Annotated in this window: 103 protein-coding genes, 2 tRNA genes and 2 pseudogenes (2 of these 107 cut by a window edge); 40 read left to right on the top strand and 67 right to left on the bottom strand. The window is 63.0% G+C overall.

Annotation, left to right across the window (positions count from 1 at the left end; translation table 11 throughout):
• The 4 genes from AC3WR3_RS07960 to AC3WR3_RS07945 form a co-directional block, all read left to right on the top strand.
• Positions 1–75: the 3' portion of an NADPH-dependent FMN reductase family protein gene (locus AC3WR3_RS07960; RefSeq protein ID WP_429108928.1), read on the top strand. Its footprint begins 69 nt before the window's first position; the window shows 75 of its 144 coding nt (coding positions 70–144); its start codon lies off the left edge, out of view; the stop codon is at positions 73–75.
• 256 nt (positions 76–331) lie between these two features.
• Positions 332–1732: a TldD/PmbA family protein gene (locus AC3WR3_RS07955; protein WP_429108926.1), complete on the top strand. Its 1401-nt coding sequence runs from the start codon at positions 332–334 to the stop codon at positions 1730–1732.
• Positions 1732–3072, top strand: a complete 1341-nt coding sequence (locus AC3WR3_RS07950; RefSeq protein ID WP_492291588.1) for a TldD/PmbA family protein — start codon at positions 1732–1734, stop codon at positions 3070–3072. The genes AC3WR3_RS07955 and AC3WR3_RS07950 overlap by 1 nt, the downstream gene beginning before the upstream one ends.
• Before the next feature lie 229 nt (positions 3073–3301).
• Positions 3302–3697, top strand: coding sequence for a VOC family protein (locus AC3WR3_RS07945; RefSeq protein ID WP_265436186.1), 396 nt, complete (start codon positions 3302–3304; stop codon positions 3695–3697).
• Positions 3698–3763: 66 nt separating this feature from the next.
• Here the strand turns inward: AC3WR3_RS07945 and AC3WR3_RS07940 are convergent, their stop codons facing one another.
• Complete coding sequence (locus AC3WR3_RS07940) at positions 3764–4690, bottom strand: L,D-transpeptidase family protein (protein ID WP_202046521.1); 927 nt, start codon at positions 4688–4690, stop codon at positions 3764–3766.
• A 455-nt stretch (positions 4691–5145) separates the two neighbouring features.
• Here AC3WR3_RS07940 and trhP point away from each other — a divergent pair, with 455 nt between their 5' ends.
• Together trhP and AC3WR3_RS07930 are read left to right on the top strand one after the other, a co-directional pair.
• Positions 5146–6507, top strand: a complete 1362-nt coding sequence (gene trhP / locus AC3WR3_RS07935) for a prephenate-dependent tRNA uridine(34) hydroxylase TrhP (RefSeq protein WP_041205198.1) — start codon at positions 5146–5148, stop codon at positions 6505–6507.
• A 1-nt stretch (position 6508) separates the two neighbouring features.
• Positions 6509–6757: a YfhL family 4Fe-4S dicluster ferredoxin gene (locus tag AC3WR3_RS07930; RefSeq protein ID WP_492291587.1), complete on the top strand. Its 249-nt coding sequence runs from the start codon at positions 6509–6511 to the stop codon at positions 6755–6757.
• A 74-nt stretch (positions 6758–6831) separates the two neighbouring features.
• Here AC3WR3_RS07930 and AC3WR3_RS07925 read toward each other — a convergent pair whose 3' ends face one another.
• Positions 6832–7224: a DUF1090 domain-containing protein gene (locus AC3WR3_RS07925; RefSeq protein ID WP_202046523.1), complete on the bottom strand. Its 393-nt coding sequence runs from the start codon at positions 7222–7224 to the stop codon at positions 6832–6834.
• Between the two features lie 159 nt (positions 7225–7383).
• On the opposite strand from AC3WR3_RS07925, the gene AC3WR3_RS07920 reads away from it, so the two are divergent.
• On the top strand, positions 7384–7737 hold the full coding sequence (locus AC3WR3_RS07920) for a DsrE/DsrF/TusD sulfur relay family protein (protein WP_319912712.1): 354 nt from the start codon (positions 7384–7386) through the stop codon (positions 7735–7737).
• Positions 7738–7740: 3 nt separating this feature from the next.
• On the opposite strand, the gene AC3WR3_RS07915 is transcribed toward AC3WR3_RS07920, so the two are convergent.
• The 16 genes from AC3WR3_RS07915 to rlmE form a co-directional block, all read right to left on the bottom strand.
• Positions 7741–8952: an MDR family MFS transporter gene (locus AC3WR3_RS07915; RefSeq protein WP_492291586.1), complete on the bottom strand. Its 1212-nt coding sequence runs from the start codon at positions 8950–8952 to the stop codon at positions 7741–7743.
• Positions 8953–9099: 147 nt separating this feature from the next.
• Positions 9100–11241 (bottom strand): polyribonucleotide nucleotidyltransferase, encoded by a 2142-nt coding sequence (gene pnp / locus AC3WR3_RS07910; RefSeq protein ID WP_319912710.1) that lies wholly within the window; start codon positions 11239–11241, stop codon positions 9100–9102.
• 180 nt (positions 11242–11421) lie between these two features.
• Entirely contained in the window at positions 11422–11691 is a 270-nt protein-coding gene (gene rpsO, locus AC3WR3_RS07905) for a 30S ribosomal protein S15 (RefSeq protein WP_005317514.1), read from the bottom strand.
• A 160-nt stretch (positions 11692–11851) separates the two neighbouring features.
• On the bottom strand, positions 11852–12811 hold the full coding sequence (truB, locus tag AC3WR3_RS07900; protein WP_042648796.1) for a tRNA pseudouridine(55) synthase TruB: 960 nt from the start codon (positions 12809–12811) through the stop codon (positions 11852–11854).
• A gap of 1 nt (position 12812) precedes the next feature.
• Positions 12813–13247, bottom strand: coding sequence for a 30S ribosome-binding factor RbfA (rbfA, locus tag AC3WR3_RS07895; protein ID WP_005326642.1), 435 nt, complete (start codon positions 13245–13247; stop codon positions 12813–12815).
• Positions 13248–13302: 55 nt separating this feature from the next.
• Entirely contained in the window at positions 13303–15996 is a 2694-nt protein-coding gene (infB, locus tag AC3WR3_RS07890) for a translation initiation factor IF-2 (RefSeq protein WP_139437351.1), read from the bottom strand.
• 20 nt (positions 15997–16016) lie between these two features.
• On the bottom strand, positions 16017–17519 hold the full coding sequence (gene nusA, locus AC3WR3_RS07885; RefSeq protein ID WP_042648795.1) for a transcription termination factor NusA: 1503 nt from the start codon (positions 17517–17519) through the stop codon (positions 16017–16019).
• Between the two features lie 14 nt (positions 17520–17533).
• Positions 17534–17992, bottom strand: a complete 459-nt coding sequence (gene rimP, locus AC3WR3_RS07880) for a ribosome maturation factor RimP (RefSeq protein ID WP_025326064.1) — start codon at positions 17990–17992, stop codon at positions 17534–17536.
• A gap of 166 nt (positions 17993–18158) precedes the next feature.
• A tRNA-Met gene (locus AC3WR3_RS07875) sits at positions 18159–18235 on the bottom strand.
• 91 nt (positions 18236–18326) lie between these two features.
• A tRNA-Leu gene (locus AC3WR3_RS07870) sits at positions 18327–18411 on the bottom strand.
• A 9-nt stretch (positions 18412–18420) separates the two neighbouring features.
• Positions 18421–18747 carry a preprotein translocase subunit SecG gene (gene secG / locus AC3WR3_RS07865; RefSeq protein WP_025326063.1) on the bottom strand — a complete coding sequence of 109 codons (327 nt, stop codon included), beginning with the start codon at positions 18745–18747 and terminating at the stop codon, positions 18421–18423.
• Entirely contained in the window at positions 18748–19512 is a 765-nt protein-coding gene (tpiA, locus tag AC3WR3_RS07860) for a triose-phosphate isomerase (RefSeq protein WP_042648793.1), read from the bottom strand.
• A gap of 131 nt (positions 19513–19643) precedes the next feature.
• Positions 19644–20978, bottom strand: a complete 1335-nt coding sequence (glmM, locus tag AC3WR3_RS07855; RefSeq protein WP_202046528.1) for a phosphoglucosamine mutase — start codon at positions 20976–20978, stop codon at positions 19644–19646.
• Between the two features lie 17 nt (positions 20979–20995).
• A complete protein-coding gene (gene folP, locus AC3WR3_RS07850) occupies positions 20996–21841 on the bottom strand; it encodes a dihydropteroate synthase (protein WP_492291585.1) in 846 nt (281 codons plus the stop codon).
• Between the two features lie 84 nt (positions 21842–21925).
• Positions 21926–23878 (bottom strand): ATP-dependent zinc metalloprotease FtsH, encoded by a 1953-nt coding sequence (gene ftsH, locus AC3WR3_RS07845; RefSeq protein ID WP_202046530.1) that lies wholly within the window; start codon positions 23876–23878, stop codon positions 21926–21928.
• A 45-nt stretch (positions 23879–23923) separates the two neighbouring features.
• Positions 23924–24553 (bottom strand): 23S rRNA (uridine(2552)-2'-O)-methyltransferase RlmE, encoded by a 630-nt coding sequence (gene rlmE / locus AC3WR3_RS07840; protein WP_025326058.1) that lies wholly within the window; start codon positions 24551–24553, stop codon positions 23924–23926.
• Positions 24554–24650: 97 nt separating this feature from the next.
• Between rlmE and yhbY the strand changes: the two genes are divergently transcribed.
• Both yhbY and AC3WR3_RS07830 read left to right on the top strand, forming a co-directional pair.
• Positions 24651–24947 (top strand): ribosome assembly RNA-binding protein YhbY, encoded by a 297-nt coding sequence (gene yhbY, locus AC3WR3_RS07835; protein ID WP_025326057.1) that lies wholly within the window; start codon positions 24651–24653, stop codon positions 24945–24947.
• A 105-nt stretch (positions 24948–25052) separates the two neighbouring features.
• Positions 25053–25646 (top strand): PilZ domain-containing protein, encoded by a 594-nt coding sequence (locus AC3WR3_RS07830; RefSeq protein WP_139437345.1) that lies wholly within the window; start codon positions 25053–25055, stop codon positions 25644–25646.
• A 49-nt stretch (positions 25647–25695) separates the two neighbouring features.
• On the opposite strand, the gene greA is transcribed toward AC3WR3_RS07830, so the two are convergent.
• From greA to pomA, 3 genes are all read right to left on the bottom strand, one after another.
• A complete protein-coding gene (gene greA / locus AC3WR3_RS07825; RefSeq protein WP_139437343.1) occupies positions 25696–26172 on the bottom strand; it encodes a transcription elongation factor GreA in 477 nt (158 codons plus the stop codon).
• A gap of 145 nt (positions 26173–26317) precedes the next feature.
• A complete protein-coding gene (locus AC3WR3_RS07820) occupies positions 26318–27211 on the bottom strand; it encodes a flagellar motor protein MotB (RefSeq protein ID WP_139437341.1) in 894 nt (297 codons plus the stop codon).
• Positions 27212–27219: 8 nt separating this feature from the next.
• On the bottom strand, positions 27220–27978 hold the full coding sequence (pomA, locus tag AC3WR3_RS07815; RefSeq protein ID WP_139437339.1) for a flagellar motor protein PomA: 759 nt from the start codon (positions 27976–27978) through the stop codon (positions 27220–27222).
• 234 nt (positions 27979–28212) lie between these two features.
• Between pomA and xseB the strand changes: the two genes are divergently transcribed.
• The 3 genes from xseB to dxs are packed head-to-tail and all read left to right on the top strand — an operon-like array spanning position 28213 to position 31242.
• Positions 28213–28464: an exodeoxyribonuclease VII small subunit gene (gene xseB, locus AC3WR3_RS07810; protein WP_025326041.1), complete on the top strand. Its 252-nt coding sequence runs from the start codon at positions 28213–28215 to the stop codon at positions 28462–28464.
• Positions 28465–29355, top strand: coding sequence for a (2E,6E)-farnesyl diphosphate synthase (ispA, locus tag AC3WR3_RS07805; protein WP_319912706.1), 891 nt, complete (start codon positions 28465–28467; stop codon positions 29353–29355).
• A gap of 21 nt (positions 29356–29376) precedes the next feature.
• Positions 29377–31242 carry a 1-deoxy-D-xylulose-5-phosphate synthase gene (gene dxs / locus AC3WR3_RS07800; protein WP_492291584.1) on the top strand — a complete coding sequence of 622 codons (1866 nt, stop codon included), beginning with the start codon at positions 29377–29379 and terminating at the stop codon, positions 31240–31242.
• A 227-nt stretch (positions 31243–31469) separates the two neighbouring features.
• Here dxs and AC3WR3_RS07795 read toward each other — a convergent pair whose 3' ends face one another.
• From AC3WR3_RS07795 to glyA, 14 genes are all read right to left on the bottom strand, one after another.
• Positions 31470–32411, bottom strand: coding sequence for an ABC transporter permease (locus tag AC3WR3_RS07795; RefSeq protein ID WP_025326038.1), 942 nt, complete (start codon positions 32409–32411; stop codon positions 31470–31472).
• Between the two features lie 3 nt (positions 32412–32414).
• On the bottom strand, positions 32415–33389 hold the full coding sequence (locus AC3WR3_RS07790) for an ABC transporter permease (protein WP_202046534.1): 975 nt from the start codon (positions 33387–33389) through the stop codon (positions 32415–32417).
• A 95-nt stretch (positions 33390–33484) separates the two neighbouring features.
• On the bottom strand, positions 33485–35041 hold the full coding sequence (locus tag AC3WR3_RS07785) for an ABC transporter substrate-binding protein (protein WP_106887629.1): 1557 nt from the start codon (positions 35039–35041) through the stop codon (positions 33485–33487).
• 58 nt (positions 35042–35099) lie between these two features.
• Positions 35100–36824, bottom strand: a complete 1725-nt coding sequence (locus tag AC3WR3_RS07780) for a dipeptide ABC transporter ATP-binding protein (protein ID WP_139437331.1) — start codon at positions 36822–36824, stop codon at positions 35100–35102.
• 672 nt (positions 36825–37496) lie between these two features.
• Positions 37497–37985 carry a phosphatidylglycerophosphatase A family protein gene (locus tag AC3WR3_RS07775; RefSeq protein ID WP_454009583.1) on the bottom strand — a complete coding sequence of 163 codons (489 nt, stop codon included), beginning with the start codon at positions 37983–37985 and terminating at the stop codon, positions 37497–37499.
• Complete coding sequence (thiL, locus tag AC3WR3_RS07770) at positions 37982–38941, bottom strand: thiamine-phosphate kinase (protein WP_492291583.1); 960 nt, start codon at positions 38939–38941, stop codon at positions 37982–37984. The genes AC3WR3_RS07775 and thiL overlap by 4 nt, the downstream gene beginning before the upstream one ends.
• A gap of 57 nt (positions 38942–38998) precedes the next feature.
• Complete coding sequence (gene nusB / locus AC3WR3_RS07765) at positions 38999–39412, bottom strand: transcription antitermination factor NusB (RefSeq protein WP_139437325.1); 414 nt, start codon at positions 39410–39412, stop codon at positions 38999–39001.
• A gap of 14 nt (positions 39413–39426) precedes the next feature.
• Entirely contained in the window at positions 39427–39897 is a 471-nt protein-coding gene (ribH, locus tag AC3WR3_RS07760) for a 6,7-dimethyl-8-ribityllumazine synthase (protein WP_139437323.1), read from the bottom strand.
• Between the two features lie 130 nt (positions 39898–40027).
• Positions 40028–41137 (bottom strand): bifunctional 3,4-dihydroxy-2-butanone-4-phosphate synthase/GTP cyclohydrolase II, encoded by a 1110-nt coding sequence (gene ribBA / locus AC3WR3_RS07755; RefSeq protein WP_454009581.1) that lies wholly within the window; start codon positions 41135–41137, stop codon positions 40028–40030.
• Positions 41138–41279: 142 nt separating this feature from the next.
• Positions 41280–41933 (bottom strand): riboflavin synthase, encoded by a 654-nt coding sequence (locus AC3WR3_RS07750; RefSeq protein ID WP_492291582.1) that lies wholly within the window; start codon positions 41931–41933, stop codon positions 41280–41282.
• 55 nt (positions 41934–41988) lie between these two features.
• The gene (gene ribD, locus AC3WR3_RS07745) at positions 41989–43098 is read right to left on the bottom strand and encodes a bifunctional diaminohydroxyphosphoribosylaminopyrimidine deaminase/5-amino-6-(5-phosphoribosylamino)uracil reductase RibD (RefSeq protein WP_247625704.1); all 1110 of its coding nucleotides are present in this window, start codon (positions 43096–43098) and stop codon (positions 41989–41991) included.
• Positions 43099–43157: 59 nt separating this feature from the next.
• Positions 43158–43607 carry a transcriptional regulator NrdR gene (gene nrdR / locus AC3WR3_RS07740; RefSeq protein WP_025326027.1) on the bottom strand — a complete coding sequence of 150 codons (450 nt, stop codon included), beginning with the start codon at positions 43605–43607 and terminating at the stop codon, positions 43158–43160.
• Between the two features lie 146 nt (positions 43608–43753).
• Positions 43754–44182, bottom strand: a complete 429-nt coding sequence (locus AC3WR3_RS07735; protein WP_492291581.1) for a hypothetical protein — start codon at positions 44180–44182, stop codon at positions 43754–43756.
• 108 nt (positions 44183–44290) lie between these two features.
• Complete coding sequence (gene glyA / locus AC3WR3_RS07730; RefSeq protein WP_043153250.1) at positions 44291–45544, bottom strand: serine hydroxymethyltransferase; 1254 nt, start codon at positions 45542–45544, stop codon at positions 44291–44293.
• A 430-nt stretch (positions 45545–45974) separates the two neighbouring features.
• Here glyA and AC3WR3_RS07725 point away from each other — a divergent pair, with 430 nt between their 5' ends.
• Positions 45975–46301 (top strand): hypothetical protein, encoded by a 327-nt coding sequence (locus AC3WR3_RS07725; protein ID WP_139437313.1) that lies wholly within the window; start codon positions 45975–45977, stop codon positions 46299–46301.
• A 3-nt stretch (positions 46302–46304) separates the two neighbouring features.
• Here the strand turns inward: AC3WR3_RS07725 and torS are convergent, their stop codons facing one another.
• A complete protein-coding gene (gene torS / locus AC3WR3_RS07720; protein ID WP_492291580.1) occupies positions 46305–49133 on the bottom strand; it encodes a TMAO reductase system sensor histidine kinase/response regulator TorS in 2829 nt (942 codons plus the stop codon).
• A 70-nt stretch (positions 49134–49203) separates the two neighbouring features.
• Here torS and torT point away from each other — a divergent pair, with 70 nt between their 5' ends.
• Entirely contained in the window at positions 49204–50256 is a 1053-nt protein-coding gene (torT, locus tag AC3WR3_RS07715) for a TMAO reductase system periplasmic protein TorT (RefSeq protein ID WP_492291579.1), read from the top strand.
• A 14-nt stretch (positions 50257–50270) separates the two neighbouring features.
• Here torT and torR read toward each other — a convergent pair whose 3' ends face one another.
• Positions 50271–50984 (bottom strand): two-component system response regulator TorR, encoded by a 714-nt coding sequence (torR, locus tag AC3WR3_RS07710; protein ID WP_492291578.1) that lies wholly within the window; start codon positions 50982–50984, stop codon positions 50271–50273.
• 151 nt (positions 50985–51135) lie between these two features.
• Here torR and torC point away from each other — a divergent pair, with 151 nt between their 5' ends.
• The 13 genes and pseudogenes from torC (at position 51136) to AC3WR3_RS07645 (ending at position 66063) form a co-directional block, all read left to right on the top strand.
• Positions 51136–52299: a pentaheme c-type cytochrome TorC gene (gene torC / locus AC3WR3_RS07705; protein ID WP_492291577.1), complete on the top strand. Its 1164-nt coding sequence runs from the start codon at positions 51136–51138 to the stop codon at positions 52297–52299.
• A 40-nt stretch (positions 52300–52339) separates the two neighbouring features.
• Entirely contained in the window at positions 52340–54832 is a 2493-nt protein-coding gene (gene torA / locus AC3WR3_RS07700; protein WP_492291576.1) for a trimethylamine-N-oxide reductase TorA, read from the top strand.
• A gap of 99 nt (positions 54833–54931) precedes the next feature.
• Positions 54932–55600: a molecular chaperone TorD gene (torD, locus tag AC3WR3_RS07695; RefSeq protein WP_492291575.1), complete on the top strand. Its 669-nt coding sequence runs from the start codon at positions 54932–54934 to the stop codon at positions 55598–55600.
• Between the two features lie 7 nt (positions 55601–55607).
• Entirely contained in the window at positions 55608–55976 is a 369-nt protein-coding gene (locus AC3WR3_RS07690) for a hypothetical protein (RefSeq protein ID WP_043129151.1), read from the top strand.
• A gap of 106 nt (positions 55977–56082) precedes the next feature.
• Positions 56083–56475 (top strand): annotated as a pseudogene (locus tag AC3WR3_RS07685) (PAS domain-containing protein); the annotation flags it as partial.
• A gap of 93 nt (positions 56476–56568) precedes the next feature.
• Positions 56569–57876 (top strand): annotated as a pseudogene (locus tag AC3WR3_RS07680) (putative bifunctional diguanylate cyclase/phosphodiesterase); the annotation flags it as partial.
• Positions 57877–58047: 171 nt separating this feature from the next.
• Entirely contained in the window at positions 58048–59994 is a 1947-nt protein-coding gene (gene acs, locus AC3WR3_RS07675; protein ID WP_492291574.1) for an acetate--CoA ligase, read from the top strand.
• Positions 59995–60280: 286 nt separating this feature from the next.
• The gene (gene aroQ, locus AC3WR3_RS07670) at positions 60281–60730 is read left to right on the top strand and encodes a type II 3-dehydroquinate dehydratase (protein WP_005326561.1); all 450 of its coding nucleotides are present in this window, start codon (positions 60281–60283) and stop codon (positions 60728–60730) included.
• Positions 60731–60766: 36 nt separating this feature from the next.
• Positions 60767–61228, top strand: coding sequence for an acetyl-CoA carboxylase biotin carboxyl carrier protein (gene accB / locus AC3WR3_RS07665; protein ID WP_139437295.1), 462 nt, complete (start codon positions 60767–60769; stop codon positions 61226–61228).
• Positions 61229–61243: 15 nt separating this feature from the next.
• On the top strand, positions 61244–62584 hold the full coding sequence (accC, locus tag AC3WR3_RS07660; protein ID WP_025326014.1) for an acetyl-CoA carboxylase biotin carboxylase subunit: 1341 nt from the start codon (positions 61244–61246) through the stop codon (positions 62582–62584).
• Positions 62585–62775: 191 nt separating this feature from the next.
• The gene (locus tag AC3WR3_RS07655; RefSeq protein ID WP_330847497.1) at positions 62776–63024 is read left to right on the top strand and encodes a YhdT family protein; all 249 of its coding nucleotides are present in this window, start codon (positions 62776–62778) and stop codon (positions 63022–63024) included.
• 68 nt (positions 63025–63092) lie between these two features.
• Positions 63093–64550 (top strand): sodium/pantothenate symporter, encoded by a 1458-nt coding sequence (gene panF, locus AC3WR3_RS07650; RefSeq protein ID WP_202046550.1) that lies wholly within the window; start codon positions 63093–63095, stop codon positions 64548–64550.
• A gap of 88 nt (positions 64551–64638) precedes the next feature.
• Positions 64639–66063 (top strand): PTS transporter subunit EIIC, encoded by a 1425-nt coding sequence (locus tag AC3WR3_RS07645; protein ID WP_202046551.1) that lies wholly within the window; start codon positions 64639–64641, stop codon positions 66061–66063.
• Here AC3WR3_RS07645 and AC3WR3_RS07640 read toward each other — a convergent pair whose 3' ends face one another.
• On the bottom strand, positions 66064–66936 hold the full coding sequence (locus tag AC3WR3_RS07640; RefSeq protein WP_202046552.1) for a LysR family transcriptional regulator: 873 nt from the start codon (positions 66934–66936) through the stop codon (positions 66064–66066).
• Between the two features lie 100 nt (positions 66937–67036).
• Here AC3WR3_RS07640 and AC3WR3_RS07635 point away from each other — a divergent pair, with 100 nt between their 5' ends.
• From AC3WR3_RS07635 to AC3WR3_RS07625, 3 genes are all read left to right on the top strand, one after another.
• Positions 67037–68053 (top strand): zinc-binding alcohol dehydrogenase family protein, encoded by a 1017-nt coding sequence (locus AC3WR3_RS07635; RefSeq protein WP_492291573.1) that lies wholly within the window; start codon positions 67037–67039, stop codon positions 68051–68053.
• 533 nt (positions 68054–68586) lie between these two features.
• On the top strand, positions 68587–69465 hold the full coding sequence (gene prmA, locus AC3WR3_RS07630; protein WP_005317670.1) for a 50S ribosomal protein L11 methyltransferase: 879 nt from the start codon (positions 68587–68589) through the stop codon (positions 69463–69465).
• Between the two features lie 165 nt (positions 69466–69630).
• Positions 69631–70176, top strand: coding sequence for a sugar O-acetyltransferase (locus AC3WR3_RS07625; RefSeq protein ID WP_492291572.1), 546 nt, complete (start codon positions 69631–69633; stop codon positions 70174–70176).
• A 422-nt stretch (positions 70177–70598) separates the two neighbouring features.
• On the opposite strand, the gene AC3WR3_RS07620 is transcribed toward AC3WR3_RS07625, so the two are convergent.
• From AC3WR3_RS07620 to AC3WR3_RS07610, 3 genes are all read right to left on the bottom strand, one after another.
• A complete protein-coding gene (locus AC3WR3_RS07620; RefSeq protein ID WP_492291571.1) occupies positions 70599–71147 on the bottom strand; it encodes an NAD(P)H nitroreductase in 549 nt (182 codons plus the stop codon).
• A gap of 51 nt (positions 71148–71198) precedes the next feature.
• Positions 71199–73175: an autotransporter outer membrane beta-barrel domain-containing protein gene (locus AC3WR3_RS07615; protein ID WP_492291570.1), complete on the bottom strand. Its 1977-nt coding sequence runs from the start codon at positions 73173–73175 to the stop codon at positions 71199–71201.
• A 289-nt stretch (positions 73176–73464) separates the two neighbouring features.
• Complete coding sequence (locus AC3WR3_RS07610; protein WP_492291569.1) at positions 73465–75492, bottom strand: oxidoreductase; 2028 nt, start codon at positions 75490–75492, stop codon at positions 73465–73467.
• Between the two features lie 428 nt (positions 75493–75920).
• Here AC3WR3_RS07610 and sppA point away from each other — a divergent pair, with 428 nt between their 5' ends.
• Positions 75921–77765: a signal peptide peptidase SppA gene (gene sppA / locus AC3WR3_RS07605; RefSeq protein ID WP_492291568.1), complete on the top strand. Its 1845-nt coding sequence runs from the start codon at positions 75921–75923 to the stop codon at positions 77763–77765.
• Positions 77766–77829: 64 nt separating this feature from the next.
• Here the strand turns inward: sppA and AC3WR3_RS07600 are convergent, their stop codons facing one another.
• Together AC3WR3_RS07600 and AC3WR3_RS07595 are read right to left on the bottom strand one after the other, a co-directional pair.
• A complete protein-coding gene (locus AC3WR3_RS07600; RefSeq protein WP_025326004.1) occupies positions 77830–78387 on the bottom strand; it encodes an NUDIX domain-containing protein in 558 nt (185 codons plus the stop codon).
• Entirely contained in the window at positions 78384–79187 is an 804-nt protein-coding gene (locus AC3WR3_RS07595) for a DUF2989 domain-containing protein (protein WP_479758390.1), read from the bottom strand. Before AC3WR3_RS07595 ends, AC3WR3_RS07600 begins: the two co-directional genes overlap by 4 nt.
• Before the next feature lie 210 nt (positions 79188–79397).
• On the opposite strand from AC3WR3_RS07595, the gene AC3WR3_RS07590 reads away from it, so the two are divergent.
• Positions 79398–80831 (top strand): glyceraldehyde-3-phosphate dehydrogenase, encoded by a 1434-nt coding sequence (locus AC3WR3_RS07590; RefSeq protein ID WP_492291567.1) that lies wholly within the window; start codon positions 79398–79400, stop codon positions 80829–80831.
• 79 nt (positions 80832–80910) lie between these two features.
• On the top strand, positions 80911–81189 hold the full coding sequence (locus AC3WR3_RS07585) for a YeaC family protein (protein ID WP_139437274.1): 279 nt from the start codon (positions 80911–80913) through the stop codon (positions 81187–81189).
• Positions 81190–81522: 333 nt separating this feature from the next.
• On the opposite strand, the gene ansA is transcribed toward AC3WR3_RS07585, so the two are convergent.
• Positions 81523–82530 carry an asparaginase gene (gene ansA, locus AC3WR3_RS07580; RefSeq protein WP_042648756.1) on the bottom strand — a complete coding sequence of 336 codons (1008 nt, stop codon included), beginning with the start codon at positions 82528–82530 and terminating at the stop codon, positions 81523–81525.
• 433 nt (positions 82531–82963) lie between these two features.
• Between ansA and gltS the strand changes: the two genes are divergently transcribed.
• Positions 82964–84163, top strand: a complete 1200-nt coding sequence (gene gltS / locus AC3WR3_RS07575; protein WP_005326527.1) for a sodium/glutamate symporter — start codon at positions 82964–82966, stop codon at positions 84161–84163.
• Between the two features lie 213 nt (positions 84164–84376).
• Here the strand turns inward: gltS and AC3WR3_RS07570 are convergent, their stop codons facing one another.
• Positions 84377–86248, bottom strand: coding sequence for a methyl-accepting chemotaxis protein (locus AC3WR3_RS07570; RefSeq protein WP_139437272.1), 1872 nt, complete (start codon positions 86246–86248; stop codon positions 84377–84379).
• Positions 86249–86503: 255 nt separating this feature from the next.
• Here AC3WR3_RS07570 and prfB point away from each other — a divergent pair.
• A protein-coding gene (gene prfB, locus AC3WR3_RS07565; protein WP_139437270.1) for a peptide chain release factor 2 occupies positions 86504–87602 on the top strand; the annotation gives its coding sequence in 2 pieces (ribosomal slippage) (positions 86504–86578 and positions 86580–87602; 1098 coding nt in all).
• A gap of 20 nt (positions 87603–87622) precedes the next feature.
• Entirely contained in the window at positions 87623–89161 is a 1539-nt protein-coding gene (gene lysS, locus AC3WR3_RS07560; RefSeq protein WP_202046562.1) for a lysine--tRNA ligase, read from the top strand.
• A 111-nt stretch (positions 89162–89272) separates the two neighbouring features.
• Here lysS and AC3WR3_RS07555 read toward each other — a convergent pair whose 3' ends face one another.
• Positions 89273–90073 (bottom strand): PhzF family phenazine biosynthesis protein, encoded by an 801-nt coding sequence (locus AC3WR3_RS07555; RefSeq protein ID WP_446699526.1) that lies wholly within the window; start codon positions 90071–90073, stop codon positions 89273–89275.
• Positions 90074–90258: 185 nt separating this feature from the next.
• Here AC3WR3_RS07555 and AC3WR3_RS07550 point away from each other — a divergent pair, with 185 nt between their 5' ends.
• Genes AC3WR3_RS07550 through AC3WR3_RS07540 form a run of 3 tightly spaced genes read left to right on the top strand, consistent with a single transcriptional unit; the run spans position 90259 to position 94569 of the window.
• Entirely contained in the window at positions 90259–92049 is a 1791-nt protein-coding gene (locus AC3WR3_RS07550; RefSeq protein WP_342059117.1) for an assimilatory sulfite reductase (NADPH) flavoprotein subunit, read from the top strand.
• Positions 92049–93773 carry an assimilatory sulfite reductase (NADPH) hemoprotein subunit gene (cysI, locus tag AC3WR3_RS07545; RefSeq protein WP_492291566.1) on the top strand — a complete coding sequence of 575 codons (1725 nt, stop codon included), beginning with the start codon at positions 92049–92051 and terminating at the stop codon, positions 93771–93773. Before AC3WR3_RS07550 ends, cysI begins: the two co-directional genes overlap by 1 nt.
• Positions 93763–94569, top strand: coding sequence for a phosphoadenylyl-sulfate reductase (locus AC3WR3_RS07540; RefSeq protein ID WP_492291565.1), 807 nt, complete (start codon positions 93763–93765; stop codon positions 94567–94569). Before cysI ends, AC3WR3_RS07540 begins: the two co-directional genes overlap by 11 nt.
• A 102-nt stretch (positions 94570–94671) precedes the next feature.
• Here AC3WR3_RS07540 and proX read toward each other — a convergent pair whose 3' ends face one another.
• From proX to AC3WR3_RS07505, 7 genes are all read right to left on the bottom strand, one after another.
• On the bottom strand, positions 94672–95676 hold the full coding sequence (gene proX, locus AC3WR3_RS07535) for a glycine betaine/L-proline ABC transporter substrate-binding protein ProX (RefSeq protein ID WP_492291564.1): 1005 nt from the start codon (positions 95674–95676) through the stop codon (positions 94672–94674).
• Positions 95673–96824, bottom strand: coding sequence for a glycine betaine/L-proline ABC transporter permease ProW (gene proW, locus AC3WR3_RS07530; protein WP_492291563.1), 1152 nt, complete (start codon positions 96822–96824; stop codon positions 95673–95675). Before proW ends, proX begins: the two co-directional genes overlap by 4 nt.
• Positions 96821–98017, bottom strand: a complete 1197-nt coding sequence (gene proV / locus AC3WR3_RS07525; RefSeq protein ID WP_492291562.1) for a glycine betaine/L-proline ABC transporter ATP-binding protein ProV — start codon at positions 98015–98017, stop codon at positions 96821–96823. Before proV ends, proW begins: the two co-directional genes overlap by 4 nt.
• Before the next feature lie 461 nt (positions 98018–98478).
• Positions 98479–98973, bottom strand: a complete 495-nt coding sequence (gene folA / locus AC3WR3_RS07520) for a type 3 dihydrofolate reductase (protein WP_492291561.1) — start codon at positions 98971–98973, stop codon at positions 98479–98481.
• A 24-nt stretch (positions 98974–98997) separates the two neighbouring features.
• Positions 98998–99465: a threonine/serine exporter family protein gene (locus AC3WR3_RS07515; RefSeq protein WP_139437249.1), complete on the bottom strand. Its 468-nt coding sequence runs from the start codon at positions 99463–99465 to the stop codon at positions 98998–99000.
• 115 nt (positions 99466–99580) lie between these two features.
• The gene (locus AC3WR3_RS07510) at positions 99581–100393 is read right to left on the bottom strand and encodes a threonine/serine exporter family protein (RefSeq protein WP_492291560.1); all 813 of its coding nucleotides are present in this window, start codon (positions 100391–100393) and stop codon (positions 99581–99583) included.
• A gap of 221 nt (positions 100394–100614) precedes the next feature.
• A complete protein-coding gene (locus AC3WR3_RS07505; protein ID WP_492291559.1) occupies positions 100615–100953 on the bottom strand; it encodes a DUF3135 domain-containing protein in 339 nt (112 codons plus the stop codon).
• A 403-nt stretch (positions 100954–101356) separates the two neighbouring features.
• Between AC3WR3_RS07505 and mog the strand changes: the two genes are divergently transcribed.
• Positions 101357–101887: a molybdopterin adenylyltransferase gene (gene mog / locus AC3WR3_RS07500; RefSeq protein ID WP_202046569.1), complete on the top strand. Its 531-nt coding sequence runs from the start codon at positions 101357–101359 to the stop codon at positions 101885–101887.
• A 59-nt stretch (positions 101888–101946) separates the two neighbouring features.
• On the opposite strand, the gene AC3WR3_RS07495 is transcribed toward mog, so the two are convergent.
• The 14 genes from AC3WR3_RS07495 to AC3WR3_RS07430 form a co-directional block, all read right to left on the bottom strand.
• The gene (locus AC3WR3_RS07495) at positions 101947–102351 is read right to left on the bottom strand and encodes a DUF2541 family protein (protein WP_492291558.1); all 405 of its coding nucleotides are present in this window, start codon (positions 102349–102351) and stop codon (positions 101947–101949) included.
• Positions 102352–102454: 103 nt separating this feature from the next.
• The gene (locus tag AC3WR3_RS07490) at positions 102455–103681 is read right to left on the bottom strand and encodes a beta-ketoacyl-ACP synthase (RefSeq protein ID WP_429108850.1); all 1227 of its coding nucleotides are present in this window, start codon (positions 103679–103681) and stop codon (positions 102455–102457) included.
• Positions 103678–104403: a 3-ketoacyl-ACP reductase FabG2 gene (locus AC3WR3_RS07485; RefSeq protein WP_429108848.1), complete on the bottom strand. Its 726-nt coding sequence runs from the start codon at positions 104401–104403 to the stop codon at positions 103678–103680. The genes AC3WR3_RS07490 and AC3WR3_RS07485 overlap by 4 nt, the downstream gene beginning before the upstream one ends.
• On the bottom strand, positions 104400–104873 hold the full coding sequence (locus AC3WR3_RS07480; RefSeq protein WP_492291557.1) for a hotdog family protein: 474 nt from the start codon (positions 104871–104873) through the stop codon (positions 104400–104402). The genes AC3WR3_RS07485 and AC3WR3_RS07480 overlap by 4 nt, the downstream gene beginning before the upstream one ends.
• Entirely contained in the window at positions 104866–106050 is a 1185-nt protein-coding gene (locus AC3WR3_RS07475; protein ID WP_404837889.1) for a beta-ketoacyl-[acyl-carrier-protein] synthase family protein, read from the bottom strand. Before AC3WR3_RS07475 ends, AC3WR3_RS07480 begins: the two co-directional genes overlap by 8 nt.
• Positions 106047–106604, bottom strand: a complete 558-nt coding sequence (locus tag AC3WR3_RS07470) for a DUF3261 domain-containing protein (protein WP_492291556.1) — start codon at positions 106602–106604, stop codon at positions 106047–106049. The genes AC3WR3_RS07475 and AC3WR3_RS07470 overlap by 4 nt, the downstream gene beginning before the upstream one ends.
• Positions 106601–108949 carry an MMPL family transporter gene (locus AC3WR3_RS07465; RefSeq protein WP_492291555.1) on the bottom strand — a complete coding sequence of 783 codons (2349 nt, stop codon included), beginning with the start codon at positions 108947–108949 and terminating at the stop codon, positions 106601–106603. The genes AC3WR3_RS07470 and AC3WR3_RS07465 overlap by 4 nt, the downstream gene beginning before the upstream one ends.
• A 32-nt stretch (positions 108950–108981) precedes the next feature.
• The gene (locus AC3WR3_RS07460; protein WP_492291661.1) at positions 108982–109572 is read right to left on the bottom strand and encodes an outer membrane lipoprotein carrier protein LolA; all 591 of its coding nucleotides are present in this window, start codon (positions 109570–109572) and stop codon (positions 108982–108984) included.
• A 20-nt stretch (positions 109573–109592) separates the two neighbouring features.
• Entirely contained in the window at positions 109593–110018 is a 426-nt protein-coding gene (locus AC3WR3_RS07455; RefSeq protein ID WP_202046575.1) for an acyl-CoA thioesterase, read from the bottom strand.
• Positions 110008–111576 (bottom strand): HAL/PAL/TAL family ammonia-lyase, encoded by a 1569-nt coding sequence (locus AC3WR3_RS07450; protein ID WP_492291554.1) that lies wholly within the window; start codon positions 111574–111576, stop codon positions 110008–110010. The genes AC3WR3_RS07455 and AC3WR3_RS07450 overlap by 11 nt, the downstream gene beginning before the upstream one ends.
• Positions 111563–113266: a glycosyltransferase family 2 protein gene (locus AC3WR3_RS07445; RefSeq protein ID WP_492291553.1), complete on the bottom strand. Its 1704-nt coding sequence runs from the start codon at positions 113264–113266 to the stop codon at positions 111563–111565. Before AC3WR3_RS07445 ends, AC3WR3_RS07450 begins: the two co-directional genes overlap by 14 nt.
• Positions 113263–113634, bottom strand: coding sequence for an ApeI family dehydratase (locus AC3WR3_RS07440; protein WP_139746103.1), 372 nt, complete (start codon positions 113632–113634; stop codon positions 113263–113265). Before AC3WR3_RS07440 ends, AC3WR3_RS07445 begins: the two co-directional genes overlap by 4 nt.
• Entirely contained in the window at positions 113618–114988 is a 1371-nt protein-coding gene (locus AC3WR3_RS07435) for an AMP-binding protein (protein WP_492291552.1), read from the bottom strand. Before AC3WR3_RS07435 ends, AC3WR3_RS07440 begins: the two co-directional genes overlap by 17 nt.
• On the bottom strand, positions 114985–115343 hold the 3' portion of the coding sequence (locus AC3WR3_RS07430) for a COG4648 family protein (RefSeq protein ID WP_492291551.1). Its footprint extends 229 nt past the window's final position; the window shows 359 of its 588 coding nt (coding positions 230–588); the start codon falls outside the window, past its right edge; the stop codon is at positions 114985–114987. The genes AC3WR3_RS07435 and AC3WR3_RS07430 overlap by 4 nt, the downstream gene beginning before the upstream one ends.

Below are 115343 nucleotides of genomic sequence, written 5' to 3'. Positions count from 1 at the left end.
CTGTACGACCAGAGCGGATCCCGCATCGAGCAGTGGGTCGACCAGATATTAAGCGAGATCCACGAGCTGCTCTGATCCCGCCAGGTGGTACCAAAGAATCGACGGTTCGGCTCCCGCATCGCTCCTCGAAAGCGACGTTGATCTCCCCTGCCGGCAGCCAGCCACCCTGGCTGCCGGTCGCAGTTATCGCACCGATTCTCTCAATCGGTATCATCGCATGACGCTATAGCGACTTTTTTGTGCTGGTCTGCAACAATGCAACCGACACCCAATAACACAATCAGAACGGGTGTCGGAAGCAAACAGGAAACAGACCAGAAAAGGAAATTCTATGACCTCATTCTCCCTGTTGGCCCCCACCATAGCCCGCGACGTGCTCGATCACGCCCTGGCGCTGGGTGCCGACTTCGCCGAGTTGTTTGTGGAGCGCAAGCGCCGCAGCCAGCTCAGCCTGCTCTCCAGCCAGATAGAGAACATCAGCGGCGGCCTCGATTTCGGCATAGGCGTGCGCCTGTGCTACGGCCACAAGGTGCTCTACGGCTACACCAATCTGGCCAGCCGCGAGGAGCTGCTGCGCATCGTCACCCTGCTGGCGGCCAAGGACAGGCGTGACCCCGTGGTCACCGCCACCGCCTTCGACTTCACCCGCTTGACCGATCGCAATCCGGTGGCCCTGCCGCTCTCCGCCGACAAGCTGCTGGAGCAGAAGATCGCCTACCTGCACGCCATGGATGCCGTGGCCCGCGCCGAGAGCAGCAAGGTGAGCCAGTTCTCCGGCAACGTGCTGGGCTGGGAGCAGGAGGTGGAGATCTTCAACAGCGAAGGACTCCAGGTGGCAGATCGCCGCCACTACAACCGCATCATGGCCCAGACCATCGCCCTGGACGGGGGCGAGCAGAGCGTGGGCTATGAGGCCCCCGGTGCCCTGATGGGCTGGGAGCATGCCGATCGCATCGATCCGCGAGAGCTGGCCCTCACCGCCACCCGTCAGGCGCTGGTGAAGCTGGGTGCCGCCCCCTGCCCGAGCGGCAAGCTGCCGGTCATCATGGAGAGCGGCTTTGGCGGCGTGATCTTCCACGAGGCCTGCGGCCACCTGCTGGAGACCACCTCGGTGGCCAAGAAGGCCTCGGTATTCCACGACAAGATGGGCCAGCTCATCGCCAATCCGGCGGTCAGCGCGGTGGACGAGGGCTTGCAGAGCAACGCCTGGGGCTCCATCAACGTCGATGACGAGGGGATGGTGACCCAGCACACCCAGCTCATCAAGGAGGGCGTGCTCACCGGCTTCCTGGTGGACAGAATGGGGGCCATCAAGACCGGCCATGCCCGCACCGGTTCCGGGCGGCGCGAGTCCTACAAGTTCGCCCCCACCTCGCGCATGCGCAACACCTATATCGAGCCGGGCAACCACAGCCTGGAGGAGATGCTGGCGACCGTGGAACACGGCATCTACGCCAAGAAGATGGGGGGCGGCTCGGTACAGCCGGGCACGGGCGAGTTCAACTTCAACGTGCAGGAGGCCTACCTCATCGAGCACGGCAAGATAACCCGGCCCCTCAAGTCGGCGACCCTGATCGGCACAGGCCCGCAAGTGCTCAAGGAGATCTCCATGGTGGGACGCAATCTGGCGCTGGCCGCCGGCATGTGCGGCTCCATCTCGGGCTCTGTACCCACCTCGGTGGGCCAACCAGCCTTGAAAGTTGACAATATCCTGGTGGGAGGGAACGCCTGATGAGCCAGCTCGACATGAACCAACTGCTTGCACGCCTGCTGGACAAGGTCGCCACTCTTGGCGCCGAGGCGGACGTCATCGCCAACCGGGAGAAAGCCTTCTCCCTCAAGGCCGACAAGGGCGAGCTCGGCGAATACAAGGTCACCAGCAGCCAGCAGATAGGCATTCGCCTCATCAAGGAGGGCCGGGTCGGCATCGCCTACTCGGAATCCCTCGATGAGCCGGCGCTGGATGCCATGGTGCAGGATGCGCTGGATGCCAGCCGCTTCGCCAAGGTGGACCCGGATCAGCGCATCACAGTGCAGCAGAACCGGCTCACCACCGACTGCGCCGAGATACACCAGACCGACACCACGGCGGTGGAAGAGAAGATAGCCCTGGCCCTGCGCCTCGAGGCGGACATGCTGGCCCTGCCGGACGTGACCGGCGCCCCCTACAACGGCTTCTTCGAAGGGGAGAGCCGCCTCTGGCTCGCCAACAGCCAGGGCAGCCTCTGCGAGCATCAGGAATTCAGCGTCGGTTGCCACAGCTCCGCCCTCATCGAGCGGGAGGGGCGCCAGTCCATGCACTACCAGGGACAATACGCACGGCGCTTCGACGAGCTCGAGAGCCAGCCCCTCATCCGGCAGATCCACGCCGTGGCCGACGGCCTGCTGATGGGTGAGGCGGTGCCGAGCGGTCGCTACAGCGTGCTCTTCAGCACCAACTGCTTTGCCAGCCTGTTTGGCTGCTTCCAGGGGGCGCTGTCGGGCAAGTGGGCCCAGCAGGGGATCAACCCCTGGCGCGGCAAATTGGGGCAAAGCGTGGCCTCCCGCTGGCTCACCCTGGAGAGCCGGGTCCATATGCCGGGGGGCATGAATATAAAGGCGTTCGATGGCGAGGGGGCGGCTACCTCGGATCTGCTGCTCATTGGCGAAGGGGAGCTGAAAACCCTGCTGCACAACAGCGCCACCGCCCGCCACTTTGGGGTGGCGAGCAATGGCTCGGCGGCCCGCAGTGCCCGCAGCGCCCTGGATGTGACCGCCCGCCACCTGGTGTTTGGCACAGGCCCTCACAGCGAGGGCGAGGTGCAGAGCGGCGACTATCTGGAGCTGCTCAAGCTGGACGGTCTGCACTCCGGTGCCGATGCGGTGAGCGGCGACTTCTCGTTCGGCGCGTCGGGCTTCCTGTGCCGGGACGGTGTACGCGTCCAGCCGGTGCGCGGCATCACGGTCGCGGGCAACTTCTACCGCCTGCTCGGGGAGCTGGAAGCGGTCGGCAACCAGCTGCACCACAACGATGGCAAGGGCTTCTATGCCCCCCTCATCCGTTTCGGTGGTTTGAATGTCGCAGGCAAGTGACTGTATCTAGCGGGAAAATCGGTTATCTTCCCCATCCAAAAGCGGCGCCATCAGGCGCCGCTTTTTCATTGATGGCGTCTATCATCCCCCACTCCTAACCTCTAAGAACCAGTCCAAGACCTGTCGCGAGACCGTCAGCAAGGTAAAGAGCAACGCATGAGCCTTGATCACGGTCTCGCAGCAAGATCGCAGATTGATTCCAAGAGCCGCCGGTCGCCTCGGCCGGAACATGCTGGAGAATACGAAGATGGACAACACCCTGGTCTGGGCCGACATTCCGACGCGGGATCTGGATCGCGCCATGGACTTCTACTCGGCCCTGCTCGATGTGCAGGTCACCCCCATACAGGAGGAGGAGATGCGGTTTGCCATGCTGCGCTACGATGGCAGCAACGCGGCGGCCTGTCTCGGCCCCATAGACAAGTACCACCAGCCCGGTGGTGCCGGTCCCCTCATCTATCTCTCTCTGGGTGACAGGCTGCAGGAGGCAGAACAGCTGGTCCCCCGGCTCGGCGGGCGCGTGCTCGAACCCCTGCATTCCATCGGCAGCGGCCACGGCTCCCGGGTCATCATCGAGGATACCGAAGGCAACTGGCTGGCCCTCTATGCCCCACCCGCGCCTTGAGCCGCATAAACAATAACGGCGACCCTGGGGTCGCCGTTATTGTTACCTGACACCAATCAGAAGCGATCAGGCTTCAGGATTGAGGCGGGTCGGCATGCCGGTACGCTGTTCCAGCACCTGCTTGACCACGTTGGAGTCGCTGTCAGCATGGGCGATGAAGCGGGTGGTGGCCGGGGTCATGGGGAGCGGTACCGAGGCGGTGGAGTTGAACTCCTCCTCGGTGCGCGACAGCGGCTCGTGCACTTCCATGTAACGACCGCCATCCGGCTCGACCGTGGTCTTGACCGGCTGGTTGACGAACTGGACGCGGGTGCCGACCGGCACGTTGTCGAACAGGTACTTGATGTCATCGGCGCGCAGACGCACGCAGCCGCTGCTCACCCGCAGACCGATGCCGAAGGTGGCGTTGGTGCCGTGGATGGCGTACAGGTTGCCGATATAGAGCGCGTGCAGGCCCATGGGGTTGTCCGGACCGGCCGGCCAGACCGCAGGCAGTGTCTTGCCCTGGGCGGCGTAGCGGCGACGGATGTTCTCGGTCGGAGTCCAGGTCGGGTTGGCGCGCTTGCGCTCCACCTTGGTGATCCAGTTCTCCGGGGTGTTGACCCCCAGCTGGCCGATGCCGATGGGCAATACCTGTACCACGTTCTTGCCTTTCGGGTAGTAGTAGAGACGCATCTCGGCCACGTTGATGACGATCCCCTCGCGCGGCGCATTCGGCAGGATCAGCTGATGCGGAATGGTCAGCTTGCTGCCCGGCGTCGGCAGATAGGGGTCGACGCCCGGGTTCGCTTCCATGATGTTGGTCAGGCCCAGCTGGAAGTCGGCGGCGATCTGCTCCAGCGGACGGTTGTCTGCGGGCACCACGTATTCCTGGTTCTCACCGATCAGACGGCTGTTGGCGGCCGGCAGCGCGTATTCAACGGCGGCGGCCTGCTGGCTGACCAGGGTCAGAGTGCAAAAAAGGGCCGAAGCGGCAATGCGAAGGGGATTCATAAAATTCCTGTATGGTTTCCTGTACCTGTTGGCCTGAAGCCGGTTCATCCTCGGTCTGTCCCTTGTCACGAGTCACGCTCGCCCGAGGCCAATACCGAGCGCGCATTCTTTCCCGAGTCGGACAAAATTTCAACTTGAAGAGGGGGCTTTTTCACGGAAAAGATCCATTCTCCCCCCAACAATCGACCGTATCGGGTGCCTGTTACCCTAACATCGCCAATCTGAGCGCAAAATGAACATGCATCCGGCCCGCCACCCTAGCGCCAAATTGCATGATGGCGCCGTCACGAGTACAATCTCGCACCCCTTTTATCAGGAGTATCGAGTCATCTCGTGCTCTGGGTGTACCTCATCGGGTGGCAGTGCGTCGAGTACGGTCGCACCATGCCGATGACCCTATACGGCGCCATCAGGTGGCGCCGTCCTGATTTGCAATCAGACAGAAAGAGTCCAACATGTTCAGACCAGAATTGCTCTCCCCCGCCGGGACCCTCAAGAATATGCGTTACGCCTATGCCTATGGCGCCGACGCCGTCTATGCGGGCCAGCCGCGCTACAGCCTGCGGGTGCGCAACAACGAATTCGATCACGAGAATCTGCAGCTCGGCATCAACGAGGCCCATGCCCTGGGCAAGCAGTTCTATGTGGTGGCCAACATCCAGCCCCACAACTCCAAGCTCAAGACCTTCATCCGCGACATGCGCCCCGTGGTGGACATGAAGCCGGATGCGCTGATCATGTCAGACCCGGGTCTCATCATGATGATGCGCGAAGCCTTCCCGGACATGCCCATCCACCTCTCGGTGCAGGCCAACGCGGTCAACTGGGCCACGGTGAAGTTCTGGCATCAGATGGGCCTGACCCGCGCCATCCTCTCCCGCGAGCTCTCCCTCGACGAGATCGAAGAGATCCGCATGCAGGTGCCCGAGATGGAGCTGGAAGTCTTCGTCCACGGGGCGCTGTGCATGGCCTACTCCGGTCGCTGCCTGCTCTCCGGCTACATCAACAAGCGTGACCCCAACCAGGGCACCTGCACCAACTCCTGCCGCTGGGAGTACAAGGTGCACGAGGGCAAGGAAGATGACGTTGGCCAAATCGTCCACCGTCAGGAGCCCATCGCCGTGCGCCCGGACAACACGCTAGGGCTCGGCAAGCCGAGCGATGCCCTGGTGCTGCTGGAAGAGTCCAACCGCCCCGGCGAGTACATGACGGCGTTCGAGGACGAGCACGGCACCTACATCATGAACTCCAAGGATCTGCGCGCCGTCGAGCACGTGGAGCGTCTGACCAAGATGGGTGTGCATTCTCTGAAAATCGAAGGCCGCACCAAGTCCTTCTACTACTGCGCCCGTACCGCCCAGGTCTATCGCAAGGCCATCGACGATGCGGTCGCCGGTCGTCCGTTCGATCCGACCTTGATGGGCACCCTCGAGAACCTGGCCCACCGTGGCTACACCGAGGGCTTCCTGCGCCGTCACAACCACAGCGAGTACCAGAACTACGACTACGGCTACTCCGTCTCCGACACCCAGCAGTTCGTCGGCGAGATCACCGGTCGCCAGGGCGACATGGTGGAAGTGGAAGTGAAGAACAAGTTCCTGGTGGGCAACAGCCTGGAGCTGATGACGCCGCAGGGCAACGTCAGCTTCAACCTGGAGCAGATGCAGAACCGCAAGGGCGAGCTTATCGACACCGCGCCGGGCAACGGCCACGTGGTCTATGTGCCCGTCCCCAAGGAGATCGACGTCAACTACGGCATACTGCTGCGCAACCTGGGCGATCGTCAGGACACCCGTCAGCCCCACTCGGCGGCCTGAGATGGCGCTGCTCATCACCGACAAGTGCATCAACTGTGACATGTGCGATCCCGAGTGTCCGAACCAGGCCATCAGCCTGGGGGAGAAGATCTACGAGATAGATCCGGATCGCTGCACCGAGTGCGTCGGCCACTATGAGAAGCCCACCTGCATCAGCGTCTGCCCTATCGACTGCATCATCTGGGATCCCGCTCACGTGGAAACCGAAGAAGAGCTGATGGACAAGTTTGTGCTGATGCACCGGCAGTAGTGCCGGACCTGCGGGTCATCCAGAAATAGAAAAAGCCGGGCATGCCCGGCTTTTTCTATTGCGCTACAGCCCACTCAGGGCTTGACCAGCTTCTGCAGCGCCTCAAGCTCGCGCTGGGCTTCCAGCAGCTCGGCCTGGGATGCCTCCAGCTTGGCCTGCTTCTTGGCGATCTTGTCCGGCTTGCCCGAGACCCGGGCGCTCTGCAGATCCGCCAGACGCTCCTCCACCTCTTGCTTCTGCTTGGCCACCTTTCGCTGCTGCTCCTCGAGGAGCCCGGCATCGGTGCAATGGGTCTCGATGTTGCGCAGGGCCTGCTCCAGACCCGCCACCTGCTGCGCGTTATCATGCGCCCGGGCGAAGCTCAACTGCTCGGTCACTGCCTGATGCCTGGCCTTGCAGCCGACGTTTTCACTGCCATAGGCCTGTCCGGCCAACAGCAATAATCCTATTCCGGCGATCTTCCACATAACGACCTCTTTGCTCTGTCATACTGGATGGCCGCCTATGAAACCTGACTCATACCCCGAGGTCAAGGCACAGGGAAAGGGCTACGACAGAGTTTGCACTGGGTCATGCCGCCGCCATGCCGGCGACGCTACAATGCCCCTTTCAACCCGGAGAGTCCCATGAAGCAACAGATCGTCATCATCGCCAACGGTGCCCCCTATGGCAGCGAAACCCTGTTCAATGCCCTGCGCCTGGGGATAGCCCTCAACGAGCAGGAAGGCATAGACCTGAAACTCTTCCTGATGTCAGACGCAGTCAGCGCCGCCCTGGCGGGCCAATCCCCCGCCGAGGGTTACAACCTGCGCCAGATGCTGGAGATCCTGCTGGCACAGGGCACCCGGATCCGGCTGTGCAAGAGCTGCACGGACGCGCGGGGCATCACGGCCCTTCCCCTCATCGAGGGCATAGAGGTAGGCACCCTGCCCCTGCTGGCCCAGTGGACACTGGCGGCCGACAAGGTGCTGACCTTCTAGGGATCAGGGCTCGGCCCGGACCAGCGCAGGGCGTGAGGTCCGGGTACTCAGGCCATAGAGCATCAGGATCGCCAGGCAGAGCAGCGCCATGCAGCCATAGAGCCAGCTGCCCCCCCAGTTGGCCAGGATCCAGCCCCCCAGCAGGGCGCCGATGGCGATCCCGAGCCCGGACATGGAGGCCGCCCCGAAGTAACTGCCCTTGAGGTGCTCCGGCGCCATCTGATCGACCAGCACATTGAGCAGCGGGAACAGGATGCACTCACCGACGCTCAGCAGGATCACCGCCACTATCCAGTGCCACCAGATGGAGGTATCCCCGAGCGCGAACTGCAGCTGGGCGCTGAGGAAGAAGGCAACCCCGAGCTGCAGTCGGCGCTTGATAGACCAGTTGGCGGTCAGGTGCAGCAGCGGGAACTGCAGGATCACTATGGTCAGCGCATTGGTGCTCACCAGCCAGCCGATGAGGCGCTCCACCTCAGGGGTGCCCGCCCGGGTCAGATACTGGATGAGCGGTGACTCGAACTGGGCATAGACCAGCATCAGCAGCATGTTAGCCATCGTCAGCAGCAGGAAGCCCCTGTCCTGCCAGAGCACCCGCAGCACGGCCCGCATGCCCGGGCCGGCGGCATGGCTTGGCTGACAGGCGGCCAGTCGAAAACCGACGAAGAAGATGAAGCCGAGCAGCAGATAGCTGGCACTGAGCAGCAGGAAGGTCTCCTGCCGAGCGCTCAGGCCGTAGCTGACCCCGAGCAGGGGACCTATGGCCGCCCCCAGGTTGAGCAGAAAGTAACGCAGGTGCAGCGCCAGCTCGCGGGCTTTGGGCTCGGCCAGGCTGTCGGCCATCAGCGCCTTGCCAGGGGAATCAATGAGCCCGTAGGAGAGTCCGCTGCCGATCACCCCGAGAGCCAACCAGATCACCTGATGGGAGAGGCCGAGCAGGGCGACGCTCAGGGCGGACACCAGGCAGCCGAACAGCAGTATGTTGCGCCGCCCCCACTTGTCCGACAGCCAGCCGCCATAGAAGCTGACCAGGGTGGAGAGGGCCGCCGTGGCCCCCAGGATGAGGCCGATCAGGGTCGCCGACAGCCCGTAGTCGCGATAGAGCAGGATGGAGAGAAAGGGCCAGACCATGAAGAAGGTGGTGCGCACCATGAAGGTGCCCAGGATGACGATCCAGACCAGAGGGGGAAACTGCCTGAGATAGGCCCATGACATGCTGCACTTCCTTTTGACAACGTGACGGCGAGTCGTCCCTTATAGCAATTGGCGCCAAAAGGAACAAGGGCTCTTCTCCATGGTCCCCTCAGGCAGACAGGCACAAAAAAGCCGACCCTGAGGTCGGCTTTTCACAGAACGGATGCCTTATTCGGCAGCCGGCTCTTCGGCAACGGCCACGTCGGCAACCGGGGCGGCGGCTTCGGTCGGTGCATTCGCTTCCTTGATGGAGAGACGCACGCGGCCCTGACGGTCCACTTCCAGTACCTTCACCTTCACCACATCGCCGATCTTCAGGAAGTCGGCCACGTTCTGCACGCGGGCATCGGTGATCTGGGAGATGTGCACCAGACCGTCTTTACCCGGCAGTATGTTGACGAAGGCGCCAAAATCGGCCAGACGCACAACCTTGCCTTCATAGATGCGGTTCACTTCGATCTCGGCGGTGATGGCCTCGATGCGACGGATGGCTTCCATGGCGGCTTCGTTGGCAACGGCAGAGATGCGGACGGTGCCGTCATCATCCAGCTCGATGTTGGTGCCGGTCTCTTCGGTCAGGGCACGGATCACGGAACCGCCCTTGCCGATGACATCCTTGATCTTCTCGGGATTGATCTTGATGGTGTGGATGCGCGGGGCGAAATCGGAGATTTCGGCACGGGGAGCCTGGATGGCTTCGTCCATGACCTTCAGGATGTGCAGGCGAGCGCCACGAGCTTGCTTGAGGGCAATCTCCATGATCTCTTTGGTGATGCCTTCGATCTTGATATCCATCTGCAGCGCGGTGATACCCTGGGTAGTACCGGCCACCTTGAAGTCCATGTCGCCCAGGTGATCTTCGTCACCCAGGATGTCGGACAGCACCACGAAACCTTCCTCTTCCTTCACCAGACCCATGGCGATACCGGCAACGGAGGCCTTGATCGGCACACCCGCGTCCATCAGCGCCAGGGAGGAACCACAGACGGAGGCCATGGAGGAGGAACCGTTGGATTCGGTGATTTCAGACACCACGCGCACCACGTACGGGAACTCGGCGGCGCTCGGCATCACGGCAGCAACGCCGCGCTTGGCCAGACGACCGTGACCGATCTCACGACGCTTGGGGCTGCCCATCATGCCGGTCTCGCCGACGCAGTACGGCGGGAAGTTGTAGTGCAGCATGAAGCGGTCGGCACGGTGGCCAGACAGCTCGTCGATGTTCTGGGCGTCACGCTCGGTACCCAGGGTCGCAACCACGATGGCCTGAGTCTCGCCACGGGTGAACAGGGCGGAGCCGTGAGCGCGCGGCAGGATGCCGGTGCCGACGGACAGGGCGCGGATCATTTCCGGATCGCGACCATCGATGCGCGGCTCGCCACGGACCACACGGCCACGGACGATGCGGCTTTCCAGGCTGTGGAACTCTTCGCCGATCTTCTTGGCATCTTCTTCCACGCCGGAAGCGATGACCTGCTCGACCACGCGCGCCTTGATGGCACCGATGGCGGCGTAACGCACGGCCTTCTCGGTGATGCGGTAGGCTTCACCCAGTTCGGCGGTGGCCAGCTCGGCAACCTTGGCTTTCAGCGCTTCGTTGACGGCAGGCGGGGTCCAGTCCCAGGGCTGGGTACCCACGTCGGCGGCAAATTCGTTGATGGCGTTGATCACCACCTGCATCTGCTCGTGGCCATAGACCACGGCGCCCAGCATCACCTCTTCGGACAGGATGGCCGCTTCGGATTCCACCATCAGCACGGCGTTGGCGGTACCGGCAACCACCAGGTCCAGATCGCTCTGGGGCAGTTCGGTGGTGGTCGGGTTCAGCACGTACTGACCGTTCATGTAACCCACGCGGGCAGCAGCAATGGGGCCGCCGAACGGGATACCGGAGATGGCCAGGGCAGCAGAGGCACCGATCATGGCAACGATGTCGGGGGACACGGCCGGGTTCACGGACATGACGGTGGCAACCACCTGAACCTCATTGAGGAAGCCTTCCGGGAACAGCGGACGAATAGGACGGTCGATCAGGCGGGAGATGAGGGTCTCACCTTCGCTCGGACGGCCTTCACGACGGAAGAAACCACCCGGGATACGACCAGCAGCATAGGTACGCTCCTGGTAGTTGACGGTCAGCGGGAAGAAATCACGGCCGTGATCGGCCTCTTTCTTGCCGACGACGGTCACAAATACGCAGGTATCGTCCATGCTGACCATGACGGCCGCAGTGGCTTGACGGGCCATCACACCGGTTTCCAGGGTGACGGTGTGTTGACCGTACTGGAATGACTTTACAATAGGATTCACGTGAATTTCCTTTTTACAATTTGGCGCTTTAAATTCGCGTGCAAGTATACTTGATTCGCATCAAAAGGTAAGCGGTGGCACGCATTCTGTGAGACAGGCAACGGTTTGCCGCGCGATAAAAATGATCCATAAAAAAGGGGAACCTCACGGTTCCCCTTTTTCGCGAAATCTGATGGTCGATTAACGACGCAGACCCAGCTTGGCGATCAGAGCAGCGTAACGCTGAACGTCTTTACGCTTCAGGTAGTCCAGCAGCTTGCGACGCTGGGAAACCATGCGCAGCAGACCGCGACGACCGTGGTGATCCTTGGCGTGCTCCTTGAAGTGACCTTGCAGATGGTTGATCTGGGCAGTCAGCAGGGCAACCTGCACTTCGGGGGAACCGGTGTCGTTGGCGCAACGAGCGTTGTCAGCAACGATGGAAGCTTTGATCTCAGCATTTAGAGACATGGTATTACTCCAGTAGAGTGTTTAAAGGTTCACAGCCAATCTCTAATTCAGCCGTGAAATGAGGGCGGTATCATAATCGCAGCCGCCCCTTTTCGCAACGATAAAGAGGGGCGAGCTGCACGCGCCCTGGCCGGTGAGCCGGGGCGATACCGCCAGAGGATCACTCCTCGTCGCGATCGTCGTGGTAACGCACCAGCCGCTTGGGGGCGACCCGTCCTTCGTCGTCGATCTCGCCGACGCCGATGAACTCGCGCTCAGGACCCACCGTCATGCGGACCTGGCCGCTTTGCGGCGCACCCGCCACCTGCACGGCCTGGCCCTGGTTCACATAGGCGGCCACGGCCGTCAGCATGTTCACCTCGGGCAGGGACGCCACTGCGGTATCCATCGGCAGCAACAGGGGATCCAGCTGCTCCCGCGGCGGAATGCTCTCGGCCTTGGCCTGCTCGAAGATGCACTCGAGCTGCTCCAGGGTCAGCATCCGATCATACGGATAGCTGGCCACCTGGGTGCGACGCAGCTGGGTGACGTGGGCGCCACAGCCCAGCACTTCGCCGAGATCGTCCACCAGGGAGCGGATGTAGGTGCCCTTGCTACAGTGCACCTCGAGGCGCACCTCATCCCCTTCGAAACTCAGCAATTTGAGCTCGAACACGGTGATGGGACGGGCTTCCCGCTCGATCTCGATGCCTTCACGGGCGTACTCGTAGAGCGGACGACCGTTGTGCTTGAGGGCGGAGTACATGGACGGCACCTGCATGATGGGGCCGCGGAACTGGTCCAGCGCCTCGATCAGGGTACCCACGGCCACGTTCACCGGACGGGTGGAGACCACCTCGCCGTCGGAGTCGCTGGTGTTGGTGCGCTCGCCCAGCTTGGCGGTCACCTCATAGCGCTTGTCCGCCTCCAGCAGATACTGGGAGAACTTGGTGGCCTCGCCCAGGCAGATCGGCAACATGCCGGTCGCCAGGGGATCCAGGGCGCCGGTGTGGCCGGCCTTGGCCGCATTGTAGATCCGCTTGACCTTCTGCAACACATCGTTGGAAGTCAGACCGGTCGGCTTGTCCAGCAGCAGGATACCGTGTACGTCACGGCCCTTGAAACGACGTCTTCGAGACATCTCAGGCTTTGTCCTCAGTAGTATCATCCGGTGCGGCTTCGTCTTCTTCACGACCGGCTTCGGTCATGCGACGCTTGTCTTCACGCACAGTGTTGGTCACCAGGTTGGAGAGGCGCATCCCCTCGACCAGGGTCTGGTCGTAGTAGAAGCGCAGCTCCGGCACCACCCGCAGACGCATGGCGCTGCCAAGCAGGCTGCGAATGTAACCGGCTGCCTCGGTCAGGCCCTTGAGCCCTTCCGCGATGCGCTCGGCGTCATTCTCCAGCTGCAAGAAGGTGACGTAAATCTTGGCATAGTTGAGGTCCTTGGACACTTCCACGTCGGAGACGGTCACCATGCCGATGCGCGGGTCTTTCACCTCGCGCTGCAGGATCAGCGCGATTTCACGCTGGATCTGCTGCCCGACCCGACGGGTCCGGCTGAATTCTCTGGCCATATTCTATCCTGCGATAAAAGGGGGCCGCAGCCCCCTATTTGTTCTAACGCTCGGCTTACAGAGTCCGCTGAATTTCAATGGTCTCGTAAACTTCGATCTGGTCGCCTTCGCGCACGTCGTTGTAGTTCTTGACCGCGATACCACACTCGTAACCGTTGCGGACCTCGTTGACGTCATCCTTGAAGCGACGCAGGGATTCCAGCTCGCCTTCATAGATAACCACGTTGTCACGCAGAACGCGAATACGGTTGGAACGCTTGACCACACCTTCGGTGACCATACAGCCGGCAACGGCGCCGAACTTCGGTGACTTGAAGACGCTACGGACTTCAGCCAGACCGATGATCTCCTGACGATACTCAGGGGCCAGCTTGCCGCTCATGGCCTGCTTCACTTCGTCGATCAGGTCATAGATGACGGAGTAGTAACGCAGATCCAGGCTCTCGGATTCGATGACCTTGCGCGCAGAAGCGTCGGCACGGACGTTGAAGCCCACCAGGATGGCGCTGGAAGCAGCCGCCAGGGTAGCGTCGGTTTCGGTGATACCACCGACCCCGGAACCCACGATCTTGACCTTGACTTCGTCGGTGGAGAGCTTGACCAGCGCATCGCAGATCGCTTCCACAGAACCCTGTACGTCGGCCTTGATCACCACGTTCACTTCGGACACTTCGCCCTCGGTCATGTTGGCGAACATGTTTTCCAGCTTGGCCTTCTGCTGGCGAGCCAGCTTGACTTCGCGGAACTTGCCCTGACGATAGAGAGCCACTTCACGGGCCTTCTTCTCATCACGCACGACGGTGGCTTCGTCACCGGCAGAGGGAACACCGGACAGACCCAGGATTTCCACCGGCAGGGACGGACCCGCTTCCTTGATCTCGCGACCCAGTTCGTCACGCATGGCGCGAACACGGCCGTATTCGAGACCACAGAGCACGATGTCACCCTGACGCAGGGTACCTTCTTGTACCAGTACGGTGGCAACCGGGCCACGCCCCTTGTCCAGGAAGGATTCGATCACGACGCCGTTGGCCATGCCATCGACGACCGCTTTCAGCTCCAGCACTTCGGACTGGATCAGGATGGCTTCCAGCAGCTCGTCGATGCCTTCGCCGGATTTGGCGGAGACGTGGACGAACTGGCAATCGCCACCCCAGTCTTCGGACATGACGTTGTAACGGGCCAGCTCGGTCTTGACGCGATCCGGATCCGCTTCAGGCTTGTCGATCTTGTTGACCGCCACCACCAGGGGCACTTCTGCCGCCTTGGCGTGCTGGATGGCTTCGATGGTCTGCGGCATGACGCCGTCATCGGCAGCAACCACCAGAACCACGATATCGGTCGCCTTGGCACCACGAGCACGCATGGAGGTAAACGCGGCGTGACCCGGGGTATCCAGGAAGGTGATCATGCCACTGTCGGTCTCGACGTGGTAGGCACCGATATGCTGGGTAATGCCACCGGCTTCGCCTGCGGCGACCTTGGCCTTACGGATGTAGTCCAGCAGCGAGGTCTTGCCGTGGTCGACGTGACCCATGATGGTCACGACAGGGGCACGCGGCTTGGCTTCGGAGGTCTCGTCACGATCGGACAGTACCGCCTCTTCCAGCTCGTTCTCGCGGCGCAGCACCACCTTGTGACCCATCTCCTCGGCGACCAGCTGAGCGGTCTCCTGATCGATCACCTGGTTGATGGTGGCCATGGCCCCCATCTTCATCATCACCTTGATGACTTCGACGCCCTTGACGGCCATCTTGTTGGCCAGCTCGGCCACAGTGATGGTCTCGCCGATGACGACGTCACGGTTCACCACGGCAGCCGGCTTGTTGAAGCCGTGCTTCATGGCGTTCGGCATGGCCATCTTGCCACGCTTGCCTTTACGGGCGCGGGGGTTGCGGGAGTCACGGTCGTCTTCGCGGCGAGTGGCCTTTTTCGGGGCCTTGGCAGCGGCAGCCGTGCGACGGCTGGTCTCTTCCTTACGATCCAACTCATCTTCGGCCGCTTGCGCGTGCTTGTTGGTGGTCAGATGGTAATCGCTGCTCTCTTTGGCGCGAGCGGCCTCTTCCTCGGCCCAACGGGCCGCATTCTGTTCCGCCATGACACGAGCCTCTTCGGCTTTCTTCGCGGCGAGTTCTTCAGCTTTTTGCAAAGCTGTCTGTTCCTGTTGGCGCTTCAGTTCTTCTGCTTCGCGCTTGGCCATCTTTTCTGCCTCTTGCTGAGCTGTGCTAGCGGCTACTTTGGCGGGCTGTGGAGCCTGTCGAGCCTTTGATTGTGCCTCGATCCGCGCCTTTTCCTCAGCTTCACGACGAGCCTGCTCAGCCTCACGGCGAGCCTTCTCTTCAGCGTCGAGACGGGCCTTGTTTTCGGCCTCGTGACGAGCTTTTTCTTCTGCTTCCAAACGCGCTTTTTCCTCGGCTTCCGCCTGACGCTGTTCATCTTCCAGCGCCGAGCGTTTTACATAGGTGCGAGTCTTGCGCACTTCAACCTGCACTTCCTTGTTCTTGCCGCCAGTCCCTTGAACACTCAGGGTGCTCTTGGTCTTGCGCTGCAAAGTCATGCGGGCTGGTGCGGTGATCTCGTCACCTCCATGCTGTTTTTTCAAGTGAGCCAGCAGAGTCTGTTTCTCAGACTCGCTGACGAGGTCGTCGGCCTTGCTCTTGCTGATACCGGCATCGACAAACTGCTGGAGAAGACGATCAACCGGCGTGTCGATGTCAGTGGCAAGTTGTTTGACTGATACTTCTGCCATTCATTTTCCTCCGTTTGACCTTATTCAGACTGCTCTTCTCCGAACCAACAGATATTGCGAGCAGCCATAATCAGCTCACCGGCTTTCTCAGCGGTCAGCTCTTCAATGTCGGCAAGGTCGTCGATACCTTGCTCTGCCAAATCTTCCAGGGTGCCGACGCCGCGAGCGGCCAGGGCATACGCCATGTCACGGCCAAGGCCGTTGAGATTGAGCAGTTCTTCGGAAGGCTCTACGCCGTCGAAGGATTCTTCTTTGGCCAGGGCCTTGGTGGTCAGAACATCCTTGGCACGCTTGCGCAGCTCTTCCACCATGTCTTCGTCCAGACCGTCGATGGCCAGCAGCTCATTGACGGGAACGAAGGCGATCTCTTCCAGGGTGGAGAAACCTTCTTCCATCAGCAGACCGGCGAAATCGTCGTCGATGTCCAGCGCTGTGGTGAACAGGGTCAGGATGCGGTCGTTCTCGGCCTGGTGCTTGGCACGCATGTCCTCGACGGTCATGACGTTCAGTTCCCAACCGGTCAGCTGGGAGGCCAGACGCACGTTCTGACCGTTGCGACCGATGGCCTGGGCCAGGTTGGCGGCTTCCACGGCGATGTCCATGGTGTGGTTGTCTTCATCGACGATGATGGAGGCCACATCGGCAGGCGCCATGGCATTGATCACGTATTGGGCCGGGTTGTCATCGTACAGCACGATGTCGGCACGCTCACCGCTCAGCTCGGCGGAGACCGCCTGAACGCGGGCGCCGCGCATGCCGATACAGGCACCGATCGGGTCGATACGACGATCGTTGGTCTTGACCGCGATCTTGGCGCGGGAACCCGGATCACGGGCGGCGCCCATGATTTCGATCATCTCTTCGCCGATTTCCGGCACTTCGATGCGGAACAGCTCTTTCAGGAAATCCGGGCTGGAGCGGCTGACGAACAGCTGGGAGCCACGGGCTTCCGGACGGACTGCATAGAGCAGGCCACGGATGCGGTCACCGGGACGGAAGGTCTCACGGGGCAGCATGTCGTCGCGGAAGATCACGGCCTCGGCATTGCTGCCCAGATCCAGGATGACGTTGTCGCGGTTGCTCTTCTTGACCACGCCGCTGATGATGGTGCCTTCCTTGTCCTTGAACTGGTCAACGACTTGGGAACGCTCGGCCTCGCGCACTTTCTGCACGATGACCTGCTTGGCGGTCTGGGTGGTGATGCGGTCGAAGGTGACAGAGTCAATCTGGTCTTCAACATAGTCGCCGATCTGGATATCCGGCTGCTCGATCTGAGCGGCTTCGAGGGTGATTTCCCCGTACGGGTTCTCCATGGAAGCCTGATCGGCCACCACGACCCAACGGCGATAGGTGTCGTAGTCACCGGTCTTGCGATCGATCTCGACCCGAACTTCAATCTCGCCTTCGTATTTTTTCTTGGTCGCAGTCGCCAGCGCAGTCTCCAGAGCCTGGAAAATCTTCTCGCGGGGGACAGCCTTCTCGTTGGACACAGCGTCAACGACCAGCAAAATCTCTTTATTCATATCCGATAGCCTCGTTAACCAAAGTTCGGCACTATGTTCGCTTTTTGGATATTGGTGAAAGCCAACACCTCGTCCTTACCATCTACTGTCAGGGTGATCATGTCCCCCTGCACAGCTTTGATTACGCCTTTGAACTTGCGGCGGTTGTTTGTTGCCATCCGAAGCGAAACCGCCGCCTCCTGGCCAACGTATTTTTCGAACTGGGCAACCTTGAACAGCGGACGATCCAGGCCCGGGGAGGACACCTCGAGGTAATACTCCTCGGTGATGGGATCTTCGACGTCCATGATGGCGCCAACCTGGCGGCTCACCTCGGCACAGTCTTCCACCGTCACGCCTTGCTCCGAGTCGATGAAGACGCGCAAGGTCGAGTGCTTACCCGCACGGATAAACTCGACACCCCAAAGTTCAAAACCCAAGGCAACGACCGGAGCCTCGAGCAGATCGGTCAAACGTTGTTCCAACGTAGCCAAAGTCACCCTCCGAAAAACAAAAAAAGGGCATATAGCCCAGATAGAGATCGATTCAGAGTAAATCGCACATAACAAAAAGCCCCGATGTCAAATCGGGGCTTGGCGCTTTACCCTGATTGTCGCCTCGCAGCGACCGCCTTCCTGAGCGTAGGAAATGCGTGAAATTTGGTTGCGGGGGCCGGATTTGAACCGACGACCTTCGGGTTATGAGCCCGACGAGCTACCATGCTGCTCCACCCCGCGTCCGAAATCGTGCGAGATTATAGCCACTTCATTCTCATCACACAAGACTGACTGGCTATAACTTCCCGGTTACCCGGGTTCACTGCTTAATTGGTGCCGTGGGCGGGACTCGAACCCGCACACCCTAGAGCACTACCCCCTCAAGATAGCGTGTCTACCAATTCCACCACCACGGCAAAAACTCTTTACTCGGGAACGTCAGTATCTTTCTTCACTGGCGCTTTGGTCTGCTCAACTTGCTGAGTCTGTTGCAGATTTTCCCATTCGCTACCCTGTTTTACCTTGTTGCTTGACATGGAGCCAAGCACCAGGCTGATCAAAAAGAACAGAGTGGCCAAAATTGCAGTTGTGCGGGTCAGGAAACTGCCTGAACCACCGGAGCCGAATACGGTATTCGATGCCCCTGCGCCGAAGGAGGCGCCCATATCAGCCCCTTTACCTTGCTGAATCATCACCAGACCGATTAGAGCCAGTGACACCAGCAGATAAACGACTAAAAGAATCTCGTACATTTAACTTGCACCCTTTGCCGCTTCAACAATTCCTAAAAACGCATCGCTGTCGAGGCTTGCTCCACCTATCAGTCCGCCATCAATGTCGGGCTGGGCAAACAAATCTCTCGCGTTGGTCGGCGTCACGCTCCCACCATAGATGATTCTGACTTTCTCACCTATTACCGGAGTATCCTCCGCCAAGCGACCACGTATAAAGGAATGAACCTCTTGTGCCTGCTCGGGTGTGGCGCATTTACCTGTACCTACAGCCCAAATCGGCTCGTAGGCGATGATAGCATTATCGAAAGCCATCGCGCCATTTTTCTCTATGACGATATCCAGCTCTTCGGCGATCACCTCGAAGGTTCTTCTCGCCTGTCTCGCCGCACCTGACTCCCCCAGACAAAGGATGGGAATCAAACCTGCCGCTCTGACTGCCGCAAACTTCTCTGCGACGATAAAGCTGGTCTCACCAAAGAGACGCCTGCGCTCGGAGTGACCGACCAGTACGTATCGGCACCCTGCCTCGACCAGCATCTCACACGAGACTTCACCCGTATAAGCGCCCTGTCTGTGCTGGCTCACATTCTGAGCCCCCAACCTTATCACCTTCTGCTCATCGAGCAGTCGTGCGGTAAAGTCGAGATGCACATGGGAAGGGCAGAGAACAACGTCTACATCATCACCAACACCCTTCAGGCATTGACTCGTAAACTGCTCTAACTGCGACCTACTACCGTGTAACTTCCAGTTGGCGGCTACAAACGGCTTGCGATGTCCCATCGGCAACTCCCTTGCGAAAGCGGGGCTGATAATATCCAGAGGATGATCAGCTGACAAGTGCTATTTTCAAATTTTCGAATCGTTTGAACAAGATACAACCAGGACGATTAAAAAACCGCCCTGCTTGCTCATTAAAACGCCGATTCGACCTGTTGGGCGATGCGTTGTGCCATGTCACGCACCTGTTGCTCATGCTCCCCTTCCACCATGACCCGGATCAGGGGCTCGGTGCCGGATTTGCGCAGCAGGACACGGCCACGACCGCCCAGTTCCTGTTCCACCTTGGTCACTTCCTGCTGCACGGCTTCGGCCGCCAGCGGATCCTTGCCCTCGGCAAAACGTACGTTCACCAGCACCTGGGGGAACTTGCTCATGCCGGAGCGCAGCTTGGCCAGCGGCATCTCCGCAGAGCACACCGCCGTCAGCACCTGCAGGGCGGCGACTATGCCATCCCCTGTGGTGGTCTGATCCAGGCAGATGATGTGACCCGAGTTCTCGCCACCGATGCGCCAGCCCTTCTCGTTCATCATCTCGAGCACGTAGCGGTCACCCACCTTGGCACGGGCAAACGGAATACCGAGCGTCTGCAATGCCAGCTCCAGGCCCATGTTGGCCATCAGGGTACCGACCACGCCGCCCTTGAGGCGGCCGTTGCGCAGGGCATCGCGGGCGATGATGTAGAGGATCTCGTCCCCGTCGATGATGTAGCCGGTGCTGTCTACCATCACCAGGCGATCGCCGTCACCGTCGAAGGCAACACCGAGATCGGCCTTGCACTCCAGCACCTTGGCGGCCAGCGCCTCTGGTGCGGTGGAGCCCACCCCATCGTTGATGTTGAGGCCATCCGGGCTGCAACCGATGGCAATCACCTCGGCGCCCAGCTCGCGGAACACCGAGGGGGCTATGTGATAGGTGGCGCCATGGCCGCAATCCACCACCATCTTCACCCCTTCCAGGCTCAGATGGGTGGGGAAGGTGCTCTTGCAGAACTCGATGTAACGGCCGGCGGCATCGTCGATGCGCTGCGCCTTGCCAAGTTCGGCGGACTCCACGCACTTGAGCTCGTGATCCAGTTCGGCCTCGATGGCCAGCTCCACCTCATCGGGCAGCTTGGTGCCGTCGGCGGAGAAGAACTTGATACCGTTGTCGTAATAGGGGTTGTGGGAGGCGCTGATGACGATGCCAGCCTCGGCACGGAAGGTGCGAGTCAGGTAGGCCACCGCCGGCGTCGGCATGGGGCCCATCAGTATGGCCTTGAGGCCCGCAGCGGAGAGGCCCGCTTCCAGCGCCGATTCCAGCATGTAGCCGGAGATCCGGGTGTCCTTGCCTATCAGCACCTTCCTGGTGCCCTTCTTGGAGAGCACCTTGCCGGCGGCCCAGCCCAGCTTCATCACGAAATCCGGGGTGATCGGGTATTCACCCACCTTGCCGCGCACACCGTCTGTGCCGAAGTACTTTCTGGTCATTGTCTGTTCTCGTTATTTTATCTGGATACGAAATCTTGTCCCGTCATGGTCATCCAGCCTATGCGCAGCGCGTCCATGGTGGCTCGCACGTCATGCACCCGGATGATCCTGGCGCCATGTTGCAACCCGATCAGGGCGCAGGCCAGGCTGCCGGCCAGCCGCTCATCAACGGGGCGGCCAAGCAGATTGCCTATCATAGACTTTCGCGACATCCCCACCAAGAGCGGCAGACCGTAATCCAGCAACTTCTGCTGCCCGGCCAGCAACTGATAGTTGTGTGCCACCGTCTTGCCAAAGCCGTAACCCGGATCCAGCAGCAGGTGCCGGCGCGGGATCCCGGCATCCAGGCAAGCGGCTATCCGCTCGTCGAAGAAGGCCCTCACCTCCCCCAGCAAGTCCTCGTAATGAGGTTCCGCTTGCATGGTTCTCGGCTGCCCCTGCATGTGCATCAGGCACACGGGCACGTCAGCCTCTGCCGCGGCAGCCAGGGCTCCGGGTTCGAGCAGGGCCCGCACGTCATTGATGAGGTGGCCCCCTGCCGCGCAGCCCGCCCTCATCACGGCAGCCTTGGAGGTGTCGAGGGAGATCATCACATCCAGCTCCTGCGCCATCCGCTCGACCACGGGGATGACCCTGTCCAGCTCCTCCTGCTCGCTCACGTCGGGGGCGCCGGGGCGGGTCGACTCGCCGCCGATGTCGATGAGGGTGGCCCCCTCCTCCATCATCTGGCGGGCATGGACCAGGGCCAGTTCAAGCTGCTTGAAGCGGCCACCATCGGAGAAGGAGTCCGGCGTCACGTTGAGGATCCCCATGACGTGGGGACGCTCCAGGGAGAGGCTGCGCCCCTTGCTGATTAGTTGCATCTTTACATCTACCTGTCACAAGAAAATCTGGATATCCGCACAAAGAAAAACCCCGGGCAAGCCCGGGGTTTGGATCATGAAAGCTTATTTGGCCGGCACATCGTTCGCCTTGTCGATATCATTGCGCGGTGCGCTGTTGTCATCGGCCTGCGCCTTGACCTCGGGCTCGCTGCTCACGCTGGCGCCGCCTTGCGGGGTGTCACCGTGTTCATCGTGCCAGTTGCTGGGAGCACGTACCTCACGACGAGCCATCAGATCGTCGATCTGCTTGGCATCTATGGTCTCGTACTTCATCAAGGCATCCTTCATGGTGTGCAGCACATCCATGTTGTCCTGCAGGATCTGCTTGGCACGAGCATAGTTGCGATCGATGACCTGCTTGACCTCGGCATCGATGACGCGCGCGGTGTCGTCGGACATGTGCTTGGCCTTGGCCATGCTGCGGCCAAGGAAGACTTCACCGTCTTCTTCGGCATAGAGCATGGGGCCCAGACGCTCGGACATACCCCACTGGGTCACCATCTTGCGGGCGATGTCGGTGGCACGCTCGATGTCGTTGGAGGCACCGGTCGATACCTTCTCGGCACCGTAGATCAGCTCTTCCGCCAGACGACCGCCGTACAGGCTGGAGATCATGGACTCCAGATGCTGCTTGGAGTGGCTCCAGCGATCCTGCTCCGGCAGGTACATGGTCACCCCAAGGGCACGGCCACGGGGAATGATGGAGACCTTGTAGACGGGATCATGATCCGGCACGACCCGACCTATGATGGCATGGCCGGCTTCATGATAAGCCGTCATCTCCTTCTCGGACTCCTTCATCACCATGGAGCGACGTTCCGCCCCCATCATGATCTTGTCCTTGGCCTTCTCGAACTCGTTCATGGACACCACGCGGCGGCTCTCACGGGCGGAGAACAGGGCGGCCTCGTTGACCAGGTTGGCGAGATCGGCACCGGAGAAACCGGGCGTACCACGGGCAATCAGTGCCGGATTGACGTCATCCGCCAACGGAACCTTGCGCATGTGCACCTTCAGGATCTGCTCACGGCCGCGGACATCCGGCAAACCGACCACGACCTGACGGTCGAAGCGACCCGGGCGCAGCAGAGCGGGATCCAGCACGTCTGGACGGTTGGTCGCGGCGATGACGATGACGCCTTCATTGCCTTCGAAACCATCCATCTCGACCAGCATCTGGTTCAGGGTCTGCTCACGCTCATCGTGGCCACCACCCAGACCGGCGCCACGCTGGCGACCGACCGCGTCGATTTCATCGATGAAGATGATGCAGGGAGAGGATTTCTTGGCCTGCTCGAACATGTCGCGCACCCGGGAGGCACCGACACCCACGAACATCTCGACGAAGTCGGAACCCGAGATGGTGAAGAAGGGCACCTTGGCCTCACCCGCGATGGCCTTGGCCAGCAGGGTCTTACCTGTACCGGGGGGACCGACCAGCAGCACGCCGGTGGGGATCTTGCCGCCCAGTTTCTGGAACTTGGTCGGATCGCGCAGATAGTCGACCAGCTCTTTGACCTCTTCCTTTGCCTCGTCACAACCCGCCACGTCGACGAAGGTGGTCTTGATCTGATCTTCACTCATCAGGCGAGCCTTGCTCTTGCCAAACGACATGGCACCCTTGCCACCGCCGCCCTGCATCTGACGCATGAAGAAGACCCAGACACCGATCAGCAACAGCATCGGGAACCAGGAGATGAAGATGGACGTGATCAGAGACGGCTCTTCCGGCTTCTCACCCATCACCTTCACGTTGTGGTTGAGCATGTCGTTGAGCAGTTGGGGATCCGGCGCAGGGATGATGGTGGTGAAACGTTCACCGGTGCGCTTGACGCCATTAATGACCTTGCCATCCATCCGCACTTCACGGATCTGCTCTTGGGTCACTTCTTTCACGAAGCTGGAATAGTCCAGCTGGCGACTGGTGGTATCGCTGGGGCTGAAGCTATTGAACACCGACATCAGCACGACGGCGATGACCAGCCACAGGATTAGGTTTTTCGCCATGTCACTCAAATCAATGACCTCGCAGACTGACAGTTAACGATGAGGGTTAGGGTACTACAGTTTAAAACCGGTAGCCACAATGTAGACTTCTCGTGAACGGGCACGGGAGGAGTCTGGTTTACGAATCTTGACGACAGAGAAAAGTCTACGAATTTCATTGAGATAGGCGTCAAACCCCTCCCCCTGGAATACCTTGACCACGAAACTGCCATTACTGCGCAAGACCTGATTGCACATGTCCAGCGCCAGCTCGATCAGATACATGGAGCGAGCCTGATCCACCTGCTGGGTCCCGCTCATGTTGGGGGCCATGTCAGACATGACCACATCGACCTTGTCCGGGCCAACCCGGGCCAGCAAGGCGGCAAGCACAGTTTCCTCCCGAAAGTCCCCTTGCAGGAAATCGACACCGGCAATGGAATCCATCGGCAGAATATCGCAAGCAATCACTCGTCCCTTTTCACCCACCTGCTCGATGGCGAACTGGGACCAGCCACCGGGGGCAGCCCCCAGATCCACCACCGTCATGCCCGGCTTGAGCAGTTTGTCCTTGCCCTGGATCTCATCGATCTTGAACACGGCGCGGGAACGCAGTCCCAACTTCTGGGCTTTTTTGACGTAATGGTCGTCAAAATGTTCTTTTAACCAGCGGGTTGAACTGGGGGAATGTTTTTTCTGGGTCATGATTGTCGACTTTAAAAAACCACAAGGGTTATTAGTATTAAGGGCTAAGTGGGGGTAGAATACGCCCCTTTCAACCCTGACTTATGAAGAAATTGCCATGATTCTCAACAATAAACAGAAACAGTACCTCAAGGGCCTCGCCCACAGCCTGAAGCCGGTCGTCCTGCTGGGACAACACGGCCTGACCGAAGGGGTGCTGGCCGAGATCGATCTGGCGCTGAACCATCACGAGCTGATCAAGGTTAAGGTGTCGTCTGAAGATCGTGAGATGAAACAGCTGGTGATGGAAGCCATCGTCCGTGAGACAGGCGCCATCAAGGTACAGAGCATGGGCCATGTACTGACCATCTATCGTCAGGCCACAGAACCCAAGATCCAGTTGCCCCGCAAGTAACAGGAAAGAGCGTTCGCTCTTTCCTTCATTTCCCTTCTTCCCAAGTCGCTTGCCAAAATAGTCGCCAGGCCCTTAACCTGCGATGAATACTTGCGGACACCCACTATGGACAAGCATCAGATTCTCACCGACGAGGAGCTGGCCATGCTGCAGGACTTGGGAGACGCCGAGGACATGGCCGCTGGCCAGTTCCTGCGAGGCAACCTGAGTCTTCCCCTACAGAGCCTGTTGCAACGGGCCAGCCCCTTGACGATCGAGGCCCGCATCGCCGGCCACCAACTGCGTTTTCCGCTGCATTGTACCCTGGCGGCGGAAGGCCACACCGAGTTGCGCATCGCCGCCCCCACCATCACTGAGCTGGGCTCCCCTCACCTGCGCGCCTGGCGGCTCGATGAGAAAGCCGTCCTGCATACCAGCGATGCCGAGTATGAGGTGCACAGCCTCTCCCTCGGTGGTCTCATCGTGGCCGGCTTGCCACCGACGCTGGCCAAGGGCGACCGGCTGCACGGCACCCTCGGCATCGAGGGCTTGCCCCCCCTGGCACTGAGCGGCACCCTGATAAGGCATGTCCAGTCCCACCAGAAGCACCATGACTGGGCCATGAAATTCCAGCTGGACAAGGGAGATCAGGAGCAACTGCGGGACTGGCTCTTCCAGCGTCATCAGGACGCCTTCGTCCAGACCTATCAGGGGGACTAAATGCAACAGGGGAGCCGGGGCTCCCCTGTCTGTCTCTGTCAGAACTCAATCAGAGATAGGCGACTTCCAGAATTTCGTATTCCACATCGCCACCCGGCGTCTTGACGATGGCCACGTCGTCCACTTCCTTGCCGATCAGGGCACGGGCAATGGGCGAGTTCACGGAGATCATGTTCTGCTTGATGTCCGCCTCGTCGTCACCCACGATGCGGTACACCACTTCCTCTTCCGTCTCGCTTTTCAGCAGGGTCACGGTCGCACCGAAGATGACGCGGCCATTGTTGGCAATCTTGGTGATATCGATCACCTGGGCATTGGAGAGCTTGCTCTCAATCTCCTGAATGCGGCCTTCACAGAAACCTTGCTGCTCGCGAGCGGCATGGTACTCGGCGTTTTCTTTCAGATCACCATGTTCACGGGCATCAGCAATCGCTTCGATAATCTGGGGACGCAGCTCGCTCTTCAGATAGTCGAGCTCTTGACGCAGCTTTTCAGCGCCGCGAACAGTCATCGGAGTATGATTCATAGTCGAAACCTGGGTTGCTTTATAAAGAGAAGCTGCGGCAATCAAAGAGAGCCGCAGCTATCGGTTCGGATGAGGCATCTTAATATGAAGCCGTCACAAAATCCATGTCAGCCCCTGCGAGCGGGATCGCGCTTCCTGGCTAAAGCTACTTGGGATCCGCCACCCCGATAGGGGCAGATACCGTCGGTTTGCCCTGCATGATGGCGATCTCCACCCGCCGGTTCATGCGCCGGTTCTCCGGGCTGTTGTTCGGCACCAGCGGCTGGGAATCCGCCATGCCCTGCACCACCAGGCGGTTGCCGTCAAAGCCGGGCACCTTGATCATCTGGTGGGCCACCGCCACCGCCCGCTGGGACGAAAGCTCCCAGTTGGACTGGAACAGCTCGTCTTCGGTGGCGACGTCATCGGTATGACCGGAGACGGTGATCTCCCCCGGCACATCCTTGAGCAGGGTCGCGACTTTACGGATCACCGGCCAGAACTGGGGCTGCAGGAAGGCGGAGCCCGCCGGGAACGCCGCCTTCTCGCGGATGCGAATGATGATCTGCTGACCCAGCGCCTCTATCTCGATGGCCCCGTCCTGGATCTGGGCCTGCATCTGCTCGGCCAGCGCCTTTGCCAATTCGTTGGACTGCTGCTGCGCCTTCTGGGCCTGCTGGGCGGTGTCGCCGCCGCTCTGCTGCCCCTCGGTCTTGTCATGGCCTCCCGCCTGATCCGCATCCCCGGGCTGAAAATCCAGCTCGGTCTGGGTCATGTCTATGGTCTGCTGCATGATGGTGTCGATGGGCGTCGGTTCAGGCCGGCCGGGGCGAAACTCCTGGGCGATGACCGAGGTCCCTTTGGGGATGTCTTTCACCTCCAGGATGTTCTGCACCCCGAACGCCTTCTCCATGGAGCCGGCGATCTGCTTGAACTTCTGCACATCCATCTCCGCAAAAGAGAGCAGCAGCACGAAGAAGCACATCAACAGGGACATGAGATCGGCGAAGGTACCCATGTAACCGGGCAGGCCGGGCGGCGGACACTTGCACTTTGCCATGGGGCCTCCTATTCAACCCCGTTGTTGCGTTTGGACTGATTCAAGTAGTTCTGCAGCATGGCCTGGATCACGCGAGGGTTCTGGCCATCCTGAATGCCCATGATGGCGTCGAGGATCAGGGTGCGGCTCAGCTGCTCCTCGCCGCTACGCAGCTCCAGCTTGTCGGCGATGGGGATGGCGATCATGTTGGCCTCGATCGCCCCGTACAGCGTGGTCAGCAAGGCCACCGCCATGGCCGGGCCGATGGACTTGGGATCACTCATGTTCGCCAGCATAGCCACCAGCCCCACTAGCGTACCTATCATCCCCATGGCGGGACCGAGGTCGCCGAGGGAGCGAAACACCTTGACGGCGATGACGTGGCGCTCAGAGGTCAGCTCTATGTCTTTTTCCATCACGGCGCGCACCACGTCGGCGTCATGGCCGTCCACCAGCATGTCGATGCCCTTCTTCATGAAGGGATTGGGGATCTCCGCCGCCTCCAGCGCCAGAAAGCCTCCCTTGCGGGCCGCGTCCGCCAGCTCCACTGCCTTGGCAATCAGATCGTCGAGCTTGTCGCCCTTGTACATGAAGGCCTTGCCCGCAACCTTGAACGCCATCAGGAACTGGCTGAGGTTGAACTTCATCATGCAGATGAAGAGGGAACCCAGTATGGTGATATAGACCGAGGGCATATCCACATACATGCTCATGGGGCCACCCAGCAGCATGCCGTACACCACCACCCCGAATCCCAGCACTATGCCTATCAGACTGCCTAAATCCACATCCCTACTCCTGTCACCGAACTTGCCATCTATTTATATTTTGTTGAATTTTCTGCTATTGCGCCCCTGGCAGCAAGCCCGGCACACCTCAATAACCCATCGGCAGTACATGGATGCCAGCCCCTTTCTATCGGCCGCGGTCAGGATAGTTTGAGGACGGCACACTTTTCTGCCTCCCCCCTGTGCCCGGTCGATGTTAAGATGAGCCGTTTTTTTCAATCCCCGAGGATGGACATGGCCAGTAAAAAAATCGACCGTCTGAGTTTTGATGCCACCCTGGAAGAGCTGGAAACCATAGTGCATCAACTCGAACAGGGGTCGCTCCCCCTCGAGGAGGCACTCAAACAATTCGAACAGGGCATCCATCTGGTGCGGGCCGGCCAGCAGAAGCTGGAGCAGGCCGAGCAGAAGATCCAGATCCTCCTGACCCAGGCCGACGGCAGCGAACAGGCGGTCCCCTTTCGATCAGAGCAAGGAGAGGAGTGAGTGACCCTGGACGATTTCTCCCGCCTGCACCGGCGCCGCATCGACGACTGTCTCTCGGCACAGCTTGAGGCTCTGCCCGCCATGGCGCCGCGCCTGCGGGACGCGATGAAATACGGCCTGCTGCTCGGCGGCAAACGGGTACGCCCCTTCCTGGTCTACGCCGTGGGCGAGATGCTGGGGGTGCCAAGCGAGCGGCTCGACGGCCCTGCCGCCGCGGTGGAGTGCATTCACGCCTACTCCCTGCTGCACGACGATCTGCCCGCCATGGACAACGACGATTTGCGCCGCGGCCAACCGACAGTCCACAAGGCGTTCGATGAAGGCACCGCCATCCTGGCCGGTGATGCCCTGCAGACCCTGGCCTTCTCCATCCTGGCGGATCATCCCCTCCCCGACGCGCTGCTGGCCAACCGGGTACGGATGCTGAGCGCCCTGGCCCGCGCCTCCGGTTATCTAGGCATGTGCGGCGGTCAGGCGCTGGATCTGGAGGCCGAAGGCCGCCGGATAAGCCTCGCCGAGCTGGAGCAGGTGCACCGCCACAAGACGGGCGCACTCATCGAGTGCGCCGTCACCCTGGGGGCCCTGTGCAAGGCCGACGTGGAACCCGCCACCCTGGCCGCGCTGCAAACCTATGCCGCCGCCATCGGGCTCGCCTTCCAGGTGCAGGATGACATCCTCGACATCACGGGCGACACCGCCACCCTGGGCAAGCCGCAAGGCTCGGATCTGGCGCAGGAGAAGAGCACCTATCCGGCCCTGCTCGGTCTCGACCCTGCCCGTGAGCTGGCTCGCGAACTGCATGACAAGGCCTTAACAGCCCTGCAATCCTTGCCCTACAATACCGACATTCTGGAAGCGTTTGCCGATTACATCATCGAGCGAACCCACTAAACGCTGGATAACAGTAACAATATGAGCGTTGATATTAGCGATTTCCCCAACCTGGCCCTCGCGGATACGCCGGTCGAGTTGCGATCCCTGCCCAAAGAGCGGCTGCCCATTCTGTGCGAAGAGCTGCGCGAGTATCTGCTGCGCTCGGTGAGCCGCTCCAGCGGCCACTTCGCCTCCGGCCTCGGCACAGTCGAGCTGACGGTGGCGCTGCACTACGTCTACAACACCCCCTTCGATCGATTGGTGTGGGACGTGGGCCATCAGGCCTATCCCCACAAGATCCTGACCGGTCGGCGCGAGCGCATTCACACCATTCGCCAGAAAGATGGCCTGCACCCCTTCCCCTGGCGGGAAGAGAGCGAGTACGACGTGCTCAGCGTGGGCCACTCCAGCACCTCCATAGGTGCCGCCCTCGGCATGGCGGTTGCCGCCGAGAGCGAGGGGCTGGGCCGCAAGGTGGTGGCCGTCATAGGTGACGGCGCCATCACGGCGGGCATGGCCTTCGAGGCCCTCAACCATGCAGGCGATGTCCACAAGGACATGCTGGTGGTGCTCAATGACAACGAGATGTCCATCTCCGAGAATGTCGGGGCGCTCAACAACCACCTGGCCAGGCTGATGTCCGGCAAGCTCTACACCACCATCCGCGAAGGCGGCAAGAAGGTGTTGGCTGGGCTGCCGCCGGTCAAGGAGCTGGCCAAGCGGGCCGAGGAACACCTCAAGGGCATGGTGGTGCCAGGCACCCTGTTCGAGGAGTTCGGCTTCAACTACATAGGCCCCATCGACGGCCACGACATCCACGCTCTGGTCGAGACCCTGCGCAACATGCGCAACCTCAAGGGTCCCCAGCTGCTGCACGTCAAGACCAAGAAGGGCAAGGGCTACGAGCCCGCAGAGAAAGACCCTATCGGCTATCACGCCGTCCCCAAGTTCAACCCGGACGAGTGCGCCCTGCCCAAGAGCGCCGGCGGCAAGCCGACCTTCTCCGCCATCTTCGGCCAGTGGCTGTGCGACATGGCGGCGAAAGACGAGAAACTGGTCGGCATCACCCCCGCCATGCGCGAGGGCTCCGGCCTGGTCAAGTTCAGCCAGCAGTACCCGGATCGCTACTTCGACGTGGCCATCGCCGAACAACATGCGGTCACCTTCGCCGCCGGCCTCGCCATCGCCGACAAGAAACCCGTGGTCGCCATCTATTCGAGCTTCCTGCAACGGGCCTATGACCAGCTGATCCACGACGTGGCGCTGCAGAACCTGCCGGTGCTGTTCGCCATCGACCGCGCCGGTCTGGTGGGCGCCGATGGCCCCACCCATCAGGGGGCGTTCGACATCAGCTTCCTGCGCACGGTGCCGAACATGGTGGTGATGACGCCGTCCGACGAGAACGAGTGCCGCCAGATGCTCTTCACCGGCTATCAGTGCAACCAGCCTGCTGCGGTGCGCTACCCCCGTGGCAGCGGCTGCGGCAGCGAGATCATGAGCGAGATGCAGGCACTTGAACTCGGCAAGGGCCGGATTGTTCGCCAGGGTAAAGGCACCGCCATACTGGCGTTCGGCACCCTGCTGCATCAGGCCAAGGCCGCCGCCGAGGCGCTGGACGCCACCCTGGTGGACATGCGCTTCGTCAAGCCCATGGACGAGGCGCTGGTGCTCTCCCTTGCCGCCTCCCACGATCAGTTTGTCACTCTCGAGGACAACGCCATCATGGGCGGGGCCGGCTCTGCGGTGAACGAGCTGCTGATGCATGCCAAGCAGTGTAAGCCTGTGCTCAATCTGGGGCTGCCGGATCGCTTCGTGGAGCAAGGCACCCAGGAGGAGATCTATGCCCAGCTGGGGCTGGATGGCGCAGGTATCCAGGCCAGTATCGAGGCCTGGCTGCAGGCCTGATCAGGCACGTTGACGAGCAAATAAAGAAGGGCGCCTGATGGCGCCCTTCTTGTTATCCATTATTTCAAACCTGTGCACACACTGTCGCGAGAAGGGCGTCAGCAAGGTGAAGAGCTGCGCAGGAACCGGAGCGTATAGATATACGTGAGCACTCCTTGATTCCACATAAGCGAGCAGCACATGAGCCTTGATCACGCCCTCGCAGTAAGTGTGAGGACTGGTTTTTATCAGCCCTTGTAGATCTTGGGGTTGAACACATCCCGCAGCCAGTCACCCAAGAGGTTGATGACCAGCACCAGCACCACCAGGCAGATGCCCGGGAAGGCGGTGATCCACCAGGAGCCGGAGAAGATGTAGTTGAAGCCCACGCTGATGAGCGACCCCAGCGACGGCTGATCCACCGGCATGCCCAGCCCCAGGAAGGAGAGTGCCGCCTCGCTCATGATGGCGTTCGCCACCTGCACGGTGGAGATGACCAGGATGGGCGACAGGCAGTTCGGCAGTATGTGGCGGAACATGATGCGCGGGGCACGGAACCCCATCACCTGGGCCGCTTCCACGTACTCCTTCTTCTTCTCCGCCAGCACGGAGGCGCGTACCGTCCGGGCATACTGGGGCCATTCGGCGATGCCGATGATCACCACCAGCATCAGGATGGCGAACTTCGAGTAGAACTCGGAGCCAAAGGTCGCCTGGAAGATGGCGGAGATGATGATGGCCACCATCATGGTGGAGAACGACAGCTGCACGTCGGCAAAGCGCATCAGCAGGTTGTCGATGCGACCACCGAAGTAACCGGCGATAAGGCCGATGACGATGCCGAGCACCAGCTGCAGACCGACGGCGAACAGGCCTATGGTCAACGAGATGCGGGCGCCATAGAGGATGGTGCTCCAGATGTCCCGTCCCTGGTTGTCGGTACCGAGCCAGAAGCGCGCCTCGCCCCCTTCAAGCCAGGAGGGCGGCAGCTCCGCATCCATCAGATCGAAGCTGGTCTGGTCATAGACGTTGTGCGGTGCCAGCCAGGGCGCCAGCAGCGCCGCCAGCACGAACACCACAAACACCGCAAAGCTGAACATGGCTACCTTGTCCCGCAGGAAGTAGTAGACAATGTCAGAGTTCTTGAATCGCGCCCAACGGCTTGGGCTTGCAGTTACAGCGTTAGTCATCTGTTACCCCTTGGCGGTCAGGTTGACGGTCGGGTTGATGAACCCGTAGAGCAGGTCGACCAGGGTATTGGTCACCACGAAGATTAGGCCCACGAAGATGACGTAAGCGGTGATCAGCGGGGTATCGACCCGGTGGATCGCCTCGAGGAACAGGAAGCCCGTCCCCGGCCACTGGAACACGCTCTCGGTCAGTATGGTGTAGGCCACCATGGTGCCGATCTGCACGCCGCCGACGGTGATGACCGGCAGCATGGTGTTCTTCAGGGCGTGCTGGTAGTAGACCTTGTTGTTGTCCAGCCCCTTGGCACGGGCGAACTTCACGTACTCGGAGGAGAGCTGCTCCAGCATCTCGGAGCGTACCAGCCGGATGAACAGCGGCAGCATGATGGAGGAGAGGGACACCGCAGGCAGGATCAGGTGCAGGATGCCGTCCCAGGTAAAGAAGCCCGACTCCCAGCCCAGCAGGTTGTAGGTCTCGCCACGGCCATAGGCCGGCAGCCAGCCGAGCTGGATGGAGAAGAGGTACATCAGCATGATGGCGGTCAGGAAGACCGGGATCGAGATGCCGATGCTGCTCACCGCCATGATGAGCTTGGTCAGGAAACTGCGCGGTCTTATCGCCGAATAAACCCCCAGCGGAATGGAGACTACGACGATGATGAGCGCAGCGGCAAACACCAGCTCAAGGGTAGCCACCAGCTTGTCGAGGATCACCTCGAGGGCCGGTCGCTTGAAGAAATAGGAGGTGCCCAGATCCCCTTGCACCGCGTTCTGCAGGAAGCGGCTGTATTTCACCAAAAAGGGATCGTTGAGGCCCATTTTGTCGCGCAGCTCCTGGCGCACGGACTCGGAGACGGATTGTCCCACCAGCTCGCGCAGCGGATCCCCCAGGTTGTCCTGGATGGAGAAGGCGACCAGGCTGATGACGAACATCACTATCACGGCCTGATAGAACCGTTTCAGCAGGAATGTAAACATGCTTGTCCTTCTACGTGGCCTGTGTCTTGGCACAGGCTTCTGTTAATGGCGGGGCACCCATGGACGCCCCGCCAGGTCCTTCCTTAGCGCTTCACTTACTTGTTGACCACCAGGTCACCCAGGTAAGGGAAGTTCATCACGTTGACCACAGGCTTGATGTCGACGTTCTTCTTGGCACCGTAGGCCAGGTCTTCCCAGTGCAAGGGCACATAGGCAGCGTCGTCGATCAGCATGGCTTCCACCTTCTGCAGGATGGCGGCACGCTTGGCCGGGTCGGTTTCGGTGTTCGCTTCCATCACCATCTTGTCAGCCTCTGCGTTGGCATAACCGCCGCAGTTGTACTGACCCATGCCGGTCTTGGCATCCTTGGTGAAGGTCAGGAACTCGAAGAAGTTCGCACTGTCTTCGGTGTCGGAGTGCCAGCCGATCAACTGCATGTCGGAGGCGCACTTGTCAAACTCGGGCCAGTACTGGGCCACCGGCATGGTCTTCAGATCCACCTTGATGTTGATCTTGGACAGCATGGCGGAGACGGCCTGGGCGATCTTGACGTCGTTGACGTAGCGGGCAGCCGGGGAGATGAAGGTCATCTTGAAGCCCTTCTCGTAACCGGCTTCCTTCATCAGCTCCTTGGCCTTGGCCAGATCATACTGGGGCTTGAGCGCCTCGTTGTAACCGGCATAGCCTTTCGGGCTCAGCTGGCCAGCGGGGGTACCGAAGCCCTTGTTGATCTTGTCGACTATGCCAACCTGGTTGATGGCGTAGTTGATCGCCTGACGCACGCGCTTGTCTTTGAGCGCCGGGTTGGTGTTCTGGTTCAGCTCGATGATGATGGCGCGGGTACCGGACAGGGTCACCAGCTGGGAATCCTTGCCGTTCTTCACGCGCTCCAGATCGTTCGGGGCAACCGGGTAGATCATGTCCACGTCACCACCCAGCAGGGCGGCTACACGGGTCGCGTCTTCCTTGATCGGCACCACGGTCAGGTTCTGGACGTTGCCCTTGGAGGCCTTGTCCCAGTAGTTGGCGTTGCGGGCATACTCCAGCTTCACGCCCTGCTCGCGGAACTTGACGCTGAACGGACCGGTACCGGAAACATGGGTAGAGGCATAGGAGTCGCCGTTCTTGACGATGGCGGCCTTGTCCTTGCCGGCTTCATCCTTGCCGCTGTAGAACTTGGAGTCCATCGGGAAGATGTAGGTGACGGTCTGCAGCACCAGCGGGAACGGCTTGGCGGTGACGAGATCCACGGTGAAGTCATCCACCTTCTTGGCTTCGGCGATGGGGTCGAAAATAGCCTTGAAGTCCGGGGAGGCCTTCAGACGGTTGACTGTCCATACCACGTCATCGGCGGTGAAGTCGTTGCCGGAGTGGAACTTGACCCCCTTGCGCAGGTGGAAACGGACGGTCTTGTCGTCGATGCGCTCATACTTCTCGGCCAGACGCGGCTCGAATTGCAGATCCTGGGTGTAACGCATCAGGGGATCGAACACCAGGTGAGACATCTCCAGGGTCTGACCGGAGAGCTGCTCCTGCGGGTCCAGCGAGGTGGCGTCAGAGGCGACGGCAACCTTGATGTCGGCGGCAGAAACGTTGAACGCGAGACCAGCGGCGAACAGCGCCATGGCGATCTTGGATAATCCTTTCTTCATGTCTTTCTCCATGCTTTTGGCTTTTTATTGACAGACAAACCGGCGAACCGGTGCTTTCCTAGCTTGCGATTTCCAGCCCCTCGCGGGACATTCCCTTAAATTCCGGCATGAGGGAGATCAGCTTGCGGCTGTACTCATGCTCGGCATTGGTAAACAGTTTTTCGGTCTCCGCGACCTCCACCAGGTGGCCGTGCTGCATCACGCCGATGCGGTCGCACATCTGGCGGATGACCGGCAGATCGTGGCTGATGAACAGCATGGTCAGCCCAAGCTCCTGCTGTAAATCCTTGAGCAGGTTGAGGATCTGGGCCTGCACCGAGACATCCAGCGCCGAGGTGGGCTCGTCGCAGATGAGGAAGCGCGGCCGGGTCGCCAGGGCGCGGGCGATGGAGATACGCTGGCGCTGACCACCGGAGAACTCGTGGGGATACTTGACCCCGGCCCCGCGGCCGAGGCCGACGTGATCCAGCAGATCGCTCACTATGCCCTCAATCTGGCTCTCGCTGGTCGCCAGTTTGTGGAAGCGGATCGGCTCGGCGATGATGTCACGCACCTTCATGCGCGGGTTCATCGAGGAGTAAGGGTTCTGGAACACCATCTGCATCTGGCGGCGCAGCGGGCGGCGCTCATGCTCCCCTTTCAGGGCGGTGAGATCGATCCCCTCGAAGAAGATCTTGCCGGTATCGGGCGGATAGAGGCCGGTGATGGCGCGGGCTATGGTGGATTTGCCGGAGCCCGACTCCCCCACCAGACCGAAGGTCTCACCCTCGAAGATCTCGAAGCTGATGTTGTTGCAGGCGCGCACGTATTGGCGACGGCTCGGGAAGATGGAATCCTTGGTGACGAACTTCAGATCCACGTTCTCCACCCGCAGCAGGGCCCCTTCATAGGCGCGCTCGTCCTGACTCTGGCCGAGCCAGTGGGTCTTGAGATCGATGCTGAGATCCGGTGCACCGGCATCCTCTATGTAGGAGACCAGGGGGAAGCGCACCAGCTTCACATCGGAGCGGGGCACCGCCGAGATGAGGCTGCGGGTATAGGGGTGGCTGGGGCGACCCAGCACCTGTTCGGTGGTGCCGAACTCCACCAGATCCCCGCGGTACATGACAGCCACCTTGTCGGTGACGTTGGAGACCACGCCCATGTCGTGGGTCACCAGCATGCAGCCGACCTGACGCTCCTTGCAGAGGTTGCGGATGAGCTGGAGGATCTGATCCTGAATGGAGACGTCCAGCGCCGTGGTCGGCTCATCGGCGATGATGAGCTCGGGATCCCCAGACAGCGCGATGGCGATGACCACCCGCTGGCGCATGCCACCGGAGAACTGGTGCGGGTACTGCTTGATGCGCACTTCCGGCTGCGGGATCCCGACCGCTCCCATCAGCTCGAGCGCCTTGGCAAAGGCGGCCTCGCGATTGAGATCGGTATTGGCCAGTATGGTCTCCACCAGCTGCTGTTCAACGGTGAACAACGGATTGAGGGAGGTCATGGGATCCTGGAAGATGAAGCCGATACGGGAGCCACGGATGGCCCGCATCTCGTTCTGGCTCTTGCCGGAGATGAGTTCGCCGTTGAGGTAGATATCGCCACGGGCGATGCGACCGGGCGGGCTCAACAGATCGATGACGGCATTGCCTATGGTGGACTTGCCGGCACCTGATTCACCGACCACTCCGACGATCTCGCCTTTTTCCACGGAAAAAGAGAGATCCTTGACCGCGGCCAGCACCCCATAACGGGAGGGGTACTCGATCCGCAAGTTTTTCACTTCGAGCAAGGACATGGTTACCTCTGCGGGGGACATCCGTCCCAAATAATTCGTCCGTAAATCAGCCGCAGATGCTGGTTGTGCCTTGGTACTTAATGTTGAGAGCTTCTCTTGTGCAGTAAACGCTCAATCCATGAGGCAGCCAAACCAGCGATCCGGGCGGGTTTTTTGCATTTTTTTGGAATAACCCGCGAGTAAGTTAGTCGGTTTGCCAGCGGGTGTAAATGATCCAGTTATACAATTTCGCAATACTTTGCGCAGATAACGCACTCGCCATTGGCGCAAAATGTCGATAAATATCACATTAACAGAGATTGTGATGGCAATGCGAGAGATTAGCTTATTTAAATTTCAACAAAGATGTAACAAGCAATCGAATCCACTATTCAACGCAGAGTGCGCGGCTTCGAATGAGTAGTGAATATTTATGTGAAATGATTTTTTAACGGCAGCATATCTGGATGAAGGAAAACTAAGCAGAGATAAATAGGGTCAACTCAGAATGATCTGCCAGAGCCCAATTCGCCATCACCGGACAAGGCGGGGGGATTGCATACAAAAAGGCGCAGTCCCATCAAGGAACTGCGCCTGACGCTTAATTGTATGGAAAGAGCGGGCAGACAGACGATGAAACTGCGCGGCAGCGAGGGCCAGGCCCGTCATGACGGCCGTGATCGCCGACCCGCCTTACCAGCGGGCCAGCAACTGCATGCAGAGCAGGGCGAATAGGCCGGCGATGAGATCATCCAGCATGATGCCGAGTCCGCCGTGAATACGGCGATCGAACCAGGAGATGGGCCAGGGCTTGAGCACGTCGAACAGCCGGAACAGCACGAAGCCGGCCAGCACCCACTCCCAGCCGGCGGGGGCCGCTATCATGGTGACGCCGAACCCTATCACCTCGTCCCAGACGATGGCGCCGTGATCCGGCATACCGATGGCATCGGTGGCCGCCTGGCAGATGCGGATACCCGCCACGAACCCCACCGCCAGCAGGGCGATGAACCAGGGGGTCGGCAGACCGCTCACCAGCAGGTAAAGAGGGATAGCGGCGAGCGTCCCCATGGTCCCCGGCGCCCTGGGGGAGAGACCGGCACCAAAGCCCAGCGCCAGCAAGTGGAGCGGGTTCTTCAGGCTCAGGCCTGTCAGCTCGGGCCTTATCTTGAAAAAGCTCATGCGAAGTGATCCCAGCCCTTGAGATGAAGCTCGACCGGCTGCTCACCCTGCACATAGTCGATGCCGGGGTCGCCGGCCTGGATGCGGCCGATGCGGGTGAATCTGACGCCACAGTTGGCCAGCGCCGTGTCCAGGGCACCGTGATGCTCCTGCGGCACGGTGAAGCAGAGCTCGTAGTCATCCCCACCGGCCAGCGCCAGCTGCCAGGCATCCCGTGCGGGCACGGCGTCCTGCAACACGGGCGAGAGCGGCAGCAGGTCGAGATCGATCTGGGCCCGCACGCCGGACGCCTTGAGGATGTGGCCGAGATCGGAAGCCAGGCCGTCGGAGAGATCCAGCGCACTGCTTGCCAACCCGCGCAGGGCTTGTCCTGCCAGAATGCGGGGATGGGGATGATCGAGCCTGGGCAGCACGGCCGCCAGCTGGTTCTCGTTGAGGGTGCGCTTGCCCAGCAGATGGGAAAGGGCCAGGGCCGCATCCCCCAGGGTGCCGGTGACATAGATGCCGTCCCCTACCCTGGCGCCGCTGCGCATCAGGGCACGACCGATCGGTACGGATCCCTTCACCGAGACGGTGATGGAGAGTGGCCCGCGAGTCATGTCCCCCCCCACCAGGGCCACATTGTAATATTCGGCAAGCTCGAGGAACCCTTCCGCAAAGCCCGCAACCCAGGCCTCGTTGACGGCGGGCAGGGTCAGCGCCAGGGAGACCCAGCGCGGCTCTGCCCCCATGGCGGCGAGATCGGAGAGGTTGACCGCCAGCGCCTTGTAGCCCAGATCCACCGGATCCATGTCCGGGAAGAAGTGCACGCCGCTCACCAGGGTATCCGTGCTCACCGCCAGCAGGGTATCGGCAGGCAGGGTCAGCAGGGCACAGTCATCCCCTGGGCCCATCACCACGTCCTTGCGGGCGTGGGGGACCTTGAAGTACTTCTCAATCAGCTCAAATTCACCCATACAGTAAAAAGCCAGCGGTTAGGCTGGCTCCTCTCTTAATGCTGATGGACGTCAGGATCAACGCTTGGTCAGCGTCTTGATCACCTTGTCCAGTACACCGTTGACAAACTTGTGGCTGTCATCGGCGGCGAAGGCTTTGGCCAGCTCGATCGCTTCGTTGATCACCACGCGCGGCGGCACATCATCACGACGGGTCAGCTCGTAGGTCGCCAGACGCAGGATCGCCTTGTCCACCATGTCCACTTCTTCCAGCGGACGGGAGAGGAAAGGCGAGAACACCTTGTCCAGCTCGTTGCAGTGGACCGCAACCCCGAACAGCAGATCGCGGAAATAGCTCAGGTCCACACCCTTGGTGTCCTGATCGATCTTGAACTGCTCTTCGATGTCGCCCACGTTGGCCTGGGTCATCTGCCACTGGTAGATGGCCTGGGTGGCGCAATGGCGGGCCTTACGGCGCTCGGACGGTTTCAATGTACTTCTCCTCGTTACACGTCCAGTTGTTTCAGGACGTTGATCATTTCGAGCGCGCTCAGTGCAGCCTCTGCACCCTTGTTACCCGCCTTGGTACCGGCGCGCTCGATGGCTTGTTCAATGTTTTCAGTGGTCAGTACGCCGAAGGCGACGGGAATTTCATACTCCATCATCACCTGGGCCAGCCCCTTGCCATTCTCGCTCGCCACCAGTTCGAAGTGATAGGTGCCACCACGGATGACGGTACCGAGCGCGACTATGGCGTCGTATTGACCGCTCTTGGCCAGCTTCTTGGCTGCCAGGGGAATTTCGACGGCACCCGGCACGCGCACCAGGGTGAGATTGCTGTCCTGGACCTGGCCTTGACGCTTCAGTACGTCTACCGCACCGTTCACCAGGCTGTCATTGATGAAGCTGTTGAAACGGGCAACGACAATAGCAACACGCGCCTCGGGAGCGGCGATATTCCCTTCGATAATCTTCATTGGAAATCCTGTCTCTGTGCAATCAATAGGGGCCGGGGCCAAAAGTGCACGCATTCTAGCACAACAGAGCCGCGACAAAAAACCATGGCCGCAACGAGCGGCCAGGATAGTCATTCAACCCGTCAGAGGCTTACTCGCCGACGTACTCCACCACCTCGAGGCCGAAGCCGCCGAGAGCATGGTATTTCTTCGGTGAGCTCAAGAGGCGCATCTTGCCGACCCCGAGTGCCTTGAGGATCTGGGAGCCCACGCCGACCCGGCGCGAGGTGCCCTGCCACTTGGCCCCTTCCGGTGCCAGTCCCTTGTCGGCGGCTTCAAAGCCCTTGACCCGGGCCAGCAGCTCGGCGCCCTGGGCTTCGGCCCCCAGGATCACCAGCACACCGCCCTCGGCGGCGATGCGGGCCATGGATTTGGGCAGCGGCCAGCTGCGGGCGCTGTGGCGATCCGTCAGCAGCAGATCGCTCAGCACGTCGTGCAGATGGACCCGCACCAGGGTCGGCTGGTCGGCTTTCACCTCGCCTTTCTTGAGGGCGAAGTGCACCTGGTTGTCTATGGTGTCGCGGAAGGTGACGAGGTCAAACTCCCCGAACTCGGTGGGCAGCTTGCACTCGGCCACCTTCTCCACCGTGGTCTCGTGCTGGTTGCGGTACTCGATAAGATCCGCGATGGTGCCCAGCTTGATGCCGTGCTGCTCGGCGAAGATCTCGAGATCGGGACGGCGCGCCATGGTGCCATCTTCGTTGAGGATCTCGACGATGACGGAGGCCGCCTCGTAACCGGCCAGACGAGCCAGATCGCAGCCCGCCTCGGTGTGGCCGGCACGGGTCAGCACGCCGCCATCCTGTGCCATCAGCGGGAAGATGTGGCCGGGCTGCACCAGATCGGCGGCCTTGGCGTTCGGTGCGACGGCGGCCTGGACGGTCACGGCGCGATCGGCGGCGGAGATGCCCGTGGTCACCCCTTCGGCCGCTTCTATGGTCACGGTGAAGGCGGTGGAGAACTGGGCGTTGTTCCTGTCCACCATCAGCGGCAGCGCCAGCTGCTTGCAGCGATCCCGGGTCAGGGTCAGGCAGATGAGGCCCCTGCCGTAACGGGCCATGAAGTTGATATCCTCCGGACGGACACAGGAGGCGGCCATGATGAGGTCCCCTTCGTTCTCCCTGTCTTCGTCATCCATCAGGATCACCATCTTGCCCGCCTTGATATCGGCAATGATTTCCTGGGTTGTGCTCAGCGCCATGGGCTACTCCATCAACATGCTTGGGGAATTGAGCCTGCCGGCTCGGCTTGATACTGCATCATTGTGTGCTAGATGGGGGCGCGGGGCCCCATTTCAATCGGAGCGGGATCACAGAACCGTGTTTTGCCCGCTCCCCTGCCTGTCAGATAAACCCGGATCGGGCCAGGGTCTCCAGGGTCAGGCTGGATCCGCCCTGCTCCTGCGCCCTGCCCTGCATCAGCCGCTCCAGATAGCGGGCGATCTGATCCACCTCCAGGTTCACCCTGTGGCCCGGTTTCCAGCGGGCTATGGTGGTCTCCTGGGCGGTGTGGGGCACTATGGTCAGGCGAAAGAGATCCCCCTGCACGGCGTTGACCGTCAGGCTGATGCCATCCACCGCAATCGACCCCTTCTCGGCGATGTAGCGAGAAAGTTCCTTTGGCGCCTCGATCCAGTACTCGATGGCGCGGCCGCTGCTGGACTTGCTCTTCACCTCGCCGATGCCATCCACGTGGCCGGAGACCAGGTGGCCGCCGAGGCGGGAGCTCGGCATCAGCGCCTTCTCGAGGTTCATCGGATCCCCTACCTTGGCCTCGGCAAAGCCGGTGCGAGAGAGCGTCTCAAGGGAGACGTCGGCGGTGTAGCTCTTGTCCCCCAGGGCCACCACGGTCAGGCAGACGCCGTTGGTGGCGATGGAGTCGCCCAGCTTGACGTCGCCAAAGTCCAGGGTCGGCGCGTGGACGGTGAGGGCCATGTCATCCCCTTGGCGGCGCAGGGCGGCCAGGGTGCCCATGGCTTCGATAATTCCGGTAAACATGCAGATCACCTTGCTGATGACGGGGGCAGTGACTGCCCCCTTGAACATTGATAAATCAGGCTATTTTCGCTGTGATGCGAATATCCTGCCCCACCAGACGCACATCCTTGACAGTGAGCTTGGGGGCCTGGAACAGCCGGGTCAACTCCGGCAGGTGGAACAGGCCGCGCCCCTCATCCCCCAACAGCTTGGGAGCCTGATAGAGCACCAGCTCGTCCACCAGCCCCTTGGCCAGCAGGGCGCCGCACAGCCTGGGGCCCGCCTCCACCAGCACAGAGTTGATGTTCTGCTTGGCCAGCAGCATGAAGAGGCTCACCAGATCCAGCTTGCCATCCAGCAGCGGCAGGGTCAGCTGCTGCACCCAGGCAGGCCAGTCCCCGTCGACCTTGTGACGGGCCAGCAGCACAGGGCTCTCGCTCTGGAACAGGGGCAAGTCCGGAGTCAGCCGGTTCTGGGAATCGACGATGACCCGCAGCGGCTGGCGCAGGGTCTCTTTGGGATAAACGGCCTTGACCGAGGCCGGCAGCTCGTCCCAGCGCACGTTGAGGGAGGCGCCGTCGGCCAGCACCGTCTCGGCGCTGGAGAGCACCGCATCGTGGCGGGCACGCAGCCGCTGCACGTCCCGGCGCGCCTCCGGGGAGGTGATCCACTGGCTCTCGCCGCTCGCCATGGCGGTGCGACCGTCGAGGCTGGCGCCGAGCTTGACCGTCACCTGCGGGAAGGCGGTGCGCATCCGCTTGAAGAAGCCGGGGTTCAGCGCCTCGGCCTCGGCGCTGAGCAGGCCGAAGTCGGTCTTGATGCCCGCCTCGGAGAGCATGCGCAGCCCGCGCCCCCCTACCTGGGGATTGGGATCCACCATGGCGGCGACCACCCGGGTCACCCCGGCCTTGATCAGCGCCTCGGCACAGGGAGGGGTGCGACCGTGATGGGAGCAGGGCTCCAGGGTCACATAGGCGGTGGCGCCGCGAGCTTCTTCCCCGGCGGCATGCAGGGCATAGACCTCGGCATGGGGTTCACCGGCACGCTGGTGCCAGCCCTCCCCCACCACCACGCCGGCCTTCACCAGCACGGCGCCCACACAGGGATTGGGAGCCGTGGTGTAACGGCCGCGACGGGCCAGCTCGAGGGCCCGGCTCATCCATTGGTAATCATCTTGACTAAACATCTGGGCTCCCGTTCAACGCGATAAAATAGGGGTGCTAACGCAATCCGTGGGTGGCTGGCTTATTTCTCCAGCTTGGCGATCTCTTCGCCGAATTCGCGGATGTCCTCGAAGCTGCGATAGACGGAGGCGAAGCGGATATAGGCCACCTTGTCCAGGCTCTTGAGCTCATCCATCACCAGGTTGCCCACCAGCTGGGACGCGACTTCGCGCTCGCCGGTGGCACGCAGCCGGGACTTGATGTGATTGACCCCCTTTTCGATGGCCTCCATGCTCACCGGCCGCTTCTCCAGGGCCCGCAGTATGCCGGCCCGCAGCTTGTCTTCATTGAAGGGCTCGCGGGAGCCGTTGGACTTGATGACACGGGGCATCACCAGCTCGGCCATCTCGAAGGTGGTGAAGCGCTCGTGGCAGAGCAGGCATTCACGACGGCGGCGCACCTGATGGCCTTCTGCCACCAGACGGGAATCGATCACCTTGGTATCAACCGCACTACAGAAAGGGCAATGCATCGGACCTCCGGCGTTAACGGAAAAGGCACCTGCCCCGCGGGGTCAGGATCTTGGCCGGCCAGTGTAGCACGGCCATCCAAAGCCGGTAAAAGCCCAGAAAAAACAATGCCACCCACAGGTGGCATTGGGGCTGAAATGGCGCCGGTTCAGTCGTCGTAGGGCAACAGATCCGGATCGCAATCCACATAGTCGGGGGCCGGATCTTGCTCGAATTGCACCGCATCGATATGGGTATGGCCCTGCATCAGCGCCTTGCCCACCCTGTGCATGCCATCCATCACCCGGCCGGCGCTGTCCAGCAGGATGGGATAGGCGAGATCGGCGGCCTGCATCAGCTGGCAGTGCTCTACTATGCTGCGCACCGTGGGCTTCACGCTGCCATGCCCGTACCAGTGCTCGCTATCGAGCTCCGCGATCTGCGAGAGTGGCACGGCGCGCACCGGCAACCCGCGGCTCAGCCGCACCAGACGGCGCACATCCCAGGCCAGCAGGCCCTCGGGGCTTGGGCGAAAATGATACTGGGCGCGGATGGCAGAGATGAGTTCCTCATCACTGAGCGCGGTCTGATTTGGCATGGTGCCTCCTTTGTCGGTCGAATGAGTACAGCCCTATGGCAAGGCCGGAGCAGAAACAACAATGCCACCCTGGGGTGGCATTGTTTTTATACCAGAGTCTCTGGCGTATCAGGCATAAACCGGGAAACGGCGGCAGATGTCCAGCACCTTCTCGCGAACGGTGGCCAGCACGGCGTCGTTGTCGTGGTTGTCCAGCACGTCGCAGATCCAGTTGGCCAACTGGATGGACTCGGCTTCCTTGAAACCGCGGCGGGTGATGGCCGGGGTACCGATCCGCACACCTGAGGTGACGAACGGAGAGCGCGGGTCATTCGGCACCGAGTTCTTGTTGACGGTGATGTTGGCCTTGCCCAGTGCGGCGTCGGCGTCCTTACCGGTCAGCTCGCGGCCGATGAGGTCAACCAGCATCAGGTGGTTGTCGGTGCCGCCGGAGACGATCTTGTAGCCGCGCTCGATAAAGGTCGCAGCCATGGCCTTGGCGTTCTTGACGACCTGGGCCTGGTAGGTCTTGAACTCGGGCTCCAGCGCTTCCTTGAAGGCCACGGCCTTGCCGGCGATGACGTGCATCAGCGGGCCGCCCTGACCACCCGGGAAGACGGCGGAGTTCAGCTTCTTGTACAGATCTTCGTCGTCGGCGGCGGAGAGGATCAGACCACCGCGCGGACCGGCCAGGGTCTTGTGGGTGGTGGAGGTGACCACGTGGGCGTGGGGCACCGGGTTCGGGTAGACGCCAGCGGCAATCAGACCGGCCACGTGGGCCATGTCGACGAACAGGTAAGCACCGATCTTGTCGGCGATTTCACGCATGCGGGCCCAGTCGACGATGCCGGAGTAGGCGGAGAAGCCACCTATCATCATCTTCGGCTTGTGCTCGACCGCCAGACGTTCCATCTCGTCATAGTCGATCTTGCCGGACTCATCGATGCCGTAGGGGATGATGTTGTACAGCTTGCCGGAGAAGTTCACCGGAGAGCCGTGGGTCAGGTGACCACCGTGGGCCAGGTTCATGCCCAGCACGGTGTCGCCCGGCTGCAGCAGGGCCATGTAGACGGCGCTGTTGGCCTGGGAGCCGGAGTGCGGCTGCACGTTGGCATAGGTGGCACCAAACAGTTCCTTGGCGCGCTCGATGGCCAGGGTTTCGACCACGTCGACGTACTCGCAACCGCCGTAGTAACGCTTGGCCGGGTAGCCTTCGGCGTACTTGTTGGTCAACTGGGAGCCCTGGGCTTCCATGACGCGGGGGCTGGTGTAGTTCTCAGACGCGATCAGCTCGATATGTTCTTCCTGACGACGGGTTTCGTCTGTGATGGCCTGCCACAGCTCTGGATCATAGCCGGCGATGGTCATGTCACGTTTCAACATCCGTTTATCTCCTGAAAATCGTTTGCGCGATAGGTGAAGTGGGCCCGCGCATTGTAACGTGAGCTGGATCAAAGAGACAGTCCAACCACCCAAAAACTTGTTTATAAAATGTAAAATACGTCGCAATTTTCGAAGCCGGACACCCCTCTCTCCCCTTGCCTCTCGCGGGGCCGGCGCCCCTTCCGTCGGCTCGGCCCCTCCCGGGACGCCCGGCAATCCTGTCTGACCCGCCCCCTGAGTCCTCCCCTATGGAGGGCAAAAACCAGAGCCAGATCATGGATATAGCATTTACTAACAGATAACATCTTTAGACGGCACAGGGGCTGCGAAGCCTGGCGAGCGGCCATCGGCTGGCAACGGCAGGGCCCTTTGGCGCACAGGGTCGCACCAGAGCCCTGCATTTGCCTCTCTCACCACAAGGGGGAATTCCATGGATCATCTGATGCTGTTCGTGATTGTCGCCGTCTTTGCCATCTTCTATTGGGTCTATTACACCGGCAGTCGCAAGGGCGCCTGCACCACCCGCTGGGAGACGCTGCCCACCCGGGCGCAGTACCTGGCGGCCCACCCCGAGGCCGTCGATGGCGATATCATCTTCTGCATCCATTGCGGCCACCATCAGCAGCTCGAGGTGGGGGTGGTGCACCAGGCCGACTACCGGCGCCAGCACATCTGCCCCCGCTGCAAGCAGGCGCTCTACAGAGACGAGGAGCAGGAAGGGAGCGGCGGCTCAGTCGTCGGCAGCAGACCAGGCTGAGGCTCATGCCGGGGCCGACAGCTGCCTCTCCTGCCACGCCTTGAGCGTCGCCACCGCCGCATCAAACTCCCCGGCCAGCCCCGCCGGATCGGCGTCACCCGCCTCCAGGGCGGCGCACTGCGCGGCAAAGTCATCCAGCCCGAGCGCCAGGGCACTGCCCTTGAGCTTGTGGGCCATCCCCTTGCGCTCTTCCCCCTCGCACCGCACCAGTGCGGCCACCAGGGCCGCCCCCTGGGATTCAAACAATCCGATGAGCTGACGGATGCGCTGGCTGCCGAGCAAGGCCAGATCGGCGTCCAGCACGGGGTTGGCGGCCTGGGGGGCCGGCGGGCTGACGGTGTCCTCCCTCGCGTCCGGCAGGGCCTGCGCTGTCTCTATCTGGAACTGACGGTCGATGGCGCTGGCCAGCGCCGCCAGACGCACCGGTTTGCCGACAAAGTCCGCAAAGCCCGCCTCCAGACAGAGACGGATATCCTCGGGGTACATCTGGGCCGAGATGGCGATGGCAGGCAGGGGGCGCTCGTGCACCTCCTCGCTGATGGCGGCCAGATCTTCGCGCAGGGTCAGGCCATCCATGTCCGGCAGATTGATGTCGAGCAGCGCCAGATCGAAACCCCGCTCCGTCACCCGCGCCAGCGCCGAGCGCCCGTCTTCCGCCAGGGTGACGCAATGGCCCAGGCGCGTCAGCATGCCCTGCGCCACCAGCCGGTTGATCTCGTTGTCCTCCACCAGCAGGATCTCGCGAGGCTGGCCGAGGTGCAGCGGCTGAGCCGCGGTCGGCAGCTGGGCGGCCGAGCGTTGCAGGGGCAGGCTGAAGCTGAAGCGGCAACCCTCCCCGGGCCGGCTGGCGAGGCACAGCTCCCCCCCCATGGCGGCCACCAGCCTGCGGCTGATGGCAAGCCCGAGTCCGGTGCCCCCCTGGTGCCCCATGTCCCGCTTGCGCTGGCGGAACGCCTCGAACACCGCCTCCTGCTCCTGTTCAGGAATGCCGGGGCCGGTATCGCTCACCACGAACAGGATGCAGGGCTCGGCGCAGGGGCCGCCGCATGGGAGGGGGCTCACCTCGAGGCAGATCCGGCCCCTGGCGGTGAACTTGACCGCGTTGCCCAAAAGGTTCGCGAGCACCTGGCGCAGCTTGCCCAGATCCCCTTCCACCACGGGAGGCAGGGCGGGGGCGTACTCCAGCACCAGGGCCACCCCTCTGGCCTCTGCCTTGGGCCGGAACAGGGCGCTCAGCTCATCGACCAGCTGATGCAGCGGGAAGGGTTCCCGGCGCGCCTCCACGTGGCCCGCCTCGATCTTGGAGTAGTCGAGGATGTCGTTGAGGATCTCCAGCAGGGATTCGCCGCTGTGCTCTATGGCGGCGAGATAGCGCCGCTGGGTCTCGCTGAGGTGGGTATCTTCCAGCAGGGTCAGCCCCCCCAGAATGCCGTTCATGGGGGTGCGGATCTCGTGGCTCATGGTGGCGAGGAAGACCGACTTGGCCCGATTGGCCTGTTCCGCCTCGGCGCGGGCCAGGCGCTGCTTCTCCACCTCTTCGTTGAGGCGCAGGTTGGCATGGCTGAGCTGCTCCGTCCGCTCCACCACTCGCGACTCCAGCTCCCGCTGATAGCGGCCCAGCTCGACCGCATTGTCACGAAACACCTGCAGGGCCCGTCCCAGCTCCGCCAGCTCGTCACGGCCCGCACTGGCGATCGGGTCAAGGGGGGCCAGATCCCCCCGCGCCAGCCGGCTCATCCCCGCCACCGAGTGTTGCAGCGGCCAGACGATGCGGCCGTAGACCATGCGCCACATCAGCAGCATCAGCAGCACCAGGGTGAGCAGACCTATCCCCATCAGGGCCTGCTCCAGCAGCCTGAGACGCTGGCTCAGTGCCTGCTGACTCTGCCCCAGGGAGTCGCGGGCACGGCTGACCAGATCACCCACCTGCTGGTTGAGGCTGCTCATCAGGGCCTCATTGGCGCTGGCCAGCACCCGCAGCGCCTCCCCCTTGCCGAGCCAGTCGCTGCGCAGTTGCACCAGCTGGTCGCTCTGCGCCAGCACGGCGAGGGCCTGCTCCACCCCCTGGCGACGGGCCGGATCCGTCACCGCCCCGGCCCGCAGCTGCAATATCGCCAGCTCCCGTTGTCCATCCTGCAACAGTGCCTGCAAGCGCTCCTGCCGCTCGCCGCGCCAGATCTCCTCGATACGCTGCTGCTGCATCAGGGTTCTGTGGCGCAGCTCGGTCATCTGCTCCAGCCAGTCGAGATCCTGCTCCAGCAAGCGGTCTATCGCTGCGGCGGCGGCGCGCCCCTGCAAGGGGTAGAGGGAGCCGAGCCCTGCCACCATCACGGTCTCGGCGTTCTCCATCTGGCTGCGGGCAAGCTCCGCCACCTCGCCGGCCGCGGCCACCAGGCGGGCGCGCAGGTCGTTGCCTTGCGCCATCAGGGTCAGGCGCTCCCCCACCAGCCAGCCCTGCTGCCCCAGATTGCCGATGATGCTCTGGCTCAGGGGATGGAGCTGCTCCTGCACCTGCCTGTCCCCCTCACCGCCGAGCTGCGCCAGCAGGCGCTGCATCTGCTGCCCCTGCAGGGTGAGCAAGCGTCCCTGATGCTCACGCTCCGCCTCGCTGGTCGCCGTGGCCAGCAGATGGGAGGCGCTCTGGATCTCGCCGCTCAGGCGCGCCAGGGTACGGGCCCGCTCCTGATCGGCCAGGGTCTGCTGCACCCCCTGCTCCAGCTGGCGCAGGTGGGTGAGCCCAATCCACCCGAGCAGGGAGGCGCTCAGGGTCAGCAGCGCCATCAGGGAGAAGGCCAGCAGCAGCCTGCCCCCCAGGCCGGAAAAGATTCTCACGCTCGGCACCTTGGTTGTGGTCGGCTTTGACCGGATAATGTGGGCCCACACTTTAACAAAACCCCGGCTCATGCGAAGCGTCTATCTCTCCCTGTTGCTCATGCTGCTCCCTGGCCCCCTCCTCGCCTTCGAGGTGGATCACTGGCCAGGTGGCGCCTTCGGCGGCCAGCCCGTGCGCCTCCAGTGGCCAGGGCCAGCGCCTCTTCAATCTCCCCTGACCCTGTGCGCCCTCTATCCCCATCTGCGGGACGCCTACTGGCTGTCGGTCAATCAGGGCATGGTGGAAGAGGCGACACGGCTGGGGGTCAGCTTGCGGATCCACGAGGCGGGGGGCTACGGTGCCTTGGCCGAGCAGCGCCAGCAGTTGCAGCAGTGCGTGAGAGAGGGGAGCGACGCCATCCTGCTTGGCGCCGTGAGCTATGAGGGGCTGAGGGAGGCTATCACCGCTAGCCCGCTGCCGGTATTCGGCCTGGTCAACGATCTGCCCGCCGGCCTAGTGCGGGCCAAGGTGGGGGTCTCCTGGTATCAGATGGGCTGGCAGATGGGGCACTGGCTGGCACTGCGTCATCCGGCGGGCAGCAAACCCGTCTCGGTTGCCCTGTTCCCGGGCCCCAAGAGCAGCGGTGGCAACAACGTGGTCGAGCCCGGTTTTGCCGATGCCATCCAGGCGAGCGCCATCAGGCTGGTGACCACGGCACGCGGCGACAACAGCCGCGAGATCCAGCGCACCCTGGTGCAGCAGACCCTGGCCCGCCACCCGGACCTCGACTATCTGGTGGGGGGCGCGATTGCCGCCGAAGTGGCGGTCAACGAGCTGGCGCAGCGCCATCTCGACAGGCCCCAGGTGCTGAGCACCTACTTCAGCCACGGCGTACAGCGCGGCCTGCGCCGGGGCAAGATGCTGGCGGCCAACAGCGATCAGATGCGGCTGCAGGGCCGCCTCGCCGTGGCCCAGGCCGTCTGCCTGCTACAGCATCCCGAGGCGGACGAGCAGCAGTGCCCCCGGGTGATGGGCCCCCCTATTCTGACCCTGGATGGGCCCCTGGCCGACACCGGCGACTCCCTCTCCGAGGGGGCTTTTCGCCCCGTCTACCGGGTCGGTGCCGCCCCAGCCGACCAATAGCCAAGCCAGCTGACTCAGGGAGCCAGCTCACCGGCAAACAGATAGCCTTCACCATGGACGGTGACAAACAGCTGGGGATCCCGGGGATCCAGCTCCATCTTGCCCCGCAGCCGCCGGATCAGCACGTCTATGGTGCGATCGCTCGGGCCATCGCCACGGTGGCTGATGAGGGTCAGGATCCGCTCCCGACTGAGCACCCGCCCAGGGTGGGCGACGAAGGCCACCAGCACCTCGTATTCGGCCTTGGTCAGGCGCACCGGCACCCCGTCCTTGCTGAGCTGGCGACGGGGAATGTCGAAGCGCCAGGGGCCAAAGCGCACCGCATCGTCGGTCGTCTCGGGTTCACTCGGGGCGGCGGCAGCCAGCGAAATCCGCCACAGCAGGTTCTTGACCCGCACCAGCAACTCCCGCAGCTCGAACGGCTTGGTGACATAGTCATCGGCCCCCATCTCCAGGCCGACTATCCGGTCCACCGCATCGCTGCGGCCGGTGACCAGAATGATCCCGACCGTGCTGCGCGCCCTCAGCTCGCGGGTCAGCAGCAGGCCGTCTTCCCCCGGCAGGTTGATGTCCAGCATCACCAGATCGACCGTCTGATCCGCCAGCACGGCGCGCATCTCCTGGCCGTTTTCCACCGCCGTCACCCGATAGCCCTCCCGCTCGAAATAGCCGGTCAGCTTCTCGCGGGTCACCGCATCATCTTCAACAACCAGAATGTGGTAGCTCATGGGCAGGGTTCACGAAGGTCGACAAGGGAGGATTATTCTATTCACATTTTGTCATAAATACCCCTATTTCGTTAATTTACCGCGGCAACCCTGTTCACAGCCTCTCCCTATCATGGCCCTCATCAAAAAGTCATGATGATGAGAGACAGCTATGAAAAAACTGTGGCACTTCCTGCGCACACCCAGCCGCCGCTGGTCGGTGCTGGCGCTGGTTCTGGCCGGCGTCGGGGTCACCCTGGCCGGCAGCGTCGGCCTGCATTACGGCTTCGAGAAGACCAGCAGCCTCGAGTTCTGCATCTCCTGCCACTCCATGAAGGACACCGTCTATCCGGAGTACAAGGAGTCCATCCACTTCAAGAACGCCTCAGGGGTACAGGCCATCTGTACCGACTGCCACCAGCCGAAGGATTTCGTCGGCAAGGTGGCCCGCAAGATGGAGGCGGCCAACGACCTCTATCAGGAGTACATAGGCCACAGCATCGACACCCAGGAGAAGTTCGAGGACAGGCGCCTGCACCTGGCCGAGAAGGTGTGGGCCCGGATGAGCAGCCAGAACTCCAAGACCTGCAAGTCCTGCCACAGCTACGACAACATGGATCACGCCAAGCAGTCCCCGGCGGCAGCGCTGGCGATGAAGGATGCCGCGGCGAAGAACATGAACTGCATCGAGTGCCACAAGGGCATAGCCCACGAACTGCCCAACATGGCGGGGGGCTTCCGTGCCACTTACGCCACCCTGGCAAGCGAAGCGCAGCAAGCGCCAGCCGGCGACACCCTCTACACCCTGGGCGAAAAGGATCTCTATGCCAGCGAGCAGAGCAAGGATCCGGTCGGCAAGCTGCTGCCCGCCTCCCGCATCGACGTCGTGGCCCGCAGCGGTGATCGCCTCAAGGTGACCATCGAAGGGTGGCGCGAAACCGATGGCAAGGGCCGGGTGTTGAGCGAATACATGGGCAAGCGGGTCTTTGTCGCCACCATCCGTGACGAGCTGAAAGCGAGCGAGAAGGTGCTCAAGCAGGAGACCGACAGCGCCACCCATATCCAGTGGGAGCAGGTACAGGTGCAGGCCTGGGTCGATGGCAAGGGGCTCGAGCCCTCCCTCAAACCCATCTGGGATTACGCCGGCGAGATGTACAAGTCCACCTGCAACTCCTGCCACGGCGCGCCGGACCCGGCTCACTTCACGGCCAACGGCTGGATCTCGGGGCTCAAGGCGATGTCTGCCTACTACCGCCTCAGCAAGGAAGAGGAGCGCACCCTGCTCAAATACCTGCAAAACCATGCCGCCGATACCGGTGGTCAGGGCAGCCACTAATTCCGGATTCGAGTTCCGGATCCGAGAGAGGAATAACAAGATGATCAACATTTCCCGTCGTGGTTTTCTGGGTGGCTTGCTGGCCAGCGGTGCCTCAGCCCTGATCGGCCCCTCCCTGCTCGGTCGCGCCGTGATGGCCGCCGAGTCCGGCGAAAAATTGGTGCAATCCGGTTCCCACTGGGGCGCCTTCCGTGCCCGGGTGGTCGATGGCCGCTGGGTCGAGACCCTGCCGTTCGAGCATGACAAGCACCCCACCGAGATGCTCAAGGCCCTGAGCGAAGTGGTCTACAACCCCTCCCGCATCCGCTACCCCATGGTGCGGCTGGACTGGCTGCGCAAGGGCCACCAGTCCGACACCAGCGAACGCGGCCAGAACCGCTTCGTGCGGGTCACCTGGTCACAGGCGCTGGACTTCTTCTATCACGAGCTGGAGCGGGTGCAGAAGACCCATGGCCCGAGCGCCCTCTATGCCGGTCACTCCGGCTGGCAGTCGGTGGGCAAGCTGCACTCCGCTGGCGCCATGCTGGGGCGCGCCATGAACCTGCATGGCACCTATCTGGCCAAGGCCGGTGACTACTCCACCGGCGCCGCCCAGGTGATCCTGCCCCACGTGGCAGGGGCCATGGAGGTGTACGAACAGCAGACCTCCTGGCCGCTGGTGCTGGAGCACAGCAAGACCATAGTCATCTGGGGTTCAGATCCCATCAAGAACCTGCAGGTGGGCTGGCTGGTGCCGGATCACAGCGTCTACGACTACTGGGCGCAGCTCAAAGAGAAGGTGGCTAAGGGCGAGATCCGGGTGATCAGCATCGATCCGGTCAAATCCAAGACCCAGAAGTACCTCAATTGCGATCAGGTGACCCTGAATCCGCAGACCGACGTGCCGTTGATGCTGGGCATCGCCCACACCCTCTACGGCGAGAAGCGCCACGACGAGGCGTTCCTGAAGAACTACACCACCGGCTTTGACAAGTTCCTGCCCTATCTGCTGGGCACCAGCGACGGTCAGGTGAAGGATGCCGAGTGGGCCGCCGCCATCTGCGGCGTCCCTGCCGAAACCATCCGCGAGCTGGCCCGCGCCATGAGCAGCGGCCGCACCCAGCTCATCGGCGGCTGGTGTGTGCAGCGCATGCACCACGGCGAACAGTACGCCTGGATGCTGGTGGTACTGGCCTCGATGATTGGCCAGATCGGCCTGCCGGGCGGTGGTTACGGCTTTGGCTGGCACTACAACGGCGCCGGTACCATCACCTCCAGCGGCCCCATCATGTCCGGGTTCAGCTCGGTCATTCCCGGGGTCAAGCCGCGCCACGACGGCGACTGGAAGGGCTACTCCAAATTCATTCCGGTGGCCCGTTTCGTCGACTGCATCCTCAATCCGGGCAAACAGATCGCCTTCAACGGCCAGACCATCACCTACCCCCACATGAAGATGGCGGTGTTCTGCGGCAACAACCCCTTCCACCACCAGCAGGATCGCAACAAGATGGTCGCGGCCTGGCGCAAGCTGGAGACCGTGGTCAGCATCGATCACCAGTGGACCGCCAGCTGCCGCTTCGCCGATATCGTGCTGCCCGCCACCACCACCTATGAGCGGGATGACATCGAGCAGTGGGGCTCCCACTCCAACGCCGGCATTCTGGCCATGTACAAGGTGGTGGAGCCGCTGTTCGAGGCGCGCGATGACTATGACATCTTCGCCGATCTCTGCCGTCGCTTCGGTCGCGAGGCCGAGTTCACCGGCGGCAAGAGCAAGCTGGAGTGGATCCAGAGCATCTATGACGACGCCCGCCTGCAGGGTCGCGGCATCGGCATCCGTCTGCCCCGTTTCAGCCAGTTCTGGCACGGCGAGGGGTTCGTCACCTTCCCGGCGGGCCAGCCCTGGGTGCGCCACGCCTCGTTCCGTCAGGAGCCGGATCTGGAACCCCTCGGTACCCCGTCCGGCCTCATCGAGATCTACTCCAAGACCATCGCCGACTACGGCTATGGGGATTGCCCGGGCCACCCAGTCTGGATCGAACCCTACGAGCGCTCCCACGGCGGGCCGGGCAGCAAACAGTACCCGCTGCACCTGCAATCCTGTCACCCGGACAAGCGGCTGCACAGCCAGCTCTGCTCCTCCGACAACTACCGCGCCACTTACACTGTGCAGGGTCGCGAGCCCGTCTACATGAATCCGCAGGACGCCAAAGCGCGCGGCCTCAAGGACGGGGATCTGGTGCGGGTGTTCAACGGCCGCGGTCAGGTACTGGCCGGTCTGGTGGTGAGCGATGACTACGCCCCCGGGGTGGTGCGCATTCAGGAAGGTGCCTGGTATGGTCCGCAGGAGGGCGGCAAGGTCGGCACCCTCTGTACCTATGGCGACCCCAACGTGCTGACCGCGGATATCGGCTCCTCCAGCCTGGCGCAGGCCACCACGGCCCACACGGCCCTGGTGGAGATCGAGAAGTTCCATGGGCAGGCGCCTGCCGTCACCGCCTTTGGCGCACCCGAGTCGGCCAGGGGCATAGACCCCATGTTCCCGGCGCTCTGACCCTTGGGGGACGAAAGCGCCCCCTTGAGTTTCCTTTATTTTTAAAGTCGTTAGAATCGGGAGCCATCAAGGCTCCCGATTGCCATCCACGGAGGAAAAATGCAGGAATTTATGGCTACCAGCGAACGCCGGGCCCAACTCTACTGGTGGTTCTCCACCCTGTTTGCCGCCGAACTCAGTGATGAGCAGATCGCCGAATATGACACCTATGATGTGCGAAGCTTCCTGAAGAGCCTCTCCACCCTGGATCCCATGCGCGAGGCCGTGACCGAGCTCAACGACGCCATCGCCCGCCTGCTGGTGCGCACCGATCGCCAGCTGGAGCTCGCCGCCGACTTCGCCGGCCTCTTCCTGGTGGATCCCAAGCAGGGCGCCCTGCCCTACGAGTCCCTCTACCGGGGTGAGGCCAAGCTGATGATGCAGGCCCCCATGGCCGAGATGCAGGCCCGCCTCGATCGCCTCGGCATCAATGTCAGCGACAAGTACAAGGAGCCCGCCGATCACCTGGCCATCGAGCTGGATCTGATGGGCAACCTCATCATTCGCGCGGCGGAAGCAAAGAGCGCTGCCGAGCGGGCGCAATGGCTGCAGGAGCAGGAAGCGCTCTTGCACCACCATCTGCTGGGCTGGTTCGACAAGTTCGAGACCGCCTGTCGCGCCGCCGACCAGTTTGGCTTCTACGGCGCCAGTGCCCGTCTGCTAGGGGTCTTCCTCACCATGGATGCCAACTACCTCAGCCTGGTCAAGCCGGCGCAGTCCGCCAACTAAGCCTCGCATGAAGACAGCCCTGCTTCTGATTGCATGCTGGCTGCTGGCCCTGATCCCGCTGGATCAGGGTCTGACCCCCCTCGCCGTCCTGCTGTTCCACCCGGACAGGGAACTGTACGGCGCCGCCCAGCTGACCGGCTTTGGCGGCATTCTGCTCACCCTCTACCTTGCCAATCTCGGCGTGGAGGTGGTGCTGCGCCGCCGCTTCCAGATAGCGGGCATGCTGACCCTGCTGGTGGCCTGGATAGGCTTCATCAACAGCAGCGGCAGCGAGTCACATTTCCTGCTGCTCTATCTGCTGGCTCTGCCGTTCCACCTGCTCGGCTGGCTGGTGCTGGTGCGCGGCATTCAGGCATTCGGCCGCCAGAAAGGCTGACATCCCCTTGATTTGACATCATTCCCAGACTTTCTCTTCCTCCTGAAACTTCCTGCCATACTGACACAGTCATCTAAATGACAATGAAATCAATTCAGGAGCCTCCATGGAAAAAGTGCTACCCGAATCGGTTCAGACACTGCATTTGTCAGGCCCGTTATCCCTTCATGAATGGCAACAACTGTTCGAGCTGGCACCCTTTGGGATAGGGGTCTTCGATCGTGACTTCAGGTGCCGTGGCGTCAACGGTATCTTCACCGAGCTGAGCGGTCTGGCGCAGGGGGAACACCTCGGCAAGACGCTGTTTGACATCACCCCGGCCCAGGCGCCCATGCTGCTCCCCCGGCTCAAGCAATTGCTCGATGGCGCCCCCCGGGCCGAGCTGGATCTCGGCTGTATCCATGTCTCCCGTCCCGGCGGGCCGAGGCGCTGGCAGATGAGCTGCAGCCCCCTGATGGACGCGACAGGGCTCTTCAATGGCATCTTCCTCATCGCCCGCGATCTCACCCAGGATCCCCGCGCCTACCTGGGCCTGACCCGCTTCACCGGGGAGATCCAGGAGACCAGCAGCCTGCATGCACAGCGGCTCTATCAGGCGGAGGCCAGGCTCCACCACCTCTCCTATCACGACCCCCTCACCGATCTTGGCAATCGCAGCCTGTTGCAGGAGCGGCTCGCACTGGAGATGGAGACGGCCAGGCTCAACCGGCAGCCCCTCGCCCTGCTGTTCATCGATCTCGACGGCTTCAAGCTGATCAACGACAACCTGGGGCACAGCGCCGGAGATCTGCTGCTCAAGCTGCTGGCGGAGCGCATCCGCCACAACCTGCGCCCGGGGGATCTCGCCACCCGGCTCGGCGCAGACGAATTTCTGGTGCTGCTGCCCGACATCGGGCAGCCCCAGGAGCTGGTGGGGCTGATCGAGCGGCTGCAACACAGGCTCCACGATCCGGCCGACATAGGGCAGGAGCGGGTGAGGCTCTCCGCCAGCATAGGGGTCGCCCTCTACCCGGATCATGGCCTGACCCCGGACAGCCTCATCAGTGCGGCGGACAATGCCATGCATGAGGCCAAGCGCCGGGGCCGCAACGGCCATCTGTTCTACTCCCCCGAGATGATGACGCAGATGAGGGAGCGGATGGCCCTGGAGCAGGGGCTGATCAAGGCCATGGAGCAGCAGCAGTTCCGCCTGCTGTACCAACCCATGACGGATCTGGCCAGTGACAGCCTCAGCGGCCTCGAGGCCCTGGTGCGCTGGCAGCACCCGAGCGAGGGCATTATCTCTCCCGCCCGCTTCATTCCGGTGGCCGAGGAGTGCGGCCTGATAGAGCAGTTGGGGGAATGGGTGATGCGCACCGCCTGCCAGCAGGGACAGCGGTGGCTGGCGGAGGGGTTCGCCGTGCCCAGGCTGTCCGTCAATGTGTCGGTCAGGGAGATGCGCTCCCCCGACTACGTGGACAGGGTCACCGCCATCCTGGCGCAGACTGGCTTCCCGGCAGAGCGGCTGGAGATCGAGGTCACCGAGAGCATCATCCAGAGCGTGGATCAGAGCCTGCGCCTCTTTACCCGCCTCAAGGCGCTGGGAGTGCAGATCGCCATCGACGACTTCGGCACCGGCTTCTCTTCCCTGAGCCTGCTCAAAAGCCTGCCCATAGACCGCATCAAGATAGACAGGGCCTTCGTGCAGGCGCTGCCCGACGACAGGCACAGCCGGGAGCTGTGCCGCACCATAGTCAGCCTGGCAGACAGCCTTGGCATGGCGGTCACGGCGGAAGGCATAGAGACCCAGCCCCAGCGCCAGTTCCTGCAATCCCTGCGCTGCGAGGAGGGCCAGGGCTACCTGTTCAGCCACCCCCTCTCCGAACCCCACATGACCTCCATGCTCGCCACAGGGCATTGAAGATCCCGGACGGCCCAATGACAGAAGGGAGCCTCAGGCTCCCTTCTTCGCGATCCCTCGGCCATGTCGACCGGCCCCTCTCGTCGCTATCCAAAAGTCTAATTGCCCTCCCGTGCCAAAGGTATAAGTTGTTACTCAATCATTACAAAAATGTATTCACAGGAGTGAGAGATGAGCGAGAGCAAGGTCTATCCGGTCAAGGCCCACATAGGTAGCGACGCCCTGCTGGACAAGGAAGGTTATGAAGCCATGTACCTGGCGTCGGTGCAGAACCCGGACGCCTTCTGGGGGGAGCAGGGCAAGATCCTCGACTGGATGACCCCCTACACCCGTGTCAAGAACACCTCCTACGATCCGGGCCACGTCTCCATCAAGTGGTACGAGGATGGCCTGCTCAACGTGTCGGCCAACTGCCTGGATCGCCACCTGGCCCAACGCGGCGACAAGGTCGCCATCATCTGGGAAGGGGACAACCCGGCCGAGGATCGCAAGCTCACCTATCGCGAGCTCCACACCGAGGTGTGCAAGTTTGCCAACGTGCTCAAAGCCCAGGGGGTCAAGCGCGGTGACATGGTCTGCCTCTACATGCCCATGGTGCCGGAAGCTGCCATCGCCATGCTGGCCTGTACCCGCATCGGGGCGGTGCACAGCATCGTCTTCGGCGGCTTCTCGCCGGAGGCGCTCTCGGGTCGCATCATAGACTCGGGCTCCTCCATCGTCATCACAGCAGACGAGGGCCTGCGCGGTGGCCGCCCCATCCCCCTCAAGAAGAACGTGGACGAGGCGCTCACCCACCCGGATACCAAGGTCAACAAGGTGATCGTCCTCAAGCGCACCGGCGGCAAGGTTGCCTGGCATGACCACAGGGACATCTGGTGGCACGACGCCGTCGCCGCTGCCAGCCCGGAATGCCCGCCCGAAGCCATGGGCGCCGAGGATCCCCTGTTCGTGCTCTACACCTCGGGCTCCACCGGCAAGCCCAAGGGGGTGCTGCACACCACGGGCGGCTACCTGGTCTATGCCGCCCTCACCTTCAAGTACGTGTTCGACTATCACGAGGAGGACATCTACTGGTGTACCGCCGACGTGGGCTGGGTCACGGGTCACTCCTATCTGGTCTACGGGCCGCTCGCCAACGGCGCCACCACCCTCATGTTCGAAGGGGTGCCAAACTACCCGGCCACCAACCGCATGAGCCAGGTGGTGGACAAGCACCAGGTCAGCATCCTCTATACCGCACCCACCGCCATCCGCGCCCTGATGGCCAAGGGCAAGGAGGCCATCGAAGGCACCTCCCGCCAGAGCCTGCGCATCATGGGATCTGTGGGGGAACCCATCAACCCGGAAGCCTGGGAGTGGTACTACCGCACCATAGGGGACGAGCGCTGCCCCATAGTCGATACCTGGTGGCAGACCGAGACCGGCGGCATCCTGATAAGCCCGCTGCCCGGCGTCACCGCCCTCAAGCCCGGTTCCGCCACCCGTCCCTTCTTCGGAGTGCAGCCGGCCCTGGTGGACAACCTGGGTGAACCGCTGGAGGGCGCCACCGAGGGCAACCTGGTGATCACCGACTCCTGGCCTGGCCAGATGCGCACCGTGTTTGGCGATCACGAGCGCTTCGAGCAGACCTACTTCTCCACCTTCCCGGGCCGCTACTTCACCGGCGACGGTGCCCGTCGCGACGAGGATGGCTACTACTGGATCACAGGTCGGGTGGATGATGTACTCAACGTCTCCGGCCACCGCATGGGCACCGCCGAAATCGAGTCGGCCCTGGTAGCCCATCCGAAGATCGCCGAGGCGGCCGTGGTGGGGGTGCCTCACGAGATCAAGGGTCAGGGCATCTACGCCTATGTCACCCTGATCGCCGGGGAGGAGCCGAGCCGCGAGCTGCACAAGGAGGTGAAGGAGTGGGTGCGCAAGGAGATAGGCGCCATCGCCACCCCGGATGTGATCCACTGGGCCGAGGGGCTGCCGAAGACCCGCTCCGGCAAGATCATGCGCCGGATACTGCGCAAGATCGCCACCGGCGAGACCGACAGCCTGGGGGATATCTCCACCCTGGCGGATCCGGGTGTCGTGGACAAGCTGATCCGCGAGAAGTCGGAAGCGGCCTGATCCCCTTCGCTTGCTGCACGACAAAGCCGGCCTTGTGCCGGCTTTGTCGTGTCTGGAAAGCCTGAAGAGGTGGATGCTGCGGCAGAGCGGCTCCGGGCGCCACCATGCTCAATAAATGGCCAGATGTAGAGATTAGACCAGTAAAATGCTGCTAATTTTCACGAAATCAATATAATTGCGAAATCTGTGTGCCAGGGCACACCGAATTGTGCAGAAAGTGGCTAGATTTTTGGTGGTCCACAGATAGCTGATAGATAGCAGCATAATCATCGAGGATGTACTCAATATGTCGCAACATCACCGAATCCTCCTGCTCAACGGCCCCAACCTGAATCTGCTGGGCAAGCGGGAGCCGGGAATCTACGGCAGCAAGACGCTCGATGAGATCGTCGCCGATCTGAGCCAGTACGCCAACGAACTCGGTGTCACCCTGGAACACCTGCAATCCAATGCCGAACATGAGTTGGTCGGCCGCATCCATCAGGCCATGGGCCAGGTGGATTTTATCATCATCAACCCGGCCGCCTTCACCCACACCAGCGTCGCCCTGCGCGATGCCCTGCTGGGCGTGGCCATCCCCTTTATCGAGGTTCACCTGTCAAACGTGCATGCCAGGGAGCCCTTCCGCCATCACTCCTATCTGTCTGATGTCGCCAAGGGGGTCATTTGTGGGCTGGGTGCCGATGGCTACCAATTCGCTTTAACCGCGGCCGTGCATCAGTTGCGCGCGGCTTGATAATCACTGATCAGATAAAGAAGAAAGAGAATGCTAATGGATATCCGCAAAATCAAGAAGCTGATTGAACTGGTTGAAGAGTCCGGCATCGCCGAGCTGGAAATCTCCGAAGGGGAAGAGTCCGTTCGCATCAGCCGTAATTTCTCCGGCCAGGTTAGCGTTGCCCCGCAGATGATGATGCAGCCGGCCCAGGTTCAACAAGCCGCCGCCCCGGTCGCCGCTGCCGCTCCGGCCGCCGCCCCTGCTGCCGATGCCGCCCCGAGTGGCCATCTGATGCGCTCCCCCATGGTGGGCTCCTTCTACCGCTCCTCCAGCCCGGAAGCCAAGCCGTTCGTGGAAGTCGGTCAGCACGTCAATGTCGGCGACACCCTGTGCATCGTCGAAGCCATGAAAATGATGAACCAAATCGAGTCTGACAAGGCCGGTGTGATCAAAGCGATCCTGGTTGAAAATGGTCAGGCCGTCGAATTTGACGAGCCGCTGTTCATCATCGAATAAGGGAAGACGCCACCCATGTTGGACAAAGTAGTCATCGCCAACCGCGGTGAAATTGCCCTGCGGATCCTGCGCGCCTGCAAAGAGCTCGGGATCAAGACAGTGGCCGTTCACTCCACTGCCGATCGGGAGCTCAAGCATGTGCTCCTGGCCGACGAAACCATCTGTATCGGCAAACCCGCCAGCGGTGAGTCCTACCTCAACGTGCCGGCCATCATAGCCGCCGCCGAGGTGACCGGTGCCGTCGCCATCCACCCGGGTTACGGCTTCCTCTCCGAGAACGCCGACTTCGCCGAAGTGGTCGAGAAATCCGGCTTCATCTTCATCGGCCCGCGCGCCGAGACCATTCGCCTGATGGGTGACAAGGTTTCCGCCATCGAAGCCATGAAGAAGGCGGGCGTCCCCTGCGTACCCGGCTCCGACGGCCCGGTGGACAACGATGCCAAGCGCAACGCCACCATCGCCAAGCGGATCGGCTACCCCGTGATCATCAAGGCCGCCGGTGGCGGTGGTGGTCGTGGCATGCGCGTGGTGCGCAACGAGTCGGAGCTGGCCGCCGCCATCGCCCTGACCAAATCCGAAGCGGGCCAGTTCTTCAAGAACGACATGGTCTACATGGAGAAATACCTGGAGAACCCGCGCCACATCGAGATCCAGGTGCTGGCAGATGGCCAGGGTACCGCCCTCTACCTGGGTGAGCGAGACTGCTCCATGCAGCGTCGTCACCAGAAGGTGGTGGAAGAGGCGCCGGCACCCGGCATCACCGAAGAGATGCGCAAGTTCATCGGTGAGCGCTGCGTGCGCGCCTGCCTCGAGATCGGCTACCGCGGTGCGGGCACCTTCGAGTTCCTGTACGAGAACGGCGAGTTCTACTTCATCGAGATGAACACCCGGATCCAGGTCGAGCACCCGGTCACCGAGATGGTCACCGGCGTGGATCTCATCAAGGAGCAGCTGCGCATCGCCGCCGGCCAGCCCCTGTCGATCACCCAGCAGGACATCCGCCTCCGTGGCCATGCCATCGAGTGCCGGATCAATGCCGAGGATCCGGCCACCTTCATGCCCTCTCCTGGTCTCATCCAGCGCTTCCACGCGCCGGGCGGTCTGGGCGTGCGCTGGGAATCCCACATCTATGCGGGTTACAAGGTGCCCCCCTACTACGACTCCATGATCGGCAAGCTGATCTGTTACGGTGAGAACCGTGACATCGCCATCGCCCGCATGCGTCACTCTCTCGACGAGCTGGTGGTGGAAGGGATCAAGACCAACATCGCCCTGCAAAAAGAGATCATGAAGGACGAGAACTTCCAGCACGGTGGTACCAACATCCACTATCTGCACAAGAAGCTGGGTCTGTAAGAGGTCTCGGACCCTGCAACTTAGCGCACGGTGGTAGCACAAACAGCCACTACCTGCACAAGACGCTGGGTCTGTAAGGATCTAACTTCCGATGGAAGTCTGCTCCGCAAGGAGCCTCTGTTGAAAAAGGGCCATGGCGACATGGCCCTTTTTTGTTATCCTTGCGCCCCTCAAAATTGTCGGAGGCCAAGGTGAATCGTTTCGCGCTCGCCCGTCGGGAAGCAGCCCTCTGCCTGCTGCTGACCCTGCTCTATTTCGTTGCCTGGTATGGCACCGCTTACTTCATCCCGGAAGAGCTGGAACTCTGGGATATGCCGCTCTGGTTCCTGCTCAGCTGCATGCTGATGCCACTGCTGTTCATCGGCCTGTGCGCGCTCATGGTGGATCGCCTGTTCGTCGACATTCCTCTGGACACCGAGGAGCCCCCTCATGACTCCTGAGCCGCGTACTGAACCCATGACGGATCCCCGGTTTACCGAGGTCCCGCTGGCCCCCCAGGAGTCATCCCATGAATCTTGAGTTGATGCTGCCGCTCTTCGTCTATCTGATACTGGTGCTCGGGGTCGGCTTCTGGGCCGGTCGCCACCGCGCCGGGGGGGACTTCGTGCAGGAGTACTTCATCGGCAACCGCAGCATGGGCGGCCTGGTGCTGGCCATGACGCTGGTGGCCACTTACACCTCGGCCTCCTCCTTCATCGGCGGGCCGGGTGCCGCCTACAAGATAGGCCTGGGCTGGGTGCTGCTGGCGATGATCCAGCTGCCCACCGTCTGGCTCACCCTGGGGGTGCTTGGCAAGAAGTTCGCCATCATAGCCCGCCGGGTCAATGCGGTGACCATCAACGACATGCTGTGGGCCCGCTACCGCAGCAAGTGGGTGGTGGTGCTGGGCTCGGTGACCATCATCCTCGCCTTCATCGCCACCATGGTGGTGCAGTTCATCGGCGGCGCCCGCCTGCTGGAGACGGCGACCGGCCTCAGCTACCAGCAGGGGCTCTTCCTGTTTGCCAGCTGCGTGCTGCTCTACACGGTGATCGGCGGCTTTCGCGCCGTGGTGATGACGGATGCCCTGCAGGGCATCATCATGCTGATCGGCACAGGGGCCCTGCTGGCGGGGATCCTGATTGCCGGTGACGGCCTGCCGAACCTCATCCACCAGCTCAAGGTGATCGATCCCAAGCTGGTGAGCCCGACCGGCGCCGGCGACATGCTGACCCAGCCTTTCATGCTGAGCTTCTGGATCCTGGTCTGCGTCGGTGTGGTGGGGCTGCCCCACTCGGCCCTGCGCTGCTTCGGCTACCGGGACAGCAAGGCGCTGCACAGAGGCATCCTCATCGGCACCGTGGTCAGCGCCCTGCTGATGCTGGGCATGCACCTCGCCGGCGCCCTAGGCCGCGCCATCCTGCCCGGCATGGACAGCCCGGACAAGATCATGCCCTCCCTGATGATGGAGGTGCTGCCCCCCTGGCTGGCCGGGGTCTTCCTGGCGGCCCCCATGGCGGCCATCATGTCCACCATCGACTCCCAGCTGATCCAGGCCTCGGCGACCCTGGTCAAGGATCTCTACCTCAACTACCTCAATCCTCGCCAAGAGAAGCTGGAGGTGCGCATTCCACGGCTCTCCCTGCTCTGTACCCTGATCCTCGGCACGCTAGTGCTGCTGGCGGCACTGCAGCCCCCCGAGATGATCATCTGGCTCAACCTGCTCGCCTTCGGCGGCCTGCAGGCGGTCTTCCTCTGGCCCCTGGTGCTCGGCCTCTACTGGTCGCGGGCCAATGGCCCCGGGGCGCTGGCCAGCATGGTGTCAGGCATTGTCTGCTACGGGGTCTTGAGTCAATGGGGGATCAAGTTGGCCGGCCTGCACGCCATAGTGCCCAGCCTGGCGCTCGGCCTTGTGGCCTTCATCCTGGTCAGCCTGCTGACCCCGGCCCCGGATCAGGCGGTTCGCCGATTGTTTGATCAGAAATAAGAAAGGGGCCAATAAAGGGACTCGCACCTATTCCCAAATGGGTGCGAGTGGGTAAAATGTGCGCCACGTCACAAAATGCCGCGCCCATATGCCAGTCCAGAACGCCAGAAAGATCCTGACCCAGTCCCTGCAACGGCTCGGTTATGCCCTGTTGCTGCCCGTCTCCATTCTGCCGCTGGCGGCCCTGCTCTATCGGCTCGGCCAGCCGGACGTGCTGGATCTGGCGGTGCTCTCCCTGGCCGGACGCGCCCTCTTCAGCCAGATGCCGCTCATCTATGCGGTGGCCATCGCCTTCGGGCTGAGCCGACAGGGGCAAGGGGCGCAGGCTCTGGCCGGCGCGGTCAACTTCCTGCTGCTGAGCTCGGCGCTCGCCACCCTGCAGCCCGGCCTGCATGCGGACATGATCTGCGGCCTGCTGGCAGGCCTGACCACCGCCATGGTCTGCTCCTGGACCCGCAACCTCTCCCTCCCCGGCTGGCTGCGGCCGCTGCAGGAGGAGCTGCCCGGCCTGCTGCTATCGGCCCTGGCCAGCCTGCTGCTGGTCGTGCCCCTGGCCCTGCTCTGGCCCCTGCTGGAGCAAGGCATCACCCTGCTCGCCTCCGACCTGCTCACCACGCCGTTTGGTGCCTTCTGCTACGGCGTGCTGAACCGGCTGCTGATCCCCCTCGGCCTGCACCAGGTGCTGGGCAGCCTCATGGGGCTGGGGGAGAGCAACCTGCAGGCGCTCTCCGCCGCCCAGCCGCTGCACGAGGGCTATGTGGCGGGTCTCTATCCGGTCATCATGTTCGGCCTGCCCGGCGCCTGCTTTGCCATCTGGCTCCATCGCCAGCGGATGCGACGCCTGCCGCAGGGGGGCTTGCTGCTCACCCTGGCGCTCACCTCGGCCCTGGTGGGGATCACCGAACCCATCGAATTCCTGTTCGCCTTCACCGCCCCCTGGCTGTTCCTGGCCCATGCCCTGCTGACCGGGCTGTCGCTGGCCATCTGCAGCGGGCTCGGCATCCAGGTGGGCAGTTACTTCTCCGCCGGGCTGCTGGATCTGGTGCTCAGCTATGGCGCCGGCGAGCACAGTTTCTGGCTCATTCCCCTCGGCATCCTGTTCTTCGTCATCTATGCCCTGGTCTTCTCCCGGCTGCTTGAATACGCCCCCCTCAGCCTGCCGAGCAAGCCCATCGCCGAGGATCTGCCCCAGCTCGCGACCGTGGCCCCCACGGATCCCCAGATGCTGGCCATCCAGTACCTCAAGATGCTGGGAGGCATGGACAACCTGCAGGCCATGAGCGTCTGCCTGACGCGCCTCAGCCTGCGGGTGCGGGAGATGGCGCTGGTGGATCAGTCCCGTCTGGCCAGGCTAGGCTGCCTCTCCTGGATCCAGCTCAACGAGCATCAGCTGGTGCTGGTACTGGGCCCCAACGCCGGCCTCATCGAGGGGCAGATCCGCATGCTGGCAGAGCGCCAGTCGGTCCCCCTCGGCCTCGAGCCCGGCCAGGCTCCCCTCAGCCAGCACCGCTGATCAGGCGAAGGGCAGCCGCTCGGCAACGAAGTCCATCAGGCTGCGCAGGGCGGGGGCCAGGTGTTCGCGGCTCGGATAGATGAGGTAGAAGGGATTGGGGGGTATGGGGTGATCCGGCAGTACCTTCAGCAGGCGCCCCGCCGCCAGATCGTCCCGGCAGACGTGATCCGGCAACAGGGCGATCCCCCCTTCGTGAAGCGCCAGCTCCCTCAGCGCCAGCAGGCTGTTGCTGAGGCAGGCCCCCTGCGGTCGCCAACCCCCCTCCTGCAGTGGCCACACCGGCAGCGCCCCATGCACCAGGCAGGCATGCCCCCCCAGCTCCGCCAGCTGCTGCGGCGTGCCCTGGCTTGCCAGATAACCCGGGGCCGCCACCAGGTGACGCGCCACCTGGCCGATACGCCGGCAGATGAGGCTGGAATCTTTGAGCGGCGCCGCCCGCAGCGCCAGATCGTAGCCCTCTCCCACCAGGTCCAGCTGCTCGTCACTCAAGGTCAGCTCCAGCACCACCTCGGGGTAGAGGGCGCGAAACTGGGCCAGGATCCGGCCAAGCAGCAGGGTACCGGTCGCCTCGGGGGCGGTGATCCGCACCCGGCCTGCCGGGGCCGAGCGCAGCCTGGCCATGGCCAGATTGGCGCTTCTCGCCAGGGCCAGCAGGGCCTGGCAATGCTCCACATAGACCTCCCCCTGGGGGGTCAGGCTGAGCCTGCGGGTAGTGCGCTGCAACAGCCGCACCCCGAGCCGTGACTCGAGGCGCGAGATCTTCTGGCTCACCGAGGACTTGGGCATGCCGAGCACCTCGGCCGCCCCGGTAAAACTGCCCTGCTCCACCACGGTGGCGAACAGCCCCATCAACTCCAGTTCGACATTGTTCATATATACAAACAGTCTGTCCCGATTATCTATCTTAATCGGAATAATCAACCAGACTAGACTCTCTGGCAATCCCACTCATAGCGATTTGAAAGGAACAGCCATGAAAGCCATCGCCCTCACCCATTATCTGCCAAGCGATCACCCCCACTGCTTCATCGAAACCGAGCTGCCGGATCCGACCCCGGGCCCACGGGATCTGCTGGTGAAAGTAACGGCAACCTCGGTCAACCCGGTGGACACCAAGGTACGCGCCCCCAAGGCCAAGGTAGAGAGCAATCCTCGGGTGCTGGGCTGGGATGCCGTGGGGGAAGTGGTGGCCGTGGGCCGCGAGGTGACCCTGTTCAAGGCGGGGGACAGGGTCTGGTATGCCGGCGACATCAGCCGCCCCGGCAGCAACAGCGCCCTGCAACTGGTGGATGAGCGCATCGCCGCCCTCGCCCCCAAGACCCTGAGCGACCTGGAAGCCGCCGCCCTGCCCCTGACCGCCATCACCGCCTGGGAAACCCTGTTCGAGCGCATCGGCCTCAACCGCGAAAGTACCGGGCGACTGCTTGTCATAGGCGGCGCCGGCGGCGTCGGCTCCATCGCCATCCAGCTGGCCCGCCAGCTCACCGGGATGGAGGTGATCGCCACCGCCTCCCGACCTGAAACCCGTGACTGGTGCCTGGCCATGGGCGCCCACCAGGTCGTGAGCCATCACAACCTGCAGGAAGAGCTGGCCGGCCTTGGCATCCGCCAGCTCGATACCATCTTCTGCACCAATGCCACCGAGCAGCACTGGGCCGCCATGGCGAGCCTCATTCGCCCCTTCGGTCACATCTGCACCATTGCCGAATCCAGCGAGCCCTGGGATCTGGGCCTGCTCAAGACCAAGAGCGTCACCTTCAGCCAGGAGTTCATGTTTACCCGCTCCCTGTTCCAGACCCCGGACATGATCGAGCAGCACCAGCTGCTCGGCCGGGTCGCCGCCCTGCTGGACCAAGGGGTGCTCAAGAGCACGCTCACTCGCACCCTGCCCGAACTGACTCCGGCCAGCCTGGCACAGGCCCATCGCGAGCTGGAGGCGGGCCGCATGGTGGGCAAGCTGGTGATCGACATGAGCGGCTTCGCCAGCTGAGGCCCTTGCCACCAAGGATCCCCGCAGCCATGCTGCCTATTCCCTTATAGGTAAAAAATGCACCATCATGGGGTGAGATCACCAGTGACAAGCCCCAAGAGTGCACAGCCCCGCAGCCGATCTGGGCCCCTGACGGACCCTTCCCCCGAAAAAACCATAAAAAAGAGGCCATCCCGCCGGGATGGCCCTCAAAACCTGAACGTTGGGGTAACAATCACACACATATCCTTATGCAGGACATGTGGAACTTTGCAGATTGCGTGCCAATGTCTGCTTTTACCCGCAAAATGACCGTTTTTCAGCGCGCCGGCATAAAAAAAGCCACCCGAAGGTGGCTGAAAAAGATGACGGAACTTCATAGAGCAAAGCATTCAGCGGGAACAAGTTGCTTCCCGTCACCCAGTAAGGAATACATTAACCGTGCCAACTTGGCAGAGTTGCCTTCCTTCCCCATCCCATCATGGGCAAACCACGACAGCACAGGCCCATGATGATAGAATCCCGCAGTTTCACATTTATGAAGAGTCGACCCCATGCCCTGGATACAAATTCGAATCAACGCCACCGCCAAGACCGCGGACAAGGTGAGCAACATGCTGCTGGGGCGTGGAGCCCAGGCGGTGACCTTTATGGATGCCCAGGATGTGCCCGTCTACGAGCCACTGCCTGGTGAAACGCCGCTCTGGGGCGAGACCGAGGTGATGGGGCTGTTCGATGCCGAAACCGACCCGGCTCCCACCATCGCCTTCTTCCAGCAGATCTTCGGGGAAGACGTCGGCTACAAGGTCGAGCAGCTGGAAGACAAGGACTGGGTGCGCGAGTGGATGGATCACTTCCACCCCATGCAGTTCGGCGAGCGCCTCTGGATCTGCCCGAGCTGGCGCGACGTGCCGAATCCCGATGCGGTCAACGTCATGCTGGATCCGGGCCTGGCCTTCGGTACCGGCACCCACCCCACCACGGCGCTCTGCCTGCAGTGGCTGGACGGGCTGGATCTGGCCGGCAAGACGGTGGTCGACTTCGGTTGCGGCTCCGGCATCCTCGGCATCGCCGCCCTCAAACTCGGCGCCGCCCGGGTCATCGGCATCGACATCGATCCCCAAGCCATCCAGGCCAGCCATGACAACGCCGAGCGCAACGGCGTCGCCGGCCAGATCGAGCTCTACCTGCCGGCCGACCAGCCGCAAGACGTCGAGGCGGACGTCGTCGTCGCCAACATCCTCGCCGGCCCGCTGCGCGAGCTGGCGCCGCTCATCGCCGGCCACGGCAAGCCCGGCAGCCTGATGGCGCTCTCCGGCGTGCTGGAGAGCCAGGCCCCGGAGCTGGAGACCATCTACGGCCAGTGGTTCGACATGGACCCGACCGCGGTGAAGGAAGAGTGGTGCCGTCTCTCAGGCCGCAAGCACGGCTGATAGAGAGCGTTATCCTTCTATGCAGACCAACAAGGGCACTCCAGGGTGCCCTTGTCGTTTCCCGGTGCCAGCTGCGCGCCCTTCTGCCCACTCTGGGGAGAGCTTCACGCTTCTATCCCCCTCGATGGCTTATGCTCTCCTCCTCCACCCCATTGAGGCCCAGCCATGACCGAATACGAAAAGATGATCGCCAACCAACCTTACAACTGCATGGCCCCCGAGCTGGATCTCCTGCGCCGGGAGACGGCGCGCCGCTATCGCCACTTCAATCGCAGCGAGGAGGAGGAGCAAGGGGCTCTGCTCAGCGAGATCGTCGGCGAGCTGGCGGAGGGCGCCTTTATCTGCCCGCCCCTCTACTGCACCTATGGCCGCCACATCCACCTTGGCGAGCGCAGCTACATCAACATGGGGGCCACCCTGCTGGACAACGCACCTATCCGTATCGGCGCCGACGTCATGATAGGGCCGAACGTGCAGATCTATACCGCCGCCCACGCCCTGGACGCCGATGAGCGCATTCATGGGGTGGAGACGGCGCTGCCGGTCACCATAGAAGACAGGGTCTGGATCGGCGGTGGCGCCATACTGCTGCCGGGGATCACCATAGGGCGGGAGGCCATAGTCGGCGCGGGGGCCGTGGTGACCAGAGACGTCCCGGCCGGAGCCCGGGTGGTGGGCAATCCGGCCCGCATCCTGCCCGCCAGGGTCTAGATGCCAGTGACCGGGAGGTAGGGGCCCATAAACGTACAGCCCGATGTCACCAAGGCCCGGAGAGACGGTAAAAAGATGCCGCCCACAGACGCCGTGGTGCTGGCGCAGAAAACCGCCCATAAAAATAAAGCCCAATGTCATGACGACGCTGGGCTGTAAAAAGGTGCTACGGAATTGCGACTCTCATCGCAGAAAATTAGAAGGGGTCACCTTCTAAACTGGCAATGGGATAATAACGGGGCGCAAACGTTTTACATAGGGTAATCAACCAGGATTGAGAACAGCCTCTCACTATTCAAAAAATTCCCAGGCAAGCCCGAACTCCCCCTTGGCAAGTTTCCATTTATCAGTACAGCCTGACGCCATTTGGGGGGAAATAAAAAAGTCCTGAATAATCAGGGCTTTTCTGCACTATCTTCGACTCAGAAGCGACGGACGAAGTCAGCAACAGGTAACTCCCGCAGCTTGCGCGCCTCCAGCATGGGGGTGCCCAGGTAGAGGAAGCCCACCAGTTGATCGTCCGGTGCCAGCCCCAGTCCCTGATTGATCCCCTCGTCGAAGATGAACCAGCCGGAGCGCCAGATGCCGTTGAACCCCTGTGCCTGGGCCGCCATCTGCATCGCCATCAGGGCGCAGCCGGCGGAGAGCTCCTGCTCCAGCTTAGGTACCTTGGGGTGTGCCTGATAGCGGGTCGCCACGGCCACCAGCAGGGGGGCGCGCAGGGGCGCGGCGCGGCTCTTCTCGATGCTATCTTCATCCTCGCCGCGGGCGCGAGCGGCGTCCGCCAGCAGGGCCCCCAGACGCTCGCGCCCCTCCCCTTCAAACAGGATGAACTGCCAGGGGGTCAGGGTGCCGTGATCCGGCGCCCGCAGGCCGGCCTTCAGAATATTGTCGAGCACCTCGCCACTCGGGGCCGGGGTGGTCAGACGGCCACAGGAGTGGCGATTGAGCAGCAGTGTCAGTGCATCCATTCGATGCTCCTTCTAGGTCATGAGGGCGATGATCCGCCCTGTCGATAGGGGTCAGAACGGCTTGGACAGGTTGATACGCCACTCCCAGATGTTGAGCCCATTCTGCCCAATGCTGGTGTATCCGGCACTGGTGGTCAGGGTGGCCTCGCCGCCAATCAGGGTGCGCATCCCCAGTCGCACAGTGCCGCTGAGCGGTTCGGTGCGGGCCGAGCTGAGATCACCCGTCAGGATATAGCCATCGTTCGGCCGCTCAAAGCCATAATCCAGCCCCAGCTCCCCATAAGGCATCAGAGGCAGGCCTTTGCTGGTGTAATAGACACGGCTGAATTCGACCGTTCCCGTCATGTTGCCCTGGTTGTAACTGTCGCTGTCCCGATTCAGCCTCAGTGCCAGCCCCTGGTAATCCCCCTCCATCCGATAGCCGTCGCTGCGGCTGTGGCTGTAGTTGATGGCCAGCCGCGGTCGCACCGAGGTTGCTTCCCAGAAGTACTGACCGGTGGCCCCCAGGCTGCCGCCAACGGAGGTAGAGCCATAATCACCAGAGAGGAACAGGAGGTCCTGATTGTTATCCATCCAGCCATACACCAGGCTGCCATCCAGCATCCAGCTGGCCGACACCGGGTACGCCAGATAAGGGCTTAGGTTGTAACCACCGGCGGACAGCCGCATGCCGCCATTGAAGGAGTCCACCTTGCTGTCGACCCGGGCGACGCTGATGCCGAGGATGAGATCGTTGTCGAGCCGGGTATCCGCCCCCAGGCTGAACACATTGGTCGAGCCCGACATGTCCAACCCCTCGCGGTGATCCGAGATGTCGTAATAGACCTCGTCCACCCACAGGTTCCAGCTCCGTCCCTCCGGCAAGGGGGCAGGCTGGGTCTGGCTGGCCACCTGGCCCCCCGCCAGCTCGACACGGGTGAAGGGGCAATCGGGATACCGATCTCGCAGCTCCTGGGGCAACTGATCCCGTTCCTCGGCCATCACGCACAGCGTCCTCTCGTTCAGGGCGCGTTCACTCGCCTGCTGACCCGCTGTCACCCTGCCTGGCAACGCAACTGGAGGCTCGACCGTCCCCGGCAGAGTGATGAAGGGCCTCTCCCCCAGCGGTGGGCGAGTCGGCATCACCCCTTGTGGCGGCAGAGTGCCGACCGGCGGCTGCACACCACCGGGTCGGTTGATGCCGCCGAGGGGAGGACGGGTCGGCATCACCCCCTGAGGTGGCAGCGTGCCGACCGGTGGTCGCACGCCCCCCGGCAGGGTCGGCATCACCCCTTGCGGCGGCAGAGTGACGACCGGTGGTCGCACGCCACCCGGCAGAGTCGGCATCACCCCTTGCGGCGGCAGAGTACCGACCGGCGGCTGCACACCACCGGGTCGGTTGATGCCGCCGAGGGGAGGACGGGTCGGCATCATCCCCTGGGGTGGCAGGGTGCCGACCGGTGGTCGCACGCCACCCGGCAGAGTCGGCATCACCCCTTGCGGCGGCAGAGTACCGACCGGTGGTCGCACGCCTCCCGGCAGAGTCGGCATCACCCCTTGCGGCGGCAAAGTGCCGACCGGTGGCTGCACGCCACCCGGCAGAGTCGGCATCAACCCCTGGGGTGGCGAAGTCGGCCGTGAGGGCCGATCAGGCGGAGTGAAATGGTCCGGGAAGGTGAAATGACCGGGTTGCTGGTTATCTGTGTCGAGCAGGACCCGCTTGCCGTTTGAATCGACATAGGCATACAGCTTGTGCGTGCCCCCGTTCTGCGCCTCCGGCGAGACGGTCAGGTGCAGCCCCTTGTGATCCTGCCGCCAGCTGTCATAGATCTGGCTCTGCTTGGCAGATTCGACCTCGAACTGGCCGGGGGAGATGGCGGAGAGCCAGACGGAATGTTGTTGATCGGCGGTCCAGCCGAGAAAAATGAGCCGTCCCGCAGGGTCGGCGCTGGCGGTGGTGCCGTGCAGGGTCATCGCCATGCCCAAGGCGATGGCACTCAAGCGATGAACAGCCCCCTGAGTGGGTATCCGTGATGTAGCTAGGCTCATTTGCTGGGTTTCCTTTACCGATCCCAGGTGCATCCGGCACCCGACAGAGAGTTCCTATTGATAGACGGCGCCCATTGCCCGCTTCCGGGGCTCGCCGGGATCTGGCCGATCTTCCCATCGGCTTCCCATCTGCGCCCAGCCCCAATGGCATTCGACCATGCAATGGATACAAACAGAGAACGTTTGAATACCACAAATACAACAATACCGTCCCCGGTGAAACTGCCCGGGCCGGGGTGAGCCATAAAAAAAGGGACCCATTGGTCCCTTTCCTACGCGATGAGCCGGCTCAGATGACGGACGCCAGCTCGGCCCCCTGGCGGATGGCGCGCTTGGCGTCCAGCTCCGCCGCCACGTCGGCACCGCCTATGATGTGCACCGGCTTGCCCGCCGCCTGCAGGCCGGCCTGCAGCTCCCGCAGGGGCTCCTGTCCGGCGCAGATGATCACCTGATCCACCGGCAGGCACTGTCTGGCTTCCCCCACCTGGATGTGCAGCCCCTCGTCGTCGATGCGCAGGTACTGCACGCCGGAGAGCATCTGCACCTTGCGGTTCTTCAATACGGTGCGGTGGATCCAGCCTGTGGTCTTGCCGAGGCCATCCCCCACCTTGCTCTCCTTGCGCTGGAGCAGCCAGATCTGGCGCTCGGGCGCGTCGATCACAGGCGTCATCAGACCGCCGCGCTCGCCGAGGCTCTTGTCGATGCCCCACTCCCTGAGCCAGTGATCGCGATGATGATCCGTGCTCCCCTCTGCCTTCTTCTCCACCAGGAACTCGGCCACGTCAAAGCCGATGCCGCCGGCCCCGATCACCGCCACCTTGTCGCCCACCGGCTTGCCATCGCGCAGCACGTCGAGGTAACTCAGCACCTTGGGGTGATCGATGCCGGGAATGTTGGGGGTGCGAGGACGTATGCCGGTGGCGAGGATCACCTCGTCAAAACCACCGCCAAGCAGGCTCTCGGCACTCTGGCGCTGGCCGAGATAGAGCTCGACGCCGCACTTCTCCAGCCGCCTGGCGAAGTAGCGCAGGGTCTCGTGAAACTCCTCCTTGCCCGGGATCTGCTTGGCGAAGTTGAACTGGCCGCCTATGGTCGGCGCCTGATCGAACAGGCTCACCTGATGGCCGCGCTCGGCGGCGTAGCAGGCGAATGCCAACCCGGCCGGCCCGGCCCCCACCACCGCCAGCTTCTTGGGCTGGGGCACCCGGCCAAACGTCAGCTCGGTCTCGAAGCAGGCGCGGGGATTGACCAGGCAGGAGGCACGCTTCTGCTTGAACACGTGATCCAGGCAGGCCTGGTTGCAGGCGATGCAGGTGTTGATCTCGTCCGCCCGGTTCTCGGCGGCCTTGATGACGAACTCGGGATCCGCCAGGAAAGGGCGCGCCATGGAGACCATATCCGCCTCCCCCTGCGCCAGGATGCGCTCGGCCACCTCGGGGGTGTTGATGCGGTTGGTGGTGATAAGGGGCACTGTGAGGTGCTTTTTCAGCTCGGCGGTCACCCAGCTGAAGGCCCCGCGCGGCACGCTGGTGGCTATGGTGGGGATGCGCGCCTCGTGCCAGCCGATGCCGGTGTTGATGAGGCTCACCCCGGCCTGCTCCAGCGCCTTCCCGAGCGCTATCACCTCCTCCAGGGAGGAGCCCTTCTCCACCAGATCCAGCATGGAGAGACGGAAGATGATGATGAAGTCGCTGCCGACCCGCTCGCGAATGGCCCGCACGATTTCCAGCGGGAAACGCATGCGGTTTTCGCTGCTGCCGCCCCAGCCGTCGCTGCGCTGGTTGGTGCGCTCGCAGATGAACTGGTTGATGAGATAGCCTTCCGACCCCATCACCTCGACCCCGTCATAGCCCGCCGCCTTGGCCAGTGCCGCGGTCGAGGCAAAGTCCCTGATGGTGCCGCGGATCTGCCGCTCGCTCATGGCCCGCGGCTTGAACGGAGAGATGGGAGCCCGGATGGCGCTCGGCGCCAAGCTGAACGGATGATAGGCATAGCGACCGGCATGGAGGATCTGCAGGGCTATCTTGCCCCCCTCCTGATGCACGGCGCCGGTCACCTTCTTGTGCTTGGCGACCTGCCAGGGGAAGCTGAGCTGCGAGCCATGGGGCACCAGGCGCCCCCGCAGGTTGGGGGCTATGCCGCCGGTGACGATGAGGGCGACACCGCCGCGGGCGCGCTCGGCGTAGAAGGCGGCCAGCTTGTCAAAGCCCCCCTTCTCCTCCTCGAGACCGGTGTGCATGGAACCCATCAGTACCCGGTTCTTGAGCTGGGTAAAGCCGAGATCCAGGGGAGTCAGCAAGGTTGGATACAGGCTCATGATGAACTCCTTTTCGAGGCCAGCACGCAGGAATCCATATGCAATACCCGGCTCTTGAGCTGGGTAAAGCCGAGATCCAGGGGAGTCAGCAGCGTTGGATACAGGCTCATGATGAACTCCTTTTCGAGGCCAGCACGCAGGAATCCATATGCAAGACCCGGTTCTTGATCGGGGTAACACCAGGGTCGAGCGGGGTCAGCAGGGTGGGGTAGCGGCTCACAGGGCCTCCAGTTAATTTTTTGTTATCAAACTGAGGCTAGAGTAAAGAATCGAAAATCCTTTTTCAAACAAATGTTTGGACATTTTTTCAGCGAACAGCCGTGTCCCGAAGCCAGGGGGAGCGATCACGGCCAAGGGAAAATGGCAATTGGCGGGTCAACTGGTTAATAATGCCCTTCTCTACCCATTAACAGGGCGTTAGCACGGCTATGTCTATTTTCAAAGGTCTGGGGTGGCTGTTTCGCAGCCTCTGGCGTCTGCTCAACTTTACCCGCTTGATGCTGGTCAATCTGCTGTTTCTCGTCGTCGTGCTGGTCATCGCCTTCAGCCTCAACCAGAGCGAGACACCCGGCACCCCCATAGAGGGCGCCCTCACCCTCAATCTCGCCGGCGTGCTGGTAGAGCAACGCACCCAGACCGATCCGACGGTGCAACTGCTGCGGCAGATGGAGAAGAGCGACGATCAGCCGAGCGAAATCGTCCTCTCCGACCTGCTGTGGGCCATCAAGAGTGCCAAGGATGACGATCGCATCAAGGCGCTGGTGATCAAGCCCCAGGGACTGCAGGGGGCCAGCCTCTCCAAGCTGCAGGAGGTGACGAGCGCCATAGACGCATTCAAGGAGAGCGGCAAGCCGGTCATCGCCATGGCCGACTACTACAGCCAGGGCGCCTACCTGCTCGCCGCCCATGCCGATCACGTGCTGCTCAACCAGAGCGGCGCCGTGCTGATCGAAGGCTTTGGGGTCTACCAGACCTACTTCAAGTCGGCGCTGGAGAAGCTCAATGTCACCCCCCATGTGTTCAAGGTCGGCACCTACAAATCCTTCGTCGAACCCTATACCCGTGACGAGATGTCCCCCGAGAGCAAGGAAGCGAACCAGCGCTGGCTGGATCAGCTGTGGCAATCCTATGTCACCGACGTGGCCGAGCAGCGGGAGATAGAGCCCGATGCGGTCGCGCCGAACAAGGATCACTTCCTCGAACTGCTGCGCAAGGCCGGTGGCAATGCCGCCAGCTACGCCCTCGACAACGGTCTGGTGGATCAGCTCGCCACCCGGGACGAGATGACCCAGGCGGTCATCAAGGAGGTGGGCGAGAGCGAGGATCACGGCTGGAAAGGGGTCGGCCTGAAAGAGTATCTGGCCGCCATCCCCGAGCAATATCCCCAGAGCGGCAAGGATGAGGTGGGCCTCATCACCGCCAGCGGCGCCATCATGGACGGGATCCAGCCGGCTGGCACCATAGGCGGCGACAGCCTCTCCGATCTGCTGGCCGAGGCCCGCCGCGACGATCAGGTGAAAGCCGTGGTACTGCGAGTCGACAGCCCGGGGGGCAGCGCCTTCGCCGCCGAGCAGATCCGCGCCGAGTTGCTGGCCCTGAAACAGGCGGGCAAGCCGGTGGTCATCTCCATGGGCAGCTACGCCGCCTCCGGGGGCTACTGGATCTCCGCCGATGCGGACAAGATCTTCGCCTCCCCCACCACACTCACCGGCTCCATCGGGGTGTTCGGCATGTTCGCCACCATCGACAAGGCGCTCTCCCAGTACGGGGTGCACACCGACGGCGTCGGCACCACGGACTTCGTGGGGGTCGGGCTGACCCGGGCCCTGCCGGAACATGTCGGTCAGGCTATCCAGCTGAGCGTGGAAGACACCTATCAGCGCTTCGTCGGTCTGGTCGGCAAGGGCCGGGGTCTGAGCCCGGAAGAGGCGGAGAAAGCCGCCGAAGGCCGGGTCTGGACCGGTCAGGATGCCAAGGAGCTGGGGCTGGTGGACGAGTTCGGCAACCTGGACGACGCCCTCAAGGCCGCCGCCGAGCTCGCCAACCTCAAGAGCTGGCAGGTCACCCCCATAGCGCCGGAAGAGTCGGCAAGGGACAAGTTCCTGCGCGAGCTGTTTGACAGCAGCGCCCAGGCGCTGGCCCCGCATCTGCAAAGCTGGCTGCCCGCCGGGTTTGGCAAGGCGCTGGTGGAGATGAACCGCAGCCTGGACCCGCTGACCCGCTTCAATGACCCGCAAGGCACCTACGCCTTCTGCCCGGTCTGCGTGCCCTGATCCGGCAGCGACAATAAAAAAACCGCCGAATGGCGGTTTTTTTATCCTCAGCACTCCATGGCGGTCAGCCCAGCAGGCCCGCATCCACCCAGTGCTGCAGCTCGGCCAGCACCCTCGTCTCCCGCACCGTCCACTGGGGGCAGGGACCGGCCAGCTGGGTCTTGTTGGTCTGCAGGGCCTCTTCCAGTGCGAACCAGCCCGGGGTGAAGCCAAGCCGTATCTCGTAGGGCTGGGGGCGCGGCTCGCTCCAGGCTTCCCCCACCTGGCAGAGGTAGTAGAAGGAGCGGATGCAGTAGGCGTCGTAGTCGGCCTCGCGGGCGGCGCGAAACTCCCGGGTCTGCCCAAGCCGCAGGCCCACGGCCACCAGCTCGGCACCGCACTCCTCCCGCAGCTCCCGGGCCAGGGCCGTATGGTGACATTCCCCCGCCTCTATGCCGCCCCCGGGGAACATGAGATCCCCGTTGACGCGAGAATGCACCAGCAGCAGTTCATCCCCGCGCATCACCACGGCCCTGACCGTGGTCCGCTCGAGCACCCGCCCCTCGCAGGGCACCTGACCATGGACGAGGCGAATGTCGAAGGCATGGGCCCACTCGGGGGCGCCGGATGGCAGCGGTATCATGGGGCCTGGTAGCTCCCGGCTCTGAGCGCGTCGACTATGGTGGCGGCCTGCTCGTCCAGCCCCTCCTGCTGCGCCTTGCCGATGGCGTGGTAGATCCCGAGACGGGTGGACGAGACCTCGGGACTCTCCTGGAATGACTCGCTCACCTTGCCCCACAGATAGGCCTGATCAAACGCCTTCTGCCCCATGTAGAGGGTGCTGAGGGCGGTGAGGATCCGGCTGTTGACCTTGTCCCCTTCCCCATAGAGGGAGAGGGCATGATGCATCAGGGCGATGGCCTTTTGGGGCTCGCTCTTGGCATAGATGCCCCCCAGGGCCAGTTGCAACTCAGGCTCCTCGAGGGCGGGGGTGCCTTCCAGCGCCAGGAAGCTGGCACGGGCAGCGGGATTGGTGTTGTTGGTCCAGTGCCACAGCAGCAGATAGGGATCCTGGGAGCCACGGGTCTGCGCATCCAGCTGCTCCAGCTGAGTGCCGGCGGCCAGCATGCCCTCCACCCTGGGGCTCTTCTGCTCCCGGGCCCGCTTGTATTCGATGTTGGTGGAGTGTTCGGCGCACTGCAGATAACGCTCCAGGCCGCGCATCAGCTCGTACCTCTGCCTGTCCGTCCCCTCCTCCTGGAGGTAGTAGCGGGCGCGGATGACATCGCTGCGCTCATGGCGACACCAGCCGTCGTCCACCAGGTCCGCGCACAGGGCGGGATATTGGGAGCAAATGTTGTGGATCCTGTCGTCATCGCAGGCCATCAGCGTCAGACAACAGGCGAGAGGGAGCAGTAACGGACGCTGTGAGAATAGGGTCATGGTTCACATCTGGTTGGTAACAATCGCAACCCGCCCTGGCCACCGCCAACTAGCAAACAGGCTACATATCCATTACAATGCGCGCGCCGTATAAGGCCGCGACTGCAGAATAATATAACGAAACCGTCAGCCCTACACTGATCTGCATTCGACGAATTTCAATTTGCCCAGGCAACTTGCTTCAACAACGTGAAATAAAGGATCTGGTTAATGACCCACGAGCACTACTTGCAGGCGTGGCAGGAGAGCCAGGAGCTCGCCGAAGCCATGCAGCCCTTGATTGGTCGCCTCTACCGCCAGCAAGGGATAGAAATCACCGTCTACGGGCGCCCCCTGCAGAACGCCTCCACCATCGACATCCTCAAGGCCCATCGGGTCGTTCGCCGCCACCAGGGCACTCCCCTCCCCATCCAGCAAAGCTTCCCCCTGCTCCAGGCCATGGTCGCCCTGAACCCGACCGCCGCCGAAGTGGACCTCGGCAAGCTGGCGGTGGGCTACTGGCAGGATCACCAGGATGAAGCCGGCATAGACGACTACCTGCGCGCCAAGCTGGCCCCGGCCCTGAACCGGGGCAGCGTGCCGGCACCGACCGACGTGGTGCTCTACGGCTTTGGCCGCATCGGCCGCCTGCTGGCCCGGCTGCTGATCGAGCGCACCGGCGCCGCCAACTCCCTGCGCCTGCGCGCCATAGTCGTGCGCGGCGGCCGCGAGGGGGATCTGGAGAAGCGGGCCAGCCTGCTGCGCCGCGACTCGGTGCACGGCCCCTTCAACGGCTCCATCGAGGTGGATAACGAGCGCAGCGCCATCATCGCCAACGGCACCTTCATCCAGGTGATCTACGCAAACAGCCCGGCCGACATCGACTACACCGCCCATGGCATCGACAATGCGCTGATCGTCGACAACACCGGGGTCTGGCGTGACGAGGCGGGTCTGTCCGAGCACCTCAAGGCGCGCGGCGCCGCCCGGGTGCTGCTGACCGCCCCCGGCAAGGGGGAGATGAAGAACGTGGTGTTCGGGGTCAACCACGAAGTGATAGGCCCGGATGACAAGATCATCTCAGCCGCCTCCTGCACCACCAACGCCATCACCCCTGTGCTCAAGGTGATGCAGGACAAGTACGGCATCCGCCACGGCCACGTGGAGACGGTGCACTCCTACACCAACGATCAGAACCTGATCGACAACTATCACAAGGGGGAGCGACGCGGTCGCAGCGCGGCCCTCAACATGGTGATGACCAGCACGGGCGCCGCCAAGGCGGTGGCCAAGGCGCTGCCCGAGCTCAAGGGCAAGCTGACCGGCAACGCCATCCGGGTGCCCACCCCCAATGTGTCGCTGGCCATCATCAACCTGTCGCTGGAGCAAAGCACGGATCGGGAGAGCCTCAACGCCTATCTGCAGCAGATGGCCCTGAGCTCGGCCCTGCACCGCCAGATCGACTTCAGCGCCAGCACAGAGCTGGTCTCCTCCGACATGGTGGGTTCCCGCTTCGCGGGCATAGTGGACTCCCAGGCCACCATAGCCGAGGGGGATCACTGCGTGCTGTACGTGTGGTATGACAACGAGTTCGGGTACAGTTGTCAGGTAGTGCGGGTGATGGAGCAGATGGCCGGCGTAGTCCGCCAGGATCTGCCGGCATAGTCCGCGAGGATCTACCGGCATAGTACGCCAGGATCTGCCCACCTGATCCCTTCATGGCTCAATTTGCAAGGAGAGGCCGATGTCGTTTCAACAAGTGATAGGGCAGATGCCCAAGGAAGTGTACGAGCGGCTCAAGACCGCGGTCGAGCTGGGCAAGTGGCCGGACGGCCAGCCCCTCACCGAGGAGCAGAAGGCCACCTCGCTGCAGGCCGTCATGGCCTGGCAGGCGATGCACCTTGCCGATCCCGAGCACATGAACATAGGTCGCGACGGCGAGATCGTGATGAAGAGCAAGAGCGAGCTCAAGCGCCAGTATCGCGATGAGGAAGAGATAGTCCGTATCGAGATCAACCACTGAGAGCGAGCTCAAGCATCGAAGCACCGCGATGAGGAAGAGATAGTCCGTATCGATCTCAGTCACTAAGCCTTGCCGCCAGTCGCGAGCCTGTTCGCATGACATAGCAGAGAGGGGAGCCATAATGGCTCCCCTCTCTTTTTCTTCGCTCTGCTGGGTGACATATCCCCCTCATCCCCAGCCCTTCTCCCGCCAGGGGAGAAGGGAGCAGGCCCGCAGTTGGCGGATAGCGAGTGGACAACCTGCCAGCCATCTCCATGGCAAGCCTCGCTGCCAACAACAGCGCCTTCTATCCCCTCTCCCCCTGGGAGAGGGCCAGGGTGAGGGCGGCAATGCTCAGGGGGTCAGCTCGCCCCGCAGGGACTGCTGCATCAGCTCGCGGATGCGCGGGGCGGGCAGATCCTGGCTCAGCAGGAAGTGCAGCTTGGTGAGCGCCGCCTCGGCCGTCATGTCGAAGCCCGAGATGACCCCGGCCCGGGAGAGGGCGTTGCCGGTGGCATAGCCCCCCATGTTGACCTTGCCGTGCAGGCACTGGCTCAGGTTGACTATGATGACGCCCCGGGCCGACGCCTCGGAGAGCAGCGCCAGCATGGCCGGGTTCTGGGGCGCATTGCCCACCCCGAAGGAGAGCAGGATCAGCGCCCGCACCGGTTGCTGCAGTATGTTGGCTATTACCTCGGCCGAGATGCCCGGATAGAGGGTCACCACGCCGATGGGCTGGGGGGTGATGTCGTGCAGCACCAGCGGCCGCTCGGACGGCACGCCCAGCTCCCCCGCTTCTAGGGAGATGGCGATGCCGGCATTGAGCAGCGGCGGGTAGTTCGGTGAATCGAAGGCGTGGAAGCCGTCCGCGTGCACCTTCTTGCTGCGGTTGCCACGATAGAGCTGGTTGTTGAAGAACAGCGTGACCTCGTGGATCGGGTAGTTGGCCGCGATATAGAGGGCATTGAGCAGGTTCTGCTGGCCGTCGGAGCGCAGCTCGGCGAGCGGGATCTGGGAGCCGGTGATGATGACCGGCTTGTGCAGATCTTCCAGCATGAAGGAGAGGGCCGAGGCGGTGAACGACATGGTGTCGGTACCGTGCAGGATCACGAAGCCGTCGTACTGCTCGTAGTTGTCACGAATGTCCTCGGCGATGCGCTGCCAGTCCGCCGGGGTCATGTCGGAGGAGTCGATGAGGGGGGCATATTCGTGGATATGATAATCCGGCATCTCGGGCCGGTGGAACTCGGGCATCCGGGCCAGACAATCTTCCATGAAACCCGCCATCGGCACATAACCGTGGTCGGAACGCTGCATCCCTATGGTGCCGCCCGTGTAGGCGATATAGATAGACTTCTTCACACCCTCTCCTCTCTCTGGACTGACAACCGGCAGACAATTCAAGGTTCAACCGGTTCCTTCACTTCCTATCCCGGTACCGCTCATGGGCGGGAAACTGGCGAATTATAGAGACTGCCACTGCAAATGACAGCAGTCATTGTTGCGGGCCGGAGCACACCCAGGACATAGTGTTAAATGCTAGGTTAATGCACTGTTTTGAGCATTAATATGATGAACATGGATATAAACGGTGATTTTTGCTACTATCCGGCGGATTTTTCATGAATGTCATCTGGATGCCTGATGAAATCGGGCTCGCATCGATCCCATTTTTGCCTGGGACTGGGCCTGTGGCCCCCTCTTGAACTGGCGCCTGCGCCACACTGTTTTTATCCCGGCTGAATCTGTGAGTCTTTCTCGCCAAAGACACAGCCGATCAACATGGGAGTACCGCATGATACAACTTGATTCCTACGCCACCCTGGTCGCCGCTACCCTGGTGCTGCTGCTCGGCCGTCTGCTGGTCAACCGGATTGGCCCCCTGCGTACCTTCAACATCCCCAAACCGGTGGCAGGCGGCCTGGTGGTCGCCCTGGTGCTGCTGCTGCTGCGCTCCACCATGCAGCTTGAACTGCAATTTGACACCACACTGCAAACCCCGCTGATGCTGGCCTTCTTCGCCTCCATCGGCCTCTCCGCGGATCTTGGCAGCCTCAAGCGCGGCGGCAAGGCGGTGATCACCTTCCTGCTGGTGGTCACCGGCCTGCTGCTGGTGCAAAACAGCCTGGGGGTCGGTCTCGCCACCCTGCTGGGTCTGGACCCGCACATGGGGCTGCTGGCCGGCTCCATCACCCTCTCCGGCGGCCACGGCACCGGCGCGGCCTGGGGCTCCATCTTCACCGAGAAGTACGGCGTGCAATCCGCCGCCGAGCTCGCCATCGCCTGCGCCACCTTCGGTCTGGTGCTGGGGGGGCTGATCGGCGGGCCTGTCGCCCGCTACCTGGTGAAGAAGGTGCAGGTGCCCGGCGAGGAGCACAACCGTGACGGCGCCCCCCAAGGCTTCGAGATGCCTGACATGGAGCGCCCCCTCACCACCTTCAGCGTGATCGAGACCCTGGCCCTCATTGCCATCAGCCTGAAGGGGGGCGAGATGCTCTCCCTCTACCTCAAGGGCAGTGCCCTGGAGCTGCCGGTGTTCGTCTGCGTGCTCTTCGTCGGCGTGCTGCTGCGCAACCTGCTGACCCTGCTGAACTGGCACGAGGTGAGCGATCGGGAAGTCTCCCTGCTCGGCAACGTCAGCCTGTCGCTCTTCCTCGCCATGGCGCTGATGAGCCTGAAGCTGTGGGATCTCGCCAGCCTGGCCCTGCCCATCTTCATCCTGCTGGCAGCCCAGACGGTGGCGATGGCGCTCTACGCCATCTTCGTCACCTTCAGGGTCATGGGCCGCAACTATGACGCGGCCGTGCTGGCGGCGGGCCACTGCGGCTTCGGTCTGGGGGCCACTCCCACCGCCATCGCCAACATGCAGGCCATCACCCAGCGCTTCGGCCCCTCCCACCTGGCGTTCCTGGTGGTGCCCATGGTGGGCGCCTTCTTCATCGACATCATCAACGCCGTGGTGATCAAGCTGTTCCTGGCCCTGCCCTTCCTGTAAGCCCTGCGCCAGACCCCGTATGAATGAGCCCACCTTTTGGTGGGCTCTTTGCTTGCTGGTTCCCGCACCTTGCACCTCCATGGCGTCTGGGGGCGTCCCATGACGCATCCCATCGAGGCGCTGGCCGGATGGCGGACAACAAAAAGCCCCGCACTCTCGTGCGGGGCTTTGACATGGGAGGGCGCCGGGATGGCGCCGCTTCCCGACCCGGCCTTACAGGATGAAGGTCGACACCTGCTGGTTCAGGTTGGTGGCGCGTCCCTTGAGGTGGTGCGCCTGATCCAGATCCCGCATGGCGGCGGCGGTGATCTCGTCGCTCACATCCTTGATGGCGGTGGTGTTCTGGGTGATCTCGCCGGTCACCTGGGTCTGCTCCTCGGCGGCGGTGGCGATCTGGCCCGCCATGTCGGAGATGAGGGAGACGGCCTGGGTGATCTCTTCGAGCGCGGCGGCGGCGGCATCGGCGTCCTTGACGCTGTTGTCCGCCAGCCCCTGGCTGGTCTGCATCAGGCTGACCGCGCGGGCCGTGGTCTGCTGCAGGGTCTCTATGGTGGACTGGATCTCCTGGGTGGAGTCCTGGGTACGGCGCGACAGCACCCGCACCTCGTCCGCCACCACGGCGAAACCGCGACCCTGTTCACCGGCACGGGCCGCTTCGATGGCCGCGTTCAGCGCCAGCAGGTTGGTCTGCTCGGCGATGCCCTGAATGGTGGAGAGGATGCCGGAGATGGCCTGGGCGTGGCGGCTCAGCTCGCCGATGACGCCGGTGGCCTGACCCACCTCCTCGGCCAGGTTGTTGATGGACTGGCGAGTCTGGTTCACCAGCATCTTGCCCTGCTCGCTGCTCTGGGCGGATTGCTGGGCGGCGGCGGCGGTGTTCTCGGCGTTGCCGGCGATCTCCATGGTGGCGCTCGCCATCTCGGTGACCGCGGTGGCGACCATGGTCACCTCCTGCTGCTGACGCTGCAGCTCTTCCACCGCGGCCTGGTTGGTCACCAGGCTGCGCTCCGCATCGGCGTTCAGCTCGTTGGCGAGCTGGCGGATGTTGCCAATCAGCTGGTGCTGGCTGCCGACGAAGCGGTTGAAGCTGTTGGCCAGCTGACCCACCTCGTCGTTGGCGTCGATCTTGATGCGCTGGGTCAGATCGCCGTTACCGTCGGCGATGCGGGCCAGAGCCTGGGAAACCTTGCCGAGCGGGCCCAGCAGCAGGCTGACCAGCCAGGAGATGGCGATGATGCTGCCCACCAGTACCAGCAGGGCCAGGCCGAGCTGGGTCATCAGCAGGGAGGAGAGGGGCGCCTCCAGGGTGGCCTTGTCCAGCACCAGCACCAGCTCCCAGTCGGTGTTCGGGATGTCTGTCGCCCACAGCAGCTTGTCGCGCCCTTCGTTGTCAAAATAGACGGGGAGCAGGCTGTTGCTGCTCTTGCTCTGTTCGATCAGGGCATTGGAGAGATCGTTGTCGATCTCGCTGGCGGGCTTCATCGCCTTGGCCGCATCTTTATAGGCGATGACGGTGCCATCCTTGTGCATCAGGATGGCGACACCGTCCGCCGGCAGGGCCATCTTGGTGACATCCTCCACCAGAGAGGCGATGGAGAGGTCGCCGCCGACCACGCCGCCCTGGGCCGGCTGGGCCAGGGTCACCACCATGACGTTGTAGGCCACGTCCAGGTAGGGTTTGGTCACTATCATGCCGCCCTTGGCCATGGCTTCCTGATACCAGCCACGGGAGCGGGGATCATAGCCGTCACGGTTGATGGAGGGATCCGAATCGTTCATCTTGCCGCTGCCCTCACCGAAATAGGTGAGCTGGAAACGGCCGGACACCTGGGCCTGTTGCAGGGCGTTGAGGGGGTCGGGGCCGGCCTTGTTGCCAAGGGCCTGGATCACATCGCGACGGGCGGCAAGCCAGTCACTGACGCTGGCGGCCTGCTGGCTGCCGAGGCGCTGTACCTGTTCCTGACTGCCTTGCAGCAACAGGGACTTCTGGCTGCTGTAGCTCTGCCAGGAGAGCAGCAGGATCACCAGGGAGAGGGCGATCACCACAGACAACAGTATCTTCTGCTTGAGTGATAGGTTTTTCATCGTGCTTTCTTCTTGTGGGGTCAGGAACAGGATTACTCGAAAAGTGCGCGGCACTCCATGTTGTTGTTAGCGGCCAAAGCGCACAGAACTGAAGCGCAGAATGACGCGGCTGGCGATATTTTCCACAAGAAAGCACAAAATGGCCTCCGAAATCGGCGACAGAAGGCGGCCGGGGCCAGCCAACCCTGTTTATTCCTTCCGCAATTGGCTAGAATATCCCGTTTTTAAATCACATCGACCCCGAGAGTTTTCACGATGTTTGAAGTCAATCCTGTATTAAACAAGCTTAAGGAGCTGTCTGAGAGGACCGAGCTGCTTAGGGGGTACCTTTGACTATGACGCCAAGAAAGAGCGTCTAGAAGAGGTCAATGCCGAGCTGGAACAGCCGGATGTCTGGAACGAGCCGGAGCGCGCACAGGCGCTGGGCAAGGAGCGCGTGTCCCTGGACAACGTGGTCACCACCATAGATACCCTGACCCAGGGCGTCGATGACGTCGAGATGCTGGTCAGCCTGGCGGTCGAGGGCGAAGACGAGGAGACCTTCAACGAGGCCATCGTCGAAGCCGATCAGCTGGAAGCCAAGCTGGTGGATCTCGAGTTCCGTCGCATGTTCTCCGGTCAGCACGACGGCTCCGACTGCTACATCGACATCCAGTCCGGTTCAGGCGGCACCGAGGCCCAGGACTGGGCCAACATGGTGCTGCGCATGTACCTGCGCTGGGGCGATGCCCACGGCTACAAGCCCGAGCTCATCGAATGCTCGGAGGGCGACGTGGCCGGCATCAAGTCCGCCACCATCAAGTTCACCGGCGAGTATGCCTTCGGCTGGCTGCGCACCGAAACCGGCGTACACCGTCTGGTTCGCAAGTCGCCGTTCGATTCCGGTGGTCGTCGCCACACCTCGTTCTGCTCCGTCTTCGTCTATCCCGAGATCGATGACGACATCGAGATCGAGATCAACCCGGCGGATCTGCGCATCGACGTCTACCGCGCCTCCGGTGCCGGTGGTCAGCACGTCAACCGGACCGAGTCCGCGGTGCGTATCACCCACGTCCCCACCGGGGTGGTGGTGCAGTGCCAGAACGACCGTTCCCAGCACAAGAACAAAGATCAGTGTATGAAGCAGCTGAAGGCCAAGCTCTACGAGCTGGAAATTCAGAAGCAGAACGCTGAGAAGCAAGCCCTCGAAGAGACCAAGTCCGACATCGGCTGGGGCAGCCAGATCCGCTCCTACGTACTGGATGACTCCCGTATCAAGGATCTGCGCACCGGCGTCGAGACCCGCAATACCCAATCGGTACTCGACGGCGACTTGGACAAGTTTATCGAAGCCAGCCTGAAATCAGGCCTGTAAACAGAGCAGCAGGAATCACCATGTCTGAACAAACCACTACTCCGGAAGTCGACCAGACTCTCGAACTGAACAACGAGATGACTGAGCGTCGCTCCAAGCTGGCCGCCTTGCGCGCCCAGGGCAACCCTTTCCCCAACGACTTCCGTCGTGACAGCCTGTCCGGCGATCTGCACGCCGAGTTTGGCGACAAGAGCGCCGACGAGCTGGTGGCCTTGAATAAACGGGTGAAGATTGCCGGTCGTATCATGACCCGCCGGATCATGGGCAAGGCTTCCTTCGCTACCCTGCAGGACATGGCTGGCAAGATCCAGATCTACGTGACCCGTGACGACCTGCCGGAAGGCTTCTACAACGAGCAGTTCAAGAAGTGGGATCTGGGGGACATAGTCGGCGTGGAAGGAACCCTGTTCCGCACCAACACCGGCGAGCTCTCCGTCCATGTGGGCGAAATCCGCCTGCTGACCAAGGCACTGCGTCCGCTGCCCGAGAAGCACAAGGGCCTGACCGACCAGGAAGCCCGCTGCCGCCAGCGCTACCTGGATCTGATCGCCAACGAAGAGTCCCGCAAGACCTTCATGATCCGCACCCAGGTGGTGGCCGGTATCCGCAAGTTCTTCAACGAGAAGCGCTTCATGGAAGTGGAAACCCCCATGATGCAGGTCATCCCGGGTGGTGCCTCCGCGCGTCCGTTCGTTACCCACCACAATGCGCTGGACATCGACATGTACCTGCGTATCGCCCCCGAGCTCTATCTGAAGCGTCTGGTGGTCGGTGGTTTCGAGCGTGTCTACGAGATCAACCGCAACTTCCGTAACGAAGGGATCTCGGTGCGTCACAACCCCGAGTTCACCATGATCGAGTTCTACATGGCGTACGCCGATTACATCGATCTGATGGATCTCACCGAGGAGCTGCTGCGCACCCTGGCCCAGGACATCCTGGGTGACACCAAGATCCGTTACGCCAAAGAGGGCGAAGAGGGCCTGACCATCGACTTCGGTCAGCCGTTCCAGCGCCTCACCATGGTCGAGTCCATCCTGAAGTACAACCCGGATGTGACCCTGGCCGACCTGGCCACCCTGGAGAGCGCCAAGGCCGTCGCCAAGCGCCTGCACATCGAGCTGATGAAGGGCTGGGAGCTGGGCCACGTGATCACCGCCATCTTCGAAGAGACCGTTGAGCACATGCTGCTGCAACCGACCTTCATCACCGAGTACCCGGCTGCCGTCTCCCCGCTGGCCCGCCGCAACGACAAGAACCCGGACGTCACCGATCGCTTCGAGTTCTTCATCGGCGGTCGCGAGCTGGCCAACGGCTTCTCCGAGCTGAACGATGCGGAAGATCAGGCCAAGCGCTTCCAGGATCAGGTGAACCAGAAAGAAGCGGGCGACGACGAAGCCATGTTCTATGACGCCGACTTCGTCACCGCGCTGGAACACGGCCTGCCGCCGACTGCCGGTCAGGGCATAGGTATCGACCGTCTGGTGATGCTGTTCACCAACAGCCACACCATCCGCGACGTCATCCTGTTCCCGGCCCTGCGTCCGCAACAGAAATAAGCCTGCCGCTCGGCCAGCCCGAGCGCGCTAGCAATAAAACGCCCCGCAACTGCGGGGCGTTTTTTTATGGCGAAGACTAAAGCTGCGAGCAGGATACGCCCGGCTGGCGACTTATGGGCCGGGCGGCAGCAGCCACTCCCCCTGCCACAGGGTCAGCGCCTGACCCGACATCCACACCCTGTCCCCCTGCAACTCGAGCACAAGCTCCCCGCCCCGGGCGGAGATCTGGCGCGCCCTCAGTTGCGTCCTGCCGAGGCGCTCGGCCCAGAAGGGCACCAGGGCGCAGTGGTTGGAGCCGGTGACCGGATCCTCCTCCACCCCGACCCAGGGGGCAAAGTAGCGGGAGACGAAGTCATGGTCCGGATCCCTCGACGGCGCCGTCACCATCAGGCCGCGACCGGGCAGGGCCCGCAGGGCGTGGAAGTCCGGCTTGAGGGCCTGCACCTCCTGCTCGCTACCGAGCACCAGCAGGAACTTGGCGCCGGCGGCCAGGGTCTGCAACGGCGTGCAGCCGAGGGCCTCGGCATAAGCAGGATCCAATGTCAGCGGAGCAAGGGGGATGCGCGGAAAGTCGAGCCGGATCCACTCCCCCTCGGCGCTGGCCTCCAGCAGGCCGCTGCGGGTCTCGAAGCACAGCGTCTGGGAGCGGGCCACGGCCCCGGTCTGCCACAGCACATGGGCCGCCGCCAGGGTGCCGTGACCGCAGAGATCCACCTCGACCGTCGGGGTAAACCAGCGCAGCCGATAGTGCGCCTCCCCCAGGGGGCTGAGGAAGGCGGTCTCCGACAGGTTGAACTCCGCCGCCATGGCCTGCAGCTCGGCATCGCTGCGCTCCGGCCCCAATACGACGATGGCGGGATTGCCCCCGAAGGGGTGCTGGCTGAAGGCATTGACATGAAACAGTCTGGACATCGGCAGATCCTGAGAGGCGGAAGGGGACTCAATATTGCGATTTTTATACCACAGCCGGGGAGCTGCCGAGGCGGATTTCGGCTTTATAAATTCATAAATCGCATAAAGAAGATATTTTTATTCTTTGTTGTTATTCATTGCACCCCTTAACCTGACCAAAAATCAGACCATGGAAGACGTGTGTGATGCAATTGACAGCCCCAATACCCAACATAAGCCCGCTCTCTGACGAGCAGCAGCGCCAGCTGAATCAGGTCTTGTCGACCCTCAACACCCAGCAACTCGCCTGGGTGAGCGGTTATCTCTACGGTATTTCCCAATCAGGCGTCCAGAGCGTCGCCACCAGCGCCGCCGTGACCGCCCCCGGTGGCAGCCTGACCATTCTCTACGGCTCCCAGACCGGCAACGCCAAGGGGGTCGCCAGCGCCATCCAGGCTCAGGCGAAGGCCCACGGCCTGCCGGTGACCCTGACCTCCATGGCGGACTACAAACCCAAGCAGCTCAAGAAAGAGACACACCTGCTGGTGGTAGTGAGCACTTACGGGGAGGGTGAGCCGCCTGAGAGCGCGGTGGATCTGTTCGAGCAGCTCAAGAAGGGCAAGATCGGCAAACTCGAGGGCCTCAAGTTCGCCGTACTGGGGCTGGGTGACAGCTCCTACGAATTCTTCTGCCAGACCGGCAAGGACTTCGACGACTTCCTGTCAAAAGCCGGAGCCGAGCGCATTCATGAACTCGCAAGCCTGGACGTGGATTATCAGGAAGCCGCCAAGACCTGGGGCGAACAGGCGGTCAATGCCGTCGCCGCCACCCTCTCTGCCGGCGCCGCGACTGCCAGCGTGGCGGGCTCGGTGCAGCAAGCCGTCGGCCATAGCCAGTATCACAAGGAGAACCCCTTCCCAGCACGGCTCTCGGTCAATCAGAAGATCACCGGCCGCGACTCCACCAAGGACATCCGCCATATCGAGATCAGCCTGGAAGAATCCGGCATCACTTATCAGCCGGGGGATGCCCTGGGCATCTGGTTCGACAACGACGCCGATCTCGTGGGGGAAGTGCTGGCCCTGACCGGTCTCACCGGTGACGAGGCCACCGCCCAGGGCCCGTTGCGCGCGGCCCTGACCCGCCACGTCGAGCTGACCCGGCTGCACGGCGGCTTTATCACTGGTCTTGCCGAGATCTCGGGCAATGCGGCGCTGAAAGATCTGGCCGGCGACAAGGCCCAGGTCAACGCCCTGGTGGCCAGCGCCCAGGTGGTGGATGTGCTCAAACGCTTCCCGACCGCCCTCAGTGCCGAGCAGCTGACCGGCCTGCTGCGCCCCCTCACTCCCCGCCTCTACTCCATCGCCTCCGCCCAGAGCGAGGTCGAGGAAGAGGTGCACCTGACCGTGGGCGTGGTGCGCTACCCCCAGGAAGATGGCACAGTGCGATCTGGCGGCGCCTCCTCCTACCTGGCGGACCGTCTGCCTGAAGACGCCGAGGTCAGAGTGTTCGTGGAGCACAACGACAACTTCCGACTGCCCGCCAACCCCGACACCCCCGTCATCATGGTGGGCCCGGGTACCGGCATAGCCCCGTTCCGCGCCTTTATGCAGGAGCGGGAAGCACAAGGGGCCGAAGGCAAGAACTGGCTCTTCTTCGGCAACCCCCACTTCACCCAGGACTTCCTCTATCAGGTGGAGTGGCAGCGTTATGTGAAATCGGGTCTGCTGTCGAAGATCTCCCTGGCCTTCAGCCGGGATCAGGCCAACAAGATTTATGTGCAGGACCGCCTGCGCGAGGCCGGGCTTGAGCTCTACCAGTGGCTGGAAGCAGGCGCTCACTTCTATGTGTGTGGCGACGCCAACCACATGGCGAAGGATGTGCAGGAAGCCCTGCTGGATGTGATTGCCGAACACGGCCACAAGAGCCGTGAGGAAGCAGAAGAGTATCTGAGCGAATTGCGTCGTGCCAAACGTTATCAAAGGGATGTCTATTGATGAGCAAACAACCTCTCTCTCACCAAAAAGCGGGACCGGTCGAAGGGCCGCTGGCTGACAACGAGCGCCTCAAGCGCGAGAGCAACTTCCTGCGCGGCACCATAGCCGAGGATCTGCAGGATCCCCTCACCGGCGGCTTCAACGGCGACAACTTCCAGCTGATCCGCTTCCACGGCATGTATCAGCAGGATGACAGAGACATCCGCCCGGAGCGCACCGCCCAGAAGCTGGAGCCCCTGCACAACGTCATGCTGCGTGCCCGTCTGCCCGGCGGCATCATCACCCCGGCCCAATGGCAGGTGATCGACAAGTTCGCCGAAGAGCACAGCCTGTACGGCAGCATCCGCCTGACCACCCGCCAGACCTTCCAGTTCCACGGGGTATTGAAGCGCGACATCAAGCTGATGCACCAGACCCTCAACAGCACCGGCATCGACAGCATAGCCACCGCGGGGGATGTGAACCGCAACGTGCTCTGCACCAGCAACCCGGTGGAGTCCGAGCTGCACCAGGAGGCCTACGAGTGGGCCAAGAAGATCTCCGAGCACCTGCTCCCCAAGACCCGCGCCTACGTGGAGATCTGGCTGGACGGCGAGAAGCTGGGAGGTGACGAGGAGCCGATCCTGGGTTCCAACTACCTGCCGCGCAAATTCAAGACCACTGTGGTGATCCCGCCTCACAACGACGTGGATATCCACGCCAACGATCTCAACTTCGTGGCCATTAGTGATCACGGCAAGCTGGTGGGCTTCAACGTGCTGGTGGGCGGGGGTCTGGCCATGACCCACGGAGACACCAGCACCTATCCGCGCAAGGCGAGCGATTTCGGCTTCATTCCGCTCTCCCACGTGCTGGAGGTGGCGGCCGCCGTGGTCAGCACCCAGCGCGACTGGGGCAACAGGGTCAACCGCAAGAACGCCAAGACCAAGTACACCCTCGAGCGAGTGGGGGTCGAGGCCTTCAAGGCCGAGGTGGAGAGCCGGGCCGGCATCCAGTTTGGCGAGGTTCGCCCCTATGAGTTCACCAGCCGTGGCGATCGTTTCGGCTGGGTGGAGGGGATAGACGGCAAGCACCACCTGACCCTCTTCATCGAGAACGGCCGCCTGCTGGACTTCCCGGGCAAGCCCCTCAAGACCGGTATGCTGGAGATCGCCAAGATCCACCAGGGGGATTTCCGTCTCACCGCCAACCAGAACCTCATCATCGCGGGGGTGCCCGCCGGCGAGAAGGCGCGCATCGAAGCCCTGGCGCGCCAGTACGGCCTGCTGGACGACGGCGTCAGCGAGCAGCGCAAGCAGTCCATGGCCTGCGTCGCCCTGCCCACCTGCCCCCTGGCGATGGCGGAAGCCGAGCGCATGCTGCCGGCCTTCGTCACCGACATCGAAGGGCTGCTGGCCAAGCACGGTCTGGCGAACGACGCCATCATCTTCCGGGTCACCGGCTGCCCCAACGGCTGCGGCCGCGCCATGCTGGCGGAGGTGGGTCTGGTGGGCAAGGCCCCGGGCCGCTACAACCTGCACCTGGGGGGCAATCTGGAGGGGACCCGCATCCCGCGCCTGCACCTGGAGAACATCACGGAGCCGCAGATCCTGGCGGAGCTGGATGCCCTGATCGGCCGCTGGGCCAGCGAGCGCGACGGGAACGAGTGCTTCGGCGACTTCGTCATCCGCGCCGGGATCATAGCCCCGGTCATCGACTCTGCGAGGGACTTCTATGCAGCCTGAACAGACTGATACCGAGCGGCTGGTGCGCACCGCCGACGGCCGGCTCGACCTCGACGCCCTGCTAGCCCTGGGCCGCGAGGAGCAGACCGAGGTGCTGGCCCCCCTCAACCGGGAGCTGGACGCCATGAGCGCCCCCGAGCGGGTGCGCTGGGCCCTGGCAAACCTGCCGGGGGAGCACGTGCTGTCGTCGAGCTTCGGCATCCAGGCGGCGCTGATGCTGCACCTGGTGAGCCGCGAGCGGGCCGATGTGCCCGTGGTGCTGACCGATACCGGTTATCTCTTCCCCGAGACCTACCGCTTCATCGACGAGCTGACCGAACGCCTCGCCCTCAACCTCAAGATCTACCGGGCCGAGATCAGCCCGGCCTGGCAGGAGGCCCGTTTCGGCCTCTTGTGGGAGCAGGGGGTGGAGGGGATCACCCGCTACAACCAGCTTAACAAGGTGGAGCCCATGGACCGCGCCCTGAGCGAGCTCGGCGCCCGCACCTGGTTCTCCGGCCTGCGCCGTGAGCAGGCGGGCAGCCGCGGCAAGCTGCCGGTGCTGGCCATACAGCGCGGCCGCTTCAAGTTCCTGCCGGTGATCGACTGGAGCAACAAGGACGTCTTCTACTACTTCAAGGAGCACGACCTGCCCTACCACCCCCTGTGGGAGCAGGGCTATCTCTCGGTGGGCGACGTCCACACCACCGCCAAGTGGGAGCCGGGCATGAGCGAGGAGCAGACCCGCTTCTTCGGCCTCAAGCGCGAATGCGGCCTGCACGAAGAGAGCGGCGAGCACGACGGCTCCGGCATCTGAGCCTGGAGCTCAGCCTGTTGCTGCGCCCCGCCCATAAAAAAACGCCCGGCAATGGCCGGGCGTTTTGCTTGCTGACATCCATGGACTGGGCCGAGGCGGGGTTTAGCCCGCAGATTTGTCTTGCGCTGCGGCGGCGCGCGCCTGGGTCAGCCAGTCATTGACCAGGGCCGCGTGTCCCTTGAGCCAGGCGTCCGCGTGGCGCTCCACATCCGCCGGCTTGTTCTGGCCCTTGTTCATCAGGCCGTTCTGGATGTTGATGTCGTTGAGGGGCAGCTTGACGATGGAGAAGAGCTTAGCGGCCGCCGGGTTGGCCTCGGCAAACTGCTTGTTGGCGACTATGTGCATGGTGTTCACCGCAAAGCCGTAGTTCTTGCCGTTCGGCAGCCGGGTCTTGTCCCCATCAGGGGCATCGGCGAGCACCTCCAGCCACACCACATCCTTGCCCGGCACCAGCTCGCTGCTGAGCCAGTAGGGGGTCCAGGTGTAGTAGAGCACCGGCTTGCCGGCCTGGTAACGGGCCAGGGTATCGGCGATCAAGGCCGCATAGTTGCCCTGCTTGTGGGTCACCGTGGGAGTCAGGCCGAACTCGTCCAGGTGATGGTTGATGGCCCCCTCGCAGCCCCAGCCCGGGTTGCAGCCCACCAGATCGGCCTTGCCGTCGCCATCGCCGTCAAACAGGGCCGCCAGCTTGGGATCCTTGAGCTGGCCCAGGTTGGTGATGCCGTATTGGGCCGCGGTCTTCTTGTCGATGAGGTACCCCTGGGCGGCACCGGCCACATAGGTGCCCTGACGGAAGAACACCTTGTCACCCCCTGCCTGCTCGTACTTGTTGTCCTGCAGCGGTATCCAGTTGAAGGCGAGGAAGGTACCGTCCCCCTGCGCCACCGAGGCGTAGGCCACGTTGTAGTCCACCTCCTGGGCGGGCTGCACCTCATAACCGAGGCGCCCCATCAGCTTGCTGACCAGCAGGCTCTGGAACGCCTCCTCCGGCAAGGAGCTCTGCAGGGGCTGCACCTTGACCCCCTCCCCCGGCAACTCGGCGCTGGCCATGGCGAGGGAACTCAGCAGCAGGGTGCTCAGGGTCAATCCTTTGGTGATCTGTTTCATGCTTTAACTCCTTGGTAATCGAGGGATTTGCCGCGGCCACACAGACGCAGCAGCAGGGCGATGGGACCGCGCTGATACCAGCGGCCGACCCGGCTGCGATCCGGCTGCCCCATCGCCTGGGTCAGTCGGTCGAGGACGATGGCCAGCAGCACTATGCCGAGGCCGCCGATGGAGGCGAGCCCCATGTCGAGGCGGCCTATGCCGCGCAGCACCATCTGCCCCAGACCGCCGACCGCGATCATGGAGGCGATCACCACCATGGAGAGCGCCAGCATCAGGGTCTGGTTCACCCCGGCCATGATGGTGGGCATGGCGAGCGGCAGTTGAACCTTGAACAGCAGCTGGGAGGGGCTGGCACCGAACGAGTGGGCCGCCTCCACCAGATCGGCGGGCACCTGACGAATACCCAGCATGGTGAGCCGGATCATGGGCGGCAGGGCGAAGATGACGGTCACCACCACCCCGGGCACGTTACCGATGCCAAACAGCATGACGATGGGGATGAGATAGACAAACGCCGGGGTGGTCTGCATGGCATCCAGCAGCGGCCGGGTCCAGGTGGAGAGGCGCTCGCTGCGGGCCAGCAATATGCCCACCGGCAAGCCTATCAGCACGCAGAAGAAGAGCGAGGTCAGCACCAGGGAGAGGGTCACCATGGCATCGGACCAGGCCCCGATAAGGCCAATCATCACCAGAGAAACAAGGGTGCCGAGCGCCATGCGCCCACCTACCAATTGCCAGGCGATCAGGGTCAGCAGCCCCATCATCAGGGTGGAGGGCACCGTCTGCAGCAGCTGGGTCATGGCCCCCAGGGCCAGCTCCACCGGCGCGCGGATCAGCTGGAACACAGGCCGCAGGTTCTCCACCAGCCAGCCGATGCCCCCCTCGACCCAGCTATCCAGCGGCACCAGGGCCTGCTGGAAGGGATCCAGCCAGTCGACGGCGGCACTGTTGTCGACCGCTGCGATCTGGCTCTGCCAGTCTGCCGCCTCTGTGGCCGTACTGCCCCAGGGATCCTCGGCTGGCGTGGTGGTGGCCGCAGCCCCCCAGGGATCGGCCTGTGCCTCGTCGGCCCAGGCGGGAGCGCTGGTCAATAGCAACAGCGCCAGCAAGCCGGTCAGCAGACGGTTAAAGGGGTTGAGATTCATACCGGGGTACTCCTGTCCAGGGTGTTGAGCAGATTGGCCTTGGAGATGAGACCCAGATAGGTGCCATCCTCCTCGACCACGGGCACCTGACAGGGTGCGGCAGCCACCTGGCTGATGAGTTCGTTGAGGGAGGTGTCCGCCAGTATGGGCTGGATGTCCGCCAGCAGCGCCTGCTCCAGGCTCCCCTTGTCACGGACCGCCCGGCCGAGCGACTCGACCGAGACGACCCCGAGGAAGCGGCGGCTGCGATCCACCACGTAGCCGTACTCCCGCTCCAGCTCCTTGAGCTGGCGCAGGGCGTTGCCCGGCCCGTCCGTGGTGTGCTTCTTGATGAGGGGGGTCTGCTTGCGGCTGGCCACATCCCGGGCGCTGAAGACGTTGGCGAGATCCACCCCGCGAAAGAAGGCGCGCACATAGTCGTTGGCGGGCTGGTTCAGGATCTCGTCCGGGGTGCCCACCTGCACCAGCTGGCCATCCTGCATGATGGCGATGCGATCGCCGATGCGCATCGCCTCGTCCAGATCGTGGGAGATGAAGACGATGGTGCGCTGCTGGCTGGCCTGCAGCTTGAGCAGCTCGTCCTGCATCTCGGTGCGGATCAGGGGATCCAGCGCCGAGAAGGCCTCGTCCATCAGCAGGATATCGGGGTCGTTGGCGAGCGCCCGGGCCAGCCCGACCCGCTGTTTCATGCCGCCGGAGAGGGCGTCGGGGAAGGCGTCGGTCCACGGCCCCAGCCCCACCTGGTGGAGCGCCTGACGGGCGCTCTGCTGGCGCTCCGCCAGGGGCACCCCGGCCAGCTCCAGCCCGAAGGCGGTATTTTCCAGCACGCTCAGGTGCGGCATCAGGGCGAAGGACTGGAACACCATGCTGATCTTCTTGCGCCGCACCTGGCGCAGTTCGCGCTCCGAGATGGCGGCTATGTCCTCGCCGTCGATCAGCACCTGGCCGCGGGTCGGCTCTATCAGCCGGTTGAAGAGACGCACCAGGGTGGATTTGCCCGAGCCGGAGAGGCCCATCACCACGAAGATCTCCCCTTCGTGGATGGCCAGATTGACATCCTGGACCCCCAGGGTCTGCCCGGTCTTTTGCAGTATGCTGGCGCGGTCGTGCCCTTTCGCCAGCAATTTGAACGCTTTTTCCGGATGTTCTCCGAAGATTTTATAGAGCGATTTCACTTCGAGTTTGACTGTCATACTGTCCTTTTTTTATGGCCGGCATCTTGCTGTTCCTGCTGCCGAACGCGCACCAATTACTTTTAACACTAAGTAATTTTGAGCCAAAACAAAAGAACCGTAAGAGTCCGCCATGACGAGCTAAGTCATAAGCATATGATTTTTATCACTTATTTAAAGCAACAAAAATTCAACAGATGACCGAAAAAGATCGGAAAAATATGAATAAACTGCATAAAGAGTCCATGCTCCATCCATTTCATGAGTAAAATCAAGCGAGTGAGAGGGATGAATGAGGGCGGCTCCCGGACAGAGGCTCCCTCCATCGGCACTCATGAAATGATTACAGAGCTAACCATATTTAATCCCTGTGCAGGGGAGGATTCAGGAGAGGGGTGAGCGGAGCAGGACCGATGCGGGGCACGGCGGCAAGGTCGCAAAAAAAGCCCCTCGCTGTGGAGGGGCCTTGCCGACGGAGGGGACTAGCGTCGCCGCCAGGTTTCGAAGCAGTAAGGATAAGGGTTCTTCTCGTCGGGCTGATGGGGATCGCTCTCGGTGCGCACCCAGTCGCTCTCGTCGAAGGCGGGGAAGCGGGTGTCCCCTGCCACCGCCAGATCGATCCGGGTCAGATAGAGGCAATCCGCCTTGGGCAGCAGCTGACCATAGAGATGCCCTCCCCCTATCACCATCAGCTCATCCACTTTCTCGCCGCTTGCCAGCAAGGCGAGCGCTGCCTCCACCGAATCGACCACCTCCACCCCTTCTGCGCGATAGTCGGGGTTGCGGCTGATCACCAGATTGCGCCGCCCGGGCAGCGGGCGACCTATGGACTCGAAGGTCTTGCGCCCCATCAGCACCGGCTTGCCGAGGGTCACCCGCTTGAAGTGGGCCAGATCGGCGGGCAGATGCCAGGGCATCTGGTTTTCCAGGCCAATCACGCGATCGTGCGCCATGGCGGCAATCATGGAAATGTGCATGGGTTCAGCCTCTTGCAGCCTGTCTCAGACAATGGGCCGGTTACGGTACACGACCAGGGAGGGGATCGCCAAACCGAAACTGAGGGCCCCCACGATAAAGAGCACCTTGAGGCCGTTGGTCACAGCGTGGTGGATAAGCTCTGTGGTCACCCCCGAGATGTTGAGCTCCACCACGGCGATCATGGTCTTGAACGCATAGGCACCCGGGATCATGGGAATGATGGAGGCGACGCTGAACACGGGACGCGGTGCCAGCAGGCGCTTCGACCAGTAGACGCAGACAAAGCCCACCGTGGTGGACGCCGCCAGGGTGGCCCACTCGATGGGCATGCCATAGTGAATGAGCAGGGTGCGCAGGCTGTGGGCCAGGGCGCCCCCCATGGCGCAATACTTCAGCATCCTCGGCGGCACGTTGAACAACATGGCGAAGCCGACCGCCGGCATGGCAGACCAGAACGCATCCCTGGCCAGCAGCAAGAGCAGTTCCATCATGGCTGCGTCCCTCCCGCCAAGGCGACCGGGCAAGGCACCGGCCCAGGGTTCAAGCTCGCGGCACAGAGGCGAAGCCCGATTGTCCCGCTCCGGGAGCGGGTAGTGTCATTGCATCTCATATGGAGTTCCACCACAGCTTCCAGCCCCAGATCCCGGTGACCGACATGGCCAGCACTATGCCGATGACGGCGCTGATGGTGAGCAGGGTCGCCATGCCCCAGCGGGCCAGCCCCAAGTTGAAGTAGCCCTTCACCATGTCGGAGACCGCATTGATGAGCGGGAAACCCGGCACCAGCAGCAAGACGCTGGCCGCCATGGCGAGATAGGGCTGGTCTCCCCACTGGAAGTAGGTGGCGCAGGAGGCGATCAGGGTGGCGACGAAGCCGGTCGCGGCGAAGTTGATGAGCGGGCTGTGGTGATGGCGAGCCATCAGCTGGCGCACTCGCATCGCCACCGCAGAGGCGACGAAGGTCACCAGGAAGATGGGCCAGTCGCCGCCGAACAGCACGCTGAAGGCGCCACAGGAGAGCCCCACCATGGGTACCACCAGCCAGGGGTGATAATGGAACGGCACTATGCCGTCGAGCCGCTGGCGCACCTCCCGCACACCGATCAGCTCCTTCTCCGCCAGGATGCAGATGCGCTGGACTTCGCACACCACCTGCATGTTGATCCCCTGATCCCGCACCCGGCGGGTGGTGGTGACGCAACTCCCCTGATAGAGACTGGTGAGCACTATGGCGCTGGCGGAGATGGCCATCTCGACGCTCTCCAGCCCCAGCGCCAACCCGAGCCGGACCGTGGTCTGCTCTATGATGCGTCCCTCGGCACCATGCTGGGCCAGCAACTGGCCCACCTTGACGATGATCCGGGTGATCTCTGTCTGTTGCTCCCGCGACAGCACCCTTCTTGGTGTGATACTTCTCATAATCCCTTAGAGTCGTAGCAAGATGAATTGTGCCGAGATATTACCCCAAGCGTTATATTCCTTCATCCATATCTGTGGATTTAGCGGGCCGTCATGGAATTAAATGAGTGCGCGACTGGGGTTTGCAGCAAATAAAAAACAAACCACCCTGTTTATTAACATTGGGTGGTTTGCGCCGAAGGAAATATTGAAAATAACGGTACAGGATGGCGGCCAATAAATTATTTCATCCTCGGATGATCCGCCAGCACTATCACATTGTCTGGCGGCTGACTCTCTTCGACTTGCGCCAGTGACTCCTCCTGCAGGTGAAGCATGTGACGGCGCATGGCATAGACGGAGTCGTGCATCATGTTGGCAATCCGGATGCAGCTGTCGAGGTTGTTCTTGGCCAGTCGGCGCTGGCAATCGATGCGAAACTGCAGGCCCCGCAGCCGCCGCTGCTGATCCGGCCCCACCTGGGCGATCAGCGCCTCTATCTGCTGGTGCAGCAAGGCATCGAGCCGCTCCGGCTCGGCCAGGGCCCAGTGTTTGAGCGTATCAAAATCTGGCAGCTCCATATCCCCTCCTGGCCAGACTCCCCGCACATCTCGGTACGACCACGCCCGGCACATCATTTCGCCGTCCATAGGAAGGTTATATAAGATGGTGGGGATTTTGGGTCAGTCGACTTCGAGCCACAGGAGTCCGCTTTTTCACCCAGCAGGCAAATATTGGGCGAGAGGAAAGATTTATTCTTTAGGATTCATGAAATTATCGTGATGTCGCATGCGTCACTTTTTTTATAAATTTTAAAGGCTTTTATGGATCTTCTTATTCCCTATTCATCGATAGCGAATAGATCTGCTTTTCGTTCGACTCTCAAGTTAAGCCTTTCCATCTCGTACCCGAGCCGTTGGTTTAACATATCTCACTGATTATGTTATTTTATTTATCACTTTTTCCAATGACCAAGGGTTGAGCATGAGCAAGGCAAGAATCGGTATCGTCACCGTCAGCGATCGCGCCAGCGCGGGCATCTATGAAGATCTCTCCGGCAAGGCCATCATCGACACCCTGAACGCCTATCTGACCTCGGAGTGGGAGCCCGTCTATCAGGTGATCCCGGACGAGCAGGATCAGATCGAGGCGACCCTGGTTCGATTGGCGGATGAGGAGTCATGCTGCCTCATCGTCACCACGGGCGGCACAGGGCCGGCCAGGCGGGATGTGACGCCGGAAGCCACCGAAGCCGTGTGCGATCGCATGATGCCGGGCTTTGGCGAGCTGATGCGGGCCGAATCCCTCAAGTTCGTGCCCACCGCCATTTTGTCACGCCAGACCGCCGGCCTGCGCGGCAGCTCCCTCATCGTCAACCTGCCGGGCAAGCCCAAGTCCATCCGCGAGTGCCTGGATGCGGTCTTCCCCGCCATTCCCTACTGCATCGACCTGATGGACGGCCCCTATCTCGAGTGCGACGAAGCCGTCATCAAGCCGTTCAGACCCAAGAAATAAGGCATTCCCCAGGACATGAACACGGTGGCCGGGTCTCCCCGGCCACCGTCATTTCCGCCCTATTTGCGGCCGTACACCTTGACCCCCGCCTTGCTCCCTTCCGAATTGCCATAGACCTCGATCCGCTTGATGCAGACCCGGCTACCGAGGGACTTCCAGCCCGACTCCTGATCCTCTTTCAGGCCCTTGTCAAAGTGCAGCGTCTTGCTGCGGTCATTGCCGTAGATCACCTTGACCCTGTCCAGGGTCAGCTCCCGCCCCGCCTTGACCATGATGGACCTGGCCGGTCGGCAAATGATGATAGGGATAATGGCTGGGTGGTCGCCTACCCCCAGCAGTAGGGTGTTACCCAGCCGAAATTCATCGTCGGCCATGGCCGGCGAGGCCGGGATCCAGAGCAGCGTGGATAGCAGACATGCGACCAAACTGCGGCGAGAAGAGGGTGAAACAGATAAAACGGGCATGATGCCTCCCTGAAAAGGGAGGCATCTTAATTAATCAAAGCTAAACCCAGGCTGTACTGGCACTGAACCCAAGCTGCACCCTGGCTGAACGGGGGCGACCCCGTCAGGGCCAGCGCTTGAAAATGAGGGAGGTGTTGATGCCGCCGAACGCGAAGTTGTTGGACATCAGGTACTCCACGTCCAGCATGCGGCCACTGCCCATCACGTGATCCAGCGGGGCACAGGCGGGATCCGGTTCGGTCAGGTTGATGGTGGGGGCAAACCAGCCCTCCCGCATCATCTCAAGGGCCAGCCAGGCCTCGATGGCGCCGCAGGCCCCCAGGGTGTGACCGAAGTAGCTCTTGAGAGACGAGATGGGGGTATGGTCGCCGAAGATGGCGGCGGTGGCGTGGCTCTCCGCGATGTCGCCGCGCTCGGTGGCGGTGCCATGGGCACTGATGTAACCGATGTCGGCGGGCTGGAGCCCCGCCTGGGCCAGCGCCATCTCCATGCAGAGCTTGATGGTCTCCTGCTGGGGCTGGGTCACGTGAGCAGCGTCGCAGTTGGTGGCAAAGCCCACCAGCTCGGCGAGGATGGTCGCACCGCGCGCCTGCGCATGCTCCAGCTCCTCCAGCACCAGGGTGCCCGCCCCCTCGCCTATCACCAGACCGTCCCGCTGCCGGTCGAACGGTCGTGGCGCCAGCTCCGGGTGGTCGTTCATCTGGCTGGTGGCAAACAGGGTATCGAACACCACGGCCTCCGACGGGCAGAGCTCCTCCGCCCCGCCGGCCACCATCAGGGTCTGGTAGCCATGCTTGATCGCCTCATAGGCATAGCCGATGCCCTGGCTGCCGGAGGTACAGGCGCTGGAGGTGGGGATGACCCGTCCGCGCAGGCCGAAGAACAGCCCGGTATTGACCGCCGCCGTGTGGGGCATCATCTGCACATAGGTGGTGGCCGTGATACTGGCGGTGCTCTTGTCGTTGAGCATGGTCCCGAAGGCGCGGATGGGATCCGTGCTGCCGATGGAGGAGCCGTAGGCGATGCCGGTACGCCCGTCGGTGAGCACCGGGTTGTCCAGCAGCCCCGCCTGCGCCAGTGCCAGCTCGGTGGCGACGGTGGCAAGCGCCGAGACCCGCCCCATGGCGCGGGTCTTCTTGCGCGGGTAGTGTGCCGGCAGCGCGAAGTCGGGGATGGGGGCCGCCAGCCGGGTGTTGAGACCGTCGTAGATGGCCCACTCCGGCATGCTGACCACCGCATTGCGCCCCGCCTGCAATCTGGCACGCACGCTCGGCCAGTCCTGCCCAAAGGCCGTTACCCCGGCCATGCCGGTGACGACTACCCGTTTCATACCATGCCCCCGTTGATGGAGATGACCTGCCGCGTGACATACCCTGCGATGTCGGACATCAGGTAGGAGACCAGGCCGGCCACCTCGTCCGCCTGCCCCATCCGCTTGAGCGGGATGATCTTCATCGCCTCCGCCTTCACCTCCTCGTCCACCATGCCGGTGTCGATGAGACCAGGTGCCACACAGTTGACCGTGATCTTGCGCTTGGCAAGCTCCAGCGCCAGCGCCTTGGTGGCCCCCATGATGCCCGCCTTGGCGGCGCTGTAGTTGACCTGCCCACGGTTGCCCATCAGGCCTGATACCGAGGAGATGGTCACTATGCGTCCGCCACGACGCAGGCCGATCATCGGCATGATGCAGGGCTTGAGCAGGTTGTAGAAGCCGTCCAGATTGGTGTGCAGCACCCCGTCCCACTCCTCGTCGGTGAGGGCGGGGAAGGCGCCGTCGCGGATGATGCCGGCGTTGCAGACCACACCGTAATAGGCGCCGTGCTCGGCCATGTCGGCTTCCAGCCGCTCGCGGCAGCCCTGGCGATCGGCGATGTCGAACTGGAGCAGGCGCCCCTGCCCCCCGGCCGCCTGCAGGCTCGCCAGGGTAGCCTCGCCACCGGCGCGGTCGCCATGGTAGTGCACCACGACGAGAAAACCGTCGGCGGCCAGCTTGAGGGCGATGGCGCGGCCTATCCCCTTGCTGGCGCCCGTGACCAATACGGTAGAGATCATGAAACGTCCTTCGCTAACAAATCGGATAATTCGCCGGGTGCGGGCTGATAGGTCGAGAGGCGCGCGGTGGCGCACTCCTGCCCAGCTTGCAGGATCCGGCATTCGAAACTGGCCATGCCGCCGTCTTGCAACAGGCAGCTGGCCTCTATGGTGAGCAGGGCCCCCGCCGCGAAGCGGGTGGGCTGGCAGCGGTACTTGCGGGTGCCGAGCAGCATGCCGATGCGCACCGGCTCGCCGCGCAGCCGCCCCTGCATGCCGGCCCAGGCGGCGATGGTCTGGGCCATCAACTCGATGCCGACCCAGGCCGGCAGGTTGCCCTCGCCATCCAGCAGCAGGGCATGGCGGGCACCGATGCGGGTCTCGCAGCGCACCTGCTGGGCGTCCACCGCGCAGAGCCGGTCCAGCAGCAGCATGGGGGCCCGATGGGGCATCAAGGTCTCGATGGCGGGCAGTGACGATGGGTCATTCATGGCATGTGCTCCCGAACAGCAGGCTGACATTGTTGCCACCGAAGGCAAAGGAGTTGGAGAGTACCCGGGGCGCTGCCAGATGCGTGGTACCGCTCACCAGCCGGATGGGGGCCAGCGCCGGATCCGGTGTCGTCACTCGCTGGGGGGGCAGTGGCAAGGAGCGCTCCAGCAGCAGACAGGCGAGCGCAGCTTCGATGGCCCCCGCCGCCCCCAGGGTATGCCCGGTGAGCACCTTGGTGGAGCTGCAGGGCACGCTGTCGCCAAACAGGCGGTGGACCGCCTGGCTCTCCATGGTGTCGTTGAGCCGGGTGGCGGTGCCGTGCAGGTTGACGTACCCCACCTGCTCAGGCGTCAGGCCAGCCTGGGCCAGCGCCATCTGCATGGCTGCCTCGGCGCCGATACCGTCTGGATGGGGCGCCGAGATGTGCCAGGCATCGGACGACTCCCCCGCTCCCAGCAACGCCAGCGGCGCAGGCTCTCTACTCAGCAGAAACAGCGCGGCGCCCTCGCCGATGTTGATCCCCTGGCGCGCCTCATCAAACGGCTGGCAACGCTCACTGCTGAGGGACTCCAGGCTGTCAAAACCATTGAGGGTCAGTCCACACAGGCTGTCGGCACCACCGACCAGCACCGCATCCGCCAGCCCGGCCGCCAGCAGCCGCTGGCCGCTGATGAAGGCGCGCGCGCTGGAGGAGCAGGCGGTGGAGAGAGTGTAGGCAGGCCCAGAGATGTCGAGATAACGGGCCAGAAATTCGGACGGGGAACCCAGCTCCTGCTGGCGATAGTCAAAGTCGGGGGGCACGGCCTCCCCGCGCCGGGCAGCCGCCACTGCCAGCTCGGCCTCGCCGATCCCGGCGGTGCTGGTGCCGAGCACCAACCCCACCCGCGCAGGGCCAAACGCCGCCAGCGCCTGGTCCAGTGCGGGGTGGATCTGGGCCAGGGCCGCCAGCAGCAGGCGATTGTTGCGCGAGGCATAGGGGGCCAACGCCGCCGGTATCTCGGGCAGCGCGCCTTCGACCCGCCCCACCGGGGTCAGGCGACCATTCAGCAACGTCTGGTGGTGGCGGGTGAGCGGCGTAATCCCCTCTGCCTGCCAGGCCAGCAGCGCCTCGGCGCTGGCATCGCGCCCCGTCCCCAGTGCCGAGACGAGCCCATAAGCGGCGATATAACAGCTCATTGGCTCAGGGTCTCCAGTTGCAGGCGGTAGTGGAATACGTGTTGCTGCAGGCCGACCGGCTCGCGCACGCCGTCGACGTCGCGGTAGCGGATCTCGGTGACCAAAGTGCCGTCGGGGGCGCGCAGCCGGCGCGTCAGCCCCTCGTCCCGCAGCGTCCAGCCCGGCGGCAGCTGCGGCTGCCAGCTGGCCAGCGGCCAGTAACAGAGCATCACGTCCGCCAGCACCTGGGTCACCGGCGGCATGCCGGTGGTGAGCAGCGGGCTGAGCTGTTCGGTCGCGATGCCCTGCTGGTCATAGCGCACCCGGAACAGCCGCACCCCGCTCGGTGTGAGACCGACAAGGGTCAGCTGGCGGCCGTCCGCCTCCAGCACCGTCATCAACTGGTGGCTGCTCTCCCCCACGCTGGCGGTCAGCAGCTGCTGGCGATAGAAGGGGGTGGCCAGCACGGGGGCCGGCAGCGTCATGACGTTGCCCTTGTCGAGATAGGCGGTGGGGGTCGGCTGGCTGCTGCAACCGGTCAGCAGCAGGACAACGAATACGAACAAGGCTTTCATGATGAGGTTGGCTCCCGGCCATGCGGCCCCGACAACTGCGGTCGTACCCGGTCCAGCACCAGGGGCGAAAGCAGGAAGGCGGTAAAGATACCGCCGCTCAGCACCAGGCCAAAGCCTGCGATGGCGGGGGTGTGACTCAGCGCCAGCAGACCGAAGGCCAGCTGGGTGGTGAGGTTGGCCAGCAGGATGGCGAGCAGGGTGGAACTCTGGCGCGCCGCCTCGCTGCCACTGTGGGCAAAGAAGAGGCCGTAGTCGATGCCGATCCCGAAGATGAGGCTGAGCGCCAGCACCCCGAACAGGGTGAGCGGCTGGCCGCAAGCGGCGAGCAGCGCCAGCCCCATGCCCAGCGCAATCAAGTTGACCAGCAGCACCCGGGCGGCACGCGCCGCGCCCATCCGCCGCCACAGCAGCAGGGCCACCAGCGCGATGGCCAGCGACAGCAGCTCCGCCAGCTTGATCCGGTAGTGGGCGAACAGCTGGCTCCACTCGCTGCGCTGATCCTGCCAATAGACGCCCTGCTCGGCCGCCGCCAGCGCCGTCAGTGCCCCTTCGTCTGCCACCCCCACCAACGGCACCCAGATGGCGACGCGGCCATCCGCCAGGGCGTGCCACAACAGGCGGCTCCCCTCGCTGACCGGGCTGGCCAGCCAGGCGGCCGGGGTCAGCCAGCTGGGCTCGCGAACGGGCACCTGCAGCGGCAGACCGACCGCCTTGAGCCGGCTCACCACTTCGGGTAGCAGGGCCCGGATGGCGGCGGCATCCTGCTGCTGGCGCGCCAGCGAGGGCAGCCAGCGGGCAAGGGAGACAAAGTCCTGCAGCGCACCGCGCGCCTTCAGCGCGGCCAGCCGGCCATCGAGCCGCTCCAGCCGCTGCAGCGTCTGCTCGCCGTCTGCTCCCGTCACCAGCAGGCCCTGCATGCCCCCCTGCTGGCCGGTGAGGGCCTGGATCCGCTGCTCCTGCCCCTGCAGCGCCACCGGTAAGGGTTGCAGCCGGCGGATGTCGTCATCCACCTGCAACCGGCTGATGCCGAGGGCCGCCAGCAGCAGACAGCAGAGCGGCAGCCCGACGCGCACCAACGGGCGCTGTTGCCAGGCCAGCAGCCAGCCCTGCAGCCAGCGCTGACCCCAAAGCGGACTGGTCGGCAGGGGGCCGGCCCAGAGTGGGAACAGGCAGAGCACAGTGATGAAGGCGCTGAACAACCCCGCCAGGGCGCACACCGCCAACTGCTGCAACCCGGGGAAGGGGGCGAACCAGAGCAGGCCATAGCCGATCAGCGTGGTCAGCACCGCCAGCGACAGGCTGGGCAGCAACTTCAGCCGGGTCTGGTGCGGCGTCTCGTCGCCGCCGTGCAGCCGCCGTTCGCACAAAAAATGGATGGCGTAGTCGATGGCGATGCCGATGAGGCTGCTGCTGATCACCAGGGTGAAGACATGGATCTCGCCAAACAGGATGAGCACGGTGCCGAGCCCCCACATCAGCCCCACGCCGATGGGCAGCAGGGAGAGCAGCAGCGCCCGGGTGGAGCGGAACACGCCCCAGATCAGCAGGATAACCCCGACCATGGAACCCAGCCCTATGGTGGAGATGTCCTGCTGAGCCAGGTTGCTGGCATGCTGGCTGTAGAAGAGGGTGCCCCGGCGCAGCAGTTCGGCACCGGGATAGGCCTCGACAAGGCCTTGCTCGGCTCCGGCCAGGGCGCTCAGCAGCGCCTGGTTGCGCTGGATGTCGAAGGCGGAGCGATCCAGCTCGGCCCGCACCATATACCAGTCGCGCCCCTCCTTGTCCCGGCTCACCAGCCAGCCCTCTTTGAGCTGCATGGCGCCACCGGCCTCCGCCAGCACCCCGGCCCGGGTCAAGAGCAGGGGATCGCTTTGCCACTCGGCGCGGGAGACACCGCCAAAGGGCGAATAGATCTGGCCGAGCACCCATTGGCTCCACCCTTCCGCCCCCCCGGCCAGCCGCGCACGGCTCACCGGGTCCAGCCGCTGCCAGGCCAGCCCATGCAGATAGGCCTGCCAAGCGGGGGCCAGCTCGGGCTGCTCCCCCTTGATGTGGGACAAGGCGGGTTGTTTGCCGAGCTGCTCCGCCCAGAATGCGGCGGCGGCCCGCCCATCCTGACCGGCAGGCAGGCTCAGCATCCAGACCAGCTGGCGGTCGAGCTGCTGCAACAGGCCCTGCTGCAGGGCCGGATCCAGATCGCTGCGGGATGCGTGGGGCAGCAGGTCCATCAGACTGGTGTTGATGCGACTGTGGGGCAGCTGCCAGGCCAGCACCGCCGCCAGCAGCAGGCAGAGCCAGATCCAGAGGGTACCGAGCCGGCGCCAGGTGGCTTCAGCGTGCAGCAAGGTAGGCTCCCCTCGTTCCAACCGGGGCGACACTAGTGGGCAGCAAAGCGGGCCTGCTCCTCAGGGGTCAATGGCAGGCTGCGCTCGCGCCAGCCGCTGAAGCGGATACGGGTGCTGTCACCCTGCCGATCGGCGATGAGCAGCTGATCCAGCTGCCCCAGCCCGCTCAGGGTCAGGCTGGCAAACACCTTGTCGAGCGGCGCCTGGCTGGGCACCAGCACCAGTTGCCAGCCCGCCTCCGAGCTGTGAAAGTCGATGCGGAAGTAGCGGCTCAGGGTCGCCTCGTCCGAGCCGAACAGTGCCAGCAGCATCTGGCTGAACTCGAGCAGCTGGGGGTTGTCGATGACGGTGGCGGGCTGGTCCGCCACCTGCTGTACCATGCGCGTCGGTGTCAGGGTGAGTGTCAGCGGAAAGGGCTTCTGCTGCTGCCACCAGAGGCCGAGATCCCGCACCAGCAAGAGCTCGCCGGAGGCCCTGAGGGGCTGGCTCAACCCCGCCACCTGCTTCTCCTGCTCGAAGCGGGCCTCCTTGGCCTGGCTCAGGGTCAGCAACTGCTGCACCTGGTCACGGGTCAGGGGGGCCGCCTGCAGCGGCCACGCCAGCAGCAGGGCCAATCCGACCATCAACCGGTTCAGAAAAGGAGTCACTCGCTCACCCCCAGCTTGTCCAGCAGCACCCTGGGCGAGGCCAGGCACATCTCGCCACTCGCCTTGTTCACCGCCACCTGGATGCTGTAACCCTTGCTGGTACGCGCACCGCTCTGCGCATCGAACAGCTCGTACTCGATCTTCAGCCGGTTCTGGTATTCGCACAGCCGCGCCTCGACCCGCACCTTCTGGCCAAAGCGCAGGGGTGCCATGTACTTGAGCCGCAGATCGATGATGGGCCAGAGGTAGCCGGACTCATCCATCTGCGGATAGTTGTAATCGATCTGCTCGAGCAAGGCACAGCGGGCCAGCTCGATGTAACGCACGTAGTGGCCATGCCAGGCGACCGCCATCATGTCCACATCGTGGAACGGGATCTCCACCTCGATGCTGTGGCTGATCATCCAGGGTTCACTCTGCATCTGAGGTTTCCTTGTAGAGATCGTAATGACGGGCCTGCAGACGGGCTATCAGGGCCCTGAGCTCCTGCTCCAGGGGCCTGTCCTCCACCAGGGGCGGGTGATCCGCCCTCACCGCCAAGATCGTCTCGCGCAGGGGCTGGCTCAGGGTCTCCAGGTCGCATTGCCGGGCGCCCAGGCTCAGCTCTACCCCCTGCACCGCCGCCAGCAGGCAGGCTGCCCCCACCTGCTCACTCAGGGTCAGCACCCGCAGCGCATCCCGCGCCGCTATGGTGCCCATGCTCACCTTGTCCTGGTTGTGACACTCGGTGGAACGGGAGAAGACGCTGGCGGGCATGGTCTGCTTGAGCGCCTCCGCAGTCCAGGCCGAGACGCCAATCTGCACCGCCTTGAAGCCGTGGTTGATCATGCAGCGCTCGCCGCTGGCACCGGAGAGGTTGCTCGGCAGGCCGCCGTTGAACTTGGTGTCCACCAGCTGGGCCAGCTGGCGATCCAGCAGGTCGGCTAGGTTCGCGATGGCCGCCTTCATGCTGTCCATGGCCATGGCGATGTGACCGCCGTAGAAGTGGCCGCCGTGCATCACGTGCTCCCCCTCCCCGTCGATCAGCGGGTTGTCGTTGGCGCTGTTGAGCTCGTTCTCGATGAGCTGGCGCCACCAGGGCAGGCTGTCGGCCACCACGCCGATGACGTGGGGGGCACAGCGCAGAGAGTATCTGTCCTGCAGCCGGTCGCTGTGGCGCGGCAGCTCGCCCGCCACCAGGTCCGCCCTCAGCCAGGCCGCGATCCCCTGCATGCCGGGGTGGGGTTTGGCGGCAAACAGCCGCTCGTCGAAGTGGAAGGCGTTGCCCCCCATGGCGACGCTTACCAGGGCGGTGATCCGGGTCGCCAGCCGCATCAGGTAGTCGGTGCGGGCATAGGCGAGGCAGGCCAGCGCCGTCATCACCGAGGTGCCGTTCATCAGCGCCAGCCCCTCTTTCGGCCGCAGGGTCAGGGGGGTGACCCCCAGCTCCCGATAGACCTCGGCGGCGGGGCGCAGCCGACCCTGCTGATGGAGCTCGCGCTCCCCCACCAGCACGGCGGCGACGTAGGAGAGCGGGGTCAGATCGCCGCTGGCACCGACGGAGCCCTCTTCGGGAATGCGCGGCACCAGATCCTGCTCCAGCAGCCAGCAGAGGCGTTCGAGCAGGGCCGGGCTGACCCCGGAGACCCCCTGCGCCAGGGAGCAGAGCCGGGTGGCGAGCACGGCGCGGCCGGCATCGAGGGCGAGATCCGCCCCCAGCCCGCAGCCGTGAAAACGGGTCAGGTGCAGCGGCAGCTCGGCCACCAGCTCGGTCGGCACCGGCCGGGTCACCGAGTCGCCGTAGCCGGTGGTCACCCCGTAGATGACACCCTCCTCCGCCAGCAGGCGGTCGAGAAAATCGGCCCCCCGCTGGATGCGGGCCATGAAGGCGGGATCCGGGTTGAGCACGGGCCTGGCACGGCGTTCGGCCAGGGCCACCACGTCTTCGATGGTCAGCGGCGCGGCGCCGAAGGTGACCCTTCTCATCTCACTCTTGTTCATCGGTCAGCTGCCAGAAATCAAAAAAGTTGAACCAGTCCAGGGGGGCCCGCAGACAGTGATGCTGCAGGCGATCGGCATAGGCCTGTACCCGGGACACGAGTATCTCTTGGCGCCCCTGCCGCGGCAGGGGGTGACCGTCGGCAAAGGGCTCGAAATGCACCCGAAAACGCCCCTGCTCCTTGAGGCCGAACAGCAGGTAGACCGGGCAGCCCAGCACGCTGCTGAGCACGAAGGGGCCGAGCGGAAACGGCGCCGGGGCGCCGAGAAAGTCGGCCCAGATCACCCGCTTCTCCCGGGTTACCGAGGTGCGATCGCCGACGATCACCACCCATTCCCCCCGCTCCAGCTTCTCCTTGAGCAGGATGGCGGTGTCGGCCCCCAGCTCCTGCACCTGGATGAGGTTGAGCCGCGAATCCGGGTTGATCTGCTTGAGCAGGGCGTTGAAGCGGGCCGCGTGGCGGGTGAACACCAGCGCATTGATGCGCAGCCCCTGCTTGCGGCTGCCCAGGGCACGGCACAGCTCCAGATCCCCGAGGTGGGAGCCCAGCAGCAGGACGCCCTGACCGCTGTTGATGGCCGCCTGGTAGTGCTCCGCTCCCACCAGCTCGACCTCTTGCTCCGTGATGTCGCCACGCCAGCCCGCCAGCTTGTCGAGCGCCGCCTCGCCGAAGCGCAGGAAGTGGCGAAAGCTCGATCTCGGCTCGGCGGGCAGCGCCACCCCCTGCGCGCTGGCGAAGCGCTCGAGCCGGGTCAGATAGGCCTGGGATGCCTGGCGCTGGGCACGGCCGGTCAGCCAGAAGTAACCGATGACCGGGTAGAGCAGCAGGGAAAACCCGCGCCGCCCCAGCAGGCGGTAGCTGGCCAGCATGATCTGCATGCCGAGCAGCGATCCCCGCTCCGGGGTGCGCGACCAGTGGGTGCGGCGCTCGCGCCAGATCCGGGTTAACCGGGCGCCCAGGTGGCCCGGCCAGCGCAGGAGGCGCAGCAGCAGATCCCACAGCAGGCGGCACACCAGCCGGGTGTGCATCCAGGAGATGTCGAGGTTGTCGCGCCAGAGCCGGAAGTGGGAACTGCCGTCGGCGGGATAGATGACCCGGGTCGGCACGAAACGCACCGCCACCCCGGCCCAATGGAGGCGCACCATCACCTCGGTGTCGAAATCCATCCGCCTGCCGAGGGCCACCTGCTCCAGCAGCGCGCAAGTCGGCGTCAGCGGGTAGACCCGAAAGCCGCACATGCTGTCCTTGATGGCGAACGACAGCGTCTCGATCCAGACCCAGACATGGGTGATGTAGCGGCCGTAGAGGCGCCCCCTGGGCACGGAATCATCGTAGATAGGGCGGCCGGAGACGAGCGCCGCCGGGTGCTGGTCTGCCTCGGCCAGCAGGGCCGGAATGTCCGCCAGATCGTGCTGGCCGTCGGCATCCACCTGCAGGGCATGGCTGAAACCGAGCTCATGGGCGCGGCGCAGCCCCGTCATCACGGCGCCGCCCTTGCCCTGGTTGTGGGGGTGGCGCAGCAGGGTAACCCAGGGGTGCTGGGCGGCCAGCGCATCCAGTGCGGCGGCGGCCACGGGCTCGCTGCCATCGTCGACCAGCAGGCAGGGCAGCTGGTACTCGGCGAGCCTTGCCAGCACGGCGGCCAGCGGGCCGGAGTGGTTGTAACAGGGGATGAGAATGCAGGGCATCATGGGATCAGGCGCACCCGTCCGCTGCTCGCCGGCTCGTCTCCCAGCATGTAGCTGAAGAGGAGCTGGCCCTTGTCCGCCTGCCACTGCAGGCGCAGGCTGCACTCTGCCCCGGGGCGCAGCGGGCGCAGGAACTTGAGCTGATCCACCCCGTGAAACGGCTGTGTCAGCTTGAGCAGGTTGACGGCGTAGTGCATCACCCAGTGGATCTGGGTCACCCCGGGCAGCAGGGGCGCGCCGGGAAAGTGGCCCGCAAACCAGGGCAGCGCGGGATCGAGCCGCAGCCTCAGGCGCACGCCATCGGCCAGCACCTCGCAACCCAGTTCGGTCGGTAGCGTCTCCTGTGGCAGATTGTCAGCGGATGGGCTCATCGAACAGCTCCTTGAGTTGTGGCCAGGGGCGTTTGCCCTGGGCGTTGACGGGCATCTGCTCGACCCGGCGCACGCTGCGCGGCAGGGCGACCGGCTCGAGCCAGGGGCGCAGTTGCTGGCGCAGGGCCAGCAGGAAGCGTCCCTGGCCCAGTTCGTCCCAGCGGGCGGCCCCCGCCTCGCTCAGCACCAGCACGGCGCCGAGGATCTGGCGCTGGCCCTGCTGCAGGGGCAGCACGGCGGCCGATTCCACCTCAGCCAGGGCCTGCAGGCGCACCTCCACCTCGTCGAGGGAGATGCGCTTCTCCTCCAGCTTGATCACCCTGTCCTGGCGACCCAGCAGCGCGAACCCGTCACCCAGCAGGGCGATGCGATCGGCGCAGGCCAGCCAGTCGTCCTCTGCCAAAAAGGGGGAGCGCAGCAGCAGGCTCTGATCCGGGCCGACCCGTACCTCGACCCCGGGCAAGGGGGTCCAGGGGGTCTGTGCCTGGTGGCGCTGGCGCCAGCCGATGCCGCCGGTCTCGCTGCTGCCGAAGATCTCCACCGGCAGCTGGCCGAGCAGGGCCCGGGTCTGATGGGCATCCTCGACTTGCAGGGGGCCGCCGGAGGAGACAATCAGCCGGCAGCCGGCGGCGGGAATGGCCGGATCGAGCCGGCTCAGAAACGCAGGGGAGGCGATCAGGCACCAGGGGGCCGTTTGCAGCGCCAGCTGCTCCGGGTAGTCGATGGAGCGGCGATCGAACGGACGGCCGAGGCAGAGCGGCAACAGAATGCGAAACAGCAGGCCGTAGATGTGCTGGTGACTGACGCTGGCGAGCACCCGGGTGCCCGCCAGCAGCTCGCCCCACAGTGCCATCTGCACCCGCAACTCTGCCTCCAGCTGGGGCCAGGCCTTGGGGATCGCCTTGGGCTCGCCGGTGGAGCCTGAGCTGAACAGGGTGAGATCGAGGCGCTCGGGCGGCAGGGCCGCGCCGTCTGCCTCCGGTTTGTCATCCGCCGCCAGCAGCGGCAGCCTGAGTTGAGGCACGGCAAGTGCCGTGCCCGGCAGATCGCCGTCGGTGAGCAGGCCGTCGAACTGGCTCTGCAACGCCTGCAGGCCGGCCAGCCGCTGATGGCCCGGCAGGATCGCCTGATAGCCACCGAGGGCGCAGGCGAGCAGCGCCTGGGCAAACAGCAGGCTGTCATCGAAACAGAGTGCCCAGCGCGCACCCGGCTGGCCGGCGCCGGCGTGGCTGGCCATGGCCCGGGCCAATTGCAGGGTGCCGCGGCGCAGCTCGGCCAGGGTCACCTCGCCGTCCGGGCCGAAGGCCACCACCAGTTCGCCATCACGGTGCCAGAGGGTCTGCAGCAGCGTCATGGGGTCAACCTCTTCATTACTCGCCTGCGCACCAGATATTCCCCGCCCATCAGGCAGCCCATCAGGACATAGCTGATGAGACCGTTGTAGAGGCTCCAGAGCGCCAGATCCCCGTGCCAGATGGTGGCGGCCGCCAGGGTGCCGTTGATCACGAAGAAGCCGCACCAGACCTGGGTCACCCGCCGGGTGTAACCGATGGCCGCCGCCGGCAAATCGGGATCTTGCAGCCGGGCCAGCCGCTCCACCAGGCTCATGGGACGGGTCAGGCTCCAGCCAAACAAGCAGAGCAGGGAGAGGCTCACCGCCAATGGGTAGTAGAGCAGCCAGTGCCGGTCGCTGAACAGGGCGGACAGCA

It is taken from the genome of Aeromonas sp. EU05-FHT14A05 (genome assembly GCF_058791175.1).
The sequence above is the reverse complement of the archived record's forward strand: the minus strand, read 5'-3'. Positions and strand labels throughout refer to the sequence as shown.

Bases quoted from the DNA above. Each gene is read 5' to 3' on its own strand.
- glyA (WP_043153250.1), bottom strand. From the start codon at position 45,544: ATGTTGAAACGTGACATGACCATCGCCGGCTATGATCCAGAGCTGTGG.
- accB (WP_139437295.1), top strand. From the start codon at position 60,767: ATGGATATCCGCAAAATCAAGAAGCTGATTGAACTGGTTGAAGAGTCC.
- torR (WP_492291578.1), bottom strand. From the start codon at position 50,984: ATGAGCTACCACATTCTGGTTGTTGAAGATGATGCGGTGACCCGCGAG.
- AC3WR3_RS07610 (WP_492291569.1), bottom strand. From the start codon at position 75,492: ATGAGCCTGTATCCAACCTTGCTGACTCCCCTGGATCTCGGCTTTACC.
- AC3WR3_RS07510 (WP_492291560.1), bottom strand. From the start codon at position 100,393: ATGAGAAGTATCACACCAAGAAGGGTGCTGTCGCGGGAGCAACAGACA.
- AC3WR3_RS07620 (WP_492291571.1), bottom strand. From the start codon at position 71,147: ATGGATGCACTGACACTGCTGCTCAATCGCCACTCCTGTGGCCGTCTG.
- ribBA (WP_454009581.1), bottom strand. From the start codon at position 41,137: ATGGCGCTGAGCACAACCCAGGAAATCATTGCCGATATCAAGGCGGGC.
- AC3WR3_RS07445 (WP_492291553.1), bottom strand. From the start codon at position 113,266: ATGATGCCCTGCATTCTCATCCCCTGTTACAACCACTCCGGCCCGCTG.
- infB (WP_139437351.1), bottom strand. From the start codon at position 15,996: ATGGCAGAAGTATCAGTCAAACAACTTGCCACTGACATCGACACGCCG.
- nrdR (WP_025326027.1), bottom strand. From the start codon at position 43,607: ATGCATTGCCCTTTCTGTAGTGCGGTTGATACCAAGGTGATCGATTCC.
- AC3WR3_RS07570 (WP_139437272.1), bottom strand. From the start codon at position 86,248: ATGAAAAACCTATCACTCAAGCAGAAGATACTGTTGTCTGTGGTGATC.
- AC3WR3_RS07455 (WP_202046575.1), bottom strand. From the start codon at position 110,018: ATGCAGAGTGAACCCTGGATGATCAGCCACAGCATCGAGGTGGAGATC.
- torC (WP_492291577.1), top strand. From the start codon at position 51,136: ATGAAAAAACTGTGGCACTTCCTGCGCACACCCAGCCGCCGCTGGTCG.
- AC3WR3_RS07690 (WP_043129151.1), top strand. From the start codon at position 55,608: ATGAAGACAGCCCTGCTTCTGATTGCATGCTGGCTGCTGGCCCTGATC.
- ribH (WP_139437323.1), bottom strand. From the start codon at position 39,897: ATGAAGATTATCGAAGGGAATATCGCCGCTCCCGAGGCGCGTGTTGCT.
- gltS (WP_005326527.1), top strand. From the start codon at position 82,964: ATGATACAACTTGATTCCTACGCCACCCTGGTCGCCGCTACCCTGGTG.
- AC3WR3_RS07585 (WP_139437274.1), top strand. From the start codon at position 80,911: ATGTCGTTTCAACAAGTGATAGGGCAGATGCCCAAGGAAGTGTACGAG.
- AC3WR3_RS07475 (WP_404837889.1), bottom strand. From the start codon at position 106,050: ATGAGCTGTTATATCGCCGCTTATGGGCTCGTCTCGGCACTGGGGACG.
- AC3WR3_RS07915 (WP_492291586.1), bottom strand. From the start codon at position 8,952: ATGTCATGGGCCTATCTCAGGCAGTTTCCCCCTCTGGTCTGGATCGTC.
- trhP (WP_041205198.1), top strand. From the start codon at position 5,146: ATGTTCAGACCAGAATTGCTCTCCCCCGCCGGGACCCTCAAGAATATG.
- AC3WR3_RS07925 (WP_202046523.1), bottom strand. From the start codon at position 7,224: ATGTGGAAGATCGCCGGAATAGGATTATTGCTGTTGGCCGGACAGGCC.
- cysI (WP_492291566.1), top strand. From the start codon at position 92,049: ATGAGCAAACAACCTCTCTCTCACCAAAAAGCGGGACCGGTCGAAGGG.
- AC3WR3_RS07505 (WP_492291559.1), bottom strand. From the start codon at position 100,953: ATGGAGCTGCCAGATTTTGATACGCTCAAACACTGGGCCCTGGCCGAG.
- yhbY (WP_025326057.1), top strand. From the start codon at position 24,651: ATGATTCTCAACAATAAACAGAAACAGTACCTCAAGGGCCTCGCCCAC.
- nusA (WP_042648795.1), bottom strand. From the start codon at position 17,519: ATGAATAAAGAGATTTTGCTGGTCGTTGACGCTGTGTCCAACGAGAAG.
- proW (WP_492291563.1), bottom strand. From the start codon at position 96,824: ATGAATCTCAACCCCTTTAACCGTCTGCTGACCGGCTTGCTGGCGCTG.
- AC3WR3_RS07645 (WP_202046551.1), top strand. From the start codon at position 64,639: ATGCCAGTCCAGAACGCCAGAAAGATCCTGACCCAGTCCCTGCAACGG.
- AC3WR3_RS07780 (WP_139437331.1), bottom strand. From the start codon at position 36,824: ATGTCCTTGCTCGAAGTGAAAAACTTGCGGATCGAGTACCCCTCCCGT.
- AC3WR3_RS07480 (WP_492291557.1), bottom strand. From the start codon at position 104,873: ATGAATGACCCATCGTCACTGCCCGCCATCGAGACCTTGATGCCCCAT.
- glmM (WP_202046528.1), bottom strand. From the start codon at position 20,978: ATGACCAGAAAGTACTTCGGCACAGACGGTGTGCGCGGCAAGGTGGGT.
- AC3WR3_RS07590 (WP_492291567.1), top strand. From the start codon at position 79,398: ATGACCCACGAGCACTACTTGCAGGCGTGGCAGGAGAGCCAGGAGCTC.
- AC3WR3_RS07635 (WP_492291573.1), top strand. From the start codon at position 67,037: ATGAAAGCCATCGCCCTCACCCATTATCTGCCAAGCGATCACCCCCAC.
- ribD (WP_247625704.1), bottom strand. From the start codon at position 43,098: ATGTTTAGTCAAGATGATTACCAATGGATGAGCCGGGCCCTCGAGCTG.
- AC3WR3_RS07820 (WP_139437341.1), bottom strand. From the start codon at position 27,211: ATGGCAAAGTGCAAGTGTCCGCCGCCCGGCCTGCCCGGTTACATGGGT.
- accC (WP_025326014.1), top strand. From the start codon at position 61,244: ATGTTGGACAAAGTAGTCATCGCCAACCGCGGTGAAATTGCCCTGCGG.
- AC3WR3_RS07640 (WP_202046552.1), bottom strand. From the start codon at position 66,936: ATGAACAATGTCGAACTGGAGTTGATGGGGCTGTTCGCCACCGTGGTG.
- AC3WR3_RS07595 (WP_479758390.1), bottom strand. From the start codon at position 79,187: ATGACCCTATTCTCACAGCGTCCGTTACTGCTCCCTCTCGCCTGTTGT.
- xseB (WP_025326041.1), top strand. From the start codon at position 28,213: ATGGCCAGTAAAAAAATCGACCGTCTGAGTTTTGATGCCACCCTGGAA.
- folA (WP_492291561.1), bottom strand. From the start codon at position 98,973: ATGCACATTTCCATGATTGCCGCCATGGCGCACGATCGCGTGATTGGC.
- AC3WR3_RS07940 (WP_202046521.1), bottom strand. From the start codon at position 4,690: ATGAATCCCCTTCGCATTGCCGCTTCGGCCCTTTTTTGCACTCTGACC.
- aroQ (WP_005326561.1), top strand. From the start codon at position 60,281: ATGTCGCAACATCACCGAATCCTCCTGCTCAACGGCCCCAACCTGAAT.
- AC3WR3_RS07615 (WP_492291570.1), bottom strand. From the start codon at position 73,175: ATGAGCCTAGCTACATCACGGATACCCACTCAGGGGGCTGTTCATCGC.
- truB (WP_042648796.1), bottom strand. From the start codon at position 12,811: ATGTCTCGAAGACGTCGTTTCAAGGGCCGTGACGTACACGGTATCCTG.
- AC3WR3_RS07495 (WP_492291558.1), bottom strand. From the start codon at position 102,351: ATGCCCGTTTTATCTGTTTCACCCTCTTCTCGCCGCAGTTTGGTCGCA.
- rlmE (WP_025326058.1), bottom strand. From the start codon at position 24,553: ATGACCCAGAAAAAACATTCCCCCAGTTCAACCCGCTGGTTAAAAGAA.
- AC3WR3_RS07435 (WP_492291552.1), bottom strand. From the start codon at position 114,988: ATGACGCTGCTGCAGACCCTCTGGCACCGTGATGGCGAACTGGTGGTG.
- tpiA (WP_042648793.1), bottom strand. From the start codon at position 19,512: ATGGGACATCGCAAGCCGTTTGTAGCCGCCAACTGGAAGTTACACGGT.
- AC3WR3_RS07550 (WP_342059117.1), top strand. From the start codon at position 90,259: ATGCAATTGACAGCCCCAATACCCAACATAAGCCCGCTCTCTGACGAG.
- AC3WR3_RS07790 (WP_202046534.1), bottom strand. From the start codon at position 33,389: ATGTTTACATTCCTGCTGAAACGGTTCTATCAGGCCGTGATAGTGATG.
- torD (WP_492291575.1), top strand. From the start codon at position 54,932: ATGCAGGAATTTATGGCTACCAGCGAACGCCGGGCCCAACTCTACTGG.
- AC3WR3_RS07600 (WP_025326004.1), bottom strand. From the start codon at position 78,387: ATGATACCGCTGCCATCCGGCGCCCCCGAGTGGGCCCATGCCTTCGAC.
- AC3WR3_RS07540 (WP_492291565.1), top strand. From the start codon at position 93,763: ATGCAGCCTGAACAGACTGATACCGAGCGGCTGGTGCGCACCGCCGAC.
- secG (WP_025326063.1), bottom strand. From the start codon at position 18,747: ATGTACGAGATTCTTTTAGTCGTTTATCTGCTGGTGTCACTGGCTCTA.
- folP (WP_492291585.1), bottom strand. From the start codon at position 21,841: ATGCAACTAATCAGCAAGGGGCGCAGCCTCTCCCTGGAGCGTCCCCAC.
- rbfA (WP_005326642.1), bottom strand. From the start codon at position 13,247: ATGGCCAGAGAATTCAGCCGGACCCGTCGGGTCGGGCAGCAGATCCAG.
- AC3WR3_RS07515 (WP_139437249.1), bottom strand. From the start codon at position 99,465: ATGATGGAACTGCTCTTGCTGCTGGCCAGGGATGCGTTCTGGTCTGCC.
- AC3WR3_RS07750 (WP_492291582.1), bottom strand. From the start codon at position 41,933: ATGTTTACCGGAATTATCGAAGCCATGGGCACCCTGGCCGCCCTGCGC.
- AC3WR3_RS07735 (WP_492291581.1), bottom strand. From the start codon at position 44,182: ATGCCAAATCAGACCGCGCTCAGTGATGAGGAACTCATCTCTGCCATC.
- AC3WR3_RS07945 (WP_265436186.1), top strand. From the start codon at position 3,302: ATGCTGGAGAATACGAAGATGGACAACACCCTGGTCTGGGCCGACATT.
- AC3WR3_RS07470 (WP_492291556.1), bottom strand. From the start codon at position 106,604: ATGAAAGCCTTGTTCGTATTCGTTGTCCTGCTGCTGACCGGTTGCAGC.
- rpsO (WP_005317514.1), bottom strand. From the start codon at position 11,691: ATGTCTCTAAATGCTGAGATCAAAGCTTCCATCGTTGCTGACAACGCT.
- proX (WP_492291564.1), bottom strand. From the start codon at position 95,676: ATGAAACAGATCACCAAAGGATTGACCCTGAGCACCCTGCTGCTGAGT.
- AC3WR3_RS07460 (WP_492291661.1), bottom strand. From the start codon at position 109,572: ATGGTCGGATTGGCCCTGCTGCTGGCGTGGCCGCTGCAGGCGGCCCCC.
- AC3WR3_RS07625 (WP_492291572.1), top strand. From the start codon at position 69,631: ATGACCGAATACGAAAAGATGATCGCCAACCAACCTTACAACTGCATG.
- AC3WR3_RS07785 (WP_106887629.1), bottom strand. From the start codon at position 35,041: ATGAAGAAAGGATTATCCAAGATCGCCATGGCGCTGTTCGCCGCTGGT.
- AC3WR3_RS07775 (WP_454009583.1), bottom strand. From the start codon at position 37,985: ATGAGCTTTTTCAAGATAAGGCCCGAGCTGACAGGCCTGAGCCTGAAG.
- proV (WP_492291562.1), bottom strand. From the start codon at position 98,017: ATGACAGTCAAACTCGAAGTGAAATCGCTCTATAAAATCTTCGGAGAA.
- AC3WR3_RS07485 (WP_429108848.1), bottom strand. From the start codon at position 104,403: ATGATCTCTACCGTATTGGTCACGGGCGCCAGCAAGGGGATAGGCCGC.
- acs (WP_492291574.1), top strand. From the start codon at position 58,048: ATGAGCGAGAGCAAGGTCTATCCGGTCAAGGCCCACATAGGTAGCGAC.
- AC3WR3_RS07795 (WP_025326038.1), bottom strand. From the start codon at position 32,411: ATGACTAACGCTGTAACTGCAAGCCCAAGCCGTTGGGCGCGATTCAAG.
- AC3WR3_RS07725 (WP_139437313.1), top strand. From the start codon at position 45,975: ATGGATCATCTGATGCTGTTCGTGATTGTCGCCGTCTTTGCCATCTTC.
- AC3WR3_RS07950 (WP_492291588.1), top strand. From the start codon at position 1,732: ATGAGCCAGCTCGACATGAACCAACTGCTTGCACGCCTGCTGGACAAG.
- torT (WP_492291579.1), top strand. From the start codon at position 49,204: ATGCGAAGCGTCTATCTCTCCCTGTTGCTCATGCTGCTCCCTGGCCCC.
- dxs (WP_492291584.1), top strand. From the start codon at position 29,377: ATGAGCGTTGATATTAGCGATTTCCCCAACCTGGCCCTCGCGGATACG.
- AC3WR3_RS07555 (WP_446699526.1), bottom strand. From the start codon at position 90,073: ATGTCCAGACTGTTTCATGTCAATGCCTTCAGCCAGCACCCCTTCGGG.
- thiL (WP_492291583.1), bottom strand. From the start codon at position 38,941: ATGGGTGAATTTGAGCTGATTGAGAAGTACTTCAAGGTCCCCCACGCC.
- AC3WR3_RS07955 (WP_429108926.1), top strand. From the start codon at position 332: ATGACCTCATTCTCCCTGTTGGCCCCCACCATAGCCCGCGACGTGCTC.
- prmA (WP_005317670.1), top strand. From the start codon at position 68,587: ATGCCCTGGATACAAATTCGAATCAACGCCACCGCCAAGACCGCGGAC.
- AC3WR3_RS07920 (WP_319912712.1), top strand. From the start codon at position 7,384: ATGAAGCAACAGATCGTCATCATCGCCAACGGTGCCCCCTATGGCAGC.
- AC3WR3_RS07450 (WP_492291554.1), bottom strand. From the start codon at position 111,576: ATGAACAAGAGTGAGATGAGAAGGGTCACCTTCGGCGCCGCGCCGCTG.
- mog (WP_202046569.1), top strand. From the start codon at position 101,357: ATGAGCAAGGCAAGAATCGGTATCGTCACCGTCAGCGATCGCGCCAGC.
- AC3WR3_RS07440 (WP_139746103.1), bottom strand. From the start codon at position 113,634: ATGAGCCCATCCGCTGACAATCTGCCACAGGAGACGCTACCGACCGAA.
- sppA (WP_492291568.1), top strand. From the start codon at position 75,921: ATGTCTATTTTCAAAGGTCTGGGGTGGCTGTTTCGCAGCCTCTGGCGT.
- panF (WP_202046550.1), top strand. From the start codon at position 63,093: ATGAATCTTGAGTTGATGCTGCCGCTCTTCGTCTATCTGATACTGGTG.
- greA (WP_139437343.1), bottom strand. From the start codon at position 26,172: ATGAATCATACTCCGATGACTGTTCGCGGCGCTGAAAAGCTGCGTCAA.
- AC3WR3_RS07930 (WP_492291587.1), top strand. From the start codon at position 6,509: ATGGCGCTGCTCATCACCGACAAGTGCATCAACTGTGACATGTGCGAT.
- AC3WR3_RS07490 (WP_429108850.1), bottom strand. From the start codon at position 103,681: ATGAAACGGGTAGTCGTCACCGGCATGGCCGGGGTAACGGCCTTTGGG.
- torA (WP_492291576.1), top strand. From the start codon at position 52,340: ATGATCAACATTTCCCGTCGTGGTTTTCTGGGTGGCTTGCTGGCCAGC.
- lysS (WP_202046562.1), top strand. From the start codon at position 87,623: ATGTCTGAACAAACCACTACTCCGGAAGTCGACCAGACTCTCGAACTG.
- AC3WR3_RS07830 (WP_139437345.1), top strand. From the start codon at position 25,053: ATGGACAAGCATCAGATTCTCACCGACGAGGAGCTGGCCATGCTGCAG.